This is a genomic window from Flavobacterium frigidum (assembly GCF_048286735.1).
Taxonomy (GTDB): domain Bacteria; phylum Bacteroidota; class Bacteroidia; order Flavobacteriales; family Flavobacteriaceae; genus Flavobacterium.
The window spans coordinates 1-102483 of sequence record NZ_JBLVPU010000017.1 but is presented as its reverse complement, the minus strand read 5'-3'; the positions used below and the strand labels follow the sequence as shown (position 1 = coordinate 102483).

The following is a 102483-nucleotide window of genomic DNA, read 5'->3' as shown; positions in this document are numbered from 1 at the left end:
AAAGTCAAATTAAAATGAGGACATATAAAACAAAAAACACTTGCAAAAACGTTTTTGCAAGTGTTTAATTAAATATTTTTATCTAATAATCTGTATCGGTTATTCAGGACAAGACAAATCTATATTGAACCTTATGACTGATCCAAAAATCATAATCAAGAACACTGAAGTACTGTCTGATAACCATTATGTTTTAAACAAAGTTACCTTTGACTATCAAAAAAAAGACGACTCTTGGATTACCCAAAAAAGAGAAGTATACGACCGAGGCAATGGTGCAGCAATTTTATTGTATAATAAACAACAAAAAACCGTCATTTTGACCCGACAATTTCGTTTACCTACATATTTAAATGGGAATTCAACTGGCATGACGCTGGAAGTTTGTGCCGGACTTTTAGACCAAGACAATCCAGAGCAATGCATCATTCGGGAAACCGAAGAAGAAACTGGCTACCGCATTACAAACGTTACTAAAGTAATGGAAACCTATATGTCACCTGGCGCAGTAACCGAAATTTTATATTTATTTGTAGGCGAGTACGATGAATCGATGCGAGTGAGTGAAGGAGGTGGCGTAGCACACGAGGAAGAAAAAATTGAGGTAATAGAAATGCCACTTGATGAAGCCTATGCTATGATTGAATCTGGCCAAATGCAGGATGCTAAGACTATTATTCTATTGCAATATGCCAAAATTAACAGTTTCCTGTAATGAATAATGCGACCAAAGGAATTCTATTTGCTTTATTAGCCACCTTGCTTTGGTCTGGAAATATGGTCGTTGCAAGCGGCATAAAAGGCCACATTCCTCCTGTTGGTTTGGCTTTTTGGCGCTGGACCGTTGCTTGCATTGTGTTGGCGCCATTTGCTTTAAAAAGTACTATCAATGATTTCAAAATTATACGGAATCATTTTGCATACCTTGCACTTACAGCTGTAATGGGCATCACCGTGTTTAATACGCTCATTTATTTTGCAGGTAAAACAACAAGTGCGGTCAACTTATCATTGATAGCGATTTCCATTCCTTTATTCATTGTAGTTTTGTCTCGAATTATTTTTAAAGAAAAAGTTTCTAACATTAAAATTACAGGAATTGCAATAATCATTACGGGAGTTTTGGTACTCATTTCGAAAGGATCGTTTCAAGCTCTGTTACAAATCAATTTTGCGATTGGAGATGTTTTGATGCTTTTGGCTTGTTTATTTTTTGCATATTATACCATTTTAGTCCGTAAAAAGCCAGATGAATTGTCGCCAAAAGTCTTTCTTTTCAGTGTTTTTGTAATTGGAACCATATTATTGTTTCCGTTTTATTTTATTGAAAATCTGTACTTTAAAAAAGTATATTTTGACATCAAAACAATCTTAGTTGTAAGTTATGTTGGAATTTGCGCCTCCTTAATTTCGTTTTATTTCTGGAACGAAGCGATTCGATTTATTGGCACTTCAAAAACGGCCATGATTTATTATCTGATTCCCGTTTTTAGTGGCGTTTTAGCATATATTTTTCTAAATCAAGCCATTGTAATAACTCAAGTTATCAGTATGGGAATTATTATTGTGGGTTTATTGATTACCAATAAAAAATAATGTCAGAATCAAAAAAAAACTATTCAGACAAAAATAAATTGCTGTAAAGAAGTTCTATTTCTTTTTTAAATTCGGCAAAAAGAAAGCAATGATCCCAATCAAAGGTAAAAAAGCACAAAGAATATAGACATAAGTAATACTGGTATGATCCGCAAGATTTCCTAATAAAGCCGAACCTAAACCACCCATTCCGAAAGCAAAGCCATAAAAAAGACCAGAAACCATTCCGAGTTTTTTAGGCAATAATTCTTGTGCATAAACTAAAATTGCTGGAAATGCAGATGAAATAATTATTCCTATCACCACTGATAATACTCCTGTCCAAAACAAATCCATATACGGCAATAATAATGTAAATGGTGCAGCTCCTAAAACAGAAAACCATATCACATATTTTCTCCCAAACTTATCGCCAAGCGGCCCACCAATTAAAGTTCCGATAGCGCAAGAAACTAAAAACAAAACCAAATGAAATTGGGCATCTTGCACCGATAATCCAAATTTTTCAATCAAATAAAAGGTGAAGTAACTCGACATACTCGCCATGTAAAAGAACTTCGAAAATATTAAAATCATTAAAATCACCACCGATATTACAATCGTTTTTTGAGATAGATTGGGCAAATCAATCACCGCTTTTTTAGTAATTCTTAAATTCAAATGGCTTTGATACCAAAGTGCAATTCGGCTTAAAACTAGCAATCCGATTAACGCAACAATGGCAAACCAAATGATATAAAATTGTGTGTTTGGCACTACTATAAGCGCCACTAACAAAGGACCAATTGCTGTCCCGACATTCCCTCCCAATTGAAAGATAGACTGTGCTAAACCCCGTTTTCCGCCTGAAGCCAAAAAAGAAATTCGCGACGCTTCTGGATGAAAAATAGAGGAACCAATGCCAACCAAAATTACTGCTGCGATTATCATTCCAAAACTAGAAGCATGGGATAAACTAACAATTCCAGCTAAAGTAAACAACATTCCGAAAATTTGAGAAAAAGGTTTGGGCCTTTTATCAGTGTACAATCCCACTAGCGGTTGCAAGATCGAAGCTGCCAGCTGATACGCTAGGGTGATTAAACCTATTTGGGTAAAATTTAAATTAAAATTTTGCTTTAAAATGGGATAGGAAGCAGGAATAACTGCTTGCAGCAAATCGTTTAATAAATGAGCAAAAGCAATCGAAAATAATATCGAATAAATGGTTTGTTGCGCAATAGGACTAGTATGAGTGTTTGAGGATGTTTGAACAGTTGAATTCATAGTGTAATAAAGTAGGTAAGTGATTTGCGAACCAGACTCGCATTAAAACATTCAAATAAACTGAACCAAAAAATACCAAAACAACAATGTAACAAACGACAATGGGATTCCAAAACCAATCATCATGCTACTCAACCGTGGTTTCAATCCGTGTGTGGAAGCCAAAATACAAGCGGTAATCATAGGAGCCATTGCCGATTCTAGTACCGCCACTTGGATCACTTTAGAATGCTGCTGCAAAATTACAACATACAACACGTAAATCAGTGCGGGCGTCAGTATTAGTTTATATAAAAGACCTAATCCCAAAAAGTGCCAGTGCTGACTTTTTCGATCGAAACGCAACTGTAAACCTACGGATAGCAAAGCTAAAGGCGTTACAAAACTACCTGTTGTTTTGAAGACCACTTGTAGAAAATCCAGAAATTCAAAATTCAGAATATTCATCACGCAAGCAATTATAAAAGTGATAAACGGTGGAAAAAGAAAAATCTTTTTGGCAATTTGAAAGCCATTGGGATTCCCGCTAGAATAAATGGTCGCCACCAATATTCCTAAAGTAGACAGCACCACAAAAGAGCCCGGTTGGTCTACTAAAATGGCTGTTTTTAAACCTTCTTCGCCATACAGCGCTTCAATAATTGGAAAACCCAAAAAAGAAGTATTTCCTAAACCAGCGGTCAGAATTAAGCAACCAATCAATTTTTTAGACCATCTCAACCGCTTTCCTAAGACACTAAAAAACAAATACGACACTATAAAGCCAATCCAAGCTACACCAATAGGATAGAGTAATTCCGGGCTCCAATTAATTTTAGGAATGTAATACAAAGCCAAAGCAGGAAGGCAGACGTAAATAACAATCTTGTTTAATACAGTATAGGCGTGAGTGGGAAACCATTTTACATGTTTCAATAAAATGCCTAGCAATAAAAAAACAAAAATTAGGATAAAGTTGGTCATAATACATCAAAGATATTGACTAATGGTAAATAAAATGAATTCAAAAAAATAAAATTTGTAAAAATAAACGACGAAAGAGGAACCATCAAAATGAAATGACATTTTAAGAGAATGACGGTCTATTCAAAATAGTTTTTATTATTTTTACTATTCTAAAAAATAGTTTTGCCAAATAAAAAACCTAATCCTAGCGCCTTACAAGAAAAACCCGGTATTGCTGCTCCTGAAATTATCAGTGCTTCAGCCATTGGTACCATTCAACGTTTTAGAAAAATACAACCTTCGGCAAAAGATCTTGTTGCTGGCATTTTAGACGAAAACATTACAGCCTTGAGTCGCTCCATTACTTTAGTGGAAAGTACCAATAGCGGTCATTTGGCGAAAGCCAATGAAGTTATCAATGCGTGTTTGCCACACGCCAATCAATCGGTGCGTATAGGAATTACAGGCGTTCCAGGCGTGGGTAAAAGTACTTTTATTGAAGCTTTTGGAACCTATTTAACTAGTCTAGGCAAAAAAGTGGCGGTACTCGCTGTAGATCCCAGCAGTACGATCAGTCACGGCAGTATTCTTGGGGATAAAACCAGAATGGAAGAACTCGTAAAGGATAAAAATGCGTTTATCCGTCCTTCGGCTTCGGGGGAAACATTAGGAGGTGTGGCTCGAAAAACTCGAGAAACCATAACGCTTTGTGAAGCAGCTGGCTTTGACACTATTATCATTGAAACTGTAGGTGTAGGCCAAAGTGAAACTGCCGTTCACAGCATGGTTGATTTTTTCCTTTTATTAAAAATATCTGGTGCGGGTGATGAATTGCAAGGAATAAAGCGCGGAATCATGGAAATGGCAGATGCTATTGTCATTAACAAAGCGGATGGTGACAATATTAAAAGAGCGAATCTAGCCAAACTGGAATTTAATAGAGCGTTACATCTGTTCCCTGCCAAAAAATCAGGTTGGACACCTACTACTGCTGCTTGCAGCGCAATTACTAATGAAGGTATTAGTGCCGTGTGGGAAACTATTCAAAAATTCTTGGAACTGACAAAAGTCAACAATTATTTCTTTGAAAAACGCAAAGAACAAAACCAATATTGGATGTTAGAAACGATCAACGAGCGATTAAAAAACAATTTCTACCAACATCCAGAAATTCAAAAGCTACTTGAAACCAATAAAAAAGCGGTGCAAAATGATGAAATCTCACCTTTTGCAGCCGCTCAAATATTATTAGAAAAATATTTTAAAAAATAATTACTCTTTTTCGTATCGTTCCATTTCCCTGTCATAAAACTCATTTGCAAGAACGATTAATCCTTCCATTTCTGCATTTAATTCGGCTTCGTCAAGATCCTCTGCTTCTTCTATAAACTCTACTTCATCGTCTTTCAAATTGATGATAAATCTTGGGTAATCAAGGTGTATGATGAATATATCTTCGGGGAAATCTGTATTGTCTCCTAGTAAAAATTTTGGTAATTCCATTTTAGTATTGTTTTGTTGATTTGATATTGAGTTATTTAAATTTTGAAAGAACTATTTATCCGAAAGAATTATAGGTGTGTTTCGGCTGCCATTCATAAAAATAATCTTGGTATTAGTTGATGCGGCTAGTTCTTTCTGCGCTTTTATTTGCTCGTATTGCAATTGCTTATCTGATAATCCTGTTGAAATAATACGCTGGTAATCAGCAATACCTTGTGCTTCTACTCGCTTACGCTCTGCTTCTTGTTTTTCTTTCTGCAGCACAAATGTCATTTTTTGGGCATCTTGCTCGGCATTTATTTTACTTTCGATAGAAGCTTTTACTGATGCTGGAAGGTTAATATTGCGAATCAATAATTGCTCTAAAACCAAACCTCTTGATTTAAAATCGGCTTCAATTGTTTTAAATATACGCTGCTGAAATTCATTCCTTTTAGTAGAATACAAAGCTACTGCATCATAATAAACAGCATTGTCACGAATACGGGTTCGAGTAACGGGACGAACAATTTTATCACTGTAGTTCACGCCAATTTCTTTCAGAATTTTTGGAGTAGCTTCTGGCGATACTCTAAATAAAACAGTAAGGTCGATAACGACTTCAAGTCCATCATTAGACAATACACGAATGGCATCATCACCTGATTGAGCGCCTTCATTATGAACCGCAGACATGGTGTAATTTTGGGTTTGAATATCAAATTCTGTCACATCCATAAGCGGATTTATCAAACTGAGTCCGCTTTGCAAAACATCGCTTTGAACGCTACCATAAAGGGACTTTACTCCGACTTTCCCAGCATCAATTTGTTTGAACATAGACGAAAAAATACCTAAAATGATCAGAAGCACTCCGATGATTTTAAGACTACCAGAGAATTTAGAGAAAGAATTTAGGTTGTTTTTTAAGGTGAAACTTAAAATCAAAAAGATTATTCCAAGAATAATTAATAGTATCATTTTTTTATTGGTTAGATTATTATTCTTGTTATACGGAAATACGAATGAGAAGTTACAGCGTACGAAAAATTTTATTCTTTATGATTTTGTAAAACTAACTTTTTTGTAAGTCTCGCAAAGCGAATGTATAAAAAAATAGCTGCTGCTGTTAATCCTGCCAAGAGTCCGATCCAGATTCCAACAGCCTTGAGCTCCGTATACTTGCCTAAATAATAGGAAATAGGAAAGCCGATGACCCAATACGCCACAAAGGTAATGTACATGGGAATTTTTACATCTTGCAAACCGCGTAATGCGCCTAAAACAACGACTTGAATACCATCAGAAATTTGGAATATGGCAGCAATCAATAATAATTTTGATGTAATAGCAATGATTTCGGAATTGTCCAGCACCTGAGAAGCATCATTCATATTCAAGAATAAATGGGGTAAGAAGTTATGTAAAACAACAAACACAATAGCGAAAAAGGTTTCTAAAATAATAGCCAACAAAAATATAGAACGTGCTACAACGATCAGTTTTTTATAATCGTTTATACCTTTAGTATGACTCACTCGAATCATTGCAGTAACACTCAATCCCATGGCAACCATAAAAGTAGACGATGCCAGAATAAGTGCAATCTGATTGGCCGCTTGACTGTTTTTACCCAAAGAACCGGAGAGCCAAATTGCCGCGGTGAACAACGTTACTTCAAACAACATTTGCATCGCTGAGGGTAAACCAAGATTGATGATTTTTTTCAAAATTGACTTTCGGATTTCTTTAAAACTAAAATTCTTAAAATATTTTTTCAAGTCGGCATTTCTTTTCATCAAATAATGCATAAAAACCACCATCATTATTCTGGACAAAACCGTTCCTAGAGCGGCTCCCAAGATGCCTAATTTTGGAAATATCCAAACTCCATATATAAGCACGTAATTAAAAAAAACATGCACCACATTAGCCATAAAAATAGTGTACATAGAGTATTTCGTTTTGGCTAGACCATCTGCAAATTGCTTGTACCCTTGATACATAATCACTGGAATCAAAGAAAAAGCAACCCAATCAATATATGGTGCTGCCATGTCAGCGACTTCTTTGGGTTGGTGCATCAAATACATAATTTGTTTAGACAACACGGTCAAAATAAATAATGCAACTCCTAAAACCGTACATAAAAGCAAACCGTGATGAAACGTGGTTCGAATTTTTGACACATCATTTTCAGCATCAGCCTCAGCAACTAATGGTGTAATTGCCGTAGAAAACCCTATCCCTAATGATAAGGCAATGAATATAAAGCTGTTTCCCAAAGAAACCGCAGCTAACTCTGTAGACCCCAGTTTCCCGACCATAAAATTATCGACTATCCCAATCAAAGTATGCCCTAACATACCTAGAATTACTGGATATGCCAATTTAATATTATATGAAAACTCTTTAAAGTATTGTGATAAATTCACTTCTTGTTTTTTTTGAAAGCAAAGATAATTAGAAGGTTTCAATTCTTTCAATACAATTGATAATAATACACTATGTAGTTATGCCCTTTTTGAACAAAACAAGTAATTCTATAACAAAACCAAACAATTCTATAACAAACTACGCTTGCAAGCAGTATACTTTTGCACTGTTGTCAACGGGTAATTAAATCCAACTAGCAACAATAAAATAATAAATAAATATTACAATTATGAAAACGACAGGAAAAATCAAAATGTTATTTGTATTCGCAGTAGCAATGATGTTTGCTAACAATGTACAAGCACAAGAAACAACTACAGCTACAAATTACGATCAGGGATTCCGTTTAGGTGTTGGTTTAAATGGAGGATATTCAACTAACGACCCTTATAAATTATCACTTGGTGCCGATGTAAGAGGACAATATGATTTATCAAAAAGATACTCTTTGACGTTGACTACAGGTTACACTAATTTATTTGTAAGCAAAGCTGATGGATTTGCTGGTCAAACAGAAGGAAAAGATTTAGGAATTATTCCAGCTAAAGCAGGTTTCAAAGCTTTTATTTGGAATGACCAATTCTACGTTATGGGAGAAGCTGGTGCAGCATTTGCAACAAGTAATGTAGAAAACACAAGAGACGATACTTCTTTATTGTTATCTCCAAGTATAGGTTATGCTACGAAATACATAGATATTTCTTTGAACTATACACACTACAATCATTTTGATCGTTTAAACAGTAACGGTTCTCTTGGTAGAGGAGTTGGACAAGTTGGTGTACGTTTAGCTTATGGTTTTCAACTGTAAAAAAATATTGAGTTAGTTAAAAAAATGCGCTGAATTTCAGCGCATTTTTTGTTTCCTATCGGGAGTACTTTTTATCTGTCAAAGTTTTCATAAAAGCTATAAGCTGTTTCTTTTCTAAGTCGGTAAGATTCAGTTTGTCCTCGGGTAACGTTTGGTTTTGCAAATTAAATCCCAATCCGTTCCCACCGCCGTCATTGTAAAAATCAATCACTTCTTCCAGTGTTTTAAAAACGCCATTGTGCATGTAAGGCGCCGTTAATTCAACATTTCTTATGGTAGGTGTTTTAAAAGAATTACGATGAATTTCGGCTTTCGTTAATTCAAATTTCCCCAAATCAGCATCTAATTTTTTATATTTATTAGGAACACCAAGCACTTCACTTTCTGATTTTATAAAACTTGGAGGGACAGTCCCGTTTGTTAATGGAATAAAATGACAGGTAGCACATTTTGCCTTTCCAGTGAATAAATTAAATCCTGCAATTTCATCCAAATCAAACTTTTTCTCTCCTCTCATAAACCCATCAAACTTTGAATCATAAGTACTCAATGATCTTATATAGGATGCCAATGCGTTCTTTATTCCAAATTCATCTATTGCTGTTTTAGGAAATGCCTTTTGGAACTTAGCAACATAACTAGGTTGTTTTTTTAAAGCTACCACTGATTTTGCAAAGGAACCATGCATTTCATTTTCATTTATAATTACCGCTACAGCCTGATCTTCCAGATAATTAACTCTAGAATCTGAGAAAAAAGCACGCTGAAATGCAATGTTAGTAAGTGTAGGCGTATTTCTTTTTACTAAAGATCTACCATTTAATGAAACGGATTTCTCGAGACCATCCGTAAATGCTTTATCTGAATGGTGACAGGAAGCACAAGAACGAGAATTATCTCCTGACAAAACAGGATCATTAAACAATAATTTTCCTAATTCTATTTTTTCAGGTGTTGTTTCATAATCTGGAAATGCGGAGAAAGCTTCGGCATCAAAAGCGTTTTTATCAAAAAGTGTCTGTGCAGTTGTTTTCAGCCCTATTGTTTCTTTTATAAAAGGAATATTCAAACTGACTTGCGTTTTATACAAACCAATACTTAATGGATTGGCGATTTCTCGAATAAAAAAAGCACGGTCAAATGCATTAAAGTTGGTATTTGTTTTTAAGTATTCCTTGCCTTTTTTAATTATTTTTAAAACCTTTTGAAAAGTTTCATCGGCTGAGTAATCTGCATAGATTTTATAGTATTTCTCGATGCTTTCCAATGCTTCTGCAGCTTCTGGAATAGATTTTTGAGCAATCGGGGAATCAAATCCGGTTATTCCCAAGGTTATGATTCTAAAAACTTCCAAACGCATTGCATCAAAAACGTGTGAATCTGTAAATTCATTTGTCTGTGATACTTTGTCCAAACGCTTTAAGTTAGCCGATAGAATACCCATTTCTTTCAGCAACTCCGCTTTTGACTTTGAATTATATGTTGGGAAAATAAATTCTTCAATCACTTGAAATCCTTCGGGAGGCAAAGTCTTTCCATCATTTTCTTCAAATTCTGACAAGGCTGGACCATTTATAGCTTTAGAGACAGCGGGAAAATAATACTCACTAATCGTTTCCACTTGTTTGTAACTGCTGTGTGCATTTAGAAATTGACGCTGAAGCTCAACTGTTGAGGAATTTGACTCAATTAAACCTTCCAGTTTAGAAACCTCATTTATGACTTTTAGAATATCTGATTTGAATATATTATTTACCGTTTCATGCTTAGGAATAGCATTTTGGCAAGAAATCAATACAATTAGAACCAATAAAATGAAACTGTTTTTCATGATAAATGCGAGTAACTTTAAAAAATCGTAAAAAACAAAAACCACGGTTCGTACCATAAAACCGTGGATATTTGTAACTATTTGATTGTGTTTATTATCGTGCTAATCCTTTGATTAAAACAATTTGGCTTGCCTGATCTTCATTTGGACGGTTCGTTCCACCATCTACTCCTTTATATTTTGTACCTCTCCAAGTATGAGGCTGAACACTCAATAAGAAAGTATCATCAATCCCTAATTGTTCTGAAACATCAATCATAGCTCCATATTCCCAATCCCCTAATTTACTTGATCCACCTACATTATATTTAGTAGCATCTGTAGCAGTACGACGGTGGTCTAACTCCACAACCACTTTTAACTGTTTTGTCGCCATGTTGTATTGATAGATGTAAGCGTCATGTGTTTCATCACCATATCCATTGGCATCTTCCTGAACATAAACGTAGTTTTTTGTCACACAGATGTTATCTGGATTTTGGAATTTCCCTGCAATTCCGGTACGGTCATCTCCATCCAGAATTACTTCGAGGGTACCAACCAAAGGATTATTTGCATCCAAATTCAATTTGTAAACTCTACCATATTTCGTTCTTGAAGCATCGGCATTGTTTCCTGTTGTATTTTGTCCTGTAACATTAAAATAAATTTCTCTTGCTCCAGCATCTGAACCTTTTTTATAATCTAAGTCCTCTACTCTTCCAAATTTGATTCCTTTCAATGTATTTACAGAGGCATTTATAGCCGCTCCTGTCATTGTAGTGTGGTTGTCAATTTTCACAAAAGAAACACCGTACGATTGATTAACAACCATATCTTTCTCTCTCTGATTGTCATCCGTTCTTTTCATCATGTATAAAGAACCATTCGTTAAATCACCTACAGTGTTTGAAACATACATAAATACTTGACCGCCATACGTTCCTGAATCATCATCTCCAATTACAACTACCGTTTTTCCAGAAAATGCAGACGCTTTCAATGGCAAAGCATTTTCAGCACTTATTCTTCCTAAAGCAGGTAATTCTTTAGAAACCGAAGCAGATGCAACATCTCCAAAAGGATTTATGGCATGAGTGCGCGATTCTTCACCAGATTCTCCACAAGTCAAATACAATGGACCAAAACCATTTTCAGCAACTGTTGCCATTGTAGCACCACATAACCTCCAAGTTCCACCATTAGAATTCAATAAATATTCTCCTTTGGTAGGTTTGAATGTTTTGTCCAAAGTTACCCTTGATACCGCAAAATTGTCTTCATGATTCACCAAAAAAGTAAAAGTACCATCAACATTTCTCAATAATCCTGATCCATCTGCAGAACCTCCAAAAACAAAATTTGGACTTCCTGCCAAAACATCATCAGAGGCTATCAGTGAGAAAAGTTCTAAGCTTTCAAAGCCAGCTTGTTTTTTCAATAACACTGGAGTCACAGATTGATTCGCTAAAACAACACTCGTTGTTTCACTAGAAGATTTAGCATCATTCTCGCATGAGATTAAGGATACTAAAAATAACATTGGTAAAATAATTCTTTTCATCTTAGTTGCTTGTTTAAATTTTAAACAAAGTAATGCCGTGAATTTAAACTCTAAATGAATTGAATATTAACAAAAAGCCAAGAGTTGGCTCTATTTTAAACATGCGAAAAACAATAATTTTACATGCTAACAGTACCGTAATACAATGATAAACTTCAAGTAACCTTCGTAAGAAAATCCATTAACTTAATTCTCTTTTTTCAACATCTCTTTATACATTTCCATATTCGCCTTGATCGTATCGTCCATCTCAGGTTCCTGAATATCGGTATGTTTTTGCATTTCTTCCCAAATAATCTTAGCTACAATATAGCGTGCCATTTCCTTATCATCAGCAGGAACAACATACCATGGCGCATATTCTGAACTTGTATTGTTAATTGCCTCTTCATAATAACGCATATAATCATCCCAACGATCCCTTTCTTTTAAATCGCCTACCGAAAATTTCCAGTTGTGTTCTTTTTCTTCCAGTCGGCGCAACAAACGCTGCCTTTGCTCCTCTTTACTCAAATGCAAAAAGAACTTTAAAATAATGGTTCCATTTTGCGTAATATGCTTTTCAAAATTATTAATTTGTTGCATTCTATTTTCCCAAAATTGAGGTGTAACATCGTCAACGGTTTCAATACCCGGCAAATTTTCATTCATAATATATTCAGGATGCACTCTGGTGACCAAGACATTTTCATAATGCGTTCTGTTAAATACCGCAAACTTCCCTTTTTCTGGCAAAACCAAATAATGCCTCCACAAGTAATCGTGTTCTAACTCACTTGAATTGGGTGTTTTAAAACTATGTACCACAACTCCTCGAGAATTGAATTCCTTAAAAACTTCCCGAATCAGACTATCCTTTCCAGAGGTGTCCATGCCTTGCAAACAAATTAAAACGCCATAGCGATTGTGAGCATACATGACATCTTGCAGTTGGCTTAATTTTTTGGAAACATTTTTTAACTTATCTTCTTTTTTTTCATCGCTTGCCTCAATATTAAGATTGGTAGGCAATTGTGACAAACTTATTTTGTCAATAACTTTAAAATCATCGGGATTTATAGACTTCATAGGAAATAATTTATCTTTACCTCTCAAATATACCAAATTATTAGGAGCTTTTTCCTGCTGTACGCTTGAATCTTTTCCTCCGCCAAAAGAGGCCGAAGGAAAAGGATACCGCGGCCATCAGGGCTAAAGAATCGCTTTCAAAACAAATACAATGGAAAAATTCACACTCGAACTATTATTCCAAATCATTGGCATTGGTTCCGCCTCAGGACTTATTTACAAAGACAATTCCTTACTGATTATTGGTGACAACAGCGGTTTTCTTTATGAATACCATATGGATTCCCATGATTTAAAACGCCATCCTTTACTGGAAAATCCAACAGAAAACACACTCAAAAAAGACAAAGCTGATTTTGAAGCCATAACTCATTTTGGAGATAGTTTGTACGTTTTTGGTTCCGGTTCCACCGAGAAAAGGACCAAAATGATACAAGTTAACTCCAGCGATAAAAAGGTAATCGCCACGAATGATCTCAGCGATTTGTATGCAATCATGCAAAATTTCGGAGACATAAAACCCGAAGACTTCAACCTTGAAGGTGCTATCTATAATGGCGAAAGTTGGTTTTTGTTGAATCGTGGCAACGGAAGTTCTAATAAAAATGTTCTTTTCACCATAGAAGGAAAAAACCTGACTAACGATTTCAATATACTTTCTAACGCCTACAAACTGCCAAAAATAAGAGGAGTACGCAGTAGTTTTACCGATGCTATTTTAGTCGACAACAGCATTTATTTTTTGGCCACAGCCGAAGATACCGAATCTACATATGATGACGGCGAAGTTTTAGGAAGTCTTATTGGGAGAATCAACCTGAAAACAATGAAAATCGATTTTACCCAAAAAATCAGTAGCACCCATAAATTCGAAGGATTGACTTTATACACAAATTCAAAAGAAAAAATTGAGTTTCTGCTGTGTGAAGATAAGGACACAGAAGTTTTAGAAACATATATTTACAAATTGACTTTAGACAAGAAATAATAGTCATTTCAGTCCAAATAACAGAACGTTAAATTTAAATTAAATAGAAAATCAAAATAGATTGCAAAAGTAAAACATACTACTTTTACAATAAACCTGCCTTTTATTGGCATCAAATAATTTATAAAATGACAGATTTAAAAAATAAAAATGCCCTAATCACCGGCGCAGGAAAAGGAATTGGAAAAGCAATCACTTTGGCATTAGCTAAAGAAGGTGTAAATGTAATTTTAGTGGCGCGAACGAAAGATGAAATAGAAAGTGTTGCCATAAAAGCGCGTTCTTTGCGAGTAAAAGCGCTTGCCATCACTGCCGATGTTGCTGATATCAATTCGGTAAACGCTGCCGTTGAGAAAGCCTTGGCTGAATTTGGAACCATTGATATTTTAATCAACAATGCCGGAATAGCAGCTTTTGGAAAATTCTTAGAATTAGAGCCAACAGATTGGGAACGCATCATTCAGGTAAACCTTATGGGAACGTATTATGTAACCCGTGCCGTTTTGCCAAATATGATCGAAAGACAAACAGGTGATATCATCAATATTTCTTCCACTGCAGGATTAAGTGGGAATGCTTTAACTAGTGCCTATAGCGCTTCTAAATTTGCCGTTTTAGGATTAACGGAATCGTTGATGCAAGAAGTTCGAAAGCATAATATTCGTGTAACGGCATTAACGCCGAGTACTGTTGCAACCGACATGGCCAAAGAATTAAAATTGACAGACGGTAATCCAGAAACCGTAATGCAAGCAGAAGATATGTCCGAATTAATCATCGCCCAACTAAAACTAAACCGACGCGTATTTATCAAAAACAGTAGTATTTGGTCTACGAACCCTTAAAAGTAGTCGAAAGTCAAAAGTCTTAAAGTCAAATGTCGATAGGTACAATAAAAACCATTAAGAGATTAAGAAAATTAAGCGTAAAACTTAATGAACTTAATCCCTTAATGGTTTTTTAATCTTTTGCGTATATGACTTATATGTTTAAAAACTAAAACATACTCGTAACAAAATCCATTCGTACACTTCCATCTTCATCAATTTTCGTCAAATTAATGTCATGTAAAGTATTCACTAATTCTGGATTCCAAGGTGTTTTTACTTTCACATAGTTTTCGGTAAACCCGTGAATATAACCTTCTTTGTTTTCACTTTCGAACAAAACAGTTCTATTACTTCCCAATTGACTTTCGTAAAAAGCACGGCGTTTTTTAACTGACAAACCTCGTAACATTTTACTGCGTTTGGCGCGAACGTTAGCAGGAACAACGTCTTCCATTGAAGCTGCTTCAGTATTATCTCGTTCCGAATACGTGAATACGTGTAAATACGAAATATTCATTTCATTCAAGAAATGGTAGGTCTCTAAAAAATGTTCGTCTGTTTCACCCGGAAAACCTACAATTACATCTACGCCAATACAAGCGTGTGGCATTACTTCCCGGATTTTATTTACGCGTTCCGTATATACTTCGCGTTGGTAACGGCGTTTCATCAATTTTAGAATATCATTGCTTCCCGATTGTAGCGGAATGTGAAAATGCGGAACAAAAGTTCTACTTTTTGATACAAATTCAATCGTTTCATTTTTCAATAAATTTGGTTCAATAGACGAAATTCGCAGTCTTTCGATTCCTTCTACTTTGTCTAATTCCTGAACCAATTCTAAAAAAGTATGCTCGTGTTTTTTATTTCCAAATTCTCCTTTTCCGTAATCCCCAATATTCACTCCGGTAAGAACAATTTCCTTGATATTTTGTTTTGAAATTTCTGAAGCGTTTTTCAATACATTTTCCAGTTCATCACTTCTCGAAATTCCTCTTGCTAACGGAATGGTGCAATACGTACATTTATAATCGCAACCGTCCTGAACTTTCAAGAAAGCACGGGTTCTGTCTCCAATCGAATAACTTCCAACATAAAAATCAGCTTCGGCAATTTCGCAGGAATGCACTTCGCCAAAATCATTTTTCGACAAATCATTGATATAATCTGCCAATTTGAATTTTTCAGTTGCACCAAGAACTAAATCCACTCCATCTACACTCGCTAATTCTTCCGGTTTCAATTGCGCATAACAACCCACTGCCGCGACAAATGCTTTATCATTCAATTTCATTGCTTGACGCACGACTTGTTTGAACTGCTTATCAGCATTTTCAGTAACTGAACACGTATTAATCACATACATATCAGCGACTTCCTCAAAATCTACACGGTCAAATCCTTCGTCTTGTAAGTTACGGGCAATCGTAGAAGTCTCTGAGAAGTTTAGTTTACAGCCTAAGGTATAAAAGGCTACTTTTTTTCTATTTTCCATATTATAACTCAATTAATGAAATCGTTGTCAAAAAATTGAGTGTGCAAATTTACGAACTAAAATCTATTAATTTTTAGACGACAACAATTTTATTAAAAACTAAATCCGACACTCAGAATCTTTTGAGAGACTAAGTATCGGATGATAAATTATTATTTTTTGATTTAAGATTTAATTCAAGATAAATCGTCTCACCACCTCAGCCACGCCATGATTATTATTAGAAGCTACAATAACATCTCCTTTATCTCTCAATTCAGGATCTACATTATTAACCCAAACGCCCAATCCGGCATATTCAATCATGGTTAAATCATTTCCTGCATTTCCTACAGCAATAATCTCACTTTGAAGAATATTTAGTTTCTCGGCTAAAAATTTGATACTGGCTCCTTTATCAATTCCATTTTGCGCTACTTCAAGAAAAAATGGCTTTGACATACTCACACTTAGATGCGGCATTGCGGCTTTCAAGTCTTTTTCTACTTCTTTTAAGTAAGTTGGCTCTTCTAACAAAATACATTTGACAGCTGAAGACTGAACTTCTTCTTTAAAACTTACCACTTTATTGTGTTCTAAACCCGTAATATTTTTTTCGATTTCAATATATTCAGAATCCGTTTCACTTACAATTTTCCCATTAACGTAAGTAATAATGTGTGTCTTACTTTTTAAACTGTAATCATACAATTCATGGATTTGCCCTTGAGTTAACGTTTGCTCAAAAATGACTTTATCTTCTTTTAAATCAGTAATAACAGCTCCATTATACGATATCATATACGAATTATCCAATTGTAATTCTTTGGCGTAAGCAATCATTGCTGGCGTTGGTCTTCCAGAAGCCAGAATAACATAAACTCCTAATTCCTGGGCCTTAAACAACATTGCTGCATTCTCTACTGAAATGGTATGGTCATCGGTTAACAAAGTGTCATCCAAGTCTAAAACCAACATTTTATATTTCATTATTATTTCTTATATTGTGAATGAATTAAATACTCATTCTGAATTCTTCAATAACAGAATTTACTTTTGCAAACTCAGTTTCCTGAACAAACAATTCAACCGCTAAATCTGAATTTCCAAATCCTCCCAATCGAGCCGATTGTATATTATTTTTCACTACTACATCTACACCAATCGCTTCAATTCTCTCTTGTAACGCTAAAGCTAAAATTTCACTTCCCGAAAACACTTTCATTAATCCCATTTCACTCTTTATTTAATTATTTTGTACCGTTTTCTTCATCGCCTTCTAATTCCTCCTCCTCAAAATCCTCTTCTGCATCTACCTCCAAGTTTTCTTCCTCGTCAAAATCTTCTTCGTCTTCATCTTCTCCATCAAAATCGAATTCGTAAGGCTCCTCTAACATTTTCTCTGCAAGGATTTCAATACGTTCCGTGAATTGTTCCGAAAAAATAATACGTTGGGTTCTTACAATACTATTCGAAATACGCATGATTTTTGTTTCATGACGCAATTTCAAAATTGGATCTGCATCATCAAGAATAAACATTTTCAATCGGTTTACGTTAAATCCAGCCGTTGTAAACATTTCACTTAACTTATTTGGCGTTCCAATCAAAACATCAATTCCGCTAGAAATATAATTTTTATCGTATTCCATGTCGCCTTTATCGTGAACACCATAAACTTCCAAATTAGAATTCTTTCCATATTTTTCAAAAAGCGATTCCATTTCCAATACTTTCGCTTTGTCTTCAACAATAATCAAAGCCCTTGGTGATTCTTCGGTTGCGCCTGCCAATCTCTGAATTACATTTAGCACAATTGTTGTTGATTTCCCGCTTCCTTTTGGTGCAATAATAATACAATCCGAACCACTTTTAAGTGTCGAAAATGTTTCTTTTTGCATCGCATTTGCTTCAGTCAAACCGTTTTCAATTAAGGCTTTTTGTAACTCTTCGTTTATTTTTTTTAGTTTCATTTATTTTATATTGAAAGATTTAAATATTCAAAAATTAAAAGATTACCCCACTAATTTTTAAATTATTCAATCATTAAATTAATTTTATTTAGACGCAAATAATGTCACATCATTTTCGGAAATTTCGCTTCCGCCAAGGATAATCAAGCGCTCTACCACATTTCGTAATTCACGAATATTTCCTGTCCAATCGTACTCTTGCAACAAATTAATCGCTGCTGACGAGAATTTTTTGACTGCATTCCCTTGCTCCGAAGCAATCTTATCCGCAAAATGAGAAATCAACATCGGGATATCATCTCGTCTTTCATTCAAAGCTGGAACTTTTATCAAAATCACTGCCAAACGATGGTATAAATCTTCTCGGAAACGCCCTTCGGCAATTTCAACTTTCAAATCTTTATTGGTAGCTGCAACCACACGAACATCGACTTTGATGTCTTTGTCCGCTCCCACTCTGGTAATCATACTTTCCTGTAAAGCACGCAATACTTTTGCTTGCGCCGAAAGACTCATATCCCCAATTTCATCCAGGAAAATAGTTCCTTTATCCGCCGCTTCAAATTTTCCTGCGCGATCTTTGACAGCCGAAGTAAATGCTCCTTTTACGTGACCGAATAATTCACTTTCTATCAATTCTGATGGAATTGCAGCACAGTTTACTTCGATTAAAGGGAAATTAGCGCGCTCACTCTTTTCGTGTAGTTGATGCGCAACCAGTTCTTTTCCGGTTCCGTTGGGACCCGTGATTAAAACTCTAGCTTCGGTTTGAGCTACTTTCTCAATCATCACTTTGATATGATTGATGGCTTCACTTTCGCCAATCATTTCGTAGTTTTTACTGACTTTTTTCTTTAAGATTTTATTCTCAACTACGAGTTGTTTTTTATCTAAAGCATTGCGAACCGTATTCAACAATCGGTTTAAATCGGGTGGTTTTGAGATGTAATCAAACGCTCCCAAACGCATGGTATTAATTGCCGTTTCCATATCGCCATGACCAGAAATCATAACCATCGGAATTTCAGGTTTGATTTTTTTGACCGCTTCTAATACTTCAACACCATCCATTCTGGGCATTTTGATGTCGCACAAAACCAAATCGTAATCGCTATTTTTTATTTTTTCAAAACCTGCAACGCCATCTTCGGCTTCTTCAACTTGATAGGTATCATTCTCTTCGGAGAGTATTTTTGTAAGCACTCTTCGAATTGCGGCTTCATCCTCTATGATTAGTATTTTTGACATATTTTTTTGATTCGATTATTTGTTCATTCGGTTAATCGGTTAAACAAATAACCAAATCCACGAATTAACTTCTATTAATATTTCAACCAGCGGTACATTTCACTCCACGTTGGTTTTTTACCGTACATAAGTATTCCTATTCGGTATATTTTTGCGGCAAACCAAACTACAAAAAAGAAGCTTCCGAATAATAATGTTACCGATATCGCGATTTGCCACAAAGGTACGCCAAACGGAATTCGCATAAGCATAACGATAGGTGAAGTAAGCGGAATCATGGAGAAAACAACTGCAATCGTCCCATGCGGATCATTGATAACAGTAAAAAACCCAACATAAACGCTCAACATTAGTGGCATAATGATAGGTAACAAAAATTGCTGTGAATCCGTTTGATTATCTACTGCGGCGCCAATTGCCGCGTAAAAGGAACTGTACAGAAAATAGCCGCCAATGAAGTAAATCACAAATCCAATCAAGATACTTGCAATGGGCAAATTCCATAATTCCTTAATATACATTTGGGCAGTTCCCGTCATTTCTTGCTGTGCAGTTTGCATCATTTCTGGCGAAACCCTGGCTGTAGGACCCACATTTACTCCTAAAAATGCCGAAGCTGCAAAAAGTAAAGACATTCCAATTATTGCCCAAATTAGGAATTGCAACAATCCTGCTAGTGAAGTTCCTATGATTTTTCCCATCATCAATTGAAATGGTTTCACTGAGGAAATTATGATTTCTACTATTCGGCTGGTTTTTTCTTCGATGACACTGCGCATCACCATATTTCCATATATGATTATGAACATCATAATAAGGTACCCAAATGCGCCACCAATCCCTATTTTGATTTCGTTAAGTCCTTTGACACTTTCTTCACCAGATGCTTTTGTCAAGCTAATATTCACTTTTGACTGAGCATTTTTGATTGCCAGCGTATCTAAATGTGCTTTTTCTAAATTGCTTTTAGTTAATTTATTGGAAATTACATCCTGAACATTTTCAATGAATGAAATACTGGGACTGCTGTTTGAAATAAACTGGATTTTACTTTCGAAATCCTCAGTATTACTCGCCTTTGGGATATACAATAGTCCCTCATAGCTTTCCTTTGTGATACTATCTTTGAGAAATTTTAAATCAATTGCAGTTAAATCAAGGTATTTGTATTCCTCATTTTTATTGTTCTGCGACGTAAATTCCTTTACAAAAATACCTGATCCGTCATGAATAGCAATTCGTTTCGTGTCTGCTTTCATGGAACTTAAATACGCAACAAAAACGGCGATTCCCACAAATAATAGCGGACTTAAAAAAGTCATGACAATAAAGGATTTATTCCGCACCTTGGCAATAAACTCTCTTTTTATAATTAATGATACTATAGACATTTTATATGGTTAGATTGTTAGACATTTTAGACTGTTAAAATTATAACCTTTTAGATTTTCTAAAAATCTAAGAAGTCTGAAAAGTCTATTGTGTTACTGTTTGAATAAAAATATCATTTACACTTGGAATCTTTTCTACAAAATGAGTTACTTGTCCGCATTGTGTCAAAATATTCAATAACTCATTTGGTGTGGCATTCCCGAGTTGAATTTCCAGTTTTAATTCGTTGTTCAAGGATTTAAAAGTAGCTGGACCAACGGTGAATTTTTGCGTCAACGAATACATTAAACTCTCTACATTATCGGATAAAATGCCCACTTCAAAACTATTAGTTTTAAATTGTCTTTTTACTTCGTCAAGTTTTCCTTCAATGAGTTTATTCGATTTGTGGATTAAAGCAATATGATCACACAATTCTTCTACGCTTTCCATGCGGTGTGTAGAGAAAATTATAGTCGCTCCGTCTTCTCGTAAAGCCAAAATTTCATCCTTGATAGTGTTGGCATTTACGGGATCAAAACCAGAAAAAGGCTCATCAAAAATTAATAGTTTTGGCTTGTGCAATACACAAACTACAAATTGAATTTTCTGTGCCATTCCCTTAGAAAGCTCTTGGATTTTCTTGTTCCACCATCCTTGAATTCCCAATCTTTCGAACCAATACTCCAGTTGTTTTTTAGCTTCAGCCTTTGAGAGACCTTTCATTTGGGCCAAATACAAGCATTGTTCTCCCACTTTCATGGTGTTGTATAATCCCCTTTCTTCGGGTAAATAGCCGATGTATTGAACGTGTTTGGGTTGCAGTTTTTCACCATCCAAAATAATTTCACCGCTATCAGGTAATGTAATTTGATTTATGATTCGGATTAAAGACGTTTTTCCAGCTCCGTTTGGACCTAAAAGTCCGTAGATACTTCCTCTTGGAATACTCATTGAAACCTCGTTGAGCGCCACATAATCACCGTATCGTTTTACAACTTTATTAACTTCTAAAATAGTACTCATGCTCCTTTTTTAATTGATGTAAAAGTAAATAATTAGTTTCATGTAAGTGCCATTTAATTTATTACGAATTACAATCATTCTAACAAAAGTGTAGGCGACTGTTAACACCAAATAAGTAACACGTATAATTTTCAAAAAAAACCCATCCTTATTGTAGTAAGGATGGGTACTATATTTAAAACAGCTTAGACAAATTTTCTATTATGAAAACATGTCTTTTACTTTCTCAAAGAATGATTTATCTGATTTCTCTGGATTTGGAACAAAATTTTCGTCATTTAGGTTTTTTTCGAAAAACTGTTTTTGTTCTTTGTTTAGTGTTTTTGGCGTCCAAACATTTACATGAACCAATAAATCTCCGTTTCCGTAGCCATTGATACTTGGTATTCCTTTGCCTTTTAATCTTAGAATTTTACCAGATTGAATTCCTTCTTCTAGTTTGATTCTCACTTTTCCGTTTATAGCTTCAATATCTTTGGAGATCCCAAGAACTGCTTCAGCAAAACTGATGTATAAATCATAGTGTAAATTCTCTCCTTCACGTTTCAAGAACTCATGCTCCAATTCTTCAATTGCAACAATCAAATCTCCTGGAATACTGTTTCCTGGCGCATCATTTCCTTTATTAGAAACTTTCAATTGCATTCCGTCAACTACACCTGCAGGTATTTTTATAGACACTGTTTCGTCCTCCAAGATCATTCCTTGAGAATCAGCTTCTGATGGTTTTTTGTCTAATATTTGACCTGAACCACCACAAGTTGGACATGTGGAGGCCGATTGCATTCTACCTAAAATGGTATTCGTGACACGCATCACTTGCCCTTGACCATTACACGTAGAACACGTTTTGTATGATACTCCTGGCGCTTGAACTTTGCGTTTTACTTTTACTTTTTTCTCAACACCATTGGCAACTTCCTCTAAAGTTAACTTTACTTTGATTCGGAGATTACTTCCTTTAGCGCGACGAACACCTCCGCCACCGCCTCCTCCGAAACCACCAAAACCGCCTCCAAAGATATCACCAAACTGACTGAATATGTCATCCATATTCATTCCACCTTGACCACCACCGCCAAAACCTCCTGAACCATCAAAAGCTTGATGACCGTATTGATCGTATTTTGCTTTTTTCTGAGGATCGCTTAAAACTTCATACGCCTCAGCGGCTAATTTGAATTTTTCTTCTGCCGATTTGTCTCCAGGATTTTTATCAGGATGATATTGAAGTGCGTTTTTGCGATATGCCTTTTTAATTTCAGCAGCATCAGCGCTCTTTGAAATGCCTAATATTTCGTAAAAATCTTTTTTCATTTTTTATTTTTTTTGTTGAAATACACCAAAGTATATCTCAGCTCGGGTCAATTACTGTCCTAAAACAACTTTAGGAAAACGGATAATCTTATCGCCTAGTTTGTATCCTTTTTCAAGAACATCTACGATTTTACCTTTAAACTCGTCTGATGGAGCAGGGATTTGCGTAATTGCCTCAGCAAAATCTGCATCAAAAGCATCTCCCGCTTTAAGATCAACTTGTTCTAAACCTTTGGCAACAAGTGTGCTTTTTAATTTCTCATGGATCAACTCTACTCCTTTAGTCAAGAGCTCATCATCCGATTTATTTATTTCAACTATCGCTCTATCGAAATCATCTAAAACAGGAAGCATCGCTAGTAAAACCTCTTGATTAGCCGTTTTAAACAACTCAATACGTTCTTTTGAAGTTCTACGTTTGTAATTTTCAAATTCAGCAAATAATCGTAAATACTTGTCTTTCTCTTTAGCTAAGTCTTGAGTCAATTGCTCTTCTACACTTAGTTCTTCAATAATGATTTGCTCTCCATTTGCATTATTTTCTAATGTCACATCATCTATTTCTTGATCAATCTCGGTATTTTCAGTAGTCATATTACTTGTATTTTTAAAAATATTCTTAAACTTCATTTTATTCTTTTTTGATTGCAAAAGTACTGCCAATTCTTTTAAAATGTCAAATTGTCATCTTTTTATTGTATTCACAATTTCAGCATAATTTCAAACGGTTTTTAATAAAATTTATCCTTTAAAATTTTAATATAATTTTAAGATTATCTGGCTATACTTTCAATAAATTTGATTTAGTAATCAATGCTAAAAGAATTGATTACTAAAATTGAAATTCCTTCATATTATTAATTCACCATTGTTTTATATTAAAAAAGCTTCGTTTAGTAGACGAAGCTTTTTTAATGGTTTTAAAACAGAATTACAACAACGCTTTTTTGAGACCCTCAAAATCTAGTGAAACTTGTTCGCCACTCTCTAAATTTTTGAGCGAAAATGTGTTGCCAGCAATCTCTTGTTCTCCTACCACTATCGCAAACGGAATACCTCTTTTATCTGCATGCTGGAATTGTTTTGCCACTTTTGCAGCATCGGGATACAATTCGACTTTTACCCCAGCATTTCTTAATTCCTTTATCGCTTTCATCGCATAAAATGCTTCGGTATCGCCATAATTAATAAACAACGCTTTAGAAGTAGCGGTTACAGTATTAGGAAACAAATTCAATTCTTCGACAACCAAATAAATGCGGTCTAAACCAAAAGAAATTCCAACACCACTCATATTTTTCAATCCGAAAATTCCAGTCAAATCATCATATCTACCGCCACCGCCAATGGATCCCATTGCAACTGATTTAGGCGGAGCCACCTCAAAAATAGCACCAGTATAATAATTTAATCCTCTAGCCAAGGTTACATCCAAATCTAAAATTGCGGTTGATAATCCAAGTTCTGCAACATTGTCACATATAAAACGCAACTCCTCTACCCCTTTCATTCCCTCGATAGATTCTGCTAACAAAACCGAAAGTTGATTTAATTTCTCAGATATCGTTCCTGTAAAATTAAACAAGGGTTGTACCTTTTGTATTGCCGTTTCAGAAATACCTTTTTCTATCATTTCCTTTTTCACGCCGTCCTCGCCTATTTTATCGAGTTTGTCTAGTGCAACCGTGAAATCAATTAATTTATCAGATGCGCCAATGACCTCAGCAATTCCTGATAATATTTTTCTGTTATTGATTTTGACCATTACGCCTTCTAAACCAAGCGCAGTAAAAACAGTGTCGTACAATTGCACCAGTTCAACTTCTTGCCACAAAGATTTAGATCCCACCACATCTGCATCACATTGAAAAAACTCTCTGAAACGTCCTTTTTGCGGACGATCTGCTCTCCAAACTGGTTGAATTTGGTACCGCTTGAATGGAAATTCGATATCGTTTTGATGCTGTACCACATAACGAGCAAAAGGAACGGTTAAATCATAACGCAATGCTTTTTCAGAAATACTCGCTGTTAGTTTTGTGCTGTCTTTATTCTCTAAATGAGTGGGGTTGGCTTTCGCCAAATAGTCTCCGGAATTTAATATTTTAAAAATCAAACGATCGCCTTCTTCACCATACTTGCCCATCAGCGTGTCGGAGTTTTCGAATGAAGGTGTTTCTATCGGTTGAAAACCAAATTTCTCGAAATTACCTTTTATGATTTGGATAATATAGTTTCGTTTTGCCACCTCGGTTGGTGAAAAATCTCTAGTTCCTTTTGGAATACTCGGTTTTGATGCCATTGTTGCTATATGGTTTCTGATATTAGATTTCTAAAATCTAAATTGTAAATTCTTAAATATTCCTGCAAATATCTTATTTTTAAAATTATTCTCTTTAGAAATTTTGTCATTTTATTACAGAACGCATAGCCGCGATTGTAGTGAAAATACAAAAGCGAAAAATAATACTGTTTTATTGCTGGAAAGAGCGACCGCAGGAAGCTCCTTTGTGGCAATTGAAAACAGATTATTTTTGCTGATGGATTGTAACGAAAAGCGGGAAATAGCTTCAAATAAACAGGATTACAATAAATTAGTTTTTAGCTAAAGAAAATTTGTAACAAAAATTGTAATTTCGTGTCAAACTGCTATGATGTTAAAATTATTCAAAGAAAATATTCGAATTGCACTCGGTTCCATCCGAACACAATTGTTGAGAACCGTTCTTACTGTGCTGATTATTGCTATTGGCATCACCGCTTTGGTGAGCATTCTTACGGTTGTTTCGGCGCTGGAGAACACAATATCCTCTGATTTTGCATCGATGGGAGCAAATACGTTTAACCTGAAACAATATGAAAATACGACTAGGAATCGCGGTGGAAACGAACGACTGATCATCAATCCTATTATTTCGTATCCTGAAGCAGTCGCTTTCAAAAACAAATACGGGTATCCATTTACCCAAACATCCTTATCGTTTACCGCTACATCAGCTGCCGAAATAAAATATGAAGCGACTAAAACAGATCCTGAAAATGCCATTGTGGGTGTAGACGAATTTTTCATGACCAACTCTGGTTTAGAAACAAGTTCTGGGCGAAATTTTACTGGATTTGATATCGCAAACAATGCCTATGTGTGCGTGGTAGGTTCTGATTTTGAAAAAGGGTTGCTTAAAGATGTAAATCCTATTGATAAAATAATCTCTATTCGCGGGGCAAAATTTAAAGTCATTGGTGTCTTGAAGGAGAAAGGATCTACGTTTGGCAATAGTCAAGATTTACGCGTTTTAATCCCTATTCAACTCGCACGCTCTTTATATACAGCGCCTAACATCAATTATACGGTAAGTGTTATGGTCGCTAAAAAGGAATTCCTAGAGCAAGCTTTAGGAAATGCAACAAGTACCATGCGTAGGGTTCGTAAATTGAGCCCTGTGAAAGACAACAACTTTGGTGTGGTACGAAGCGATGATTTGATCAACCGAATTCTAGGAATTACAAAATATTTGGGATTAGCCTCGTGGTTAATAGGAGTGATTACTGTTCTGGGATCATCTATTGCTTTGATGAATATTATGATCGTATCGGTAACTGAACGTACGCGCGAAATAGGCGTTCGGAAAGCTTTAGGGGCTAAGAAAACAACGATTGCTATTCAGTTTTTTATAGAGACCTTATTGATCGGACAAATGGGCGGACTCGTAGGTATTATTTTTGGAATCCTAATTGGTTTTGGAATTGCCACTGCCATGGATTTCGCTTTTGTAATTCCTTGGAGCGCAATCATGGCTGCCTTTATCACCAGTTTTATAGTTGCTATTGCTTCCGGACTTTATCCTGCAATTAAAGCTGCAGTGCTAGATCCTATTGAAGCATTGCGATACGAGTAGTTTTTTAGTTTTAGGGAATAAGACTTTGATCAAAATCTGAAAATTGATATCGTATTTATAGCAATCAAATGTATTAAATCGAACATCGAATCATCCGATCATTACCGTACATGTCTTTGCGCAATTCGATGTCTTTAAACTGCAATTCCTCAAGTAAAGAGACTGTTTCTGGTCCTAAATACTGATTTATTTCAAAAAACAACATTCCGCTTGCAGTAAGGTTTTTCTGCGCTAACTGAGCTATTTTTTTATAAAAAATAAGAGCGTCTTCATCTTCTACAAATAGTGCCAAATGAGGTTCATTGTCTAAAACGTTTTTCTTGATTTCTCCTTTTTCTAAATTCCGAACATAAGGTGGATTCGAGACAATAATATCAAATTGCTGTTTTAAATCGTCTGCTTGGAGAATGTTTTGATTGATAAAAGATACGTTTACGGAATTATTTTGTGCATTTTTCTTGGCTGTTGCCAAAACCTTTTCAGAAACATCAATGGCAGAAACCGTGGCATTTGGAAGATTTTTTGCCAATGAAATAGCAATACAACCGCTTCCCGTTCCTATGTCAAGAATCTTTAAATCTTTGAATTTTTCAATCTTTGAATTATTTCTAATAATCCATTCGACTAATTCTTCGGTTTCAGGTCTTGGAATCAAAACATTTGGATTGACTTCAAAATCCAATCCATAAAAACTCGTTTTACCCAATAAATACTGAATGGGAATTTCCTTTTTTAGTTCCTCAAGAATCGAATTCCAAACGACAATTTCTTCCTCCAAAAAAAGCAAATCAGGCTGCAACGCCAAGTCAATTCGTTTGAGTTTTTGTTTTTCTTCCAAAATCAAATAAAAAAAACTTTCTGCTTCACCCGCATCATAAATTGGAGTGAGCACGCCAATAAACTGAGTTCTATAATCTTTTATTTTCATTATTTTATTTTAGATGAATTTTGGTTTATTATCGTTTTGTGAAGTCGAGCGCAGTCGAGACTCAACAAAATCATAAATTCTTCAGCATCCAAATAGGGCAACTCGTGTGGCCTGTGCTTCCCATAGGAGAACAAATGTATTCGAATCCTACTTTTTTGTATAATTTTTGAGCATCAAGCATAAACGGCATGGTTTCTAAATAGCATTTCTCAAAGCCAAAATCTTTTGCACTTTGCAAACAGGTTGCCATCATTTGGCTCCCAATTCCAACACCTCTGGTTTCCGGTAAAAAATACATTTTTTGAAGTTCGCAGATTGTTTCGGCTTCATTTTCAAGTGGTGCAATACCGGCACAACCCAGAATTTTACCTTCCTTTTCTACTACAAAATAAACTGACTTAGGCTTACTATATTCTTCAAACATTAAATCCAAATACGGATCCTCGTAAGCCGTTCCTACTTTTGGGATGTTTAATTCATCAAAAACAGCTCTAATCAATGCTGCAACAGACGGATTATCTTCTTTTTTAATTTTTCTAATACTGTAATTTTCCATTTCTATACTACGTAATTTTAGACACAAAAGTAGAAATTGTTTGGTGTTATTTGAGAGAGTTTAAAAAATAATACCTTTCTATTTCTAAATTTTCAAGTCGAAATTGGGGCTAATCTCAAAAACAACTACTTTTGCTAGGTGAAAACACATGAAAAATACATCCGTCGCTGCATTGAATTAGCCAAAAATGGTTTGGGAACTACCTATCCAAATCCGCTCGTAGGAAGCGTTATTGTTTATGAAAACAAAATCATTGGCGAAGGCTGGCATAAAAAAGCAGGAGAACCACACGCCGAAGTAAACGCTGTGAATTCTGTAAAAGATAAATCGTTGCTAAGAAAAGCTACAATTTATGTGAGTCTAGAACCGTGCAGTCATTTTGGAAAAACACCCCCTTGTTGTGATTTGATCATTAAATATAAAATTCCAAATGTAGTTATTGGAACTGTTGATTCCAATGTAAAAGTGGCAGGAAACGGAATTAAAAAACTAATGGAAGGGGGCATAAATGTTACCGTAGGAATTCTTGAAGACGAATGCAATGAGCTTAATAAACGATTTTTTACGTTTCACGAAAAAAAAAGACCCTACATTATTTTGAAATGGGCCGAAAGTCAGGATGGTTTTATCGCGCCAAAAGAAAAATCAGAAAAAAAACCGGTCTGGATTACCAATCAATATTCAAGACAATTAGTCCATAAATGGCGTACCGAAGAACAAGCCATACTGGTAGGAACTCAGACTGTAATTGATGACAATCCAAAACTTAACGCACGCGACTGGCATGGGAACAACCCCATCAGAGTCGTTTTAGATCAAAACAACCGCATCCCAAAAGACAGTCATGTCTTTGATAATAAGGTTAAAACAATCCTATTTTCTAGATCAAATCAAACTATTGAAAAAGAAAATGGTATCTTTGAGTATCTTGATTTTGAACAAAATATAGCAATCCAAATAATCGAATCCCTCTATAAACATCAGATTCAAACGATTATTATAGAAGGCGGAAGACAAACGTTACAGACTTTTATTGATGCGAATCTTTGGGATGAAGCTAGAATATTTGTTGGTAATATGACATTAAAGACAGGAACTCAGGCACCAAAACTTGTTAGAAGTCAATTCAAAAAACAAGCCATTGGTACCGATTAACTACTAGTATCAAGAAACTATGATTAATACTATAATTTTTGATTTTGGCGATATTTTTATCAACTTAGATAAAGAAGCGCCTCGTGTTGCCTTCGCGAAATTGGGTTTAAAAACATGGTCTGAGGATTTGGAGGAACTCAATTTATCCTTTGAAAAAGGGAAAATTTCGGAACTTCAATTCATAGAAGGCTTTCAGAAAAAAATACCTGACGTGTCAATAAAAGAAATTCGAAGTGCTTGGAACACCATTTTATTAGATTTCCCATTGTACCGACTTGAATTTTTGCAAATGCTTTCGCAAAAATACCGCTTGTTCTTGCTTAGCAATACTGATTCAATTCATATCAATCGATTTCAGCATGTAGCGGGCACCACTTTTTATAGAGAATTTTATGAATGTTTTGAAAGAGTTTATTTTTCTTTTGAATTGGGCATGCGCAAACCCGAAGCCAACATTTTTAATTATCTGATAAAGCAGCATGAGTTAATACCAAAACGTACTTTATTCATTGATGATAAAACAGAAAATACAGATGCAGCCCTTGCATTGGGATTTCAAGTTTGGAATTTACAAGTAGGCAAAGAAGATGTGGTACAACTATTTGATAAAAAAATAATTTAGAAACTACCTTTGGACATAAAAGACACCTACAATACGATTGATTTAGCTAGCGAAGAAGTAGTATTCAAAGAAAAAAATAGTAAATTTTTTGGCTATGCATTTCCACTTCGATCTGAAGAAGAAGTAAAACCATTCATTGAAAGCTTACGAAAACTTCACCCTAATGCTGGGCATTTTTGTTATGCATATCAAATAGGTACAACAAGCACGACGTATCGAGCAAATGATGACGGAGAACCAAGTAACAGTGCTGGCATGCCTATTTACGGACAAATCCTTTCTTTTTCAGTAACCAATGTATTAATTGTTGTAGTTAGGATATTTGGTGGAGTCAAATTAGGCGTTGGAGGATTAATCGCTACATATAAAACAACCGCACAAATGGTTCTTGAAACCTGCGAAATTATCGAAAAAACGATCGATGTTCATTTTACAATCACTTTTGACTATGTAAATATGAATAAAGTGATGCGCATTATTAAGGAAAAAAAGTTAGAAATCGTAGACCAAGAAATGGAAATAAAGGAAGATTCAGGATTACCGATAGGTAAAATTGAAATAAAAACACGAAAAAAAAATGCCGAAATGATATTCGACATTTTTAAATCAATGTTTGAAATCGATATAAAACAACTCTAATTTACATCTGAAATTGTCTTTTCATTACTTTATTCTATTTTTTTTAAGAGTTCTAAAATATAATTTGGTGGTGCTGTAGGACGACCTGTTTTTAAGGACACAAAAACAAGAATAAATTGAGCATATGTTAATAACTCGTCCAATTCATTGTATATCTCGCAATCAAATTCTATCTTCACTGAACTCTGACTTTTAAAAACGGTGCGCACCGTAAGCAAGTCATCATAACGGGCTGACTTTTTATAATTGATATTCATAGAAACTATGGGAAGCGCAATGCCATTTTCTTCCATACTTTTATACGAAACCCCTTTGTTTCTAAGCCATTCCACTCTTCCCATCTCAAAATAAGGAATGTAATTTCCATGATAAACAACTCCCATTTGGTCCGTTTCTGAGTACCGTACTCGCACTTGTATTTGATGATCTTTCATTAATTATATGTTAAAATTTTAAAATTTATATTCTCCTTACAATAATTATATTAGAAATAATCTTCCATTAAATTTTTTTTTACAGAAAATTGTTCACATATTTGTTACCCCCGAAAACCAATAAAATAACCTCTTTTTTTCGTAAGATAATAGTTACCAAAATATAAATAATTCAAAAAAGAAATGAACAAAACTGCACAATCAGTATGGGAAAACTGTTTGTCTTTTATAAAAGACAACATTCAGGATCAAGCTTACAAAACTTGGTTCGAACCGATCAAATCAGTTGAACTTACCGATAACGCATTATACATTCAAGTTCCAAGTAAATTTTTCTACGAATGGCTAGAAGAACATTACGTTAAATTATTAAAAGTGGCACTTACCAAAGAACTTGGAAAAAACGCAAAGTTACTTTATAAAATTAGAATGGAAAACACTTATGGTAACAAACAACCGTTTACGGAACAATTACCAAGTGCCAACAGAGTTCCTATGAAACCTCAAGAGGTGGATGCTCCATTCAAAAATTTAAACCCAGAACTCAAAAACCCTTTTGTAATTCCAGGAATTCGCAATTTGAAGATTGAATCCCAATTGAATGCGAATTACAGTTTTGATAATTTTCTTGAAGGAGATTCCAATAGATTAGCACGTTCCGCTGGTATGGCGGTTGCCAACAAACCAGGGGGAACTTCGTTTAATCCGTTATTGATTTTTGGAGGAGTAGGATTAGGAAAAACCCACCTTGCCCATGCAATTGGGGTTGAGATCAAAGACAAATATCCTGAGAAAACTGTTTTATACATTTCGGCTGAAATTTTCACACAACAATATATTGACTCGGTTAAGAAAAACAACCGAAACGATTTCATTCATTTTTATCAATTAATTGATGTTTTAATTATTGATGATGTACAATTTCTTTCTGGTAAATCAGGAACTCAAGATGTGTTTTTCCACATTTTCAATTATTTGCATCAAAACGGAAAACAGGTAATCTTGACTTCTGATAAGGCACCTGTTGACATGCAGGATATTGAGCAGCGCTTGTTATCGCGTTTCAAGTGGGGTTTGTCTGCTGAAGTACACCAACCTGATTATGATACTAGAATTTCGATACTCAAAAATATATTGTACAGAGATGGCGTCGAAATTCCGGAAGAAATCATAGAATATGTGGCTCGCAATATTAAATCGAATGTAAGAGAACTTGAAGGTGCGATTATTTCGTTGATAGCACAATCTTCATTTAATAAAAAGGAAGTTACGCTAGAGCTTGCCAAAAGTGTTGTTGAAAAATTTGTTAAAAATGTAAAAAGAGAAATTTCAATCGATTACATTCAAAAAATTGTTTCAGACTATTTTCAATTGGATTTAGAAACCTTACAATCAAAAACAAGGAAAAGACACGTTGTACAAGCCCGCCAATTGGCCATGTTCTTTGCTAAGAAATTTACCAAAGCATCTTTGGCAAATATTGGCTCACAAATTGGAGACAGAGATCACGCAACAGTATTGCATGCCTGTAAAACCGTTGATAATTTAGTTGCAACCGACAAACAATTCAAAAAATTTGTTGAAGACATCAATAAAAAACTAACGTTGTAAGCTCATCATGTCTGTAAAAATTCTAATGGTATGTTTGGGTAATATTTGCCGTTCTCCATTAGCAGAAGGTATTTTAGCTTCTAAACTTCCGCAAGACAAATTCACAGTTGATTCGGCAGGAACCGGTTCTTGGCACATTCACCATAAGCCAGATGAACGGTCCATTGCTGTAGCAAAAAAAAATAATATTAATATTTCAGATCAAAAAGGACGACAATTCAATAAATCTGATTTTGATGCTTTTGATTATATTTATGTGATGGACAATTCAAATTACACTACAGTAATTGAACTTGCCGACAATCTGGAACAGAAACAAAAAGTCAAACTGATTTTGGATGAATTATTTCCAAATGAAAAAGTAGATGTTCCCGATCCTTATTTTGGCTTACCCAATGGATTTCAAATAGTTTATACTATGCTAGATGAAGTTTGTGATGCAATTGCAACAAAATTAATAAATAAACATCCTTAAAATTTTAGCTATAAAATTTTCCTAGAAAACAAATAGAAAATTTACTTCACAATAACAATACTAAAGCAATGGCATCAACAATATTAGGAAAACTATATTTAATACCTACAACAATGGGCGATTGTGATCCCATGGATGTATTGCCGCAAACAATAAAAAGAAGTATCGACCTCATTGATTCCTATATTGTTGAGAACGACAAGACAGCTCGGAAATCAATCAAAATTGTTAATCCAGAAAAAAAACAAGCAGATTTAAAACTGTTTATTTTAAACAAGCACACCGAGACCAAGGAACATTTAGATTTTATTAAACCTCTGTTGGCTGGAGAAAACATGGGGTTAATGAGCGAAGCAGGTTGTCCAGGAGTTGCTGATCCCGGTGCTGTAATCGTTAAGCTAGCGCATGAAAAAGGCATTCAAGTTATTCCTTTAGTTGGACCCTCATCTATTCTTTTGGCAATGATGGCCTCCGGAATGAATGGACAAAGTTTTACTTTTCATGGTTACTTACCTATTGAAAAAGACGAAAAGAAAGCAAGCTTTAAAACTCTAGAAAGAATCTCATTTGAGAAAAACCAATCTCAAATTTTTATTGAAACTCCTTACAGAAACAATAAATTATTAGAAGATTTAATGCAAACCTTGCATCCCGAAACGCATTTGTGCATTGCTACGGACATTACTTTACCTACAGAATACATCAAAACCAAAAAAATTGCGGCTTGGAAAAAAGAAACCATCGATTTGCACAAACGCCCCACAATTTTCATCATTCATAAAATGTAATTTAAAACTATCCTAAAAATGAAAAATTTTTTAATCCTGATTTTAATGTGTTTTGCACAAAACGTATTTTCTCAAACTCTTCCAAAAGTAGACCCAAACTCAAGCAATATAGAAGCTCCTATTTCGTCAATTATAACTTATAGTGACGATAATGCGGATAATATGGTATATGATAAAAGTGCTGTAGAAATCAAACCTGAATTTCCAGGAGGACAACAAAAACTTGATCTTTTTATAAACCAAAACTATAATTTAACTGATCCTCTCGCATCAAAAGGAAAAATTTACGTCACTTTCACAATTGAAAAAGATGGGTCCTTAACTGACATTAAACTATTAAGAGATTTCGGATACGGCTCAGGAAAAGAAGTAATTAGAATCTTGAAAACAGCCCCAAAATGGATTCCAGCAAAACAAAACGGAAAAAATTTAAGAGTGAAAAATGCAATAATGATTTTAATTGAATAAACATAATACTGTTTATAAAAATCTGGAAATCATCATTTTTTAAAATAAATTACTCTCTCATTAAACCACAAGTTTTTAACCACAAAACTATCCATGAGTAAACTTCCCAATGTATCTACCAGCATTTTTACAGTAATGTCCAAAATGGCGTCAGAACACAATGCCATTAATCTATCCCAAGGATTTCCTAACTTTCCTGTTGATGAACGATTAACGAATATTGTTGCCAAACTGGCCAAAGAAAATGTACATCAATACACGCCTATGTCTGGCTATGTACCATTATTATCAAAAATAGCGACACTAGTTAAACACTCCTACGGAAGAACCATTCAGCCGGAAACGGAATTACTAGTTACCGCCGGAGCGACACAAGCTATTTTTACCACTATAACAGCTTTAGTGAAAAATAATGATGATGTAATTATCTTAGATCCAAGTTATGATTGCTATGAAGCACCCGTATTATTGTGCAACGCAAATCCGATTCGGGTAGCACTTAATGATGATTATACTCCAAATTGGGAAATTATCGAAAAGGCATGTACTTCAAAAACCAAAATGATAATCATCAACAATCCGCATAATCCAACGGGGAAAATTTTATCGGAATCTGATTTTGAAGCCTTGGAAAACCTATTGGAAAAATATCCTGAGATCGTTCTTCTTTCTGATGAAGTTTATGAATACATCACTTTCGAGGAAAAACATATTTCAGCTCATACTCGTAAAAAACTATTAAATCGTTCTGTGATGGTTTCCTCTTTCGGAAAATCATTCCATGTTACGGGATGGAAAGTGGGCTATTTAGTTGCACCCGAATATTTGATGAAAGAAATCAAAAAAGTACATCAGTTTTTAGTTTTCAGTGTCAATAGTATTTGTCAGGTTGCCATTAGTGAGTATTTAGATATTGTTTCTGTTTCTGAAATTGGTAAATTATATCAGGAAAAACGGGATTATTTTAGACAATTATTAAAAGGCAGCCGATTCGAACTCATGCCGTGCGAAGGAACTTATTTTCAAGTGGCGTCATATGCAGCTATATCAAATGAGAATGATGTTGATTTTTGCAAACGACTTATTAAGGAACATGGCGTGGCTGCTATTCCTATTTCAACTTTTTATACCGATGGAAAAGACCTGAAATTAATTCGGTTTTGCTTTGCCAAAGACAATGCTACGCTAGAAGAAGCCGCTAAAAGATTGTGCGCCATCTAAAATCGGTATTGAAATTTATTTTTATTATGCGTGCATACTATTTAATTTTATTATATTTACAATAAAAAAAATATCAAAATATGAGCTATACAGATAAAATGTTACGCGATGATGCCCTAAAAGGCAAAGTAATTGTCGTAACCGGAGGAGGAAGCGGTTTAGGAAAAGCAATGACTAAATATTTCTTGGAATTAGGAGCGCAAGTTGCCATTACTTCCAGAGATATAGAAAAACTTAAAAATACTGCTGCAGAACTGGAAACGGAAACAGGGGGAACATGCCTACCGATTCAATGTGATGTGCGTCATTATGAAGAAGTGGAAAATATGCTACAAGAAGTTTTGAAAACTTTTGGCAAAGTTGATGTTTTACTGAATAATGCTGCTGGAAATTTCATTTCTCCTACTGAAAGATTATCTGCAAATGCTTTTGATACTGTAATTGATATCGTTTTAAAAGGATCCAAAAACTGTACGCTTGCTTTTGGAAAACATTGGATTGACACCAAACAAAAATCATCTACCATTTTGAATATTGTTACGACTTACGCTTGGACAGGTTCTGCTTACGTGGTACCTAGTGCTACTGCAAAAGCTGGAGTTTTAGCCCTGACACGAAGTCTTGCGGTAGAATGGGCAAAATACGGAATCCGTTCGAATGCAATTGCTCCTGGACCATTCCCAACTAAAGGCGCTTGGGACCGATTGTTACCAGGAGATTTAGCTGATAAATTTGATATGGCTAAAAAAGTACCTTTAAAACGTGTGGGAGATCATCAGGAATTAGCCAATCTAGCGGCTTATTTAGTTTCTGATTTTTCAGCATACATCAACGGAGATGTTATTACAATTGATGGTGGTGAATGGCTCAAAGGCGCTGGACAGTTCAATTTACTTGAAGCAATTCCTGAAGAACTTTGGGATCAACTGGAAATGATGATTAAAGCAAAGAAGAGCAAATAATAGTTTTAAAAAAATTAAACCATTAAGAGAGTAAGAAAAATTAAGAATTAACACTTAATACACTTTACTTTCCTAATGGTTTAATATTTTAATGTTTTCTAGGGCAAGCAAAATTTCACTTTTTAGCAAACCACTCCCGCCTCCATAGTGTTGTACTATACTGATATCTGGATTTTGATTTCTGAAAAAAGTGCACAATTCAGCTTCACTTTCTTCTTGAATTCCGGAACCCAACAATACAAGTGAAAAATCTTTTTTTAGAAAAATTTCCTTCGCCTCCTCATCATTCATAACACCTACTCCACTCCAATTCTCGTTTGCATTTATTAACCGGATGACGGTTTCTAGAATTTCCGGATGTCTTCCTATGTATAAAATATGTATGGTTTCCATCATTCTATTCTTATAACACAAATCCCAAAGAAAATAATTCTTTGCCATTTGCGCCTATTCGTTTTAAAATTATTGTTGTAAAAATTGCAATTCGATATTCAAACGAACTTCTTCGCTTACTAAAACACCGCCAGTTTCAAGAGCCGAATTCCAGTTTAATCCCCAATCTTTTCTGTTGATTTTTCCTTCTAATGCAAGTGCCATTTTAGTATTTCCCCATGGATCTTTCATTAATCCACCATATTCTGCAGCTAATTTTACTGATTTTGTAACACCGTGTAATGTTAAATCACCAACCAATTCATATTCACCTTCATTGATTTTGATAAAAGAAGTTGCGCTAAATTTAATTTCTGGAAACTGAGGAGCATCAAAAAAATCAGCACTCAATAAATGAGTATCTCTATCTGCATTACCTGTTGCTACAGACTCAATTGCTCCTGTGAATTCAATTTTCGCGTTTTCTAAATTGCTGTCTTCTGCTTCAATCGTCGCATCAAACTTTGAAAATTTACCTGAAATAGTAGTAAACATCATGTGTTTCACTTTAAAACCAATTTCTGAGTGTGTTGGGTCAATTACCCATTTTATTGTTGACATAGTATTTTTATGTATTATTAGTTATTTCTTTTATGCGTTTATTTAATTACAATTTCATTGGAACTTCCATCAATAATATCTCAGCATTAGATGAATTAGCGGTTATTTTGATTGCATTGGTATCCCAAATTCCTAATCCGTCACGTTCATTTAAAGCGATGTTTCCTATCGTGAAATCCCCTTTTAAAACAAAAGCATAAATTCCGTTTCCAGGTTTTTTCAATTCATACGAAGTAGCAAAATCGTGATCAAATTTCCCAATATGAAACCAAGCATCTTGATGAATCCAAACACCTTCATCTTCTGGATTTGGTGATAAAATTTGCTGTAATTTATTGTGCCGATCATTTAAATCTAAAGTAATTTGATCATAACGAGGCGTTACATTTTTTTGATTCGGATAAATCCAAATCTGTAAAAATTTAACAAACTGATCTTTGTTTTTATTGTATTCGCTGTGAAAAATCCCCGTACCGGCGCTCATCGCCTGAATATCACCTTCCTTGATTACGGTGGTATTTCCCATACTGTCTTGATGTTCTAAATCACCTTCGAGCGGAATAGAAATAATTTCCATATTATCATGCGGATGTTTCCCAAAACCCATTCCTTGGCTGACTCTATCATCATTCAGAACGCGCAACACACCAAAATTCATACGCTCTGGATTGTGGTAATTTGCAAAACTAAAAGTATGATAGGATTCTAACCAGCCGTGATTAGCATGACCGCGAGTATTTGCTTTATGCAACACGGAATTCGTAATTGCATTTTCTATTACTTTATCTGTATTTTCCATTGTCTTGTTCTTTACGATTGTAGTACAAAGTTGCGTCAAAAAAAAAGCGCTCGCATTGAACTAGGACAAGAAATGAAAAATAACGAGATTTTAGTGTTTGGAAATTTTAGTTCTTATCTTACTAAGAAACTCAGCCGAAATACCCAAATAAGAAGCAATATAATGTTGGGCAACGCGCTGAGAAAGTGTGGGATAATGGTCGAGAAATTCTAAGTATTTCTCGGTGGCAGTTTTAGAAATAGTATTAAATAAACGCTCTTGAGTAACCGCCAGACTGCGTTGCATGAGGATTCGGAAAGCGCGTTCAAATTTTGGTGCTCTAACTAATAATTCTTCTTTAGTTTCTGGGCTAAACATAAAAAAATCACAATCTTCTAATGTTTCAATGTATACCCTACTTGGTTTTTCTTCATAAATGCTAAACGAAATATCACTAACCCAAGCATTTTCGATGGCAAATTGCAGAATAACTTCAAAACCATTGGCATCAATATAATATTTCCGTATACAACCTTTTATTACAAAAGCTTCAAAATTGCACATTTCGCCTTCATGAAGTAAAATTGTTTTTTTGGAAACCGTACGATATTCCAATAAAGAATTGAAAATTTCTAACTCTTTTTTTTCAAACGTGACATATCGACTGATGTTGGTATTAATTTGTGAATACAAGATAATATGATTTAGAAACTAAAGATAGAAAAAATGAGAATGAACTACGACTAATAAACAAATTTAATTAGCAATATTTCCTCAAAAAATAAAATCCACTCCCAATTAAATTCCTATTTTTGTCCCGATAAAAACATAACAAATAAAGTATGCTCATTATAGGAATTGCAGGTGGTACAGGAAGCGGAAAAACAACTGTTGTACATCAAATTATGAATGAATTACCACAAACAGAAGTAGGAATTATTTCGCAAGACTCCTATTACAAAGAAAATCATGGACTTTCATTTGACGAAAGAGCATTAATTAATTTTGATCATCCGCGCGCCATTGATTTTGAATTATTGGTAAAACACTTGAAAGAATTAAAAGAAGGCAACAACATCCACCAGCCCGTTTATTCCTTTGTAACGCACAATAGAACAGACGATACCGTTTTTACACATCCCCGAAAAGTGATGATTGTAGAAGGAATTTTGATTCTTGCAAATCCAGAATTAAGAGAATTATTTGATGTGAAAATATACGTACATGCTGACTCTGACGAACGATTAATCCGTCGTATGAAAAGAGATATCGTTGAGCGTGGCCGTGACATGCACGAGGTGATCAACCGGTACCAAAACACACTCAAACCCATGCACGAACAATTTATTGAACCAACAAAAGCTTTTGCTGATATCATTATACCAAACGACAAATACAACACCGTAGCCATAGATGTGGTTCGAGCAGTAATAAACCAAAAAATTTTATAAATTAGTTGTAATTTTAAAGCATACAATTATTAGGAGCGATTTCCCGCTTTCCGTTGCAATCTTTTAGTAGGTGAATCTTCCTTCGTCAGTATCACCTACTAAAAGGATTTCCACTGTAATCGGGGCTAAAAAAAATAAAAATGACAAATCCATACAAAGACAAACCTTGGTTTAAATTTCTAAGCAATAAATATGTCTGGGTTTTGTTGTTTTTTGTCACTTGGATGCTTTTTCTAGACAATTATTCGTACTTCGGTCACCGAGTTTTAGACAAACAAATCAACGAATTAGAGGACAACGCAAATTATTACAAGGAAGAAATAAAAAAAGACCAAAAGAACATCAAACAATTAAAGAATCCCGAACAGATAGAAAAATACGCCCGAGAGAAATATTATATGAAAAAAGATAGTGAAGACATCTATATCATCGAATTTGAAGGCGACACGATTGAAAAAAAATAAAATTCCATCTCAAACCCCTCGCTAAGGGAATGAAATGTGAAATTTATAGTAATTATTAAAAACATAACACCAAGTTTCGGCTCCCAATCCTTTTGCGAGGGCTGGGGTGAGGAAAATAACAAACAAAATGGCTACAAACCTTTTCGATGATTTCAATCCCATTTCCTCCAAACAATGGAAACAAAAAATCCAATTTGAACTTAAAGGAGCGGATTATAATGAAACGGTAGTTTGGAATTCTCCAGAGGACATTCAAGTAAAGCCTTTTTATCATAAAGATGAGCTGGCCAAATCTTTTCCTATTGCTACAAAAGCAACTGAGTTCAGTATTTGTCAAAATATATTTGTTTTTGATATTGAAAAATCAATAGAACGAGCACAAGATTCCTTGAGTCGCGGTGCTGACAGCCTTCGTTTTACAATAGAAAATGAATCGATTGAGGTGACCTATCTATTAGAAAAATTACCCTTAGAAAAAGTTACCGTTTATTTTAATCTGGGATTTATTTCAATCGATTTCGTTAAAAAAATAGATGCATTTGCCAAGAAAAATAACACCACTATTTTCTGTAATCTAGATCCTATTGGGCAATTAGCCAAAGAAGGAAACTGGTTCACAACCTCAGAAAAAAGTAATTTTGACACCTTAAATATACTTACTCAAACCATTTCTACGGTATCTTTATTGAGTATTAATAGTGCCTTGTACCAGAATGCAGGAGCAACTATAGTGCAGCAAATTGCTTATAGTTTAAGTCACGCGAATGAGTATTTTAATAGAGTTGAGCAGATCAATAAACCTATTGTTTTTGAAGTGGCCGTTGGGACCAATTACTTTTTTGAAATAGCAAAACTACGAGCTTTGCGATTACTTTTTACAACAATCGCAAAGGAATACAACCACAATATAGACTGCAACATCATCGTTTCGCCTACAAAACGAAACAAAACAATATACGATTATAACGTAAACATGTTACGCACCACTACCGAATGTATGAGTGCTATCATTGGCGGTGCAGATGCTATTGCCAATTTACCTTATGATGCGTTGTACCACAAAGACAATGAATTTGGTGACCGAATAGCCAGAAATCAATTGTTGATTCTCAAAAATGAAAGTTATTTTGACAAGGTTAATAATCCAGCTGACGGCAGTTATTACATTGAGACGCTTACGAATCAATTAGCTGAGAAAGCATTAACGTTATTCAAAGATATCGAGGCAAATGGTGGTTTCTTGAAACAACTTAACGATGGAATAATCAAAAGGAAAATTCAGGAAAGTGCTGATGCAAGTCAAGAATTATTTGATTCTGGGAAAGAAATTCTATTAGGCACAAACAAACATCCTAACAAACAGGATAAAATGAAACATGATTTAGAATTGTTTCCTTTTGTAAAAGTGAAACCAAGAAAAACCTTGATTACACCAATAATCGAAAAACGTCTGGCCGAAAAAATAGAACAAGAGCGATTGAACCTTGAATAATCAGCTTAACTCTGTTATTTAATTTAACACCACTGGAAAAGAGTATATTTACTTTACTAAAACATAAAATAATGGAAGCCATCAGACAAATCGTTAAGGTGAAAAACCACAAAATAAGTATAACACTGCCAGATGATTTTACTGCTGATGAAGTTGAAGTGATTATTCTTCCAAAGTCGAATAATGTAGAAATCCCTCAATGGCAAATAGACCAAGTTAGAGAAAGAACTGAGAAATATCTTAAGAATCCTTCTTCAGCGCAAGATATTGATGATTTTCTAAAAGCTATTGATGGTAAGTTATAAAATTGTAATTGTTGAGGAAGCGAAACTTGATTTCATAACAGCTTTGGACTGGTACAAAAGCATTCAACCTAAATTGGGTGATACGTTTTCCAATTCTTTCAAGGAAAGTTTAAAAATAATTAAGTCAAATCCGCTTCTTTTTCAAATAAGATATGACAACACCAGAGTGGCTTTAATTGAAAATTTTCCATACTTAATTCATTTCAACAGCTACGAGAACACAATTGTCATCAAAGCTATTTTTCATACTTCACGAACTACTGAAATATGGATTGAAAGGAATTAAAATTTCAAAAATATAATCTTTGTACTAAACAAATGAAAAGAAAAGATTTACAACATATAAAATTAGAAAGTACACTGTTGAAAGTGGAGCATGAACATGAACCAGCTGATGCTTTTCTAACCGCAGAAGGAATCGAACTAAAACAAACGTACTCAGAACAAGATATTGAGAACATCAAGCATCTTGATTTTGGAGCAGGTTTCGCACCCAATTTACGCGGGCCTTATGCAACGATGTACGTGCGCCGACCTTGGACTGTGCGTCAATATGCAGGATTTTCTACTGCAGAAGAAAGTAATGCTTTTTACAGACGAAACTTGGCTGCTGGTCAAAAAGGACTTTCTATCGCTTTTGATTTACCAACACATCGAGGTTATGATTCGGATCACGAGCGTGTGGTGGGAGATGTTGGAAAAGCAGGAGTTGCGATCGACACTGTTGAAGACATGAAAGTGTTGTTCGACCAAATTCCGCTAGATGAAATGTCCGTTTCCATGACGATGAATGGTGCCGTTTTACCTATTATGGCTTTTTACATTGTCGCCGCTGAAGAACAAGGCGTAAAACCCGAATTACTATCGGGAACCATACAAAACGACATTTTGAAAGAGTTTATGGTGCGCAACACCTATATTTATCCGCCAACTCCTTCTATGAAAATCATCGCTGATATATTTGAATACACGAGTAAAAACATGCCCAAGTTCAATTCTATTTCGATTTCTGGATACCACATGCAAGAAGCGGGAGCGACAGCTGATATTGAATTAGCGTACACGCTAGCTGATGGATTGGAATACATTCGAACAGGATTAGCAACTGGTATGAAAATAGATGAGTTTGCCCCAAGATTATCCTTTTTTTGGGCGATTGGGATGAATCACTTCATGGAAATTGCCAAAATGCGTGCTGGTAGAATGATATGGGCTAAACTAGTAAAACAATTCGAACCAAAAGACGATAAATCATTAGCCTTACGAACTCATTGCCAAACTTCGGGTTGGAGTTTAACGGAGCAAGATCCTTTTAATAATGTAGCTCGAACCTGTATTGAAGCAGCGGCAGCCGCTTTTGGAGGAACACAATCTTTACATACCAATGCCTTAGATGAAGCCATCGCTTTACCAACGGATTTCTCAGCTAGAATTGCTAGAAACACACAACTCTATTTACAAGAAGAAACTAAAATAACTAAAACCGTAGATCCTTGGGCTGGTAGTTATTATGTCGAAAGCTTGACGAATGAAATCACTGAAAATGCTTGGAAACTTATTGAAGAAGTAGAAGAACTTGGCGGGATGACCAAGGCCATTGAATCTGGAATTCCGAAACTCAGAATTGAGGAAGCGGCGGCCAGAAAACAAGCGCGCATTGACAGCGGGCAGGATATTATAGTAGGTGTGAATCAATATCGGTTAGAAAAAGAAGATCCGTTACAGATTTTGGATGTGGATAACCAAATGGTTCGCAAGCAACAATTGGAACAATTAGACCGAATCAAAGCAACTCGAGATACCGAAAAAGTTCAAAATTCACTAAAAAAATTAACACTTTGTGCACAAACAGGAGAAGGTAATTTACTGGAAATTGCGGTTGAAGCTGCTCGAAACAGAACTACTTTAGGCGAAATTAGTGATGCACTGGAAGCAGTTTTTGGAAGATACAAAGCACAAATTAAATCTTTTAGCGGCGTGTATAGTAAAGAAATAAAAGACGACAAAAGTTTTGAAGAAGCAAAAAAACTAGCAGATGCCTTTGCTGTTAAGGAAGGCCGTCGTCCCCGAATCATGATTGCAAAAATGGGACAAGACGGACACGATCGTGGGGCAAAAGTAGTGGCTACCGGTTATGCCGATGTAGGTTTTGATGTAGACATTGGTCCACTTTTTCAAACACCAGCAGAAGCAGCTAAACAAGCTGTAGAAAACGACGTGCATATTCTAGGCGTTTCCTCTCTTGCTGCAGGACACAAAACTTTGGTCCCACAAGTTATTGAAGAACTTAAAAAGTACGGTAGAGAAGATATAATGGTGGTAGTTGGCGGGGTAATTCCCGCACAAGATTACCAATTTTTATTTGATGCTGGTGCGGTTGCTGTATTTGGACCCGGAACAAAAATTAGTGAAGCTGCTATTAAAATTTTAGAAATATTAATGGGAAGTTTCGAATAAAACACATTGAATGTCAAATCTATCTAAAGCATTAGTCGAAAGAGTAATGCTTTTTTGTTTTTTGATCGTTCATTAGTACAATCAAAATTCCTTATAACTATCCCATTTTTTATCAATTGTTCTAAAATAAAAAAGCTGTGAAAAGTAAACTTCACAGCCTTTTTCATATTGTATCTTATTCTTAAATCTGAATGCTTCTTACAGTTGCATTACTATCTGCAATAATAAAAGACGTGTCGTAACCACCAAATAACTTCATATAGGTTCTTATTGAAGTTCCGTATGCATCTCTAAAATAACGTTTGCCCTTGTTTTTAAAATACTTTTTCACGGATCCAGCACCACCTAAATGAGCCGCAGCTAAAATCCCTGACTCTGTTACATGAATTCCGTTCAGAATTGTTCCCTCATATTTTTCAATTTCCTTTTTCAGTTCCCATTTATTTTTTGCTAATAGAGCAATAAAGGCTCTTTCTTGCAATTCAGGACTATTCAAAAAAGAGGAACTGCTTCGCACTCCAACTGACTTTAATGTTTCAATACCAAATTGATATTTACCTAAATAACCCAAAGAATTAATTTTTCTGTATTTACTTTCAGATTCTCTATAACCAATTGCTTCTCTGAAACCTACGAAAAAGTTTCCGGTAAAAGGGATGTTCGAATTGATGTAATCTTCTTGTTTTTCAGAAGGAAATAAGTAGTGTGTTCCTTCTTCTTCATTGATAAGAAACCAAGGGCTGGTTTCTAAGTTAAACGGTCTAAAACCGGAGCTCAAAAAAACTGTAATTACAGTTAGACTAGTGTAAAAATACCACTTCTTTATCATAAATTGTTTTTCTTCAAAACGCTGTCCCGTTAAGAAATTTCTATGTGCAAATATACAACAAAAAAAATTATACTGATAATCAAGCAGTTAAACTTATCTAAAAATAGATGAAGTGGTATTTAATATCGTTAAAGTGCACAAATTCGATTGTAGGCGCAGGAATCTTCACAGTATTTAAAATAGAGAAAACGGTCTTTAAAAAATGTGAATTTGTTTTTATTTTTTTCAAATCAACATCCAAACTTAGATACAATTGCCTGAATCTTTTGGGATTATATGCTGTATTTGGAAGTACATCTTCTTTATTTCCAGTTATCATTCCTTCAGCCCCATAACCTAGGGCTACATTGAGCCATTTTGGTATTTTTGCGTCTTTTGCAAACGAATTTAAATTAATGGAAAGCCAATACGTTTGTCCATTATAATCTTTAAGAATTTGCTCTGAAAAGGAACTTCCTAAAACTGAAGGTCTAAAACTGGCATATTTTGTAGTATGAAATGAAAATTTGGGCGTAATGCGCTGTTCCTGCCAAATCAATTCTTGTGAAACATACAAAGCTGTTCCAGCAGCATTGGCGATTATGTCCCCAGAAGAAGCACCCCATTCAGCGGAATAGCCGTCCATTACCTCAACAGCTGTTAAAAAAGCAAAGCCCAATCCCGCTCCATAAAGCACCTGATTTTTTTTAGAAGCGCCACTCCATTGCAGCATCTCAGCTCCGAATCGTCCCAAATGATAGGAGGAAAATAGATGACCGGCTTTGTCCATTTGGAGCCATTCAGAATTGTCATTTATAAAGTGAAAATCAGATTTGGGATAATTCGCATACCAAACCTCATTCAAGCCAATTAAAGTTCCCGTGGCCAAAATTGATTCGGTAATAACAACCGTATTTTGCCTTTTTAGATTCAACGAATCAGAAGGTTTGAAAAAATGAGATGGTTTACTTTGGCTAAAGCCAATTTGAAAAACGACTAGAAATAAAATTATATAGCCAAAAGTAGTTCTCAAAACTATCTTTTTACGCCTTGACTATTGATCCAATCTGAATATTTTTTTGCATTTACATTGTGTTCTGGCAATGTAGCAGCAAACTCATGGTATCCAAAACGCTCTACACTTGCGCAGAAATAAATAAAATCATTTTTTTCAGGATCTAGAACCGCTTCTAACGCTGTAATATCGGGCATTGCAATAGGTCCTGGAGGTAAGCCTATATTCATATACGTATTGTATGGATGCGGCATTATTAAATCCTTATAAAAAACTCTTTTGATGACTTGATTAAAATCATTCGATTTCTTTTTCATGGCAAATATCACCGTAGGATCTGCTTGCAAGGGCATTTCTAATCTCAATCGGTTCAAATACACTCCGGCAATTCTTGGTCTTTCGTCTTTTTTAACAGATTCTTTGTGAACAATTGAGGCTAAGATTGTTGCTTCAACTGGAGTTAGACCTTGTGCTTTTGCCTTTGCAATTCGCTCTTTATTCCAGAAGTTTCGGTATTCTTTGATCATTTTATCACGGAACTTTTCAGCGGTGATGTTCCAATAGATCTCATATGTATTCGGAATAAAGAGCGCCAAAACATTCTCTTCATTGAACCCGTTTTCTTTTAAAAAAATAGAATCTTTGAACGAATTCAACAATGATACACTATCGGCTTCAATTTGAGAGCCTACACGTCCTGCTAAATTTTCTACGCGCTCTTGATTATTAAACGCCAGTTTTACGGGTGAATTAAGTCGCAACGTTTTAACCAGAGCGTAACTATTCATTCCCTTTGTCAATAAAAAACGACCCGGAATCACATTATCAGTATAGCCTCGTTTGTTGGCGACCATTTCAAATCGATCCATGTTCTCTACATAAGGTGTCATAATTTTTTTTACATCCTCGTATTTTGCATCTGTAGGAACGTAAACGTATACCTCATCATCCGAAAATTTGGTGTTTGCAGAAAAAATTTGTCTCAAAAGTATCAAACCATAAATCATTAATACTGCTATTACAACAACGGAGACTATGCTAATTATTTTTTTAATATTCATAAGTGGTATTTTTTTACGAGGAAACATGTCCCTAATGTGCTTTCTATTTATTTGATTTTGAAACGATACCGATTCAAAGTTTCAATTTTAAAAATTAGTATTGATCAATTGAAAAATAGCTTCGTCTTTATATACGCCGTTTACGAGGGTCCAATCTTTCTTTACGCCTATTCTTTCAAATCCAAATTTAGTAAAAAGTGCTGTACTTGCTGCATTTTCGGTACCAATATTTGCATACAATTGGTGCAAATTAAGATTATAAAAAGCATATTCGATTAATAATTGTAATGCTTCAGAACCAATATTTTGACTTCGGTTGTCTTTATTTTGAATTACGATACCAACTCCTGCCCTATTATTCTTTGGATCAAAATCAAATAAATCGATTAAACCTAAGGCTGGAAAATCTTGGTCTTGACAAATAGCCAATCGCAACTGTTTGGCTTCATAGATGTCTTGCTGGGCATTTTCTAAATATTGTTTGACTAAAAACCGACTGTAGGGCGTATGCGTATTACTCACTTCCCAAATGCTTTGATCGTTTTCGATAGCATAGACAAACTCCAAATCATTGGGTTCTAATGCACGAATATAAATGTTGTCGCCTTTTAATGTTTTCATTTAATTATTTCACAAAGTTACACAGAGACATCACAGTGACACACCAAGTTTGATTTTAATACAAGTTTCGAAATTAAATCTCAATCGTTCCTTTGAATATAAATTCAGCTGGTCCTTTAAGAAAGACTTTGGAAAATTGTCCTTCTTTTTTTTCGAACGAAACTACTAATTTCCCGCCTTCAACATTCAAATCAATGGAAGAAGCATCTGTTTTTCCTAAAACATTCATCGCAATTGCAACTGCTGTAGCGCCTGTACCGCAAGAGAGTGTTTCATCTTCAACACCGCGTTCATAGGTGCGCAACGAAAAAGTATTTTCGTCAATTTGTTTTACAAAATTGACATTGCTTCCAGATTTACCATACAAATCACCGTATCTGATAGCGGCTCCGTTTTCCTTAATATTATAATTTTCTAAATCATCAACCAGTTGCACATGATGTGGCGAACCTGTATTCAAGAAAACGTGATCAGAACTGACTTTTACCTCATTTACATCAATCATTTGTAAAGCAACTAAACCATCTGTTCCAATTGTTGCGTGATGCAAACCATCTGTTGCTATGAAAGTAGTTTTGTTCTTGATTAGCTGTAGCTTTTTGGCGAAAGCCACCAAACACCGTCCGCCGTTACCACACATCGAGCTTTGGTTTCCATCTGAGTTGTAATAGACCATTTTAAAATCGGTGGCAGTTTCGAGATTTGAGGCAATCGTGTCGTTTTCCAATAGAATAAGTCCATCGCCACCAATCCCAAAACGCCTGTCGCATAAGTGTGCAATGAGTTGGGTATTTTGTTTTGGGAAAAAATTAGAACGATTGTCAATCATTACAAAATCATTTCCAGTTCCTTGATATTTATAAAACTCTATGTGCATTTTAATTTGAATTGTGTCTCACAAAAGTACAACTATTAATGAAATGTTAATCATTGTTAAAGTGCGTTAAACTGTATTTTGCCATGCTTTTTTATTTTTATTTTTGAGGATAAATATCTTAATAAACGAATTTAATTATGAAAAAAATTTCAACACTTTTTTTTGTTTCACTGTTGAGCGGAGTAGTAACACTAGGTTCATACAAGTTATTATTTGATACTAATGGTTATTTTTCTAATGAAAAAAGCGGATTAGTAACAATGGCATCCAATTCATATGGAAAAAGAGTGGGCTTATCAACTGATGTTCTTGACTTTACTGAGGCTGCCGAAAAAACAATTCATTCCGTTGTTCACGTAAAAAATGTTTCCCGAACTACGGTAAGCAATCCCATATTAGAATATTTTTATGGGTATAGAGGCGGTCAATCTCAGGAACAAGTGGGAACGGGTTCTGGAGTAATCATCTCAGAAGACGGCTATATTGTAACCAACAATCACGTTATTAAAGATGCATCAGAAATTGAAATTACACTGAACAATAAAAAATCGTACAAAGCAAAACTTATTGGAACCGATTCTAAAATGGATATTGCTTTATTAAAAATTGATGCTGATGACAAATTACCGTACACCGCATTTGCCAACTCTGATTTGGTAAAAGTAGGCGAATGGGTTCTAGCCGTTGGTAATCCCTACAACTTGACTTCTACGGTAACAGCGGGAATCGTTTCGGCGAAAGCAAGAAATTTAGACACTAGCGGCATTCAATCTTTCATACAAACTGATGCTGCAGTTAATCCTGGTAACAGTGGTGGAGCGTTAGTTAACACACGCGGTGAACTAATAGGAATCAATACTATGATTTCATCGATGACGGGTTCTTACGTAGGATACTCTTTTGCGGTTCCTTCGAACATTACTCGAAAAATAATTGAAGATTTAATGGAATTTGGGAATGTACAACGTGGTATACTAGGCGTTGAAGGCGGCGAATTGAACAATATCTCATCTAAAGAGTACGGACTGAGTTTGACTCAAGGATTTTACATCAATAAAGTGACCAGAAATTCAGGCGCTGACAAAGCTGGCTTAGCAAAAGGCGATGTTATTGTAAAAATAGACGGACAAAACATCAGCTCTTTTGCGGATTTATCGGGATACATCAACACCAAACGTCCAAACGATAAAGTACAAGTAACTTATAACCGAGACGGAAAAACTAAAGTAATTCCGGTGACTTTAAGTAAAAATGAATTTTTTAATGCAGAATTCAAAGGCATCGAATTAGAGAATATTGAGGCTGCTGACAAAAAGAAATTCAAAATCGATTATGGTGTGCGCATTAAAGGCATCACTAGCCAAAACTTAAAACAATACGAAGACGAACTGATTGGCAATATTATCTTAAGCATTGACAATGTAAAAGCGACCGATGTGGAAACGGTCTCTAAACTTTTAAGTAAAAAAGAGGAAACCCAATCGATCCGAATAGAAATGATTAATAAAAATGGAGAAATTATGCGCGTTATTCTTTAAAGGATACTCTCTTTTTCTTCTAGGAAAGCCATCTTGAAAAAAAAAGGTGGCTTTTTTATTTCGTAAATAATTCATAAAACACGCTACGAAATCGATTGAAATGGGTACTTTTGCGCAAATTTTAAAAAAAATACAACTCTTTATTTTCCTTAAATTTTCAAAATGGCAACTACAACTTTATACGAAAAAGAAGTTTCTTTACAAGCTGACAGGCGACGCGCAGGAGCAAAACTCATAAAAATCATCAGCGATTTATGGTATGATAAATCAATTGAAATGGTGTTATTTCGCAATCAAATGCTAGACAGAAATGTAAGTGACATCATCAACTTACACGAATATGCAGCTGAATTTGTGGGTAAACCGATTTCAGTATTTGATTCTGTTAAGATTGCAAAAGCCATTTTAGAATTGAACTTGCTTCCCGCTAAATTAGATATTGGAAAACTGACCTATGAATATGGTTTGGAAGAGGATAAATATCCAGATGCCAAATATTTTGTTATTGACAAACTAAAAAACGCAAAAGACTCTGAGGAAATTCAACCGAAAGATGTTGTATTGTATGGTTTTGGACGTATTGGTCGTTTGTTAGCCAGAGAATTAATGTCTAAAACAGGAAAAGGGAGCCAATTGCGCTTACGTGCCATTGTAACTCGTGACAAAAACGATGCGGTTTCTCTTGAAAAAAGAGCTTCCTTATTGCGTTACGATTCTATTCATGGTGATTTTGGAGGTTCAGTAACTGCTGATCCTGAAAATAATGCCTTAATTATTAATGGAACAACGGTTCATATTATCACGGCAAACGGACCTGAAGAAATTGATTATACTCTCTTTGATATTCATAATGCCTTGGTGATTGACAATACGGGTGCATTTACTACACACGAAGCGCTGAGCCGTCATTTGGTTTCAAAAGGAGCTGATAAAGTACTGCTTACCGCTCCCGGAAAAGGAGTTCCAAATATTGTACATGGCGTAAACCAAAACGAATATAACCCTGATGAAATCGATATTTTTTCAGCGGCATCCTGCACTACAAATGCTATCACGCCAATCTTGAAAGTTGTTGAAGACACTTTAGGCGTTGTCAAAGGACATTTGGAGACCATCCATGCATATACGAACGACCAAAATCTTGTGGACAACATGCACAAAAAATACCGTCGCGGAAGAGCTGCAGCACTAAATATGGTAATTACCGAAACAGGCGCTGGAAGTGCTGTTGCAAAAGCATTACCGTCGTTAGAGGGAAAACTGACCTCAAATGCGATTCGCGTACCTGTACCAAATGGTTCTTTGGTTGTTTTGAATTTAGAAGTCTCAAAAACAACTTCGGTTCAGGAAATCAATGCTATCATGAAAAAATACGCTTTGGAAGGCGAATTAGTAGAGCAAATTAAGTATTCCTTAAATAACGAATTGGTATCCTCAGACATCGTTGGTACTTCGCAACCTGCCATTTACGACAGTAATGCGACTATCGTTTCTAAAGATGGAAAAAACATAGTCTTATACATTTGGTACGATAACGAATATGGGTACAGCCACCAAGTAATTAGATTGGCTAAGTATATTGCCAAAGTAAGACGTTTTACGTACTACTAGCATACTGTTTACAGGTTGTAGCTTGTAGTTGTATTTTTTTAGATATTAGTTTTTAGTCAATTAATTTATTTAGATTCAAAACAACCACAAACCAACCTGAATTTAATAGAAAATCCGTCCCGTGATGATAACGAGACGGATTTTTTTTATGTGCTAATTTGTTTTTGTTGTACTGAATTGGAACGATTATAATGCGTATTAAACGGATTTTTTTTAAGCGTTACTATTCATTGTTGTACTTAATGGCACGCAGATGACGCGGATTTTAGCGGATTCGTTATTTGTGTTACTGTCATTATTGTATTGAATTGGAACGCAGATGACGCGGATTTTAGCGGATTCGTTATCTGTGTTACTGTCATTTTTGTATTTAATGGCACGCAAATGACGCGGATTTTAGCGGATTTATTATCTGTGTTACTGTTATTGCTCTATCAAATTGGTACGCAGATGACACGGATTTTAGTGGGTTTTTTATCTGTGTTACTGTCATTATTGTATTAAATTGGTACGCAGATGACGCGGATTAAGCGAATATTCATTGAATTCTAAAAAAGTCACATTAGAAAATTCGATTTAACACACGCAAATTCATAATTCATCATTAATAATTAAAAAAATTTCTCCTTCGCTTTCGTCAAATAATACACTGGAATCCCAATGAGCATAATCACCACACCCCAGCCGCTCGTACTTGTTTTAGTGTACAATAACGCAATACAAATCGCCGAAGCAATAATTAGGTAAAGTGCAGGTAAAAATGGATATCCAAATGCTTTATACGGTCTTTCAACGTTTGGCATTTTTTTACGAAGGATAAAAATCCCTAAAATAGTAAGGATATAAAAAATCAAAACAATGATCACCACAAAGTCTAGCAAATCACCATATTTCCCAGTCAGACACAAAGCCGAAGCCCAGATACACTGCGCCCAGATAGACCACGCTGGAACACTGGCTTTATTCAATTCAGCGGCTTTCTTGAAGAAAACTCCGTCTTGCGCCATCGTATAATACACTCTGGCTCCCGCCATAATCAGTCCGTTGTTGCAGGCAAAAGTCGAAATCATAATCATCACTGCAATAATTAATGTTCCCACAGAGCCGAAAATACTTTGCGAAGCCACCACAGCCACTCGATCCGATTCGGCTGTAGCAATCTCATATAAAGGCACAACTGCCAAGTACATGATATTAGCCAAAATATAAATCACACTCACAATTAAGGTTCCTAAGAACAAACTCAATCCCACGTTGCGTTTTGGATTTTTAATTTCGCCAGCGATAAAAGTCACCCCTTCCCAAGCCACACTAGAGAACATCGAACCTACTAAGGCTGCCGAAATTCCAGATATCAAAGCCGTTCCGCTAATAGGCAACCACGAACCCGTTTCTACGTTCAGTGTTTGTGACGTCCAAGCATTGGTCCAGTTCGCGTCCCAAACTTCCGCTTTGGCAGCCATAAAACCAAAAATAATCAAACCAGCCAACGATAAAATTTTGATAACCGTGAGCACCGTTTGTAAAATCTTCGAGTTTTTCACCCCACGACTGTTGATGTAACTCAGTAATATAATAGTGAAAATAGAAACAATTTGCGCCGCATTGAGTTTAAAATCTCCTATCTCATATAAAATATTTTTGTCGCTTAAAGGCGCATACAAGTAGGCGGCAAATTTAGCAAAAGCCACGCCAACAGCAGCAATAGTGCCGGTTTGTATTACGGCAAAAAAGCTCCAACCGTACAAGAAACCTATCAATTTCCCGTACGCTTCCTTGATGTATACATATTGCCCACCCGCTTTAGGAAACATCGCGCTCAACTCGCCATAACTCACGGCGGCAATCACCGTAATGGTGCCCGTAAGCACCCACATAGCAAGCAACCAGCCGGCCGAACCCAATTGCCGAACCATATCCGAGCTAACAATAAATATTCCGGAACCTATCATAGAACCCACCACAAGCATGGTTCCGTCAAGTAATCCTAATTCTCTTTTAAAATCGTCTGGTTTTTGGTCTTCCATTTTTTTGGGGTTTTGGTTTTGGGGTTTTGGTTTTAGTTGGCTAAAGATATACTTTTTTTAGAAATTCCATAAAAAGGATGGGGAAAGTGATAATAAAATGAATGGTGAAGAGTGAGTGGTGCAGCGTGAGATTGTTACTTTGGGCGTGACCCTGCAGCAGCTTTGTCGTTCCTCCTCGCTGCTTTGGGTCGGGCAGTACGCTGTATCTTTATTTTCTTAAAGAAAGAAAAAAAGGATGCCGCTTCCCTCCCTCACGCAAACCGAAATAAAAAAGACGTTTATTCTTTTCAATAAAAATTGTAAGAAAAATTTAATATATTTGAGAAAATATAAAGCGAAATAAATTTTCGCAAAGCAAGCCGTTTTTGGGTTAGCATATGCAAAGGTTTGGTTCGCCTATATACAAGTTGGCAGCAACCTTATGACGACAGATACCGTTAAAAAAATAGATAATGAACGTAAATGACATTTTAGGAATTGGAAAAGTATTACCAATTGATAAACTAATTGATATTGTTTCAAATTCAGTTGGTAAAATATCAAAACCATTCTTCGATAGAAAGGATGTAGATACTAAAGCATATGAAATCGAAAAACTTGCTGAAGCACGTGCTAAGGAAATGAAAATTATTGCGACAGCTGTAAAGGAGAATTTTCAAATTACTGGTGGTATTGAGTATAAGGATGAAAAAATAGCAATAAGTTCTCCGAAGGAACTACTTATCGAAACACAACAAACAATTTTGCTTACTCCCTCACTTAAAGAAAGGACACAAGACAGACTAAGTTTCCAAGAAGCAAAAAAGCAACTTAATATCGAAAATGTAACAACTTTTGCAGCAGAAGAATTAAGAAATGAAGAAACTGTAACTGAAGAACCTTTAGATAAAGATTGGACAACAAGGTTTTTCCGAATTGCAGAGGATATTTCGAATGTGGAAATGCAAGCAATTTGGGGAAGAATATTAGCAGGTGAAATAAAACAACCAAAATCGTATTCTTTGAGAACATTGGAATTGATTCGTAATTTATCAAAAGAAGAAGCTGATTTATTTATAAGAGTTGCAAACTTTTCAATTAATTCAAGCGGAACTAATTTTATTTATAAAGGAAAGGATGAAGAACTTTTAAGTGAAAAATTTAACGTCAGTTACAATGAAATAGCGAGATTAATTGAAATTGGATTAATTCAAACAGGTGATTTTATTAATTTTCAATTACAGCAAATGCCAAATGAATCTCAAAGAGTTTTTACTTCTGGTAACATCATCATTTTAGTAAAAATAAAAGCAAACACTCCAACAGTTCTAATTCCTGTAAATGTGTTTAGTGCATCTGGAAATCAATTGCTCAGCTTAATTAAAACAAATCCTCAATTTGAATATTTAAAAGAGTTTGCTAATTCAATCAAAAATGAAAATATTGACCCAAAATATGCTCATATAATTTCCTATGAAGGAACAAATATCAATCATTCTTTACCATTATTAAATTTTGACTAAAAAAGGCAGCTGCCAACACTTGCTCATAAGAGATTTGGGCATTTGGCTTGATGGGCAAAATGGTTTGTATTTAGGATGTTTAGGCAAATCCGAAAATAGTGCTTTTTTAATCCCAAACCGCTTTTAGCAAGGGAACGTTATGCCTTATTATAAAAAACCGATGAGAATTCAATAACCTAGCGAACGATGCCAATACTAAACGATATAATTGATTGGGCGGAAAACAAGCCAGTTTTTTGGCAAGTAGCAATTGACCGCTTAATTAGAAATAATGAACTTACTGAAAATGACATTACAGAACTCAAAGAAATTTGTAAAGTAGATTATGGATTATCTGAATTTACTTTTGATGAAGTTGATTTTGACGATTTAAGAAATTTTGCAAATAACTCCACTAGCAGTGATAATGTGATACTTTCTAAAATTTCCAATGTAGATAATGTAAACGCGCTCTCAAAAGCTAGTGAATTACAATTTGCGCCAATAGGTCTAACAATTGTTTATGGAGATAATGGCTCAGGAAAATCAAGTTATGTGAGTATTTTAAAACACGCTTGCAATACAAGAGGTCATAAACCAAAAATAAATGTTAACTTATATGACCCAACTTGCTTTGGAAAAGATAAAAAGGCAGATATAGAGTACACAAGGGATGGGACAAATTTCAATACAGTATATCTCGTAAATGAACAAGTAAACAACTCTGTTTTAAAAAGCATTGATGTTTTTGATACATTTAGTGCAAATCATTACATTGAAGGAGAAGATGAAATTGCTTTCATTCCTCTAGGTTTATCTATTGTAGAAAAATTAGCAATAGATATAAAAAGGGTTGAAAACGATCTAAATGCAGACTTATTGAGTCCTGCTTTACAGAAATTCGACCATACACTTTTGGAAGTCTCTGATTGTTCAACTGCAAAAACATTTCTCGAAAACTTAAATTCAAATTCAACACTTGACGAATTAAGAGCCGAATCAATTTGGAATTCAACTAAAAGTTCTAGAATTGAAGAATTAATTATAGAAATTGATAAATTAAAAGCAACAGACCCAAAGAAAAGTTTAAAAGAAAATGAAGAAAAAATAAAGCGTTTCGAAATTTTACAAAACAAATTTCAAGCGCTTGAAAATAACTTAACAGGTGCAATTTTAATAGATTTAAAACTAACATTAAACAATCTTGTAACAACAAGCGAAGCTCTAAAAGAATCTTCTGAAAAAGCATTCTCTGAATTACCAATTGAAGGTGTTGGTAATAGTTCTTGGAAATTACTTTGGGAAAGTGCTCGAAAATTCTACAATATAAGTACCGTAACAGAAAATTTTCCAGAAGTAAATGAAGACAGCAATTGCCCACTTTGTCTACAAGATTTAGATGAAGATGCAAAAAACAGATTTGTGTCTTTTGAAAGTTTTGTAAAAAATGACATTCAAAAAACTTATGATGAAGCATTTGATAAATTTGAATTAGCAAATGAAAATCTAAATAAAATAGATTTCTCTTTTGAGGAACAAAAACCTACAACAGTTGAACTTGATGAAATAATTGATAATTATTCACAAAGTCAAATACAATATTTAGAATTGCTTACAAATCAAAGGGATAATTTAACAGCTCTTTTTGAAAGAAAAAAAATAGTTGCATTAATTGACTCAATTGAAATTGAAAATACTCCTAAAACATTAATTCAAGAATTAATTAAAAGCTTAAAAGAAACAAATGAAAAATTAAAAGTTCTATCAATTGAAGAAGATTTAAAACCGCTCAATAAAGAATTAAATCAATTAAAAGGAGAAAAAAAGATTTTCGATTTTAAACCCAAATTAGCTCGCGAAATTTATCGTCAGAAAAAAATAAAACTACTTAATCAGTGCATCAGTAAATGTACTACTCGAACAATTACGACACATAGTAATGAGTTAGCAACAAAATATATCAGTCAAAATCTTAAACAAAACTTCAAAACCGAACTTTCAAAACTAGGTTTTAAAAATATTAAAATAGAAACCGAGACTAAAGGACAAAGAGGAAAACAATACCATTATTTAAGACTTGATGAACAAAATGCAAATGGAATTGTATTAAAAGACATTTTAAGTGAAGGAGAACATAGATGCATTTCATTAGCAACGTTCTTGTCTGAATTATCCACTTCAGAGCATAAGAGTGCTATAATTTTTGACGATCCAGTTTCTTCTCTAGACCATAAATGGAGAAATAAAATATCAAAAAGAATTGCAGAAGAAGCTTTAGAACGACAAGTTATAGTTTTCACTCACGACATCACTTTTTTACTAATGATTCAGGAGCATTCTGAAAATCTGAATTGTAATTTAGACATAAAGAGTCTTACAAGAAAGAAACAAGAAACAGGACTAATTGCAAGCAATCCACCTTGGGATGCTTTACCTGTTGGAAAGCGTATGGGATTGCTAAAAAATGAATATCAACAATTAGAAAAAATTGAACGAACTGAAACCGAAGAAGTTTATAAAGAACGAGCAAAATATTTATATGGCAAACTTCGAGAAACTTGGGAGCGTTTTGTTGAAGAAGTATTCTTAAATGGAGTAATTCAAAGATTTGGCAGAGCAATACAAACTCAACGTTTATCAAAAGTTGTAGATTTAACGAATGAGGATTACAACCTAGTTGACACAAATATGAGTAAATGTTCAACTTATTTCACAGGACACGATACTGCAGGAACTTTAATTGAAGAAATGCCTGATTCTGCTGAATTTCTTGCTGATTTAACTATATTAGAAAATTATACCGCTGAAATTAGAAAACGTAGAAAATAACAAGGCATAACAGCTAGTAAGCAATAGTAGGGAATTAGGCTTAATGGAAAAATGGTTTCGTATTTGGGAAATTTGTGATAATCCGAAAATAATTGCTTTATTTAGCCCGACCATCGCCTACAAGCAGGACGTTCTAGGCTATTTTAACGAAACACTGAACAAACAATGAGTTACGAAATACAATTATGCAGAAAAGAAACTAAAGAAGAGTTTGACACTTACGAAAAAGACGATTTTTTTGAGATTGAAGAAAATTTACTTAAGTTTTCGAAAGAGCAACGACAACAACTCTTTGACAGACTTATAAGATATGGTTATATTGAAGAGACAAAGAATTTAACTGAAACTTCCTTTGGTTTTAAAAGCATCAAAACAATTAGAGCATTACTTACAGAGACATGTTTGTATTTAGTAGCTTCGGGAGAAGATGGAATATTTGAAATTAATATGACAGCATCAGAGTTTACAGACACAGGAGAATTTTTAAAATATGACCCACAAGATGGTGGTTGGGAAGAACCAATTTAATATGACAAAACTTGAAAAATTTGCAGAAATTCTTATACAGAAATTGCGAGATGAAAACTACGAGTTTTACTTAAATCAAAAAGACTTTTCTCGATCGATAAGTATTGAAGAATATTACCAAAAGCCGAGAAACCCCAATTATGACCCAGAATCTCAAAAGCTTAACGACGAGCGGTTTGACTTCTTAAACAGCCTGTCGAGTAAACAAATTCAACAATTAGATAAACTAATTCTAAGTACATTAGACTCAACTGCTTTTAATTTTTTAAGAGAAGTTGAAGAGAAATTATTCACAGATAAAAGCATTGGATTGATAATTGAAAGTCAAAATATAGAGCAGTTAACGAAAGAATTATTATCAGGAACGTTATTTGGAGAATATTTTATTTGGTGCGAACGAAAAAGTAAATTCGGAAAATATCAATACTAAAAAAACAGCCATTTTGAGCTAGCTGGAATTTAGTGGAATTACCGTTTCGCATTAAGTTTTCGTTAAGCCGAAAATTTAGCGTCACGAACCTTACCTCATTTCAAAGCTACAAAACAATACAAAAAAACATAAAACAAAATGAAATACGCGGAATTTAATATTGACTCGAATAAAATAGAATTCTGCCAACAGCTACAACGGATTTGGGCATTAGGCTTATTGGAAAGTTAGTTTTATATTTGGGTTTGCTTCGCCTGTTCGCTATCGCTCGGGTGGCAAATACGAAGAAAGGGCTTAATTTAGTACCAAACCCGCTGTAGTACCAGAACATTGTGCGTCACAGTAGACAAAATTCAGACAAAAATGATATAAATTTACAAATAGTTACTTTTATACAGGATAAAAATCAAATCATCGACAAGCTCTTTAATTCATCAATCAGTGTTTTTATCTGATAATATCGAAACTTATGGATACAATAGATTATGTAGCTTTATTCGAGCAGTCTCAGGGATTGGTCCTAGTTATAGATACCAACTTTACCATAGTTGCGGCTTCTGACGATTTTATTAAGAAAACTAAAACCACACGTGAGAGCATTACAAGGCGCGATATTTTTGTTGTATTTCCTCTTAACCCTGAGGATAGAACTGGCGATGGAGAAAGTAAGATGCGCGCTTCTTTTAATTGGGTCATCAAAAATAAAACTGCCGATACCTTGCCAATTGTACGATACGATATTCCTAAACGGACATCGGAAAGTGGCGGGTTTGAATCAAAATATTTGAAAGTCATTAATTCCCCTATTCTTGACGCAAACAATAACGTAAAATATATCATTCAGCGTTCCGAGGATGTGACAGAAAATGAAACACTTTTAGCACTGCTCGATTTGCAGAAAAAAGCGTTGAAGCAGCTTGAAGACAGCGAAAAGCGATACAATATGATGCTGATGAGATCGCCCTTTGGTTTTGCTATTTTCAAAGGTAAAAATATGGTTATTTCGCTTGCCAACGATTCCATAAAAGAAATGTGGGGAAAAGGAAATGACGTAGAAGGAAAGCCATTATTTGATGTGATAGCTGAACTAAAAGACTCAGCTTTTCCGGAGTTGCTTGATAAGGTGTACACCACCGGTATTCCGTTTTACGGCGATGAATTGCTTGCCCCGATTTTGCGTAATGGTAAACTGGAAGACGCTTATTTCAATTTTGTTTATCAGCCCTATCTGGAAGCAGACGAAACTATTTCGGGGGTTACTATCATTGCCATTGAAGTAACGAACGAAGTGAATGCAAAGCAAAAAATTAAAGATAGTCAGCAACAACTTCAGAATATTTTTATGCAAGCCCCGTTTGCTTTAAATATTTATGAAGGAAAAGAACTAGTGATTTCACTTGCAAATAAACTTTTCTGCGAAATTATAGGAAAATCAGAAAGTGAAATACTTGGCAAAAAATTATTTGATGCATTTCCCGAAACTGCTACCCAGGGATTGGATAAAATTTTAAGCGATATATTTTCTACTGGCATTCCTTTCAAGGGAAACGAATTTCCTGTTCGCTTTTTGAAAGATGGCAATGAATTTGAGGGATATTTTGATTTTATTTACCATCCAATATTTGACTACAATAAAAATGTTTCTGGAGTAATTAATGTTGCCATTGATGTAACTGATAAAGTGCTTGCAAGAAAAAAAATTGAAGAAAGTGATAAGCGGTATAACCTGATGCTAAAGCATTCGTCATTTACTTTTGCCGTGCTAAAAGGCAAAGACCTTATCATTGACCTTGCAAACGACCGGATCAAAGAAGTTTGGGGAATAGGGAATGACATAGAAGGCAAATCGCTCCTTGACCTTATGCCCGATCTTAAAAACACAAGCTTCCCAGCTTTACTTGATGAAGTTCGTGCCACCGGTATCCCTTTTCATGGTAATGAAGTACAAAGCCCTAAAAGTCTTCATGGGGACTTAAGGGAAGAGTATTTTTTCAATTTTGTTTTTCAACCTTATTTGGAAGCGGACGAAACTATTTCGGGTATTACTATTATTGGTAATGATGTAACCGAGCAGGTATATGCAAAAAGGAAGATTGAAGAAAGCGAACAGCGATTACGCCTAATGGCTGATTTAATGCCCGCAAAAATAAACAATGCATCAGTAGATGGAAGTGTTACCTATTTTAATAAACACTGGTTAGATTTCAGTGGATATACTTTTGAAGAATTAAGAGATTTTGGATACCACCAAATTATGCATCCAGATGAAGTGGAAGAATTTCAGCAGCGTTTTCAGAAAGCAGCCGAAACAGGAACTGACCTAGTAATGGAAATGCGGTTTAAAAATAAACAAGGTGATTATGTATGGCATTTAAACATCGCATCGCCTATAAAAGATAAAAATGGAATACATGAAATGTGGATAGGTGTTACCACAGAAATACATGAACAAAAAACTGTAGCTGAAAAAATAAAAGCAAGTGAAGAACGATTCAGGCTTTTGGTAATGCTGGCACCAGTAGCCATTTGCGTATTGCGAGGAGAAGATTTTATATTTGAAACCTTAAACCAAGAAATGGCTAATTTGTTGGATATAAAAATAGAAGATTCACTAGGCAAACCTCTATTTAATGTTATAACTGAGGTGAAAGACCAAGTTTATAAACAACTGTTAGATGATGTATATCGCACCGGCAATCGTTTTGTATCCCCAGAGCTTCCCCTCACCATTCATCGTAAAAGTATGATGGAAGATGTATTTGTAAAATTTGTATATGAGCCATTGCGTGAAACCGATGGAACTATCTCTGGCATAATGGTGTTAGCAGACGAAATAACAGATCAGGTAAATGCCAGAAAAGCTATTGAAGTAAGCGAGAAAATGTTTCGTGTTTTAACCAACAATATGCCTCAAAAAATTACCAATGCCGATGCCGAGGGCAATATTATATTCTTCAATCAACAATGGCTTGAAGATACAGGCCTCACATTTGACGAATTAGTGGCCGGCGGTTGGGTAAAAACGATACACCCCGATGATTTAGAACCCATGGTAAATAGTTGGAAACACTCTGTCGCCACAGGAGATATTTTTGACATAGAGTGTCGCATCAAAAACAAAGAAGGTGCGTATAGATGGCACCTATGCAGATCTGTACATGTAAAAGATGAAACAGGCAAAAAAATTACGTGGGTGGGAAGCAAAACCGATATTCATGAGTTGAAAGAAGCACAGAGTAAAGCAGAAGCTGCTACGCATTTAGCCGAAGAAGCAATGCAGGGAAAACAACAATTTTTGAGCAACATGAGCCACGAAATACGAACCCCGATGAATGCCATTATAGGCTTTACCAATGTGCTCTTAAAATCGAAATTAGACAAAACGCAGGAAGAATATTTAACTGCAATCAAGGTATCTGGCGATGCTCTACTGGTTTTAATTAATGACATTCTCGACCTTGCCAAAGTGGATGCCGGCAGTATGACCTTTGAAAAAATACCTTTCAATTTAGCTACTTCTCTTTCAGCAATGCTTCTATTATTCGATATTAAAATAAAAGAGAAAAATTTAGAACTGGTAGAACAACTTGACACAGCAATACCCGAAATTATATTAGGCGACCCTACTCGTTTGCGCCAGATAATTTTAAATCTGGTGAGCAACGCTGTAAAATTTACCGAAGTAGGAAAAATAACTATGGGTGTTGCCCTACTTAAACAGGATTCGGAGGAAGTAACACTTGAATTTAAAGTAACCGATACTGGCATTGGGATTCATAAAAATAAGCTGGAACATATTTTTGACGATTTTGGACAGGCAACTTATGAAAACTCGCGCTTGTATGGTGGCACCGGTCTGGGGCTTTCCATCGTTAGAAAATTAACAGAACAACAAGGTGGCACGATACGCGTAGAAAGCGAATTAGGGAAAGGATCTGTCTTTAGTTTTGAATTGAGCTTTGCAAAAACGAACCAAAAAATAAAACACCAAACGGAACGGGTCTATAACAAGCAAGCGGAGATAATAAACTTGAAAGTATTGGTTGCCGAAGACATGCCACTCAACCAGCTTTTAATAAAAATAATACTCGCTGACTTTGGCTTTGAGGTCGAAATTGCCGAAAACGGAAAAATTGCGATTGAAAAACTACAACAAAACAAGTACGACCTTGTATTAATGGATTTGCAAATGCCCGAAATGAATGGCTTTGAAGCTACCACTTACGTGCGCAACACGATGAACTCCAATATTCCCATTATTGCGCTAACTGCAGATGTTACTACTATAGATGCAGACAAAGCCCGCGCAGTGGGAATGAACGATTATATCTCTAAACCCATTGATGAACAACTACTATACAGTAAAATAATTGACGTTCTCCAAAAAACCGAATGAGCAAATTTGACTTTTTAAGGAAGAACAAATATTCTCCAGCATCCTAAACATTTGGAATTGTATTAAAACTTATTTCGGACTACAATTTAACAGAAGTATTACTGAGCGAAAATGACACCTAGAAAAAAAACGAACGCACAACAGCTTTGAGCAAGCTGAAATGCAGTGGAAGTATTGTTTCGCATCAAGTTTTTCGTTAATTAGAAAATTAAGTGGTTACGAACTTCCAGCCATTTCAAAGCTAGAAAACATTACAAAAAAACATAAAACATAAAATGAAATACGCTGAATTTAATATTGACTCGAATAAAATAGAATTTTTAAACTCTATTTTTGGAATTGAAAGTGTTTTACTGAATGGAAAAAGAATTTCAAGTAACTTTTCTTTTTCCGGTTCAATCCATCCAATAAAACTTAAGGACAGAGATTTAATTTTAAAAATCAAATACACACAATTCGGGCCAAAAGATATTAAAATGGAACTAATGGAAAATGACATATTGCTTCAAGAACAATCTGTGAAAATTGACATCAAGCAAAGGATCTTAACCGTTATAATTGGAGTTACTATAGGTTTTTTACTATCTAGACTTTTGAGCAATATATAAAATCCTATCGCACCCACTAGCGCTCATTTGTAAGGAGTGCCAATTTTAATTTAGAGCATAATCGTAGTGTTTGCATGGTGATTATTATATCTTTTAGCATTAATTCCCCACAAATAGGAGTAAATAAAAAAACTAAATGCGATTGCTTCGTTCCTCGCAATGACTTCGATACAGACAGCGCAGATATACAACAATCGTTAGCACAGTTTTGCAAAATTTGCTTACAATAAGGAAATAAAATTAACAACACAAAAATCATGAATACACTAAAATTAGGATGGACAGGTCTTGGCAATATGGGAAATCCAATGGTGATGAACCTACTCCAAGCAGGTTTTGAAGTATCGGTTTTCAATCGTACTAAAGATAAAGAAGCACCTTTACTGGCTGCAGGAGCAAAATCAGCAAGCAGTTTACAAGAGCTAATGGAAACCTGTGATGTTGTTTTGACCATGTTATCTAATGACGCAGCTGTCAAAGAAGTTTTTGAGGGACCAAAAGGTTTATTGTCTGCAGCATCTGCTGGAAAAACCATTATCAATATGAGTACGGTTGCACCGGAAACCTCGCGTTATTTAAACACCATTTGCAACCAACATCACGTTCATTTCATAGACGCTCCCGTATCTGGAAGCGTAAAACCGGCACAAGACGGAACTTTGGTTATTCTTGTGGGCGCTTCAAATGAAGATTTTGAAGTAGCAAAACCCATATTTGACGTTTTGGGTAAAATTGCCATGCACGTTGGCGAACCAGGTGTGGCAAGTTCGGCTAAATTAGCCATCAATTACTTACTTGGACTAAATCTTCAAGGAATAGCTGAGACGGTTTTATTTGCCGAGAAAAACGGCGTGAGCAAGGAAGACATGCTCAACATCATCAACCAAGGCGCTTGTGGCAACGGAATAACGAATATCAAAACACCTTCTATCCTCAACGATTCTTTCCCTGCCGCATTTGCGTTAAAACATTTAGTCAAAGATTTAAGACTGGCCAAAGAAGCCGGACTCGATACTCCGCTGATTCATCCATTGTATGACAGTTATGCTGCAGCAGAACAAGAAGGATTGGGCGATCAAGATGTGATGGCGATTATTAGTAGTCTAAAAAATAAGTGATTTTAGAATAGCAGTAAATTCAGTGAATAAAACAGTGTATTTAATTGGTTTAAAAAATAAACAAGAAAAGCTAAATCCGTAAAATTTAGCTTTTCTTGTTTTATTGAATTAGAAAACGATACTACTTCGTTTTCACGGGTGGCAAGTCAAATGCAGCTGGCTCATGCTCAAAACCGTTGCGGTGTGCTCCATCGCAAAAAGGTTTATTGGCAGATAATCCGCAACGGCAAAGACCCAAAGCGGTTCTTCCTTCTAAACCGTAGGTTTGACCATTGCAATCTGTTATTTCAAAATCGCCCTCTATTTTTATAGACCCATTCTTATTGATTGTTAATTTAGTCGTGCTCATTATACTATTGTTTTAGATGTCAAAGGTTATAAATATTTTAGAATCCTATCGCATCACGCTCCTTTTTTATGATACCAAAGTCTAATTTACATTAATTCTATTTTGTAAGCGCTGTTTTAAACCTCTCTTTTTCTAGTTCATTTTTAAGTAATCCTTTTGTTTTCATAGGGTTGTAAATTACTCCGAAATTAGCAGCCGATATCTATCACAATAGTATAGGGCAAAACCCCATAAATATTTATTAGTTTCTAAATTGTATATTTGTTCCTTTGAAAATTTTTACAAAGTAGTAGAACTGCTGACAGTTGCTGCCAAAAGAATATAAACCGATTTAAATTTTAGATCAACACTCATTTCAGTACCATATAGTATCATAAAAGCATGAGCATCTTAAAAACAGTAAATGTCTATCGCAGAATATTAACCAAAAGTCTGACTAAGAATATTGGTAATTCACATCGCAATCAAACCATAGATTTAAGCCAAAAAATTGAAATCAAAAGAGTTTTAATCTCTAGACCCAATCATCGATTGGGAAACCTCTTGTTGATTACCCCGCTAGTACAAGATGTAAGTGCTACTTTTCCAGATTGCAAAATTGATTTGTTTGTAAAAGGTGGCTTAACGCCCATTATTTTTGAAAACTACAAGAACATAGATACCATCATTGAACTTCCTAAAAAACCTTTTAAAAATTTAATTGCTTATTTTAAGGTTTGGGTGCAACTAAAAAGTGCCAAATATGATATTGTAATCAATGTAAATAAAAATTCGTCATCCGGCAGATTATCTGCTCAATTCGCTGATGCCAAGTATAAATTCTTTGGAGCAGAAAATACTACTTTAGAAGCGAAATATAGTGATTATGGTCACATTGCAAAGTATCCAGTATATGAATTTAGACGCTTTTTGACCGAACTGGGTTTTCCTGAAAATGCAAATTCGGTTCCATCATTAGATCTAAAATTGAGTACTAATGAATTAGCAATCGGTAAAAAAACGGTAGACGAAATTGTTCCTGCAGCCAAAAAAACAATATCCATTTTTACCTATGCAACAGACGACAAATGCTACTCTACAGCATGGTGGGATGATTTTTACGCAGCATTACTACAAGAATTTCCCAATTACAACATCATCGAAATTTTACCCGTAGAAAATGTTTCGCAAATAGCATTTAAATCCCCTACGTTTTATAGCAAAGACATTCGTGAAATTGGTGCCGTAATCGCAAATACTGAAATTTTCATTGGCGCTGATAGTGGGATTATGCATTTGGCTAGTGCTTCCTTGACACCTACAGTAGGTTTATTTTCAAGACCCAATCAAGTTACCTATGGACCTTATAATAATGACAGTACAGCTATAAATACGAATAGCAGTTCAACCGAAACATCCATCAAAATAATAAGAGATATTCTTGTAGAACGGTTATTACAACAGAAATAAAAATAAATCTAAAGTTTACTTACTTTGAATTGCGGCTTACTCCACCAAAAGTCCAATATCAATTCTTTTAAAGTGTAGTAAAAAAAATAAACTCCATTTAACTATCCGTTTTCGAAAAATCTGACGTTCCTTTTACTGGTTTATCCAACGTATTTCAAATTAAAAACAATTTTTACTTTTCGATCTTTCTAAAGAGTGGTTCTTGTAAATTTTCACCACAATACGCTTTAAAACACCTAATGTTACCGTTTTAATACGTGAAAAATGAAACTTTTCGCCTTAATTGTATAATACGATTCGCGCCTTTGTTGACCATCTTTGTAAAACAAAACAGCAAAATTCAATTCATATAAAACTAGGATTATGAGCGATACAAAAAATGAATATACAGTTGAAGGAGTAGACAAACTTAAGAGCCTTGTTAAAGATATCAATACCTGTCTTTTTTGTACTAATCTCGAAAAGAATGATGGTGCAACTGCAAGACCAATGGGAGCAGTTCATGTTTGTGACGAGGGAAATATCTGGTTTTTTAGTGAAAAAAATAGCGAAAAGAATAAAGAAATAGAACACGATGCTGCTGTTCAACTATTTTTTGCCCATCCCGGAAAAGGAAGTTATATGGTAGTAAATGGTGAAGCCAGCATCAATACTGATCCAGTAAAAATTGAAGAGTTGTGGACTCCTGTAGTGAACATTTGGTTTAAAGAAGGAAAAAAAGACCCCAACGTATCCGTCATTAAAGTCAAACCCAATAGCGCCTATTTTTGGGACGTTGATGGCAATCAAATGATAAATTTTCTAAAAATGGCAGCCTCTGTAGTCACAGGCACCAATTTAGTTGGCGGAAATTCAGGCGAAATAAAGATTTAGAAGCAATAAAAAACGCTTCAGTAGTTGAAGCGTTTGCAATAATACGGATGACAAGGCACCAAATTATTGTAATACTCTATTGATTTGAGAGAAATTTTTCTCGTAATATTTTTCTTTAGTAGACGAAATAATCACACCGTTGCTGACAGAAGAGTGAATGAATTTTATTTCTCCCTCACAAACTTCAACCACCATACCTACGTGATTAATTTGGCTTCGGCCGTTTGTTTTAAAAAATATAAGATCTCCTTTTTGAGCTTCTTCGGTATTAATTCTTATACCAATACTTGATTGTTCTCTCGATGTCCTTGGTAATTTTATGTCAAAAGCTTCAAAAGTCGAACACATTAAACCCGAACAATCAAAGCCTGCTTTTGAAGTTCCTCCAGAGCGGTATCGAGTTCCTATATTTTCTGAAGCCCGCTGAATCAATTGATCCAGAAAATCGTGATTAAATGTTGGTTTCAATCCATTGTTAAAATCTATCTTAGTATTCTCAATAGGAGCGGCGTTTATTTGATCTGCGCTAACAATTACATCATTTTGTATGGGCTCATAATTAGCACGAAAGCTTAGTTTATCTCCTACACGAAGTCCGTTTTTAACGGTTGGATTTTGATTTTCTAGTTCTTTTACCGTTAGTCCATATTGTTTAGCAATACCGTATTTAGTTTCTTTTGGTAAAACTTCGCGAGTTACAATACCGGAAGTTTCAGTATCGGCATCTTTTGCATCAGCAATAGCAAGGCTTTTTGGTTGAAAGAGCTCTGTTTTTTGTTCTAAAACTACTGCCTCTTCTGATTTTGATACTTCTTTGACTGGTTCAGCAACAACTACCGTTTCTGGAGTTGACACTTCTTTATTTTCTGAAGCAGCAACAATTGTTTCACTCGAAAGATTTCCATTTCCTGGAATTGTTATTTTTTGACCAACTCGAAGTGCTTTAGTTCCTATTGTTGGGTTGGCTCTATCTAATTCTTTTATTGTAATTCCGTATTTTCTGGCAATTGAGTATTTGGATTCTTTAGGCAAAACGGCAATTGTAGTTTGCTCTGATGTGAGATTTCCTGTTTCAGTAAACTTTGCGGCAACTGCTATTTCAGGTGAAGATGCTTGAGCTGGAAGTATAATTTTTTGACCTATTTTTAATCCACTGACTTCTAATGTTGGATTGACTTCATTTAATTCTTTCAGCGAGATTCCGTATAGTTTAGCAATTCCGTATGGTGTTTCTTTGGCTAAAACTTCATGCTCTTTGCTGGTATAATTTGTTGCAATTTTGGATTTTACATTGGACTTTTTTGAAGCGGCAACTGGAATTAATAAAATGGAATTGAGTTTTAAAAGATTTTTTGCCTTTGGATTTAATTTAAAAATAGCACTCTGTTTTACGTCATATTTCTCTGCAATACTTGAAATTGTTTCTCCTTTTGCGATAGTGTGTTTAGTGGTTTTCTCCTGTGAAAAAAGAACGATACTATTTAATACAAACAATGTTACAATTAATCTTAAACTCATATTCATCTATTTCAAATTACTTACCCCATTTTTATTCTACACAGCGATTTCGGGATATAATTATTAAATCTCGCTCTGGTTTTGCTTTTTTACTTTTCTTTTTAAAAAATTGTAAAAATGTTCCTCATCTCTTTCAAAAAAAAAGAAATTCGGAATGTGTCCATTTTAAATTCTGATTAATTTTCTATTCCAAATACGTAACAGTTGAAATAATAAAGCACTATTATCCGACTGGATTATTGCTTTTGAAATAAAATTTGAGAGAGAAGATGGGAATAAATTTATCCGATACTCTTCTGACAATTATTTTATTTAAAAAGCTAATATATATCATTTATTCAAAAATACCCAGACTTTTTCAAATTTTAACGCTCAAAAAACAAACTTTAACGCTTTTTTTTGACTTTTATCGATGATTTTACGGTCAAAAGCAACTGTAGGCATTGGCTTTTGAGGCCACTCTAAACGTCATTTTTACTCCTTTTTTTTTTAGCCCTGATGAAAGTGAAAAGCCTTTTGAAATCCAATTGCTATTTTTTTCCTGAGTATAAAGAGCGACTGAAAAAAGCTCCTTTATGCGCTGGAAAAAAGCAATTGGATGAAAAAGCTTGAAACGCTCAGCAGGAAATAGCTCCTAAGAAAAATAGGAACCATACCTAAAAAAACGCCCTAGTTTCCTAAGGCGTTTTGAGTATAAAATAGCTGGCTTGGTTTATGCGTTTCCCGCTGCTGCGATTAAATTTAATGCAGAACCGGCAACAAACCAACCTATTTGACCTTCGTTATAGGTATGATTTGCCAAAATACTATCTGTAGTCCCATCGGTATGAACGAACTCTAATGTTAGTGGTTTTCCTGGAGCAAAATCGACTAAATCTATAAAATTGATCGTGTCATCTTCTTGAATTTTATCGTAATCAGATTCTGTTGCAAACGTCAATCCAAGCAATCCTTGTTTTTTTAGATTGGTTTCATGGATGCGTGCAAATGACTTGACCAAAACGGCTTTGACACCTAAAAAACGAGGCTCCATGGCGGCATGTTCTCGAGAAGATCCTTCACCGTAATTGTGATCCCCAACAACAATAGAAGGAACTCCAGCCGCTTTATAGGCGCGCGCAACAGCAGGAACCGCATCGTAAGTTCCCGTTAGTTGATTTTTAACAGAATTTGTTTTTTGATTGAAGGCATTAATGGCTCCGATTAACATATTATTAGAAATATTATCTAAATGCCCACGGAAGCGCAACCACGGACCTGCCATTGAAATGTGATCTGTGGTACATTTCCCAAATGCTTTGATCAGTACTCTAGCTCCTAAAATATTTTTCCCGTCCCAAGGTAAGAATGGCGCTAATAATTGCAAGCGTTCTGACGTGTCACTTACTGAAACTTGAATTCCAGAACCGTCTGCAGCTGGTGCTTGAAATCCTGGATCTTCTACATCAAATCCTTTTGGTGGTAATTCGTCGCCTGATGGTGCATCCAGTTTTACCTCATCCCCATTTTCATTAATTAATGTATCTGTTAATGGATTAAAACTTAAATCTCCTGCTATGGCTAAGGCAGTAACTAGTTCCGGCGAACCCACAAAAGCCAACGTATTGGGGTTCCCATCAGCTCTTTTTGAGAAGTTTCTATTGAATGAATGTACGATTGTATTGCGTTCTTCCTTGTCTGCGCCTTCACGATCCCACATTCCGATGCATGGTCCACAAGCATTTGCAAAAACAGTTGCTCCCATTTTATCAAAAACATCGATAAATCCGTCACGCTCTATGGTGTAGCGAACCATTTCAGAACCTGGTGTAATGGTAAATTGGGATTTTATTTTTAAATTTTTGTCGGTCACTTGTTTTGCGATAGAAGCCGCTCGCGCAATATCCTCGTAGGATGAATTGGTGCAAGAGCCAATTAAAGCTACTTCAATTTTTAAAGGCCAATTGTTTTTAATGGCTTCCTCTTTTACTTTTGAAATTGGCGTTGCCAAATCTGGCGTAAAAGGACCATTTAAATGTGGTTCTAATTCGTCTAAATTGATTTCGATTACTTGATCAAAATACAGCTCTGGGTTTTCATATACGGCAGCGTCGCCAGTTAAATACGATGCAATTTTATCTGCAGCATCTGCAACATCAGCTCTATCTGTAGAACGCAAATACCTGCTCATAGATGCATCATAACCAAAAGTAGAAGTCGTTGCTCCAATTTCGGCACCCATGTTACAGATTGTTCCTTTTCCTGTGCAAGACATAGCGGTTGCACCCTCGCCAAAATATTCAACAATAGCGCCTGTTCCTCCTTTTACAGTAAGAATTCCAGCAACTTTAAGAATTACATCTTTTGGAGCAGTCCACCCAGATAGTTTACCCGTTAATTTTACTCCAATTAATTTAGGAAACTTTAATTCCCACGCCATTCCTGACATGACATCTACCGCATCAGCACCACCAACACCAATAGCTACCATTCCTAAACCACCTGCATTTACAGTATGGGAGTCGGTACCGATCATCATTCCGCCTGGAAATGCATAATTCTCTAACACCACCTGATGAATAATTCCAGCTCCTGGTTTCCAGAAACCAATTCCGTATTTATTAGAAACAGAAGAAAGGAATTCAAACACTTCATTGCTTTGAGTTTTGGCTCTAGCCAAATCGGTGACCGCATTCACTTTGGCCTGAATCAAGTGATCGCAATGCACTGTTGTAGGAACTGCCACTTTAGATTTTCCTGCATGCATAAATTGCAATAAGGCCATTTGAGCCGTCGCATCTTGACACGCCACTCTATCTGGAGCAAAATCTACATAATCTGCACCTCGCGTAAAAGCTTCAGTTGGCATTCCATCCCAAAGGTGGTTGTATAAAATTTTCTCTGTTAGCGTAAGCGGACGCCCAACTATTTCCCGTGCTTTATCTACACGAGTGGTCATGTTGTCGTACACTTTTCGAATCATTTCTATATCAAAAGCCATATCAAATTGTTTTTTGTTGCTACACGTTAGTAATTATTGAATCATTACAAGGTACAAAAAATAGAGAAGGCATACTCATAAAAAAAGCCTAAGTCTTTTATACAGACTTAGGCTTTTAGAAGTATTTGTTTTACTATTTTGCTAATTTGCCAATAATTTGTGAGAGGGCGCAAACTGAGTTAGGTTAATTCCTTTCACGGCAGCTTTGTACTCTTCAATCGTTGGCGTTCTCCCTAAAATGGTAGAAAGTACAACAACTGGTGTTGATGAAAGCAAGGATTCTCCTTTTTTACCCTCTGAATCTTCAACAACTCTTCCTTGGAAAAGACGCGTAGAGGTTGCCATCACCGTATCTCCTTTGGCTGCTTTTTCTTGGTTACCCATACATAAATTACAACCAGGACGCTCTAGATACAAAATATTTTCATATCCAGTACGTGCAACGCCTTTTGGAGCATTATCATCAAATTCGAATCCAGAGTATTTTTGTAACACTTCCCAATCTCCCTCTGCTTTCAATTCGTCTACGATGTTGTAGGTTGGCGGTGCTACCACTAGCGGTGCTTTAAACTCTACTTTACCGTATTGTTCGTCTATATTTTTTAGCATTTGAGATAAAATCTTCAAATCGCCTTTGTGTACCATACAAGATCCTACAAAACCAAGATCTACTTTTTTCACACCGCCGTAAAAAGAAAGCGGACGAATCGTATCGTGCGTGTAACGCTTAGAAACATCTGCATTGTTTACGTCTGGATCTGCAATCATAGGTTCTGCAACGATATCTAAATCAATAACCACTTCGGCAAAATATTTTGCATTGGCATCAGGAGTCAAAGCTGGTTTAGTACCTGATTTAATTTCTTCAATTCTATTATTGGCAATAGCAATCAATCCTTTTAGAACTTGCTTTTCGTTATCCATACCTTTATCGATCATGATCTGGATTCTTCCTTGCGCAATTTCAAGTGATTTGATTAATGTATCGTCTTCAGAAATACAAATCGAAGCTTTCGCTTTCATCTCAGCCGTCCAGTCTGTAAAGGTAAAGGCTTGATCTGCGGTAAGTGTACCTAAATGCACCTCGATAATTCGACCCTGAAAAACATTTTCTCCGCCAAATTGCTTCAACATTTGAGATTGCGTAGCATGAACAACATCACGGAAATCCATGTAATTTTTCATGTCGCCTTTAAACGTCACTTTCACTGATTCTGGAATTGGCATAGACGCTTCTCCAGTAGCAAGTGCTAGCGCAACGGTACCGGAATCTGCACCAAACGCAACTCCTTTTGACATTCTAGTATGCGAGTCACCACCAATAATGATGGCCCACTCATCTACAGTAATATCATTTAAAACTTTGTGAATAACATCGGTCATGGCGTGATATTCTCCTTTTGGATCCCGAGCCGTAATTAAACCAAAATCATTCATGAACTTCATCAATCTTGGAATATTCGCTTTCGATTTATTGTCCCAAACTGATGCAGTATGACAACCGGACTGGTAAGCACCATCAACAATAGGTGAAATCACAGTAGCTGCCATCGACTCTAATTCTTGAGAAGTCATTAAACCAGTCGTGTCTTGAGACCCTACGATGTTTACGGTAACACGAACGTCAGAACCTGCATGAAGCACTTTCCCTGGCGTATTCCCAACCGCATTTTTATTAAATATTTTTTCAACTGCCGTTAATCCTTGTCCTTCAACAGAAACTTCTTTTGATGGAGCAAAAACGGGAACAATTGCGATTCCTACTGTTCTAGAAGCAAAAGTTTGTAATTTTTTTCCAAAAACAATCGCATACGATCCTCCAGCTTTAATGAACTCCATTTTTTGAGGAGTAAATGCTTTAGCAATATCGATTAATTCTGTATCGCCATTGTATAATTTTTTTGTTTTGGTATTGATGGTTAATACCGTTCCAGTAGCAACCGAATAGGCTTCTTCCAGCATAACATCGCCACTTTCGTTACGAATTGGATCTCCATTTTGATCTAACTTTTTTACCCAGTTTTTAAGATCTAGACCAATACCACCCGTTACATCAACAGTAGTAAGGAATATTGGTGAAATTCCGTTTGTTCCTGCTACAATAGGCGCAATATTTATAAATGGAACGTACGGACTTGCTTTTTTACCGGTCCAAAGCGCCACATTATTAACACCTGACATTCTTGATGACCCTACACCCATAGTTCCTTTTTCAGCGATAAGCATCACACTTTTATCTGGATGTTGCGCTTGCAAGGCTTGGATTTCGTCTTGTGCTGCTGGAGAAATCAAGCATTTACCATGAAGTTCACGATCTGATCTAGAGTGTGCTTGGTTTCCAGGCGACAATAAATCTGTTGAAATATCTCCTTCGCCAGCAATATATGTTACCACTTTTATTTCTTCAACTACTTCTGGAAGCTTTGTAAAAAACTCCGCTTTAGCATAACTTTCTAAAATAGCTATAGCAATTGTATTTCCATTTTTATAGGCTTCTTCTAAGCGATTCGTATCTGCTTCATATAGAAAAAACTGTGTTTTCAGTACCTCAGCAGCCTGCGTGGCAATTTCGATATACTCTCCTAAAGCTAAATCTAATAAAACTTTAATAGAAGGACCGCCTTTCATGTGTGATAATAATTCAAATGCAAAAGCGGGAGTAATTTCATTAACTACTGCTATTCCTTGAATAATTTCCTTTAAAAAAACTGCTTTAGCACCAGCTGCAGGTGTAGTACCCGGCACGGTATTGTAAATGAAAAAATGTAATGATTCGGCACGATCGGCGTTTTCAATATCTTTTATCTGTGTAATGATTTCGCTTAGTAATTCAGCACCATCAATAGGTTTTGGATGTAATCCCTGCCCTTTTCTTTCTTCGATTTCTCTTAAATAATCGCTATAAATGCTCATAATAGATTTTTTTCAATGTTAGTGGCTAATTGCTTTGATTCACACAAAAATAAAAGCCAAAATAGCTCAATTTTTATTTATCTCGCAAATTTAGTTATTTCAAATGATATTTAAAAAAATTTAGGGGATGCAGTGATTTGAAAACATATTATTACCTAATACTGATTTTTGATACGTATAATTGATAAAATTTTAATAAATTAACATTATACTGTTTAATCCATACTGAATTATTTACAACAGCTTCATTTTTGAAAAACATAAAGAACGACGACTAAGAAATCGTTATAGTTGGGACATAAAACGTGTGAAAAGCAAGTCGAAATTTTTAAAACAATTTTTCAATAATCATTTCTTCAGTAATGCCTTCAGCATCTGCTTTGTAGTTTTTTATGATTCTATGACGCAATATTCCAATGGCTACTGCTTTCACATCTTCGATATCTGGTGAAAATTTACCTTTAAAAGCAGCATTGGCTTTGGCGGCTAAAATTAAATTTTGAGAGGCACGAGGTCCTGCTCCCCAATCTAAATAATTTTGTACAAATTCATTAGACAACGGATTATCCGGACGGGTTTTGCTAACCAGTGTTACCGCGTATTCTATTACATTGTCTGCAACTGGGATTCTACGAATCAATTGTTGAAAATCAATTATTTCCTGAGCGGTAAACAATGGGTTTATCGTATTTTTTATATCCGAAGTGGTTTGCTTTACCACTTGAACTTCCTCTAAAAACGAAGGATATCCTAGTTTTATAGCAAACATAAATCGATCTAATTGTGCTTCTGGCAAAGGATACGTTCCTTCTTGCTCAATAGGATTTTGAGTAGCTAGCACAAAATACGGCAAGTCTAGTTTATGGTTTTCACCCGCAATTGTTACCGAACGTTCCTGCATCGCTTCTAGTAGTGCTGCTTGTGTTTTTGGTGGTGTTCTATTGATCTCATCTGCAAGAATAATATTCGAAAATATAGGCCCTTTTATAAATTTAAAATGACGATTTTCATCTAGTATTTCACTTCCAAGAATATCCGACGGCATCAAATCTGGCGTAAATTGGATTCGCTTGAAATTAAGTCCTAACGCCTGCGAAAGTGTATTTACCAATAGTGTTTTGGCCAATCCTGGAACTCCAACTAATAATGCGTGACCTCCAGAAAAGATGCAAAGCAAAATTTGGTCTACAACCGCATCTTGACCCACAATGATTTTGGCTATTTCTGTCTTTAATTCGTTTCGTTTTTGAACTAAGTTATGAATTGCTGCTACGTCTGACATGTAATGAGTATGTTTAAAATTAAAAAGAGTTAGCTTTATGAAAACATAAAACTAACTCTTTTATTTGTTTATCGAAAATATTTTATTCTTAATTCTAAGCTCTAAAACGATTTGCGAATCTATTTTTTTAACCAATTGTTAGTAAACGCACAATCTCTATATTCTCCGATGATTTTGATGTATGTTTCTTTAATTTTTTCGTCAAACCATTTTCCAATAGCAGCAATTCGTTTACTTTTTAATGCCAAATCTTTGATCTTGATGTAATCCTTTGCGTAGTCAGCGGCATGTTCATCAATTCGATTGGTTACGGTAACTATTTTAAATTTTTTCTTTCCTTCTTCACCTTGATCCAATATTGGAGCCGAAACTTCACCCTCTTTCAAATTAGAAACTTGGCTGTAAAAAGTAGGATCCATTTTGGTCAATTCAAAACGCGTGTCTTGGGTTTGTGGATTGATTAATGCTCCACCATTTGCTCTTGTTTCTTTTTCATCCGATAAGGTTCTTGCTGCTTCCGCAAAAGTGATTTCCTTATCTTCAATTCTTTTTTTAATCAACGTAATTTTTTCTTTGGCTTCACTCAACGACTCTTCGGTAACTGTTGGACTCAACAATATATGACGCAATTCTATTTCTTGCCCTTTAATTTTTTCAACATAAATAATATGATACCCAAAATCGGTTTGAAAAGGAGCTGATATCTCTCCTTCAGCAAGACTAAAAGCGACATCTTTAAATTCCTTTACAAAAGGTGTTTTGCGATTCATTTTATAAAAACCTCCGTTAGCACGTGAACCTGGATCTTGAGAATACAAAACTGCTTTTGTAGAAAAACTAGAACCTTCCTCAATTTCCTTTTTGAAACCATTTAGTTTATCAATTACTTTTTGCTTGTCGGCATCGGAAACCTTTGGAGTAACCACAATTTGAGCTACTTCTAATTCAACACCAAAAAACGGTAAATCTGCTGCTGGTATTTTTTTGAAATAATTTCGAACTTCTTCAGGAGTGATTTCTACACCGTCTACAATTTTCTTTTGCATTTCTGAACTCAACTTACCTTCTTTCAAAATATCTGAGAAGTACGTTCTAAATTCCTCTTCAGAATCCTTCTTGTAATACTTCACAACTTTATCTAAAGAACCAATTTGCTCTACCATATAACTCAATCGGTCTTCCATCATACCCTTCACTTCTGCATCAGTAACTACAATACTGTCCTGAATGGCTTGATGTGCATACAATTTGTCTTCTAATAACTTCCCTAACATTTGGCATCTTGTAATATCTTTTACAGATCCGCCTCCCGCTGAAATTTCAAGATACGATTTGTCAATATCTGAATCTAATATGATGTAATCTCCAACAGTAGCAATGACACCATCAATTTTCTGTTTACCAGTTGATTGTATTTTCTTGATCGGAACAATCACAGAGTCCTTAATAATTTCTTGTGCACTTATTGTAACACATGTAAAAAGTAAAAGAAAAAAAGTAAATACAATTCTATTATTAATGGATTTCATTTCTATTTTATTTATTGGCATTATTCTAATTTGTATTTGTCGTAAAAAGGTACTTATTCTATTGTTCTTAAACCTTTTGATAGCTGCCTGATTAATTTTGGCAAATATACACTTTAAGAATCAACAACTGAATTGAAATTTTACAATACAATTCTTAAGTATTCTTTAAATTTAAAACGAACAAAAATAGCAATTCAATTACATAATACAAGTTTCCATCTTACTATTAACAAAAAATTATAAACGCATTTATTTATTCGAATATTCGATTGTTAAAGTATAAACAAAATGAATATTGAAAAAAAAATTAAAATCTCAAATACTAACGGTTACTTTCATTTCTTATTTAAAAGTGTGTACTATTGATAGTTTATTTGGTCAATCAATATGTAACAAGTAAAGATCATCGAGGCTGTCTGAAAAGATGGCCTTCTTTTTTATCATTTATTAAATCATCACATTTCTACTATTGAACTACAATCACATGAATTGCAACTTCAAAATCCAACTAATCCAATTAGCGGATACAATTTTTTTAATTGGCATATATAAATAGTACTTTTGCAAACTATTTATACAAATATGGGCTTTTTAGAAGAAATACAACGCAGAAGAACTTTCGGGATTATCTCACATCCTGATGCCGGAAAAACAACACTTACAGAGAAACTCCTCCTTTTTGGTGGTGCAATTCAAGAAGCAGGTGCTGTAAAGAATAATAAAATTAAAAAAGGTGCTACCAGTGACTTTATGGAAATTGAACGCCAGAGAGGTATTTCGGTTTCCACTTCGGTTTTAGCATTCAATTATAAAGACAAAAAAATAAATATTCTCGATACACCGGGACATAAAGATTTTGCAGAGGATACTTTTAGAACCTTAACTGCTGTCGACAGCGTTATTGTTGTAATTGATGTGGCCAAAGGTGTCGAGGAACAAACAGAGAAATTAGTTGCGGTTTGTAGAATGCGAAAAATTCCAATTATTGTATTCATCAACAAATTAGACCGAGAAGGAAAAGACGCTTTTGACTTGATGGACGAAGTGGAACAAAAACTGGGTTTAACGGTTACTCCATTGAGTTTCCCAATAGGAATGGGGTATGACTTTCAAGGAATTTATAACCTTTGGGAACAAAACATAAACTTATTTAGTGGCGACAGCCGTAAAAACATTGAAGAAACAATTGCTTTCTCCGATGTTCAAAATCCTGAATTAGAGAAAATAATTGGTCAAAAACCAGCCGATCGATTGCGTGAAGAATTAGAATTGATAGATGAAGTATACCCAAAATTTGATCGTCAGGATTATTTAGACGGAAAACTACAACCTGTATTTTTTGGTTCTGCATTAAATAATTTTGGGGTTAGAGAATTATTGGATTGTTTTGTTCAAATTGCTCCATCTCCAAGACCCAAAGATTCAGAAACACGATTGGTAGATCCGAAAGAGGAGAAAATGTCTGGATTTGTTTTTAAAATCCACGCCAATATGGATCCAAAACACCGTGACCGATTGGCTTTCATAAAAATTGTTTCTGGAACTTTTGAAAGAAACAAACCCTATTATCACGTTCGTCAAAAGAAAAACTTAAAATTTTCTAGTCCTAACGCATTTTTTGCTGAAAAGAAAGAAATTGTAGACATATCTTATCCTGGTGATATTGTTGGCTTACATGACACTGGGAATTTCAAAATTGGAGATACGTTGACCGAAGGGGAAATCATGAGTTTCAAAGGAATTCCAAGTTTTTCTCCAGAACATTTCCGATACATCAATAATGCCGATCCAATGAAAGCCAAGCAATTGGATAAAGGTGTAGATCAGTTGATGGATGAAGGTGTTGCTCAGTTATTTACTTTGGAAATGAACAACAGAAAAATTATTGGAACGGTTGGTGCGCTTCAATATGAGGTAATTCAGTACCGTTTAGAGCATGAATATGGCGCAAAATGTACGTATGAAAACTTTCCGGTACACAAAGCATGTTGGGTAAAACCTAATGATATCAAAAGTGATGAGTTTAAAGAATTTAGACGAATAAAACAAAAATTCTTAGCTCATGATAAGTACGGACAATTAGTATTTCTAGCTGATTCTGACTTTACAATCCAGATGACACAAAATAAATATCCGAATGTGAAATTATTTTTTACTTCAGAATTTGAGTAAATCACATTTTTTTGAAATAGTTACAAAAAAACGCTAATTTTTCAATTAGCGTTTTTTTATATCCCTTTTAAAATAAATTTCTACTTAAGAAACCATACTGCCTGTATCGACCGCTTTCTTTAAAAAAGCTTTGATTAACAAACGGTTTGGAGCAGAACCAGATGTTATAACCTGTATTTTTGCACTTGAACTTTCTTTAGATATTTTACCGTTTGGATCTTGTTTAGTACCCATAAACCATAAAACAAAATTCATACTGTTTGATTGAGTGGAAACTGCTGAAACATTTTCTTTTTTTGCATTACTGTTAACTTCAATCGTACTATCATCTACTAACTTTTGTGCAGATTGACCAAATACAGATACGTTTGACATTAATATAAAAACAAACAGTATCAAGAGATTTGAAATCCCTTTAGTGTTAGCTTTTAAAGTAAAATATTTCATAACAATTCGTATTTTTTAGATAGATTGAGTTTAATTCCCTATCTCGAGAACGAAAGTATATCATTTATTTACCAGCAAAAAATATTTTCGATGAAGCACCTTAATAATCGTTTAAAACACAAACTTGTTATTAAACACCTGAATTTAAAGGTTTCTTAATGTCTATTTATCAAATAAAGAGTATAATATAATTTTTATAGAAATTAAACATTCAGGAACGAATAATAGAGAAATATTAATGTGATACTTATATGAATCTTAAAATTAAAAAAATACAAAGCTAATAGTCACACTACAGAAGTAAGATTTAATCCATAAAAAAAGGCTCCATATCTGGAGCCTTTTAAAAATATTATGCTTGTCCTGCCGGACCAAAATTAAGCGGTATTGGTGCCTGTTCAGTGTCTTTTATTTCGCCATGAGCGACTTCAAAACGATGAATATTTTCTCCTATTGCTTTTAACAGCCTTTTAGCATGTTGCGGTGTCAAGACAATTCTTGATTTCACCTTAGCTTTAGGAATACCTGGCATAATGCTTACAAAATCTAAAACAAACTCGGATGAAGAGTGATTTATTATTGCCAAATTGGAATAAATTCCTTCAGCAATTTTTTCATCTAGCTCAATATTAATTTGCTCTTGTTGTTGATTAGAATTACTCATATCTTAATAAATATATTCTTCTTTGTTAGCCATCATATCATTATAATCTTCTTTCGAACCTACAATTGTATTGTCATATTCTCTCATACCTGTTCCAGCAGGGATTCTATGTCCTACAATTACATTTTCTTTCAATCCTTCTAAGTAGTCAATTTTACCTGCAACAGCAGCTTCATTCAATACTTTAGTGGTTTCTTGGAAAGATGCAGCAGAAATAAACGATTTGGTTTGAAGCGATGCTCTTGTAATACCTTGTAAAACTGGCGTTGCTGTTGCGGTAACAACATCACGAGCTACAACAAGATTTTTATCTGTACGTTTCAATAAAGAATTTTCATCACGCAACTCACGAGGCGTAATAATTTGTCCTTCTTTTAATGCACTAGAATCTCCAGCATCTTCAACTACTTTCATACCGTATAATTTATCATTTTGAACGATAAAATCTTTAGTGTGAATTAATTGATCTTCTAAGAATAAAGTATCACCTGGATCCTGAACTCTTACTTTACGCATCATTTGACGTATTACTACTTCAAAGTGTTTGTCGTTGATTTTTACCCCTTGTAAACGGTATACTTCTTGAATTTCATTTACCAAATACTGTTGAACAGCTGCTGGTCCTTGGATTCTTAAAATATCATCCGGAGTAATTGCACCATCAGATAAAGGTACCCCTGCTCTTACAAAGTCATTTTCTTGAACTAGAATTTGGCTTGATAATTTAACCAAGTATTTTCTAACGTCACCAAATTTAGATTCGATAACAATCTCACGGTTTCCTCTTTTGATTTTTCCAAAAGAAACAACACCATCGATTTCAGAAACAACAGCTGGGTTTGAAGGATTACGAGCTTCTAACAACTCTGTAATTCTAGGTAAACCTCCAGTAATATCTCCTGATTTAGAAGAACGACGTGGAATTTTAACCAATACTTTACCTGCTTTAATTTTCTCACCGTTTTCAACCATCAAGTGGGCTCCAACTGGTAAGTTATAAGAACGAATTAGTTCGCCTTCTTTACCGTAAACCAATAAAGTAGGAATTAATTTTTTAGCTCTAGATTCAGAAATTACTTTTTCTTGGAAACCAGTTTGCTCATCAATTTCAACCATGAATGATTGACCTTGCTCTAAATCTTCATAAGCAATTTTACCAGTAAACTCAGAAACGATAACTCCATTATATGGATCCCATTTACAAATTACATCTCCTTTAGCAACAGATTGACCGTCTTTAACGAAAATACTAGAACCGTAAGGAATATTATTAGTACTTAATAAGATACCTGTTCTTTCATCAATTAATTTCAATTCCGTAGAACGAGATACAACAATATCAACCGAATTGCCTTCGCTATCTTCACCTTTTACAGTTTTCAAATCTTCGATTTCAAGCTTACCAGCAAATTTGGTAATGATACTTGATTCCTCAGAAATACCACCCGCAACCCCACCAACGTGGAATGTACGTAGTGTTAACTGTGTACCTGGTTCTCCAATAGATTGTGCTGCGATAACACCAACTGCTTCTCCTCTTTGTGTCATTTTACCAGTAGCTAAATTTCTACCGTAACATTTTGCACAAATACCTTTTAACGCTTCACAAGTTAATGGTGAACGCACTTCCACTTTCTCGATTGGAGAAGCGTCAATTGCTTTCATTATAACTTCAGTGATTTGTTGTCCAGATTGAATTAAAACTTCATTATTCAATGGATTTACAACGTCTTGTAATACAACACGCCCTAAGATTCTTTCTCCTAATGACTCAACAATTTCCTCATTTTTCTTCAATGCTGATACTTCAACACCTCTTAATGTACCACAATCTTCGATGTTAACAATAACATCTTGAGATACATCATGCAATCTTCTTGTTAAATATCCTGCATCGGCAGTTTTCAATGCCGTATCCGCAAGACCTTTACGTGCACCGTGAGTAGAAATAAAGTACTCAAGGATCGAAAGTCCTTCTTTAAAGTTAGAAAGAATCGGATTTTCAATAATTTCACCACCACCAGCAGTAGATTTTTTTGGCTTAGCCATCAAACCACGCATACCGGTTAACTGACGAATTTGCTCTTTGGAACCCCTTGCTCCAGAATCAAGCATCATATACACTGAGTTGAAACCTTGTTGGTCTTCTCTAATGTTTTTCATTGCTAACTCTGTCAATTGAGCATTTGCTGAAGTCCATACATCAATAACTTGGTTGTAACGCTCGTTATTGGTAATAAGACCCATGTTATAATTTGCAGAAATACCTCCTACTTGCTCTCTTGCGTCGGCAATTAATTTAGGTTTCTGATCTGGAATTCTAATATCACCAAGAGAGAATGACAAACCACCTTTAAAGGCAAATTTGTACCCCATGTCTTTCATGTTATCCAAGAAAGCCGCTGTTGTAGGTACATCAGTTGAACTTAAAACGTGTCCGATAATGTCTCTAAGGTTTTTCTTAGTCAATACATCATTGATATATCCAGCTGCTTCTGGTACTACTTCATTAAATAATACACGACCCGCAGTAGTTTTAATGATTTGGTAAACCAACTCACCTGCTTCATTAAAATCTTTTGCTCTAATTTTTACAGAAGCATTCAATTCTAATCTACCTTCATTCAAAGCAATATTTACTTCTTCAGCAGAATAAAAAGTGATTCCTTCTCCTAAAATTTTAAGCTCTGGAGTAGACAAACGTTCTTTGGTCATATAATATAGACCCAAAACCATATCCTGAGAAGGTACCGTAATTGGAGCTCCATTTGCAGGATTCAAGATATTGTGAGAACCCAACATTAATAGCTGTGCTTCCAAAATTGCTTCTGGTCCTAACGGTAAGTGAACTGCCATTTGATCCCCATCAAAATCCGCATTAAATGCAGTACAAACTAAAGGGTGCAATTGGATTGCTTTTCCTTCAATTAATTTTGGTTGGAATGCTTGAATACCTAATCTGTGCAAAGTAGGAGCACGATTCAGTAATATTGGGTGACCTTTGATAACATTTTCAAGGATATCCCAAACTACAGGCTCTTTCTTATCTATTATTTTCTTAGCTGATTTTACAGTTTTTACAATTCCTCTTTCTATCAATTTACGGATAACGAAAGGTTTGTATAATTCCGCTGCCATATCTTTTGGGATACCACATTCAGATAATTTTAATTCAGGTCCAACAACAATTACCGAACGAGCAGAATAATCGACACGTTTTCCCAGTAAATTTTGACGGAAACGTCCTTGTTTACCTTTAAGGGAATCAGATAATGATTTTAATGGTCTGTTTGATTCTGTTTTTACTGCAGATGCTTTACGCGTATTATCGAAAAGTGAATCTACAGATTCCTGCAACATACGTTTTTCGTTTCTTAAGATAACTTCTGGAGCTTTAATCTCCATTAATCTTTTCAAACGGTTGTTACGTATAATTACACGACGGTATAAATCATTTAAATCTGAAGTTGCAAAACGACCTCCATCAAGTGGCACAAGCGGACGTAATTCTGGCGGAATAACTGGTACCACTTTCATAATCATCCATTCCGGACGATTCTCACGGTTCAAGTTAGACTCACGGAAAGATTCAACAACTTGTAATCTTTTTAACGCTTCCGTTTTACGTTGTTTAGACGTTTCATTGTTAGCATTATGTCTTAATTGATAAGACAATGCATCAAGATCAATTCTTGCTAATAAATCCATAATACACTCTGCTCCCATTTTGGCAACAAATTTATTAGGATCAAAATCATCAAGATACTGGTTGTCAGCAGGAAGAGTATCTAAAATATTTAAATATTCTTCTTCTGTCAAAAAGTCTAGTCTTTGCAAAGATTCACCTTCCGCATTTTTAGCAATACCAGCTTGGATTACTACGTATCTTTCGTAGTAGATAATCATATCTAATTTCTTAGATGGAAGACCAAGGATATAACCAATTTTGTTTGGAAGAGAACGGAAATACCAAATATGAGCAATTGGCACAACAAGATTGATGTGACCTACTCTGTCTCTACGTACTTTTTTCTCAGTTACTTCTACACCACAACGGTCACAGATGATTCCTTTGTAACGTATTCTTTTATATTTTCCACAAGCACATTCAAAATCTTTTACTGGTCCGAAAATACGTTCACAGAAAAGACCATCACGCTCTGGTTTGTGCGTTCTGTAGTTGATAGTTTCAGGCTTTAACACTTCACCTCTTGATTCTTTCAAGATAGATTCAGGAGAAGCAAGTCCTATTGAGATTTTATTAAACCTTTTTACAGGGTTTTTATCTTTATTGTTATTATTTCTATTATTCATCATAGTTTTTACTATTGATTTATTTGCAATTAAAAAATTGATTCTTGTTTAAGTCGAAAGTTTGAAAGTCGAAAGTCGAAAGTCACACTAGACTTTAAAACTTTAAGACATTTGACTTTATGACTGTAACATTACCTCGGATTACTTCTCTAAACTTCAACTAATTTTTGAAGTGCTAGTTATAAAATCTTCTGAGATCTTATAAAAAATCGGAACGGGTTACGGGTCTAAATCCTAAAAACTCTTATAAAAAAGTGTTCAGTATTCAGGATTTAGCGTTCAGTTTATCACTGATTACTAAATACTGAACACTGAATACTAACCTTTATTCTTCTAAACGAATGTCTAGTCCAAGACCTTTCAATTCATGCATCAATACATTGAATGATTCAGGTAATCCTGGCTCTGGCATAGATTCACCTTTTACGATTGCTTCGTAAGTTTTTGCTCTACCAATAACATCATCAGATTTCACAGTCAAGATTTCTCTAAGAGTACTTGATGCTCCATAAGCTTCAAGTGCCCAAACCTCCATCTCTCCAAAACGTTGACCTCCAAATTGAGCTTTACCCCCAAGTGGTTGTTGTGTAATCAACGAGTATGGGCCTATAGAACGTGCGTGCATTTTATCGTCAACCATGTGTCCAAGTTTCAACATGTAGATAACTCCTACTGTAGCCGCTTGATGGAAACGCTCTCCTGTACCACCATCATATAAATGTGTATGTCCAAAACGTGGTATTCCAGCTTCGTCGGTCAATTCATTGATTTGATCTAAAGTTGCTCCGTCAAAAATTGGTGTAGCAAATTTTCTACCCAAGTTCATACCAGCCCAACCAAGTACCGTTTCATAAATTTGACCAATGTTCATACGTGAAGGTACACCTAATGGGTTCAACACGATATCAACTGGTGTTCCATCTTCTAGGAAAGGCATATCTTCATGACGAACGATACGAGCAACAATACCTTTGTTACCGTGACGTCCTGCCATTTTATCCCCAACTTTAAGTTTACGTTTTTTGGCAATATATACTTTAGCTAGTTTCAAGATTCCTGCTGGCAATTCATCTCCAACAGTAATAGTGAATTTCTCTCTACGTAATGCACCTTGTAAATCGTTCAATTTAATTTTATAGTTATGAATTAAATCATTCACCATTTTATTAGTTGCATCATCAGCAACCCATTGACCTTTACTTAAGTGAGCGAAATCTTCAACAGCATAAAGCATTTTTTGCGTGTATTTTTTACCTTTTGGTAAAACTTCTTCACCCAAATCATTCATTACACCTTGAGATGTTTTTCCGTTTACGATCAAGAAAAGTTTTTCTACTAATTTGTCTTTTAATTCAACAAATTTAACTTCAAACTCCATTTCAAGTGCTCCTAAAGCATCCTTGTCTTGCGTACGTTTACGTTTATCTTTTACTGCTCTTGCAAACAATTTTTTGTCTAAAACAACACCATGTAAAGAAGGAGACGCTTTTAATGAAGCATCTTTTACATCACCTGCTTTATCCCCGAAGATTGCACGAAGCAATTTCTCTTCTGGGGTAGGATCTGATTCTCCTTTTGGAGTAATTTTTCCGATCAGAATGTCGCCAGGTTTTACCTCTGCTCCAATTCTAATCATACCATTTTCATCTAAATCTTTAGTAGCTTCTTCAGAAACGTTCGGTATATCGTTCGTTAATTCTTCGTTACCTAATTTAGTATCTCTAACTTCAAGTGAATAATCATCCACGTGAATAGAAGTAAAAATATCGTCACGAACCACTTTTTCAGAAATTACAATCGCATCCTCAAAGTTGTATCCCTTCCATGGCATAAAAGCAACTTTTAGGTTACGACCTAAAGCTAATTCACCGTTTTGAGTAGCATATCCTTCTGATAATACTTGTCCAGGTACCACTCTATCCCCTTTTCTTACGATTGGTTTAAGGTTGATACTTGTACCTTGATTGGTTTTTCTAAATTTAATTAGATTGTATGTTTTCTCATCTGGCTCAAAACTCACCATTCTTTCTTCTTCAGAACGATCGTATTTGATAGTGATGATATTTGCATCTACATATTCTATAACTCCATCTCCCTCAGCATTAATCAATACTCTAGAATCAGAAGCTACTTGACGCTCTAAACCAGTTCCAACAATAGGAGCTTCAGGACGAATTAATGGTACGGCCTGACGCATCATGTTAGATCCCATCAGTGCTCTATTCGCATCATCATGTTCCAAGAAAGGAATCAAAGACGCTGATATAGAAGCAATCTGGTTTGGCGCAACATCGGTATAATCTACTCTTGTTGGTTCAATTACCGGGAAATCACCTTCTTGACGTGCAATTACATCTTCGGCAGTAATTTTTCCAGTAGCATCCATTTGAATGTTTGCCTGAGCAATCATCATTCCTTCTTCTTCTTCTGCGCTTAAGTACACTGGAGTAGACACTAAATCTACAGTTCCATTGGTTACTTTACGGTATGGTGTTTCAATGAAACCCATTCCGTTTACTTTAGCATAAACCCCAAGAGATGAAATCAAACCAATGTTTGGTCCCTCAGGAGTTTCAATTGGACATAAACGTCCGTAATGCGTATAGTGAACGTCACGTACTTCAAATCCGGCTCTTTCTCTCGAAAGTCCACCTGGTCCTAGTGCAGATAGTCTTCTCTTGTGCGTAATCTCGGCAAGTGGATTCGTTTGATCCATAAACTGAGACAACTGGTTTGTTCCAAAGAAAGAGTTGATAACAGAAGATAATGTTTTTGCATTAATCAAATCTATTGGTGTAAACACCTCGTTATCTCTAACGTTCATTCTCTCACGAATGGTTCTAGCCATACGCGCTAAACCAACACCGAATTGTTGAGACAATTGTTCTCCAACTGTTCTAACACGACGGTTTGATAAGTGATCAATATCATCAATCTCTGCTTTAGAGTTAATCAATTCGATCAAATATTTTACAATAGTTATGATATCTTCTTTGGTCAAGACTTGCTTTTCCATCGGAGTATCTAAACCTAATTTTTTATTTATTCTATAACGACCTACCTCACCTAAGTTGTAACGTTGGTCAGAGAAGAACAATTTATCTATAATACCACGAGCCGTTTCTTCATCAGGCGGTTCAGCGTTACGTAATTGTCTATAAATATGTTCAACAGCCTCTTTTTCAGAGTTTGTTGGATCTTTTTGCAATGTATTATGAATGATAGCATAATCACCTTGATTAGCATCTTCTTTGTGCAACAAAATAGATTTAACGTTAGAATCAATGATTTCCTCAACATTATCTTTGTCGATAATTGTATCTCTATCAAGGATTATTTCGTTACGTTCGATAGAAACTACCTCACCAGTATCTTCATCAACGAAATCTTCATGCCATGTATTCAATACACGTGCAGCTAATTTTCTACCGATGTACTTTTTAAGTCCTGTCTTAGAAACTTTAATTTCCTCTGCAAGATCAAAAATCTCAAGAATATCTTTATCTCTTTCGAATCCAATAGCACGAAATAAAGTAGTAACAGGTAACTTTTTCTTTCTGTCGATATAAGCGTACATTACACTATTAATATCTGTTGAAAATTCTATCCAAGAACCTTTAAAAGGAATTACTCTGGCAGAATACAATTTTGTTCCATTTGCATGGAATGATTGACCAAAGAAAACACCCGGAGATCTGTGTAATTGAGAAACAACTACACGCTCAGCACCATTTATAACAAAGGTACCACTCGGTGTCATGTAAGGAATTGTACCAAGATAAACATCTTGAACAATAGTTTCAAAATCTTCGTGTTCTGGATCTGTACAATATAATTTTAACCTTGCTTTTAAAGGCACACTATAAGTAAGACCTCTTTCTATACATTCTTGAATTGTATAACGTGGTGGATCTACAAAATAATCAAGGAATTCTAATACAAAGTTATTTCTTGTATCAGTAATTGGGAAGTTTTCCATGAAGGTGTTGTAAAGCCCTTCGTCACCTCTTTCGTCAGATTTAGTTTCTAATTGAAAAAAATCTTTAAACGATTTAACCTGAACATCTAGAAAATCTGGATAGTCAGGAATATTTTTTGTGGAGGCAAAATTCAATCTTTCAGTCTGATTTGTTAGCATCAATGGACAAAATTTTGATTAAAAAAGTAATTTTTGGTGTAAATAAAAACTTATTTACGTTTAAATTTTACAACCATTACATCTTTAAAAAATCAATTTAAGATAACTACTTTCTTATTATCTATTGATTTATTTTCTCGTAATGGATAAAATTATTGTATTAAAAAGTATAAATTGTAATAAAACAAGCTAGACTTTTGTTATACGAAAAATGGTTTAGGTCATTGGGTGACTAAACCCAAGACCTAAACCTTATTCTTTAAACTGAGTTTAACTATTTAAGCTCAACAACAGCTCCAGCTTCTTCTAAAGATTTTTTAAGACCTTCAGCCTCTTCTTTAGAAACACCTTCTTTTACATTACTTGGTGCGCTATCAACTACATCTTTAGCTTCTTTCAAACCTAAACCTGTAAGTTCTTTAACTAATTTTACAACCGCTAATTTAGAAGCACCAGCTTCTTTCAATACAACTGTAAATTCTGTTTGAACCTCTTCAGCAGCAGCCTCACCACCACCTGAAACTACTACAGCTGCAGCAGCTGGTTCGATTCCGTACTCATCTTTTAATATTGTTGCTAATTCGTTAACTTCTTTTACCGTTAGGTTAACTAATTGTTCTGCGAATTGTTTCAAATCTGCCATTTTTTCTATCGTTTTAAAATGATTTGTAAAAATATAATTTATTTATTGTGCGCTTTTTAAAATAAAACTTAGACTATAAAGTCGGTTTTATTATGCTTCCACTTCTTCTGTAGCCTCTTCGCTTTTAGCGAATTGGTTTTGAAGAGCAGAAATAACTCTTTGAGCTGGTGATTGAAGCAATCCAATGATTTCGCCGATAAGCTCTTCTTTAGATTTAATAGTTGCTAATGCATCTAATTGATCGTCTCCAATATAAATTTCAGCATTTATGTAAGCCCCCTTTAATACAGGTTTAGCTGATTTTTTTCTGAAATCTTTAATTATTTTTCCAGGTGCATTTGCAACATCTGAAATAAATATAGCACTATTACCAGTCAATACAGATGGTAAATCACCATAATCATTATCAGAAGCTTCCATTGCTTTTGCAAGCAAAGTGTTTTTTACAACCTCTAATTTTATACCTGCTTTAAAGCAAGCCCTTCTCAAGCTTGAAGTAGTCTCTGCATTAAGTCCTGAAATATCAGATATGTATATGATATTTGTACCAGCTAACTGTGCAGTTAATTCTTCAATCGCGATTGATTTTTCTTCTCTAGTCATACTAAAAATTATTAACTACCAATTATACTGCTTTTGGATCCAATGCAATTGCAGGACTCATAGTGCTTGTAAGGTGAATACCTTTAATGTAGGTACCTTTAGCAGCAGTTGGCTTAAGTTTGATTAATGTTTGAATAATTTCGTGTGCATTGTCATAAATTTGCTCAGCTCCAAAAGAAACTTTACCAATTCCTGCATGTACGATACCAGTTTTGTCAACTTTAAAGTCAATTTTACCAGCTTTAACCTCTTGAACAGCCTTAGCAACATCCATAGTTACTGTACCTGTTTTAGGATTTGGCATTAAACCTCTAGGTCCTAAAATACGACCTAATGGGCCTAATTTACCCATAACAGCAGGCATCGTGATGATAACATCAACATCTGTCCAACCGTCTTTAATTTTTTGAAGGTAATCGTCAAGACCTACATAGTCAGCACCAGCAGCCAAAGCTTCCGCTTCTTTATCTGGAGTAACTAATGCTAATACTTTTACATCTTTACCAGTTCCATGAGGTAATGTTACTACACCTCTTACCATTTGATTCGCTTTTCTTGGATCTACACCCAATCGAACAGCGATATCAACAGACTCATCAAATTTTGCAGAAGCAATAACCTTTATCAATGCAGCTGCATCTTTTAAAGAGTATAATTTGTTCTTTTCAATTTTTGAAGCAGCCTCTTTTTGCTTTTTTGTCAATTTTGCCATGTCTTTCTCTTAATTAAAAAGGAGAATCTCCTGATACAGTTATACCCATAGATCTAGCTGTTCCAGCAATCATGCTCATAGCAGATTCGATTGTGAATGCATTTAAATCTACCATTTTATCTTCAGCAATTGCTTTGATAACATCCCAAGTAACGCTTGCTACTTTTTTACGATTTGGTTCACCAGATCCTGACTTTAGCTTTGCAGCTTCCAATAACTGGACAGCCGCCGGAGGAGTTTTTACAACAAAATCAAATGATTTGTCTTTATACACAGTAATTTGTACTGGGCATATTTTGCCGGGTTTATCCTGAGTTCTAGCATTAAATTGCTTACAGAATTCCATGATGTTTACCCCAGCAGCTCCTAAAGCAGGTCCAACCGGTGGCGACGGGTTCGCAGCACCTCCCTTAACTTGTAGTTTAACTACCTTACTAATTTCTTTAGCCATTTTTTAAAAAATTTAACATTACAATCAATGGAAGCGATTATAATGGATATTATAGATGTAACAAAAAATTATACTTTTTCAACTTGCATAAAACTAAGCTCTAATGGTGTTTTTCTACCGAAAATTTTAACCATTACTTCTAGTTTACGCTTTTCTTCATTGATTTTTTCAACAGTTCCATTGAAACCATTAAAAGGGCCATCAACAACCTTAATTGTTTCTCCAATATTAAAGGGAATAGAACGAGTATCTGTATTTACAGCTAACTCATCTACTTTACCCAACATTCTATTGACTTCAGACATTCTCAATGGAACAGGTTCTCCACCTTTGATTTCACCTAAAAAACCAATAACGCTTGTTATAGACTTGATAATATGAGGTATTTCACCAACAAGATTAGCTTCAATCATAACATAACCCGGAAAATAAACTTTGTCTTTGACTATTTTTTTCCCCTCTTTTACTGTAACTACTTTCTCAGTAGGAACTAAAACTTGAGATACATAATCTTCCATTCCAAGTCTTGCTATTTCAGTCTCAATATAAGCTTTTACCTTATTCTCTTGACCACTGACCGCTCTAACGACATACCACTTCTTAATATTATTATCTGCCATAACGAGGGAATTACGCTTTAATCCAGTTAAAAAATCCAGCCAAAGCTTTCGCAAAAATTTCATCTACTCCCCAAGTTGCCAAAGCGAATAAAACTGAAAAAACAGCAACAACAATCGTAAGACGTTGCACCTCAGACCAAGCAGGCCAAGTTACATTTGACTTTAATTCCTCAAATGCTTCTGATATGTAATTAACAACTTTTGTCATTATGATTTATTTTTTTGCACGGGCGGAGGGATTCGAACCCCCATCAACGGTTTTGGAGACCGCTATTCTACCCTTGAACTACGCCCGTAGAATAAAAAGTAGTGTCATCGTTAAACGACACTACTTTTTTGAATATATTTAATGGATTAACCTACTATCTCAGTAACTTGTCCAGCACCTACAGTTCTACCACCTTCACGGATAGCGAAACGTAAACCAACGCTCATTGCGATTGGGCTTAACAAAGATACATTGATCGTTAAGTTGTCTCCTGGCATTACCATCTCTACACCTTCTGGTAAAGTAATAACTCCTGTTACGTCAGTTGTACGTACGTAAAACTGTGGACGGTAGTTATTATGGAATGGAGTATGACGTCCACCTTCTTCTTTTTTCAAGATATAAACCTCAGCTTTGAAAGTAGCGTGTGGTTTTACTGATCCTGGCTTAATGATAACCATTCCTCTTTTGATAGATTCTTTATCAACACCTCTTAACAATAAACCTACGTTATCTCCAGCTTCACCTCTATCAAGGATTTTACGGAACATCTCAACTCCTGTAATTGTAGAAGTTAATTTTTCAGCTCCCATACCAATGATTTCAACAGCATCACCTGTATTAGCAATACCAGTTTCGATACGACCTGTAGCTACAGTTCCACGACCAGTAATAGTAAATACATCTTCAACTGGCATCAAGAAAGGCTTTTCAGTATCTCTAATTGGCTCTTCAATCCAAGAATCTACTGCTTCCATTAGTTCAAGAATTTTTGGAGTCCAAACTGGATCATTGTTTAATCCACCAAGAGCTGACCCTTGAATAACTGGACAATTATCTCCATCATATTCATAAAAAGACAATAAGTCTCTAATTTCCATTTCAACAAGTTCTAATAATTCCTCGTCATCAACCATATCCACTTTGTTCATGAATACAACCATTCTAGGAATACCAACCTGACGACCTAAAAGAATGTGCTCACGTGTTTGTGGCATTGGACCATCAGTTGCAGCTACTACAAGAATAGCACCATCCATTTGCGCAGCTCCAGTAACCATGTTCTTTACGTAATCCGCGTGACCTGGACAGTCAACGTGAGCGTAATGACGATTAGCAGTTTCGTACTCAACGTGAGATGTATTAATTGTAATACCTCTTTCTTTTTCTTCAGGTGCATTATCAATTTGATCAAATGATTTTGCTTGACAGTAACCAGCATCAGATAACACTTTAGTTATTGCTGCAGTTAATGTAGTTTTTCCGTGATCTACGTGCCCAATTGTACCAATGTTTAAGTGGGGCTTGTTACGGTTAAAGGTTTCTTTTGCCATTTTACTTAATTTTTAATCTAGTTTATATATTTATTTCAATTTCCTACTTAATTGAGCCAACTACGGGAATTGAACCCGTGACCTCTTCCTTACCAAGGAAGCACTCTACCTCTGAGCTAAGTCGGCAGAACCTCTTATCAAAGAGTTTAAATCACAGTTTTGAATTTTTCAATTCAATTACCACAATTTAATTTTCTTAGTGGGGAGAGCAGGATTCGAACCTGCGAAGTTTACACAGCAGATTTACAGTCTGCCCTCGTTGGCCGCTTGAGTATCTCCCCTACTTTTTCTATTATTAACCTTTACATTTTTGAGCCGGCGGAGGGACTCGAACCCACGACCTGCTGATTACAAATCAGCTGCTCTAGCCAACTGAGCTACGCTGGCAAATCAATAAAAAAAGTCCGCTATTTCTAACGGACTGCAAATGTAAAGATTTTATCTCTCATTCAAAACATTTTTTAAAAAAAAATAATTTTAAATGTGTGAACTTATTTTTTCTTTTCTTTTTATTAACATTCTCTCTAAGGATTCTGCCGAGAGCTCAACAGCTTCTTCAAAAGTTTTACATTGTTTTTTAACTAAAAAATCATCGCCAGGAACATTGATTTTTACTTCGGCAATTTTGTTTTCCTTATCACTTGTTTTTTCAACCTTCAAAAAAACATCTGCTGATACCACTTTATCATAGTACTTTTCCAACTTGTCCATTCTATCCTGAACAAAATCTACCAGTTTTTTGTCAACAGTAAAGTTAACCGCATGAACACTTACCTTCATAATTTTTTTTTTAATAGTTAAACATTTCTCCAAATTACTTATTCATTCTAGGATGCGCTCCTTCGTATACACTTTTAAGCTCTGATAAACTATTGTGCGTGTATATTTGCGTTGACGCTAAACTAGAATGACCTAATAACTCTTTGAGTGAATTTAAATCTGCTCCATTATTTAACAAATGCGTTGCAAAAGTATGCCTCAAGATATGGGGACTCTTTTTTACTTTTTCAGAGACTCCACTAAAGTAAGAATTTATTAATCGATACACAAAGGATTCATTTAATTTTAACCCTTTTTTTGTTAGAAATAAATAATCACAATCAACAATGGAAATCAAGCGGTCTCGCTCTTCTAGGAACAGAAAAAACTGCTCTTTTATAATAGGTAAAATTGGTAAAATACGTTCCTTATTGCGCTTTCCCAATACTTTTATAGTACCACCAGCCAGATCTAAATTGACTATTTTCAAACCTATCAACTCTGCCCGACGCATCCCGGTAGTATAAAACAAATCTATGATAAGCTTATTTCGAATACCTTCGAAACCTGAAGTGTTATTCATTACATCTAAAACATCGACAACTTCTTTTTCTGAAAAGGGAATCTGAAGGATTTTTTGCGACTTTAAAGCTTTGTGTTTAAGTAACGGACTTGCTTCTAACTGCTTGGTCTTTAATAAAAACTTATAAAATGCTTTCAAGGAAGCCATTTTTCTATTGACGGAAGTATTAGACAAACCAGCATTAACAAGAAATACAATCCAAGTCCTTATTTGATTGTAATTGGCCTGATCTATATTTTTTTGGTCGAAATGTATTGTATTGTAGGATTCGAAAGAAGAAATGTCATTGCAATACGCTATGATGGTATGTGGAGAATATTTTTTCTCCAATTGTAGGTAATTTCGAAATGCATCTATATTTGTAGTCATAAAAAAACCGTTAGCATCAAAGTTATAAAACTTCTGATGACTAACGGTATTTTATTTTGAATAAATATTGACTAACTCTCTAAGTTATCTCTCATATTTTGGATATAAGCCGCTTTTTGAATTTTGATTCTATTCGTTACTGAAGGTTTAATAAAAGCTGTACGCGCTCTTAATTGACGAACAGTTCCTGTTTTATCAAATTTTCTTTTGTAACGTTTTAACGCTCTATCGATATTTTCTCCGTCTTTAATTGGTATAATTAACATAATATAGACACCCCCTTTCTTTAGTTTGCAAAAGTAGGATAATAAAGTGAACTAACAAGTATTTGCATAATTTTATTTAATTTTACCAACAAAATAAAGTTTATGTGGTTTATCATAATTTCTACTCTATTACTTATTGCAAGTTTTTTACCCTATATGCCACTTACACATTGGTTCTATAGATTTTTTGAGTTTGGAAAAATTCAAATACTTATTTTACAGATTACGGCTTTAGTCTTTAGCTTTATCTTAATAAATGAATCAGATGTTTGGATACCGATTCTTCAATTTTTGACTTTATTAAGTATTATAAGTCATCTTGCAGCCCTTTACAAGTATACTTCTTTTCACAAGTCAGTACAAAGAGAACCTTGTGATGTTTCTTCAGAAATAATCACAGTACTTTCAGCCAACGTATTTCAAGAAAATTTAGAATACGCAAAATTTACAGCTTTAGTTCACAAATACAATCCAGATATTGTTTTAACCATGGAATCTGATGAAAATTGGGAAAAAGCACTCTCAGTTTTGGATCAAAAATACAAATACAATATCAAAGTAGCCTTAGATAACACCTACGGGATGCATTTATATTCTAAATTAAAAATAACAAAACACAGTGTTCATTATTTTGTGGCGGATGACCTGCCCAGTATTGAGGCAAAAATAACAACAGCTGACAATTTTAAATTCACTTTTTTTGCCGTTCATCCGCCACCACCAAGTCCTACTGAAGAAGAAAATTCTAAAGAGCGTGATGGAGAACTTTTGAGTATTGCAAAAAAAATAAAACAAAACTCCGATACCTGTATCGTAGTTGGAGATTTCAATAATGTAGCTTGGGCAAAATCCTCTATACTTTTTAGAAAAACCAGCGAGACTATCGACGGAAGAATTGGTCGAGGATTCATTTCAAGTTTTCATACCAAATATTGGTTTTTAAGATTTCCAATTGATTTAATGTTTCACACACCAGATGTGTTTATTGATGAATTAAGAAGTTTAGAATATTTCGGATCTGATCATTTTCCGATATATGCAAAGTTTTTCATCAACAAAAATACTTCAAAACAAGAGCATCTAAAAGAAAAGCTTGAAGAGGGAGAACATGAGATTGTTCAAGAAATAATAGCAGACGGAATAAATGAAAAAAGCGATAATCGAAATTGATTATCGCTTTTTTTAAGCTTGTCTATAAAATAATTCACTAAAAAGTCGCGAAATATTTCATGCTTGTTACCCTGTATTTGAGATGTTATTTAACTGCTGGCTCGTAATTTTGTTGATCAATGATCATTTTTCCTAATATCTCTTTGAGGATTTCTGATGTTCCACCACCAATAGGCCCTAAACGGCTGTCTCTCGACAAACGCGCTAGAGGATATTCTTCCATGTAACCATAACCTCCTAGCATTTGTAAACAACTGTATATAGTTTCATCAGAAACTTTGGTAGATTTTAATTTAGCCATTGTAGCCTCCTTAACTACGTACTCGCCTTTGTCTAATCTTGCCACGGCCGCATAATTAAACACTTTGCAATGTTCTACTTCTGTGGCATGCTCGACCATAGTATGTCTCAATGCCTGAAACTTGCTGATTTTTTTTCCAAAAGCCTCTCGTTGCGACATGTATTCGATAGTATAATCAATTGCGTACTCTGCTCTAGCATGAGCATTAATAGCCATGATCAAACGCTCTAAAGCAAAATGCTGCATAATATAAGGAAACCCTTTACCCGCTTCACCCATCAAATTTTCTACTGGAATTTCTACATCATCAAATGCTAACTCTGCAGTATCTGAAGCTCTCCAACCTAATTTATCCAATTTGTTAGCAGTAATACCTTTCAAGTTGCTATCCATCAAAAAGATGCTAATTCCCTTATTCCCAAGTTCAGGACTTGTTTTTGCAGCCACAATGTAGTAATCTGCATACACCCCATTTGTAATAAAAGTTTTTGAGCCATTTATTACGTACTTATCGCCCTTTAACACCGCATTAGTTCGCATACCCGCTACGTCACTACCACCAAAAGGCTCTGATATACACAAAGCACCTATTTTTTCACCAGCAATACTTGGCGCTAAATAATCTTGTTTAATTCGTTCATCGCCTTCGGCGTTCAAATGGGTCATTGCTAAATATGAATGTGCCCACATCGCAGCTGCAAAACCAGATGATTTAATTTTTTGAAGTTCTTCAAGAAAAATAACGGTGTAAAACAAGTCTAAGTTTAATCCTCCGTATGCCTCAGGATAAGCAATACCAAAATAGCCCATTTCACCAAATTTCTTCCAAATAAAGCGTTCAATAGTGCCAGTTTTTTCCCATTTCTCAATATGTGGCACAACTTCTTTTTGTAAAAAATCTTTTAAACTTTCTCTAAATGATTGGTGTTCTTCTGTAAAATAAATTGAATTCATATAACTAATACTTTTTTTTTAACAAATTGAATGCGTTGAAACAAAATAAATAGATTTTTGTTTCGAGGTTAGAATTTTGATTGCTAGGTAATAAAATGATAATTTAAAAAATAGTTCATAATAAAACAGTCATTTTTTTAAAAAAATCAAATGAATTTAAAGCCGCAAGTTACCGAATTTTAATTAAAGTCCAAATATAAGCCAATTAAATTTGCTTTATCAACAGGAAATCCCTTGATTTTTGTTAAATCCTCAATATTGTTGATTTTTCCTTTCATACTTCTATAAGTAACTATTTGTTTTGCCAAAGCGTATCTGAAATAATAAAACTGAGTAAGCTCTTTTAAAGATGCGTTATTAATATCTATTTTCTTAAAGTCAGGCAGAACAGAAACTTTAAAATTGGTATTCAAATTTTCTATTACTTCTGGAGATAATCCCCATACGTCATTCATTTGCTTCATGGAAACAAATCCTCCCAAAAGTTCTTTTTGTTTTAAAATCCGAAGAGAAATAGCATCGCCAATTCCATAGATTTTTACTAAATCCTCTTTCGTGGCCTGATTTATATCAATAAGAACAATATTTTCCTTTTTGGCGAAAGCCGGATTTGAATACTTTTTATACTGTCTTGGCGCATTTTTTTGGTTTACCCAATCTGGAAATTTAAAATAAGGAGCCATTACATTTAATAGAGAATCTGACACCTTTGTCACATTTTGAAATTCTTTTGCTGAATTCACATACTTATTTTCTTTTCGAAACGCTAAAAGCCGATCAATCTCTAATATTGACATTCCTAACTTATACCCTTTATAATCGGTTATAAAATTAGGGTTAAAGAGATAAATTTTATATGTTTCCTCATTTGCAGTTTTTTTCATAGCATCAACTTCAGATTGAAGGGAAAGCCATTTCTGTTTCTCAGGATCCTCTTTAGATTTATCATTAAAGGTCACAAAAAAATAAATAATTTGCAACAAAATAATAATTCCGAACAATATAAAAATACCGCTTCGCTGTTCGCGAGTAAAATTAAAATAAGACTGAATAACTTTTGAACTCATTGTTTACGTTTGAGAGCTTAATACATAATAATTATAAAAGTAAAGAATAAATATGAAACGTCTAAATGCTCACAACAAAACATTTTTAATATGAGCTTAATCAAATATATTTTATTTACGTAAACACTGATAAATTGATAAAAATAAGTTGTTCACACATTTTTTAGTACTTAAACTTAAATAATAATTTTTATTTTTTACAAAAAAGAATACATTTGAAGCTTAATAACTTAAAACATTAAACAACCATGTCAATTTGGAGAGTTAAACCAGTATCTGCTTTTGAAGCTGATATGAAAAAAAGTCAATTAAAAAGAGTTTTAGGAAAGTGGAGCCTTACTGCAATTGGTATTGGAGCTATTATCGGAGGAGGAATATTCGTTCTTACAGGTACAGGAGCCTACAATCATGCTGGACCAGCACTTGCACTTTCATTTGTAATTGCGGGTATTGCCTGTGTATTTGCAGCGTTGTGCTATTCAGAATTTGCTTCTATTTTACCTGTGGAAGGTTCTGCATACGCCTATGCTTATGGGACAATTGGTGAAGTTTTTGCTTGGATTATTGGTTGGGGATTAATTTTAGAATATGCCATGGGCTCTATGACGGTCGCCGTTTCATGGTCAGGATATTTTAATAAAATGCTCAAAATGTTTGGGATAAAACTACCCGATTGGCTAACTACAGACCCAGCGAGTTATACTGGCGAAGGATTTTCAATGAACTTACCCGCTTTTTTAATTGTAATTTTGGTAATATCTTTATTAATAAAAGGTACTGAAAAGGCAGCTAGTGCGAACAACTTTATTGTAATCTTAAAAGTATCTGCTGTAATTTTTGTAATTATTGCTGGTGCATTCTTCATAAATGTAGATAACTGGTCTCCATTTATACCTGATGTACAAACTATTATAGTTGATGAAAAACCGCATCAAGCTTACGGACTCAAAGGTATTGTATCCGGAGCTGCGGCCATTTTCTTTGCATATGTAGGTTTTGATGCTGTATCCACTCAAGCTGGTGAAGCAATCAACCCTAAAAAAGACGTTCCTTTTGCTATCATTGTATCATTATTAGTATGTACAATTCTTTACATATTAGTATCGTTAGTATTAACAGGAATGATTAGCTACCAAGACTTTAACCCACTAGGAAAATACCCTGAAGCAATAAAAGCCCCAGTAGCTTACGCATTTGATATTGCTGGACAAGCTTGGGCTGGTTATATTATTACAATAGCTGCTACTGTAGGTTTGATATCAGTATTAATGGTAATGATCATGGGACAATCTCGTATCTTCTTAGGAATGTCAAAAGATGGTTTAATTCCTCCTGTTTTCTCAAAAGTTAATCCTTTATCTGGTACACCAAAAACAAACTTGATGATCTTAGGTGGATTTATTGCTACTGTTGCTGCCTTTACACCGATTAGTAAATTAGCAGAAATGTGTAGTTTTGGAACTTTATTCGCCTTTACAATGGTTTGTATAGCTGTATGGATTTTGAGAATTAAACAACCTGGTTTAGAACGAACTTTTAAAGTACCTGCCTTACCAGTAATTGCTGTTTGTGGTATAGCTATTAACATTTATTTAATGACTCAACTTAGTTTAGATGCTCAAAAATTCTCGATGGGCTGGTTAGCAATAGGTCTATTAATTTACTTCCTTTACGGTAAACGAAATTCTAAACTCAATAATTCACAAGACTAAAAATAAAAAAGCTCCTTCACTAGACTGAACCCAAAAGTTTGGACAAATTTATAATTAATTTTGATAATAATGAGCTCGATATTGTATCGGGCTCATTTTGTTTAAATTAGACTTACTTCTGTCATTATTATAATAATCTATATACTCCTTTATTTCCCCTTTTAATTGGTCAATTGATGTGTATTTTTTCAGATAAAACAATTCTGATTTTAATATACCGAAGAAATTCTCAATAATTGCGTTATCAAGACAGTT

The 102483-nt window shown here is 34.9% G+C and carries 90 protein-coding genes and 4 tRNA genes; 36 read left to right on the top strand and 58 right to left on the bottom strand.

All coding sequences use genetic code 11. The features are described from left to right. The first annotated feature begins 133 nt into the window (after positions 1–133). Both nudK and ACNQGO_RS11205 read left to right on the top strand, forming a co-directional pair. Positions 134–715, top strand: coding sequence for a GDP-mannose pyrophosphatase NudK (nudK, locus tag ACNQGO_RS11210; protein WP_417985296.1), 582 nt, complete (start codon positions 134–136; stop codon positions 713–715). Then, on the top strand, positions 715–1596 hold the full coding sequence (locus ACNQGO_RS11205; protein ID WP_417946180.1) for a DMT family transporter: 882 nt from the start codon (positions 715–717) through the stop codon (positions 1594–1596). The genes nudK and ACNQGO_RS11205 overlap by 1 nt, the downstream gene beginning before the upstream one ends. Positions 1597–1650: 54 nt before the next feature. Here the strand turns inward: ACNQGO_RS11205 and ACNQGO_RS11200 are convergent, their stop codons facing one another. Further along, positions 1651–2862, bottom strand: a complete 1212-nt coding sequence (locus ACNQGO_RS11200; RefSeq protein ID WP_417985295.1) for an MFS transporter — start codon at positions 2860–2862, stop codon at positions 1651–1653. Between the two features lie 51 nt (positions 2863–2913). Next, positions 2914–3825, bottom strand: a complete 912-nt coding sequence (locus tag ACNQGO_RS11195) for an AEC family transporter (protein WP_417985294.1) — start codon at positions 3823–3825, stop codon at positions 2914–2916. 165 nt (positions 3826–3990) lie between these two features. On the opposite strand from ACNQGO_RS11195, the gene meaB reads away from it, so the two are divergent. After that, positions 3991–5079 (top strand): methylmalonyl Co-A mutase-associated GTPase MeaB, encoded by a 1089-nt coding sequence (gene meaB / locus ACNQGO_RS11190; RefSeq protein WP_417985293.1) that lies wholly within the window; start codon positions 3991–3993, stop codon positions 5077–5079. On the opposite strand, the gene ACNQGO_RS11185 is transcribed toward meaB, so the two are convergent. The 3 genes from ACNQGO_RS11185 to ACNQGO_RS11175 all read right to left on the bottom strand — a co-directional run bounded on the left by ACNQGO_RS11185 (position 5080) and on the right by ACNQGO_RS11175 (position 7724). Further along, the gene (locus ACNQGO_RS11185) at positions 5080–5310 is read right to left on the bottom strand and encodes a hypothetical protein (RefSeq protein WP_091164535.1); all 231 of its coding nucleotides are present in this window, start codon (positions 5308–5310) and stop codon (positions 5080–5082) included. 51 nt (positions 5311–5361) lie between these two features. Next, complete coding sequence (locus ACNQGO_RS11180; protein ID WP_417985292.1) at positions 5362–6270, bottom strand: prohibitin family protein; 909 nt, start codon at positions 6268–6270, stop codon at positions 5362–5364. Positions 6271–6341: 71 nt separating this feature from the next. Then, the gene (locus ACNQGO_RS11175; RefSeq protein WP_417985291.1) at positions 6342–7724 is read right to left on the bottom strand and encodes an MATE family efflux transporter; all 1383 of its coding nucleotides are present in this window, start codon (positions 7722–7724) and stop codon (positions 6342–6344) included. A gap of 230 nt (positions 7725–7954) precedes the next feature. On the opposite strand from ACNQGO_RS11175, the gene ACNQGO_RS11170 reads away from it, so the two are divergent. Next, positions 7955–8536, top strand: coding sequence for a hypothetical protein (locus tag ACNQGO_RS11170; RefSeq protein ID WP_417976689.1), 582 nt, complete (start codon positions 7955–7957; stop codon positions 8534–8536). Positions 8537–8591: 55 nt separating this feature from the next. Here ACNQGO_RS11170 and ACNQGO_RS11165 read toward each other — a convergent pair whose 3' ends face one another. From ACNQGO_RS11165 to ACNQGO_RS11155, 3 genes are all read right to left on the bottom strand, one after another. Beyond that, a complete protein-coding gene (locus ACNQGO_RS11165; RefSeq protein ID WP_417985290.1) occupies positions 8592–10367 on the bottom strand; it encodes a cytochrome-c peroxidase in 1776 nt (591 codons plus the stop codon). Between the two features lie 94 nt (positions 10368–10461). Further along, positions 10462–11910 carry a PhoX family protein gene (locus ACNQGO_RS11160; protein WP_417969301.1) on the bottom strand — a complete coding sequence of 483 codons (1449 nt, stop codon included), beginning with the start codon at positions 11908–11910 and terminating at the stop codon, positions 10462–10464. A 186-nt stretch (positions 11911–12096) separates the two neighbouring features. Then, positions 12097–12978 carry a PPK2 family polyphosphate kinase gene (locus ACNQGO_RS11155; protein WP_417985289.1) on the bottom strand — a complete coding sequence of 294 codons (882 nt, stop codon included), beginning with the start codon at positions 12976–12978 and terminating at the stop codon, positions 12097–12099. Positions 12979–13129: 151 nt separating this feature from the next. Between ACNQGO_RS11155 and ACNQGO_RS11150 the strand changes: the two genes are divergently transcribed. Together ACNQGO_RS11150 and ACNQGO_RS11145 are read left to right on the top strand one after the other, a co-directional pair. Further along, positions 13130–13966 carry a DUF6929 family protein gene (locus ACNQGO_RS11150; protein WP_417985288.1) on the top strand — a complete coding sequence of 279 codons (837 nt, stop codon included), beginning with the start codon at positions 13130–13132 and terminating at the stop codon, positions 13964–13966. A gap of 128 nt (positions 13967–14094) precedes the next feature. Next, the gene (locus ACNQGO_RS11145) at positions 14095–14811 is read left to right on the top strand and encodes a 3-ketoacyl-ACP reductase (protein WP_417985287.1); all 717 of its coding nucleotides are present in this window, start codon (positions 14095–14097) and stop codon (positions 14809–14811) included. Positions 14812–14962: 151 nt separating this feature from the next. On the opposite strand, the gene mtaB is transcribed toward ACNQGO_RS11145, so the two are convergent. From mtaB to hisS, 10 genes are all read right to left on the bottom strand, one after another. After that, positions 14963–16291: a tRNA (N(6)-L-threonylcarbamoyladenosine(37)-C(2))-methylthiotransferase MtaB gene (mtaB, locus tag ACNQGO_RS11140; RefSeq protein WP_417945187.1), complete on the bottom strand. Its 1329-nt coding sequence runs from the start codon at positions 16289–16291 to the stop codon at positions 14963–14965. Between the two features lie 171 nt (positions 16292–16462). After that, complete coding sequence (locus ACNQGO_RS11135) at positions 16463–17260, bottom strand: Cof-type HAD-IIB family hydrolase (protein WP_417985286.1); 798 nt, start codon at positions 17258–17260, stop codon at positions 16463–16465. A gap of 25 nt (positions 17261–17285) precedes the next feature. Beyond that, positions 17286–17504: a putative signal transducing protein gene (locus tag ACNQGO_RS11130; protein WP_417948231.1), complete on the bottom strand. Its 219-nt coding sequence runs from the start codon at positions 17502–17504 to the stop codon at positions 17286–17288. Between the two features lie 16 nt (positions 17505–17520). Then, positions 17521–18243, bottom strand: a complete 723-nt coding sequence (locus ACNQGO_RS11125; protein ID WP_417948230.1) for a DEAD/DEAH box helicase — start codon at positions 18241–18243, stop codon at positions 17521–17523. 84 nt (positions 18244–18327) lie between these two features. After that, positions 18328–19491, bottom strand: coding sequence for a sigma-54-dependent transcriptional regulator (locus ACNQGO_RS11120; RefSeq protein WP_417985285.1), 1164 nt, complete (start codon positions 19489–19491; stop codon positions 18328–18330). 74 nt (positions 19492–19565) lie between these two features. Beyond that, positions 19566–20882, bottom strand: coding sequence for an ABC transporter permease (locus ACNQGO_RS11115; protein ID WP_417985284.1), 1317 nt, complete (start codon positions 20880–20882; stop codon positions 19566–19568). 85 nt (positions 20883–20967) lie between these two features. Beyond that, positions 20968–21888 (bottom strand): ABC transporter ATP-binding protein, encoded by a 921-nt coding sequence (locus ACNQGO_RS11110; protein ID WP_417985283.1) that lies wholly within the window; start codon positions 21886–21888, stop codon positions 20968–20970. 201 nt (positions 21889–22089) lie between these two features. Further along, positions 22090–23205, bottom strand: coding sequence for a molecular chaperone DnaJ (gene dnaJ, locus ACNQGO_RS11105; RefSeq protein WP_417969314.1), 1116 nt, complete (start codon positions 23203–23205; stop codon positions 22090–22092). Between the two features lie 51 nt (positions 23206–23256). Beyond that, a complete protein-coding gene (locus tag ACNQGO_RS11100; protein WP_417945199.1) occupies positions 23257–23835 on the bottom strand; it encodes a nucleotide exchange factor GrpE in 579 nt (192 codons plus the stop codon). Positions 23836–24136: 301 nt separating this feature from the next. Continuing rightward, a complete protein-coding gene (gene hisS, locus ACNQGO_RS11095) occupies positions 24137–25507 on the bottom strand; it encodes a histidine--tRNA ligase (RefSeq protein WP_417985282.1) in 1371 nt (456 codons plus the stop codon). Between the two features lie 349 nt (positions 25508–25856). Between hisS and ACNQGO_RS11090 the strand changes: the two genes are divergently transcribed. Next, complete coding sequence (locus ACNQGO_RS11090; RefSeq protein WP_417969316.1) at positions 25857–27101, top strand: ABC transporter permease; 1245 nt, start codon at positions 25857–25859, stop codon at positions 27099–27101. Positions 27102–27174: 73 nt separating this feature from the next. Here the strand turns inward: ACNQGO_RS11090 and prmC are convergent, their stop codons facing one another. Both prmC and ACNQGO_RS11080 read right to left on the bottom strand, forming a co-directional pair. Further along, the gene (prmC, locus tag ACNQGO_RS11085) at positions 27175–28029 is read right to left on the bottom strand and encodes a peptide chain release factor N(5)-glutamine methyltransferase (RefSeq protein ID WP_417985281.1); all 855 of its coding nucleotides are present in this window, start codon (positions 28027–28029) and stop codon (positions 27175–27177) included. 70 nt (positions 28030–28099) lie between these two features. Next, the gene (locus ACNQGO_RS11080) at positions 28100–28585 is read right to left on the bottom strand and encodes a GNAT family N-acetyltransferase (RefSeq protein ID WP_417969318.1); all 486 of its coding nucleotides are present in this window, start codon (positions 28583–28585) and stop codon (positions 28100–28102) included. Positions 28586–28723: 138 nt separating this feature from the next. Between ACNQGO_RS11080 and ribD the strand changes: the two genes are divergently transcribed. From ribD to ACNQGO_RS11065, 3 genes are read left to right on the top strand one after another with little or no spacing between them, the layout of a single operon-like run. Further along, on the top strand, positions 28724–29740 hold the full coding sequence (gene ribD / locus ACNQGO_RS11075) for a bifunctional diaminohydroxyphosphoribosylaminopyrimidine deaminase/5-amino-6-(5-phosphoribosylamino)uracil reductase RibD (RefSeq protein ID WP_417985280.1): 1017 nt from the start codon (positions 28724–28726) through the stop codon (positions 29738–29740). 19 nt (positions 29741–29759) lie between these two features. Beyond that, positions 29760–30362, top strand: coding sequence for an HAD family hydrolase (locus ACNQGO_RS11070; protein ID WP_417969320.1), 603 nt, complete (start codon positions 29760–29762; stop codon positions 30360–30362). A gap of 9 nt (positions 30363–30371) precedes the next feature. Continuing rightward, positions 30372–31001 (top strand): IMPACT family protein, encoded by a 630-nt coding sequence (locus ACNQGO_RS11065; protein ID WP_417969321.1) that lies wholly within the window; start codon positions 30372–30374, stop codon positions 30999–31001. Between the two features lie 29 nt (positions 31002–31030). Here ACNQGO_RS11065 and ACNQGO_RS11060 read toward each other — a convergent pair whose 3' ends face one another. Further along, a complete protein-coding gene (locus ACNQGO_RS11060; RefSeq protein ID WP_417985279.1) occupies positions 31031–31435 on the bottom strand; it encodes an acyl-CoA thioesterase in 405 nt (134 codons plus the stop codon). A 183-nt stretch (positions 31436–31618) separates the two neighbouring features. Here ACNQGO_RS11060 and dnaA point away from each other — a divergent pair, with 183 nt between their 5' ends. From dnaA to ACNQGO_RS11030, 6 genes are all read left to right on the top strand, one after another. Next, positions 31619–33046: a chromosomal replication initiator protein DnaA gene (gene dnaA, locus ACNQGO_RS11055; protein ID WP_309757359.1), complete on the top strand. Its 1428-nt coding sequence runs from the start codon at positions 31619–31621 to the stop codon at positions 33044–33046. A 7-nt stretch (positions 33047–33053) separates the two neighbouring features. Further along, positions 33054–33521, top strand: a complete 468-nt coding sequence (locus ACNQGO_RS11050) for a low molecular weight protein-tyrosine-phosphatase (RefSeq protein WP_417985278.1) — start codon at positions 33054–33056, stop codon at positions 33519–33521. Positions 33522–33589: 68 nt separating this feature from the next. Further along, positions 33590–34309, top strand: coding sequence for an SAM-dependent methyltransferase (locus ACNQGO_RS11045; protein WP_417969324.1), 720 nt, complete (start codon positions 33590–33592; stop codon positions 34307–34309). 18 nt (positions 34310–34327) lie between these two features. Then, positions 34328–34777: an energy transducer TonB gene (locus tag ACNQGO_RS11040; protein WP_417969325.1), complete on the top strand. Its 450-nt coding sequence runs from the start codon at positions 34328–34330 to the stop codon at positions 34775–34777. A gap of 93 nt (positions 34778–34870) precedes the next feature. Next, positions 34871–35998, top strand: a complete 1128-nt coding sequence (locus tag ACNQGO_RS11035) for a methionine aminotransferase (protein WP_417969326.1) — start codon at positions 34871–34873, stop codon at positions 35996–35998. Between the two features lie 80 nt (positions 35999–36078). Then, positions 36079–36960: an SDR family oxidoreductase gene (locus ACNQGO_RS11030; RefSeq protein WP_417985277.1), complete on the top strand. Its 882-nt coding sequence runs from the start codon at positions 36079–36081 to the stop codon at positions 36958–36960. 72 nt (positions 36961–37032) lie between these two features. Here ACNQGO_RS11030 and ACNQGO_RS11025 read toward each other — a convergent pair whose 3' ends face one another. The 4 genes from ACNQGO_RS11025 to ACNQGO_RS11010 form a co-directional block, all read right to left on the bottom strand. Continuing rightward, a complete protein-coding gene (locus tag ACNQGO_RS11025; protein ID WP_417969328.1) occupies positions 37033–37401 on the bottom strand; it encodes a response regulator in 369 nt (122 codons plus the stop codon). 21 nt (positions 37402–37422) lie between these two features. Further along, positions 37423–37953 (bottom strand): YceI family protein, encoded by a 531-nt coding sequence (locus ACNQGO_RS11020; protein WP_417969329.1) that lies wholly within the window; start codon positions 37951–37953, stop codon positions 37423–37425. A gap of 46 nt (positions 37954–37999) precedes the next feature. Continuing rightward, positions 38000–38752, bottom strand: coding sequence for a pirin family protein (locus ACNQGO_RS11015; protein WP_417969330.1), 753 nt, complete (start codon positions 38750–38752; stop codon positions 38000–38002). Between the two features lie 90 nt (positions 38753–38842). Then, positions 38843–39424, bottom strand: a complete 582-nt coding sequence (locus tag ACNQGO_RS11010) for a Crp/Fnr family transcriptional regulator (protein ID WP_417985276.1) — start codon at positions 39422–39424, stop codon at positions 38843–38845. A 149-nt stretch (positions 39425–39573) separates the two neighbouring features. Between ACNQGO_RS11010 and udk the strand changes: the two genes are divergently transcribed. From udk to scpA, 6 genes are all read left to right on the top strand, one after another. Further along, on the top strand, positions 39574–40182 hold the full coding sequence (udk, locus tag ACNQGO_RS11005; protein ID WP_309757548.1) for a uridine kinase: 609 nt from the start codon (positions 39574–39576) through the stop codon (positions 40180–40182). 140 nt (positions 40183–40322) lie between these two features. After that, positions 40323–40646: an FtsB family cell division protein gene (locus tag ACNQGO_RS11000; RefSeq protein ID WP_417969332.1), complete on the top strand. Its 324-nt coding sequence runs from the start codon at positions 40323–40325 to the stop codon at positions 40644–40646. A gap of 127 nt (positions 40647–40773) precedes the next feature. Continuing rightward, positions 40774–42138: a methylmalonyl-CoA mutase subunit beta gene (locus ACNQGO_RS10995; RefSeq protein ID WP_417945226.1), complete on the top strand. Its 1365-nt coding sequence runs from the start codon at positions 40774–40776 to the stop codon at positions 42136–42138. A gap of 71 nt (positions 42139–42209) precedes the next feature. Continuing rightward, positions 42210–42443, top strand: coding sequence for a hypothetical protein (locus tag ACNQGO_RS10990; RefSeq protein ID WP_417945227.1), 234 nt, complete (start codon positions 42210–42212; stop codon positions 42441–42443). Continuing rightward, on the top strand, positions 42430–42729 hold the full coding sequence (locus ACNQGO_RS10985) for a type II toxin-antitoxin system RelE/ParE family toxin (protein ID WP_417969334.1): 300 nt from the start codon (positions 42430–42432) through the stop codon (positions 42727–42729). Before ACNQGO_RS10990 ends, ACNQGO_RS10985 begins: the two co-directional genes overlap by 14 nt. A gap of 32 nt (positions 42730–42761) precedes the next feature. Then, positions 42762–44900 carry a methylmalonyl-CoA mutase gene (scpA, locus tag ACNQGO_RS10980; RefSeq protein WP_309756402.1) on the top strand — a complete coding sequence of 713 codons (2139 nt, stop codon included), beginning with the start codon at positions 42762–42764 and terminating at the stop codon, positions 44898–44900. Positions 44901–45081: 181 nt separating this feature from the next. On the opposite strand, the gene ACNQGO_RS10975 is transcribed toward scpA, so the two are convergent. The 5 genes from ACNQGO_RS10975 to dapF all read right to left on the bottom strand — a co-directional run bounded on the left by ACNQGO_RS10975 (position 45082) and on the right by dapF (position 49282). Continuing rightward, on the bottom strand, positions 45082–45729 hold the full coding sequence (locus tag ACNQGO_RS10975; protein ID WP_417945232.1) for a peptidoglycan-binding protein LysM: 648 nt from the start codon (positions 45727–45729) through the stop codon (positions 45082–45084). Between the two features lie 97 nt (positions 45730–45826). Further along, the gene (locus ACNQGO_RS10970) at positions 45827–46747 is read right to left on the bottom strand and encodes a DUF2279 domain-containing protein (RefSeq protein ID WP_417985297.1); all 921 of its coding nucleotides are present in this window, start codon (positions 46745–46747) and stop codon (positions 45827–45829) included. Then, entirely contained in the window at positions 46744–47784 is a 1041-nt protein-coding gene (gene mltG / locus ACNQGO_RS10965; RefSeq protein WP_417976751.1) for an endolytic transglycosylase MltG, read from the bottom strand. Before mltG ends, ACNQGO_RS10970 begins: the two co-directional genes overlap by 4 nt. Before the next feature lie 87 nt (positions 47785–47871). Further along, complete coding sequence (locus tag ACNQGO_RS10960) at positions 47872–48405, bottom strand: GNAT family N-acetyltransferase (protein ID WP_417945238.1); 534 nt, start codon at positions 48403–48405, stop codon at positions 47872–47874. A gap of 73 nt (positions 48406–48478) precedes the next feature. Further along, positions 48479–49282 (bottom strand): diaminopimelate epimerase, encoded by an 804-nt coding sequence (dapF, locus tag ACNQGO_RS10955; protein ID WP_417985275.1) that lies wholly within the window; start codon positions 49280–49282, stop codon positions 48479–48481. A 137-nt stretch (positions 49283–49419) separates the two neighbouring features. Here dapF and ACNQGO_RS10950 point away from each other — a divergent pair, with 137 nt between their 5' ends. Both ACNQGO_RS10950 and ACNQGO_RS10945 read left to right on the top strand, forming a co-directional pair. Continuing rightward, on the top strand, positions 49420–50820 hold the full coding sequence (locus tag ACNQGO_RS10950) for a S1C family serine protease (protein WP_417985274.1): 1401 nt from the start codon (positions 49420–49422) through the stop codon (positions 50818–50820). Positions 50821–50982: 162 nt separating this feature from the next. After that, on the top strand, positions 50983–52431 hold the full coding sequence (locus tag ACNQGO_RS10945) for a glyceraldehyde-3-phosphate dehydrogenase (RefSeq protein WP_417985273.1): 1449 nt from the start codon (positions 50983–50985) through the stop codon (positions 52429–52431). A gap of 611 nt (positions 52432–53042) precedes the next feature. Here ACNQGO_RS10945 and ACNQGO_RS10940 read toward each other — a convergent pair. Continuing rightward, a complete protein-coding gene (locus tag ACNQGO_RS10940; RefSeq protein ID WP_417985272.1) occupies positions 53043–54458 on the bottom strand; it encodes an APC family permease in 1416 nt (471 codons plus the stop codon). Positions 54459–54910: 452 nt separating this feature from the next. Between ACNQGO_RS10940 and ACNQGO_RS10935 the strand changes: the two genes are divergently transcribed. The 7 genes from ACNQGO_RS10935 (at position 54911) to ACNQGO_RS10905 (ending at position 65848) form a co-directional block, all read left to right on the top strand. After that, on the top strand, positions 54911–55960 hold the full coding sequence (locus ACNQGO_RS10935) for a DUF2806 domain-containing protein (protein WP_417947718.1): 1050 nt from the start codon (positions 54911–54913) through the stop codon (positions 55958–55960). Between the two features lie 186 nt (positions 55961–56146). After that, positions 56147–58768, top strand: a complete 2622-nt coding sequence (locus tag ACNQGO_RS10930) for an AAA family ATPase (RefSeq protein ID WP_417985271.1) — start codon at positions 56147–56149, stop codon at positions 58766–58768. 165 nt (positions 58769–58933) lie between these two features. Beyond that, positions 58934–59296: a hypothetical protein gene (locus ACNQGO_RS10925; protein ID WP_417947747.1), complete on the top strand. Its 363-nt coding sequence runs from the start codon at positions 58934–58936 to the stop codon at positions 59294–59296. A gap of 1 nt (position 59297) precedes the next feature. Beyond that, positions 59298–59726: a hypothetical protein gene (locus tag ACNQGO_RS10920; RefSeq protein WP_417947745.1), complete on the top strand. Its 429-nt coding sequence runs from the start codon at positions 59298–59300 to the stop codon at positions 59724–59726. A gap of 469 nt (positions 59727–60195) precedes the next feature. Continuing rightward, a complete protein-coding gene (locus ACNQGO_RS10915; RefSeq protein WP_417985270.1) occupies positions 60196–64122 on the top strand; it encodes a PAS domain S-box protein in 3927 nt (1308 codons plus the stop codon). A gap of 275 nt (positions 64123–64397) precedes the next feature. Then, on the top strand, positions 64398–64730 hold the full coding sequence (locus tag ACNQGO_RS10910; protein ID WP_417948308.1) for a hypothetical protein: 333 nt from the start codon (positions 64398–64400) through the stop codon (positions 64728–64730). 257 nt (positions 64731–64987) lie between these two features. Beyond that, on the top strand, positions 64988–65848 hold the full coding sequence (locus ACNQGO_RS10905) for an NAD(P)-dependent oxidoreductase (RefSeq protein WP_417985269.1): 861 nt from the start codon (positions 64988–64990) through the stop codon (positions 65846–65848). A 121-nt stretch (positions 65849–65969) separates the two neighbouring features. Here the strand turns inward: ACNQGO_RS10905 and ACNQGO_RS10900 are convergent, their stop codons facing one another. Next, positions 65970–66197, bottom strand: a complete 228-nt coding sequence (locus ACNQGO_RS10900) for a CDGSH iron-sulfur domain-containing protein (RefSeq protein ID WP_166138710.1) — start codon at positions 66195–66197, stop codon at positions 65970–65972. A 381-nt stretch (positions 66198–66578) separates the two neighbouring features. Here ACNQGO_RS10900 and ACNQGO_RS10895 point away from each other — a divergent pair, with 381 nt between their 5' ends. Both ACNQGO_RS10895 and ACNQGO_RS10890 read left to right on the top strand, forming a co-directional pair. Beyond that, a complete protein-coding gene (locus ACNQGO_RS10895) occupies positions 66579–67646 on the top strand; it encodes a glycosyltransferase family 9 protein (RefSeq protein WP_417985268.1) in 1068 nt (355 codons plus the stop codon). Between the two features lie 363 nt (positions 67647–68009). Beyond that, a complete protein-coding gene (locus ACNQGO_RS10890; RefSeq protein WP_417985267.1) occupies positions 68010–68519 on the top strand; it encodes a pyridoxamine 5'-phosphate oxidase family protein in 510 nt (169 codons plus the stop codon). A gap of 63 nt (positions 68520–68582) precedes the next feature. Here ACNQGO_RS10890 and ACNQGO_RS10885 read toward each other — a convergent pair whose 3' ends face one another. The 5 genes from ACNQGO_RS10885 to ACNQGO_RS10865 all read right to left on the bottom strand — a co-directional run bounded on the left by ACNQGO_RS10885 (position 68583) and on the right by ACNQGO_RS10865 (position 78741). After that, complete coding sequence (locus tag ACNQGO_RS10885) at positions 68583–70037, bottom strand: LysM peptidoglycan-binding domain-containing protein (RefSeq protein WP_417985266.1); 1455 nt, start codon at positions 70035–70037, stop codon at positions 68583–68585. 712 nt (positions 70038–70749) lie between these two features. Then, a complete protein-coding gene (locus tag ACNQGO_RS10880; RefSeq protein ID WP_417985265.1) occupies positions 70750–73017 on the bottom strand; it encodes an aconitate hydratase in 2268 nt (755 codons plus the stop codon). 141 nt (positions 73018–73158) lie between these two features. Continuing rightward, positions 73159–75930, bottom strand: coding sequence for a bifunctional aconitate hydratase 2/2-methylisocitrate dehydratase (locus ACNQGO_RS10875; protein WP_417985264.1), 2772 nt, complete (start codon positions 75928–75930; stop codon positions 73159–73161). 328 nt (positions 75931–76258) lie between these two features. Next, entirely contained in the window at positions 76259–77212 is a 954-nt protein-coding gene (locus tag ACNQGO_RS10870) for an AAA family ATPase (RefSeq protein ID WP_417985263.1), read from the bottom strand. Between the two features lie 119 nt (positions 77213–77331). After that, the gene (locus ACNQGO_RS10865) at positions 77332–78741 is read right to left on the bottom strand and encodes a peptidylprolyl isomerase (protein WP_417985262.1); all 1410 of its coding nucleotides are present in this window, start codon (positions 78739–78741) and stop codon (positions 77332–77334) included. A 582-nt stretch (positions 78742–79323) separates the two neighbouring features. Between ACNQGO_RS10865 and ACNQGO_RS10860 the strand changes: the two genes are divergently transcribed. Then, positions 79324–80913 (top strand): peptide chain release factor 3, encoded by a 1590-nt coding sequence (locus ACNQGO_RS10860; RefSeq protein ID WP_417985261.1) that lies wholly within the window; start codon positions 79324–79326, stop codon positions 80911–80913. An 84-nt stretch (positions 80914–80997) separates the two neighbouring features. Here ACNQGO_RS10860 and ACNQGO_RS10855 read toward each other — a convergent pair whose 3' ends face one another. The 18 genes from ACNQGO_RS10855 to rpsU all read right to left on the bottom strand — a co-directional run bounded on the left by ACNQGO_RS10855 (position 80998) and on the right by rpsU (position 97024). Next, positions 80998–81360 (bottom strand): hypothetical protein, encoded by a 363-nt coding sequence (locus ACNQGO_RS10855; protein WP_417985260.1) that lies wholly within the window; start codon positions 81358–81360, stop codon positions 80998–81000. Positions 81361–81712: 352 nt separating this feature from the next. Continuing rightward, positions 81713–82024 (bottom strand): DUF3467 domain-containing protein, encoded by a 312-nt coding sequence (locus ACNQGO_RS10850; RefSeq protein WP_073354716.1) that lies wholly within the window; start codon positions 82022–82024, stop codon positions 81713–81715. A 3-nt stretch (positions 82025–82027) separates the two neighbouring features. Beyond that, entirely contained in the window at positions 82028–86341 is a 4314-nt protein-coding gene (gene rpoC / locus ACNQGO_RS10845; RefSeq protein WP_417985259.1) for a DNA-directed RNA polymerase subunit beta', read from the bottom strand. A 322-nt stretch (positions 86342–86663) separates the two neighbouring features. Then, positions 86664–90476, bottom strand: coding sequence for a DNA-directed RNA polymerase subunit beta (gene rpoB / locus ACNQGO_RS10840; RefSeq protein ID WP_417946904.1), 3813 nt, complete (start codon positions 90474–90476; stop codon positions 86664–86666). Positions 90477–90750: 274 nt separating this feature from the next. Further along, positions 90751–91119, bottom strand: a complete 369-nt coding sequence (rplL, locus tag ACNQGO_RS10835) for a 50S ribosomal protein L7/L12 (RefSeq protein ID WP_035670434.1) — start codon at positions 91117–91119, stop codon at positions 90751–90753. Between the two features lie 90 nt (positions 91120–91209). Next, positions 91210–91722, bottom strand: a complete 513-nt coding sequence (rplJ, locus tag ACNQGO_RS10830; protein WP_417946902.1) for a 50S ribosomal protein L10 — start codon at positions 91720–91722, stop codon at positions 91210–91212. Between the two features lie 22 nt (positions 91723–91744). Then, entirely contained in the window at positions 91745–92434 is a 690-nt protein-coding gene (rplA, locus tag ACNQGO_RS10825) for a 50S ribosomal protein L1 (RefSeq protein ID WP_039111376.1), read from the bottom strand. Between the two features lie 13 nt (positions 92435–92447). After that, positions 92448–92885, bottom strand: a complete 438-nt coding sequence (gene rplK / locus ACNQGO_RS10820; protein WP_035639405.1) for a 50S ribosomal protein L11 — start codon at positions 92883–92885, stop codon at positions 92448–92450. A 68-nt stretch (positions 92886–92953) separates the two neighbouring features. Beyond that, a complete protein-coding gene (gene nusG / locus ACNQGO_RS10815; protein WP_417946899.1) occupies positions 92954–93505 on the bottom strand; it encodes a transcription termination/antitermination protein NusG in 552 nt (183 codons plus the stop codon). Positions 93506–93515: 10 nt separating this feature from the next. Next, positions 93516–93713, bottom strand: coding sequence for a preprotein translocase subunit SecE (secE, locus tag ACNQGO_RS10810; RefSeq protein WP_417946898.1), 198 nt, complete (start codon positions 93711–93713; stop codon positions 93516–93518). A 17-nt stretch (positions 93714–93730) separates the two neighbouring features. Then, positions 93731–93801, bottom strand: a tRNA-Trp gene (locus ACNQGO_RS10805). A 58-nt stretch (positions 93802–93859) separates the two neighbouring features. Then, on the bottom strand, positions 93860–95047 hold the full coding sequence (tuf, locus tag ACNQGO_RS10800) for an elongation factor Tu (protein ID WP_417985258.1): 1188 nt from the start codon (positions 95045–95047) through the stop codon (positions 93860–93862). 54 nt (positions 95048–95101) lie between these two features. Further along, positions 95102–95173: transfer RNA gene (locus ACNQGO_RS10795), tRNA-Thr, on the bottom strand. 74 nt (positions 95174–95247) lie between these two features. Continuing rightward, positions 95248–95328, bottom strand: a tRNA-Tyr gene (locus tag ACNQGO_RS10790). A 32-nt stretch (positions 95329–95360) separates the two neighbouring features. Beyond that, a tRNA-Thr gene (locus ACNQGO_RS10785) sits at positions 95361–95434 on the bottom strand. A 90-nt stretch (positions 95435–95524) separates the two neighbouring features. Beyond that, positions 95525–95827, bottom strand: coding sequence for a ribosome hibernation-promoting factor, HPF/YfiA family (gene hpf / locus ACNQGO_RS10780; protein ID WP_309757925.1), 303 nt, complete (start codon positions 95825–95827; stop codon positions 95525–95527). A 34-nt stretch (positions 95828–95861) separates the two neighbouring features. After that, positions 95862–96758 (bottom strand): tyrosine-type recombinase/integrase, encoded by an 897-nt coding sequence (locus tag ACNQGO_RS10775; RefSeq protein ID WP_417985257.1) that lies wholly within the window; start codon positions 96756–96758, stop codon positions 95862–95864. Positions 96759–96829: 71 nt separating this feature from the next. Further along, positions 96830–97024, bottom strand: a complete 195-nt coding sequence (gene rpsU, locus ACNQGO_RS10770; protein ID WP_035670421.1) for a 30S ribosomal protein S21 — start codon at positions 97022–97024, stop codon at positions 96830–96832. Between the two features lie 102 nt (positions 97025–97126). Between rpsU and ACNQGO_RS10765 the strand changes: the two genes are divergently transcribed. Next, positions 97127–98194: an endonuclease/exonuclease/phosphatase family protein gene (locus ACNQGO_RS10765; protein ID WP_417946892.1), complete on the top strand. Its 1068-nt coding sequence runs from the start codon at positions 97127–97129 to the stop codon at positions 98192–98194. Between the two features lie 85 nt (positions 98195–98279). On the opposite strand, the gene ACNQGO_RS10760 is transcribed toward ACNQGO_RS10765, so the two are convergent. Together ACNQGO_RS10760 and ACNQGO_RS10755 are read right to left on the bottom strand one after the other, a co-directional pair. Further along, complete coding sequence (locus ACNQGO_RS10760; RefSeq protein ID WP_417946890.1) at positions 98280–99449, bottom strand: acyl-CoA dehydrogenase family protein; 1170 nt, start codon at positions 99447–99449, stop codon at positions 98280–98282. A gap of 179 nt (positions 99450–99628) precedes the next feature. After that, positions 99629–100432: a ComEA family DNA-binding protein gene (locus ACNQGO_RS10755; protein ID WP_417985256.1), complete on the bottom strand. Its 804-nt coding sequence runs from the start codon at positions 100430–100432 to the stop codon at positions 99629–99631. A 332-nt stretch (positions 100433–100764) separates the two neighbouring features. Between ACNQGO_RS10755 and ACNQGO_RS10750 the strand changes: the two genes are divergently transcribed. Next, positions 100765–102228: an amino acid permease gene (locus ACNQGO_RS10750; protein ID WP_417947330.1), complete on the top strand. Its 1464-nt coding sequence runs from the start codon at positions 100765–100767 to the stop codon at positions 102226–102228. Positions 102229–102282: 54 nt separating this feature from the next. Here ACNQGO_RS10750 and ACNQGO_RS10745 read toward each other — a convergent pair. Further along, on the bottom strand, positions 102283–102483 hold a 201-nt coding region (locus ACNQGO_RS10745), incomplete at its 5' end, for an IS3 family transposase (protein WP_417985255.1).

What these genes read in the sequence shown, in the direction of transcription:
- ACNQGO_RS11115 (WP_417985284.1), bottom strand. Translation starts at nt 20,882, where the DNA reads ATGTCTATAGTATCATTAATTATAAAAAGAGAGTTTATTGCCAAGGTG.
- prmC (WP_417985281.1), bottom strand. Translation starts at nt 28,029, where the DNA reads ATGAAAATAAAAGATTATAGAACTCAGTTTATTGGCGTGCTCACTCCA.
- ACNQGO_RS11040 (WP_417969325.1), top strand. Translation starts at nt 34,328, where the DNA reads ATGAAAAATTTTTTAATCCTGATTTTAATGTGTTTTGCACAAAACGTA.
- ACNQGO_RS10775 (WP_417985257.1), bottom strand. Translation starts at nt 96,758, where the DNA reads ATGACTACAAATATAGATGCATTTCGAAATTACCTACAATTGGAGAAA.
- ACNQGO_RS11160 (WP_417969301.1), bottom strand. Translation starts at nt 11,910, where the DNA reads ATGAAAAGAATTATTTTACCAATGTTATTTTTAGTATCCTTAATCTCA.
- ACNQGO_RS11165 (WP_417985290.1), bottom strand. Translation starts at nt 10,367, where the DNA reads ATGAAAAACAGTTTCATTTTATTGGTTCTAATTGTATTGATTTCTTGC.
- nusG (WP_417946899.1), bottom strand. Translation starts at nt 93,505, where the DNA reads ATGGCAGATAATAATATTAAGAAGTGGTATGTCGTTAGAGCGGTCAGT.
- rpoC (WP_417985259.1), bottom strand. Translation starts at nt 86,341, where the DNA reads ATGATGAATAATAGAAATAATAACAATAAAGATAAAAACCCTGTAAAA.
- ACNQGO_RS10890 (WP_417985267.1), top strand. Translation starts at nt 68,010, where the DNA reads ATGAGCGATACAAAAAATGAATATACAGTTGAAGGAGTAGACAAACTT.
- ACNQGO_RS11000 (WP_417969332.1), top strand. Translation starts at nt 40,323, where the DNA reads ATGACAAATCCATACAAAGACAAACCTTGGTTTAAATTTCTAAGCAAT.
- ACNQGO_RS11170 (WP_417976689.1), top strand. Translation starts at nt 7,955, where the DNA reads ATGAAAACGACAGGAAAAATCAAAATGTTATTTGTATTCGCAGTAGCA.
- ACNQGO_RS11135 (WP_417985286.1), bottom strand. Translation starts at nt 17,260, where the DNA reads ATGAAATATAAAATGTTGGTTTTAGACTTGGATGACACTTTGTTAACC.
- hpf (WP_309757925.1), bottom strand. Translation starts at nt 95,827, where the DNA reads ATGAAGGTAAGTGTTCATGCGGTTAACTTTACTGTTGACAAAAAACTG.
- ACNQGO_RS10850 (WP_073354716.1), bottom strand. Translation starts at nt 82,024, where the DNA reads ATGAGTAATTCTAATCAACAACAAGAGCAAATTAATATTGAGCTAGAT.
- ACNQGO_RS11050 (WP_417985278.1), top strand. Translation starts at nt 33,054, where the DNA reads ATGTCTGTAAAAATTCTAATGGTATGTTTGGGTAATATTTGCCGTTCT.
- dnaJ (WP_417969314.1), bottom strand. Translation starts at nt 23,205, where the DNA reads ATGAAAAAAGATTTTTACGAAATATTAGGCATTTCAAAGAGCGCTGAT.
- rplA (WP_039111376.1), bottom strand. Translation starts at nt 92,434, where the DNA reads ATGGCAAAATTGACAAAAAAGCAAAAAGAGGCTGCTTCAAAAATTGAA.
- ACNQGO_RS11155 (WP_417985289.1), bottom strand. Translation starts at nt 12,978, where the DNA reads ATGAAGTCTATAAATCCCGATGATTTTAAAGTTATTGACAAAATAAGT.
- ACNQGO_RS10985 (WP_417969334.1), top strand. Translation starts at nt 42,430, where the DNA reads ATGGTAAGTTATAAAATTGTAATTGTTGAGGAAGCGAAACTTGATTTC.
- ACNQGO_RS11145 (WP_417985287.1), top strand. Translation starts at nt 14,095, where the DNA reads ATGACAGATTTAAAAAATAAAAATGCCCTAATCACCGGCGCAGGAAAA.
- ACNQGO_RS11205 (WP_417946180.1), top strand. Translation starts at nt 715, where the DNA reads ATGAATAATGCGACCAAAGGAATTCTATTTGCTTTATTAGCCACCTTG.
- ACNQGO_RS10885 (WP_417985266.1), bottom strand. Translation starts at nt 70,037, where the DNA reads ATGAGTTTAAGATTAATTGTAACATTGTTTGTATTAAATAGTATCGTT.
- ACNQGO_RS11150 (WP_417985288.1), top strand. Translation starts at nt 13,130, where the DNA reads ATGGAAAAATTCACACTCGAACTATTATTCCAAATCATTGGCATTGGT.
- ACNQGO_RS10975 (WP_417945232.1), bottom strand. Translation starts at nt 45,729, where the DNA reads ATGATAAAGAAGTGGTATTTTTACACTAGTCTAACTGTAATTACAGTT.
- ACNQGO_RS10765 (WP_417946892.1), top strand. Translation starts at nt 97,127, where the DNA reads ATGTGGTTTATCATAATTTCTACTCTATTACTTATTGCAAGTTTTTTA.
- ACNQGO_RS11045 (WP_417969324.1), top strand. Translation starts at nt 33,590, where the DNA reads ATGGCATCAACAATATTAGGAAAACTATATTTAATACCTACAACAATG.
- rplK (WP_035639405.1), bottom strand. Translation starts at nt 92,885, where the DNA reads ATGGCTAAAGAAATTAGTAAGGTAGTTAAACTACAAGTTAAGGGAGGT.
- scpA (WP_309756402.1), top strand. Translation starts at nt 42,762, where the DNA reads ATGAAAAGAAAAGATTTACAACATATAAAATTAGAAAGTACACTGTTG.
- mtaB (WP_417945187.1), bottom strand. Translation starts at nt 16,291, where the DNA reads ATGGAAAATAGAAAAAAAGTAGCCTTTTATACCTTAGGCTGTAAACTA.
- rplL (WP_035670434.1), bottom strand. Translation starts at nt 91,119, where the DNA reads ATGGCAGATTTGAAACAATTCGCAGAACAATTAGTTAACCTAACGGTA.
- dapF (WP_417985275.1), bottom strand. Translation starts at nt 49,282, where the DNA reads ATGCACATAGAGTTTTATAAATATCAAGGAACTGGAAATGATTTTGTA.
- ACNQGO_RS10915 (WP_417985270.1), top strand. Translation starts at nt 60,196, where the DNA reads ATGGATACAATAGATTATGTAGCTTTATTCGAGCAGTCTCAGGGATTG.
- ACNQGO_RS10760 (WP_417946890.1), bottom strand. Translation starts at nt 99,449, where the DNA reads ATGAATTCAATTTATTTTACAGAAGAACACCAATCATTTAGAGAAAGT.
- ACNQGO_RS10945 (WP_417985273.1), top strand. Translation starts at nt 50,983, where the DNA reads ATGGCAACTACAACTTTATACGAAAAAGAAGTTTCTTTACAAGCTGAC.
- rpoB (WP_417946904.1), bottom strand. Translation starts at nt 90,476, where the DNA reads ATGCTAACAAATCAGACTGAAAGATTGAATTTTGCCTCCACAAAAAAT.
- ACNQGO_RS11060 (WP_417985279.1), bottom strand. Translation starts at nt 31,435, where the DNA reads ATGAAAGATCATCAAATACAAGTGCGAGTACGGTACTCAGAAACGGAC.
- ACNQGO_RS11120 (WP_417985285.1), bottom strand. Translation starts at nt 19,491, where the DNA reads ATGTCAAAAATACTAATCATAGAGGATGAAGCCGCAATTCGAAGAGTG.
- ACNQGO_RS11200 (WP_417985295.1), bottom strand. Translation starts at nt 2,862, where the DNA reads ATGAATTCAACTGTTCAAACATCCTCAAACACTCATACTAGTCCTATT.
- udk (WP_309757548.1), top strand. Translation starts at nt 39,574, where the DNA reads ATGCTCATTATAGGAATTGCAGGTGGTACAGGAAGCGGAAAAACAACT.
- ACNQGO_RS11185 (WP_091164535.1), bottom strand. Translation starts at nt 5,310, where the DNA reads ATGGAATTACCAAAATTTTTACTAGGAGACAATACAGATTTCCCCGAA.
- ACNQGO_RS11110 (WP_417985283.1), bottom strand. Translation starts at nt 21,888, where the DNA reads ATGAGTACTATTTTAGAAGTTAATAAAGTTGTAAAACGATACGGTGAT.
- ACNQGO_RS10935 (WP_417947718.1), top strand. Translation starts at nt 54,911, where the DNA reads ATGAACGTAAATGACATTTTAGGAATTGGAAAAGTATTACCAATTGAT.
- ACNQGO_RS10900 (WP_166138710.1), bottom strand. Translation starts at nt 66,197, where the DNA reads ATGAGCACGACTAAATTAACAATCAATAAGAATGGGTCTATAAAAATA.
- ACNQGO_RS11130 (WP_417948231.1), bottom strand. Translation starts at nt 17,504, where the DNA reads ATGGGATTAATGAAAGTGTTTTCGGGAAGTGAAATTTTAGCTTTAGCG.
- ACNQGO_RS10865 (WP_417985262.1), bottom strand. Translation starts at nt 78,741, where the DNA reads ATGAAATCCATTAATAATAGAATTGTATTTACTTTTTTTCTTTTACTT.
- ACNQGO_RS10860 (WP_417985261.1), top strand. Translation starts at nt 79,324, where the DNA reads ATGGGCTTTTTAGAAGAAATACAACGCAGAAGAACTTTCGGGATTATC.
- ACNQGO_RS11090 (WP_417969316.1), top strand. Translation starts at nt 25,857, where the DNA reads ATGATGTTAAAATTATTCAAAGAAAATATTCGAATTGCACTCGGTTCC.
- ACNQGO_RS11035 (WP_417969326.1), top strand. Translation starts at nt 34,871, where the DNA reads ATGAGTAAACTTCCCAATGTATCTACCAGCATTTTTACAGTAATGTCC.
- ACNQGO_RS11195 (WP_417985294.1), bottom strand. Translation starts at nt 3,825, where the DNA reads ATGACCAACTTTATCCTAATTTTTGTTTTTTTATTGCTAGGCATTTTA.
- ACNQGO_RS11020 (WP_417969329.1), bottom strand. Translation starts at nt 37,953, where the DNA reads ATGTCAACAATAAAATGGGTAATTGACCCAACACACTCAGAAATTGGT.
- ACNQGO_RS10875 (WP_417985264.1), bottom strand. Translation starts at nt 75,930, where the DNA reads ATGAGCATTTATAGCGATTATTTAAGAGAAATCGAAGAAAGAAAAGGG.
- ACNQGO_RS10920 (WP_417947745.1), top strand. Translation starts at nt 59,298, where the DNA reads ATGACAAAACTTGAAAAATTTGCAGAAATTCTTATACAGAAATTGCGA.
- ACNQGO_RS10880 (WP_417985265.1), bottom strand. Translation starts at nt 73,017, where the DNA reads ATGGCTTTTGATATAGAAATGATTCGAAAAGTGTACGACAACATGACC.
- ACNQGO_RS10895 (WP_417985268.1), top strand. Translation starts at nt 66,579, where the DNA reads ATGAGCATCTTAAAAACAGTAAATGTCTATCGCAGAATATTAACCAAA.
- ACNQGO_RS11070 (WP_417969320.1), top strand. Translation starts at nt 29,760, where the DNA reads ATGATTAATACTATAATTTTTGATTTTGGCGATATTTTTATCAACTTA.
- ACNQGO_RS10930 (WP_417985271.1), top strand. Translation starts at nt 56,147, where the DNA reads ATGCCAATACTAAACGATATAATTGATTGGGCGGAAAACAAGCCAGTT.
- ACNQGO_RS11100 (WP_417945199.1), bottom strand. Translation starts at nt 23,835, where the DNA reads ATGAAGTTTAAGAATATTTTTAAAAATACAAGTAATATGACTACTGAA.
- ACNQGO_RS10995 (WP_417945226.1), top strand. Translation starts at nt 40,774, where the DNA reads ATGGCTACAAACCTTTTCGATGATTTCAATCCCATTTCCTCCAAACAA.
- ACNQGO_RS10950 (WP_417985274.1), top strand. Translation starts at nt 49,420, where the DNA reads ATGAAAAAAATTTCAACACTTTTTTTTGTTTCACTGTTGAGCGGAGTA.
- ACNQGO_RS10905 (WP_417985269.1), top strand. Translation starts at nt 64,988, where the DNA reads ATGAATACACTAAAATTAGGATGGACAGGTCTTGGCAATATGGGAAAT.
- hisS (WP_417985282.1), bottom strand. Translation starts at nt 25,507, where the DNA reads ATGGCATCAAAACCGAGTATTCCAAAAGGAACTAGAGATTTTTCACCA.
- ACNQGO_RS10940 (WP_417985272.1), bottom strand. Translation starts at nt 54,458, where the DNA reads ATGGAAGACCAAAAACCAGACGATTTTAAAAGAGAATTAGGATTACTT.
- ACNQGO_RS10870 (WP_417985263.1), bottom strand. Translation starts at nt 77,212, where the DNA reads ATGTCAGACGTAGCAGCAATTCATAACTTAGTTCAAAAACGAAACGAA.
- ACNQGO_RS10990 (WP_417945227.1), top strand. Translation starts at nt 42,210, where the DNA reads ATGGAAGCCATCAGACAAATCGTTAAGGTGAAAAACCACAAAATAAGT.
- ACNQGO_RS10750 (WP_417947330.1), top strand. Translation starts at nt 100,765, where the DNA reads ATGTCAATTTGGAGAGTTAAACCAGTATCTGCTTTTGAAGCTGATATG.
- dnaA (WP_309757359.1), top strand. Translation starts at nt 31,619, where the DNA reads ATGAACAAAACTGCACAATCAGTATGGGAAAACTGTTTGTCTTTTATA.
- ACNQGO_RS10960 (WP_417945238.1), bottom strand. Translation starts at nt 48,405, where the DNA reads ATGAAAACATTAAAAGGCGACAACATTTATATTCGTGCATTAGAACCC.
- tuf (WP_417985258.1), bottom strand. Translation starts at nt 95,047, where the DNA reads ATGGCAAAAGAAACCTTTAACCGTAACAAGCCCCACTTAAACATTGGT.
- nudK (WP_417985296.1), top strand. Translation starts at nt 134, where the DNA reads ATGACTGATCCAAAAATCATAATCAAGAACACTGAAGTACTGTCTGAT.
- ACNQGO_RS11030 (WP_417985277.1), top strand. Translation starts at nt 36,079, where the DNA reads ATGAGCTATACAGATAAAATGTTACGCGATGATGCCCTAAAAGGCAAA.
- secE (WP_417946898.1), bottom strand. Translation starts at nt 93,713, where the DNA reads ATGACAAAAGTTGTTAATTACATATCAGAAGCATTTGAGGAATTAAAG.
- rplJ (WP_417946902.1), bottom strand. Translation starts at nt 91,722, where the DNA reads ATGACTAGAGAAGAAAAATCAATCGCGATTGAAGAATTAACTGCACAG.
- mltG (WP_417976751.1), bottom strand. Translation starts at nt 47,784, where the DNA reads ATGAATATTAAAAAAATAATTAGCATAGTCTCCGTTGTTGTAATAGCA.
- ACNQGO_RS11180 (WP_417985292.1), bottom strand. Translation starts at nt 6,270, where the DNA reads ATGATACTATTAATTATTCTTGGAATAATCTTTTTGATTTTAAGTTTC.
- ACNQGO_RS11125 (WP_417948230.1), bottom strand. Translation starts at nt 18,243, where the DNA reads ATGAAACTAAAAAAAATAAACGAAGAGTTACAAAAAGCCTTAATTGAA.
- ACNQGO_RS10910 (WP_417948308.1), top strand. Translation starts at nt 64,398, where the DNA reads ATGAAATACGCTGAATTTAATATTGACTCGAATAAAATAGAATTTTTA.
- ACNQGO_RS11080 (WP_417969318.1), bottom strand. Translation starts at nt 28,585, where the DNA reads ATGGAAAATTACAGTATTAGAAAAATTAAAAAAGAAGATAATCCGTCT.
- rpsU (WP_035670421.1), bottom strand. Translation starts at nt 97,024, where the DNA reads ATGTTAATTATACCAATTAAAGACGGAGAAAATATCGATAGAGCGTTA.
- ACNQGO_RS10925 (WP_417947747.1), top strand. Translation starts at nt 58,934, where the DNA reads ATGAGTTACGAAATACAATTATGCAGAAAAGAAACTAAAGAAGAGTTT.
- ACNQGO_RS11015 (WP_417969330.1), bottom strand. Translation starts at nt 38,752, where the DNA reads ATGGAAAATACAGATAAAGTAATAGAAAATGCAATTACGAATTCCGTG.
- ACNQGO_RS10855 (WP_417985260.1), bottom strand. Translation starts at nt 81,360, where the DNA reads ATGAAATATTTTACTTTAAAAGCTAACACTAAAGGGATTTCAAATCTC.
- ACNQGO_RS11025 (WP_417969328.1), bottom strand. Translation starts at nt 37,401, where the DNA reads ATGGCAAAGAATTATTTTCTTTGGGATTTGTGTTATAAGAATAGAATG.